Source organism: Aestuariibaculum scopimerae (assembly GCF_059428085.1).
Map to the genome: position 1 here is coordinate 1,874,171 of NZ_CM182089.1, position 115,343 is coordinate 1,989,513.

The 115,343-nt window shown below is 37.3% G+C and carries 93 protein-coding genes and 2 tRNA genes (2 of these 95 running past the window's edge); 64 read left to right on the forward strand and 31 right to left on the reverse strand.

Annotated features, from left to right (window positions below; translation table 11 throughout):
* The 34 genes from AC5SR4_RS08140 to tsaB all read left to right on the forward strand — a co-directional run.
* Window positions 1–2,946, forward strand: partial view of a TAT-variant-translocated molybdopterin oxidoreductase gene (locus AC5SR4_RS08140; protein WP_495359038.1) — the 3' portion only. It extends 150 nt beyond the left edge of the window; 2,946 of the gene's 3,096 nt are visible here — the last part of the coding sequence; its start codon lies beyond the left edge, outside the window; the stop codon is at window positions 2,944–2,946.
* Between the two features lie 106 nt (window positions 2,947–3,052).
* Window positions 3,053–4,510: an NrfD/PsrC family molybdoenzyme membrane anchor subunit gene (gene nrfD / locus AC5SR4_RS08145; protein ID WP_495359039.1), complete on the forward strand. Its 1,458-nt coding sequence runs from the start codon at window positions 3,053–3,055 to the stop codon at window positions 4,508–4,510.
* A gap of 3 nt (window positions 4,511–4,513) precedes the next feature.
* On the forward strand, window positions 4,514–5,044 hold the full coding sequence (locus tag AC5SR4_RS08150) for a DUF3341 domain-containing protein (RefSeq protein ID WP_495359040.1): 531 nt from the start codon (window positions 4,514–4,516) through the stop codon (window positions 5,042–5,044).
* A gap of 6 nt (window positions 5,045–5,050) precedes the next feature.
* A complete protein-coding gene (locus AC5SR4_RS08155) occupies window positions 5,051–5,602 on the forward strand; it encodes a c-type cytochrome (protein WP_495359041.1) in 552 nt (183 codons plus the stop codon).
* Between the two features lie 20 nt (window positions 5,603–5,622).
* Window positions 5,623–6,957, forward strand: a complete 1,335-nt coding sequence (locus AC5SR4_RS08160; RefSeq protein WP_495359042.1) for a quinol:cytochrome C oxidoreductase — start codon at window positions 5,623–5,625, stop codon at window positions 6,955–6,957.
* 30 nt (window positions 6,958–6,987) lie between these two features.
* Window positions 6,988–8,055, forward strand: coding sequence for a cytochrome c oxidase subunit II (locus AC5SR4_RS08165; protein ID WP_495359043.1), 1,068 nt, complete (start codon window positions 6,988–6,990; stop codon window positions 8,053–8,055).
* Between the two features lie 28 nt (window positions 8,056–8,083).
* Window positions 8,084–9,874 (forward strand): cytochrome c oxidase subunit I, encoded by a 1,791-nt coding sequence (locus AC5SR4_RS08170; RefSeq protein ID WP_495359044.1) that lies wholly within the window; start codon window positions 8,084–8,086, stop codon window positions 9,872–9,874.
* A gap of 214 nt (window positions 9,875–10,088) precedes the next feature.
* Window positions 10,089–14,252, forward strand: a complete 4,164-nt coding sequence (locus AC5SR4_RS08175; RefSeq protein WP_495359045.1) for a gliding motility-associated C-terminal domain-containing protein — start codon at window positions 10,089–10,091, stop codon at window positions 14,250–14,252.
* Between the two features lie 26 nt (window positions 14,253–14,278).
* The gene (locus tag AC5SR4_RS08180) at window positions 14,279–15,235 is read left to right on the forward strand and encodes a PorP/SprF family type IX secretion system membrane protein (protein WP_495359046.1); all 957 of its coding nucleotides are present in this window, start codon (window positions 14,279–14,281) and stop codon (window positions 15,233–15,235) included.
* A gap of 18 nt (window positions 15,236–15,253) precedes the next feature.
* Complete coding sequence (locus tag AC5SR4_RS08185; RefSeq protein ID WP_495359047.1) at window positions 15,254–17,143, forward strand: OmpA family protein; 1,890 nt, start codon at window positions 15,254–15,256, stop codon at window positions 17,141–17,143.
* Window positions 17,144–17,222: 79 nt separating this feature from the next.
* Window positions 17,223–18,245: a Holliday junction branch migration DNA helicase RuvB gene (gene ruvB, locus AC5SR4_RS08190; RefSeq protein ID WP_495359048.1), complete on the forward strand. Its 1,023-nt coding sequence runs from the start codon at window positions 17,223–17,225 to the stop codon at window positions 18,243–18,245.
* Between the two features lie 183 nt (window positions 18,246–18,428).
* Window positions 18,429–19,349 carry a tRNA epoxyqueuosine(34) reductase QueG gene (gene queG / locus AC5SR4_RS08195; RefSeq protein WP_495359049.1) on the forward strand — a complete coding sequence of 307 codons (921 nt, stop codon included), beginning with the start codon at window positions 18,429–18,431 and terminating at the stop codon, window positions 19,347–19,349.
* Window positions 19,350–19,849: 500 nt separating this feature from the next.
* Window positions 19,850–22,150, forward strand: coding sequence for an NADP-dependent malic enzyme (locus AC5SR4_RS08200; protein ID WP_495359050.1), 2,301 nt, complete (start codon window positions 19,850–19,852; stop codon window positions 22,148–22,150).
* 50 nt (window positions 22,151–22,200) lie between these two features.
* The gene (gene ruvA, locus AC5SR4_RS08205; RefSeq protein WP_495359051.1) at window positions 22,201–22,782 is read left to right on the forward strand and encodes a Holliday junction branch migration protein RuvA; all 582 of its coding nucleotides are present in this window, start codon (window positions 22,201–22,203) and stop codon (window positions 22,780–22,782) included.
* A 7-nt stretch (window positions 22,783–22,789) separates the two neighbouring features.
* On the forward strand, window positions 22,790–30,079 hold the full coding sequence (sov, locus tag AC5SR4_RS08210) for a T9SS outer membrane translocon Sov/SprA (protein ID WP_495359052.1): 7,290 nt from the start codon (window positions 22,790–22,792) through the stop codon (window positions 30,077–30,079).
* 71 nt (window positions 30,080–30,150) lie between these two features.
* Entirely contained in the window at window positions 30,151–30,531 is a 381-nt protein-coding gene (gcvH, locus tag AC5SR4_RS08215) for a glycine cleavage system protein GcvH (protein WP_495359053.1), read from the forward strand.
* Entirely contained in the window at window positions 30,524–30,916 is a 393-nt protein-coding gene (locus AC5SR4_RS08220) for a VanZ family protein (protein ID WP_495359054.1), read from the forward strand. The genes gcvH and AC5SR4_RS08220 overlap by 8 nt, the downstream gene beginning before the upstream one ends.
* A 43-nt stretch (window positions 30,917–30,959) precedes the next feature.
* On the forward strand, window positions 30,960–31,679 hold the full coding sequence (locus tag AC5SR4_RS08225; RefSeq protein WP_495359055.1) for an energy transducer TonB: 720 nt from the start codon (window positions 30,960–30,962) through the stop codon (window positions 31,677–31,679).
* A 129-nt stretch (window positions 31,680–31,808) separates the two neighbouring features.
* Entirely contained in the window at window positions 31,809–32,597 is a 789-nt protein-coding gene (locus AC5SR4_RS08230) for an energy transducer TonB (RefSeq protein ID WP_495359056.1), read from the forward strand.
* Window positions 32,598–32,722: 125 nt separating this feature from the next.
* Window positions 32,723–34,822, forward strand: a complete 2,100-nt coding sequence (locus AC5SR4_RS08235; protein ID WP_495359057.1) for a gliding motility protein RemB — start codon at window positions 32,723–32,725, stop codon at window positions 34,820–34,822.
* 105 nt (window positions 34,823–34,927) lie between these two features.
* Complete coding sequence (cyoE, locus tag AC5SR4_RS08240) at window positions 34,928–35,821, forward strand: heme o synthase (RefSeq protein ID WP_495359058.1); 894 nt, start codon at window positions 34,928–34,930, stop codon at window positions 35,819–35,821.
* A 2-nt stretch (window positions 35,822–35,823) separates the two neighbouring features.
* Complete coding sequence (locus tag AC5SR4_RS08245; protein ID WP_495359059.1) at window positions 35,824–36,405, forward strand: cytochrome c oxidase subunit 3; 582 nt, start codon at window positions 35,824–35,826, stop codon at window positions 36,403–36,405.
* A gap of 127 nt (window positions 36,406–36,532) precedes the next feature.
* Window positions 36,533–37,513 (forward strand): cytochrome c oxidase subunit 3, encoded by a 981-nt coding sequence (locus AC5SR4_RS08250; RefSeq protein ID WP_495359060.1) that lies wholly within the window; start codon window positions 36,533–36,535, stop codon window positions 37,511–37,513.
* 21 nt (window positions 37,514–37,534) lie between these two features.
* The gene (locus AC5SR4_RS08255) at window positions 37,535–37,915 is read left to right on the forward strand and encodes a cytochrome C oxidase subunit IV family protein (protein ID WP_495359061.1); all 381 of its coding nucleotides are present in this window, start codon (window positions 37,535–37,537) and stop codon (window positions 37,913–37,915) included.
* A gap of 90 nt (window positions 37,916–38,005) precedes the next feature.
* Complete coding sequence (locus AC5SR4_RS08260; RefSeq protein ID WP_495359062.1) at window positions 38,006–38,728, forward strand: hypothetical protein; 723 nt, start codon at window positions 38,006–38,008, stop codon at window positions 38,726–38,728.
* A complete protein-coding gene (locus tag AC5SR4_RS08265; protein ID WP_495359063.1) occupies window positions 38,715–39,458 on the forward strand; it encodes an SCO family protein in 744 nt (247 codons plus the stop codon). Before AC5SR4_RS08260 ends, AC5SR4_RS08265 begins: the two co-directional genes overlap by 14 nt.
* Entirely contained in the window at window positions 39,451–39,984 is a 534-nt protein-coding gene (locus AC5SR4_RS08270) for a DUF420 domain-containing protein (RefSeq protein WP_495359064.1), read from the forward strand. The genes AC5SR4_RS08265 and AC5SR4_RS08270 overlap by 8 nt, the downstream gene beginning before the upstream one ends.
* On the forward strand, window positions 39,977–40,204 hold the full coding sequence (locus AC5SR4_RS08275; protein WP_495359065.1) for a hypothetical protein: 228 nt from the start codon (window positions 39,977–39,979) through the stop codon (window positions 40,202–40,204). The genes AC5SR4_RS08270 and AC5SR4_RS08275 overlap by 8 nt, the downstream gene beginning before the upstream one ends.
* Window positions 40,205–40,304: 100 nt before the next feature.
* A complete protein-coding gene (locus tag AC5SR4_RS08280; RefSeq protein ID WP_495359066.1) occupies window positions 40,305–41,006 on the forward strand; it encodes an ABC transporter ATP-binding protein in 702 nt (233 codons plus the stop codon).
* Window positions 40,999–42,228, forward strand: a complete 1,230-nt coding sequence (locus AC5SR4_RS08285) for an ABC transporter permease (protein ID WP_495359067.1) — start codon at window positions 40,999–41,001, stop codon at window positions 42,226–42,228. Before AC5SR4_RS08280 ends, AC5SR4_RS08285 begins: the two co-directional genes overlap by 8 nt.
* 2 nt (window positions 42,229–42,230) lie before the next feature.
* Window positions 42,231–43,475 carry an ABC transporter permease gene (locus tag AC5SR4_RS08290; protein ID WP_495359068.1) on the forward strand — a complete coding sequence of 415 codons (1,245 nt, stop codon included), beginning with the start codon at window positions 42,231–42,233 and terminating at the stop codon, window positions 43,473–43,475.
* Window positions 43,476–43,490: 15 nt separating this feature from the next.
* Complete coding sequence (locus tag AC5SR4_RS08295) at window positions 43,491–44,612, forward strand: efflux RND transporter periplasmic adaptor subunit (RefSeq protein WP_495359069.1); 1,122 nt, start codon at window positions 43,491–43,493, stop codon at window positions 44,610–44,612.
* The gene (locus AC5SR4_RS08300; RefSeq protein WP_495359070.1) at window positions 44,587–45,945 is read left to right on the forward strand and encodes a TolC family protein; all 1,359 of its coding nucleotides are present in this window, start codon (window positions 44,587–44,589) and stop codon (window positions 45,943–45,945) included. Before AC5SR4_RS08295 ends, AC5SR4_RS08300 begins: the two co-directional genes overlap by 26 nt.
* 1 nt (window position 45,946) lies before the next feature.
* Entirely contained in the window at window positions 45,947–46,624 is a 678-nt protein-coding gene (gene tsaB / locus AC5SR4_RS08305; protein WP_495359071.1) for a tRNA (adenosine(37)-N6)-threonylcarbamoyltransferase complex dimerization subunit type 1 TsaB, read from the forward strand.
* Between the two features lie 3 nt (window positions 46,625–46,627).
* Here tsaB and AC5SR4_RS08310 read toward each other — a convergent pair whose 3' ends face one another.
* The 3 genes from AC5SR4_RS08310 to AC5SR4_RS08320 all read right to left on the reverse strand — a co-directional run bounded on the left by AC5SR4_RS08310 (window position 46,628) and on the right by AC5SR4_RS08320 (window position 48,900).
* On the reverse strand, window positions 46,628–47,443 hold the full coding sequence (locus AC5SR4_RS08310; RefSeq protein ID WP_495359072.1) for a mechanosensitive ion channel family protein: 816 nt from the start codon (window positions 47,441–47,443) through the stop codon (window positions 46,628–46,630).
* Window positions 47,444–47,520: 77 nt separating this feature from the next.
* Window positions 47,521–47,883, reverse strand: coding sequence for a DUF1304 domain-containing protein (locus AC5SR4_RS08315; protein WP_495359073.1), 363 nt, complete (start codon window positions 47,881–47,883; stop codon window positions 47,521–47,523).
* Between the two features lie 114 nt (window positions 47,884–47,997).
* On the reverse strand, window positions 47,998–48,900 hold the full coding sequence (locus AC5SR4_RS08320) for a NifU family protein (RefSeq protein ID WP_495359074.1): 903 nt from the start codon (window positions 48,898–48,900) through the stop codon (window positions 47,998–48,000).
* 172 nt (window positions 48,901–49,072) lie between these two features.
* On the opposite strand from AC5SR4_RS08320, the gene AC5SR4_RS08325 reads away from it, so the two are divergent.
* Both AC5SR4_RS08325 and AC5SR4_RS08330 read left to right on the forward strand, forming a co-directional pair.
* A complete protein-coding gene (locus AC5SR4_RS08325) occupies window positions 49,073–50,077 on the forward strand; it encodes a PorP/SprF family type IX secretion system membrane protein (protein ID WP_495359075.1) in 1,005 nt (334 codons plus the stop codon).
* Between the two features lie 11 nt (window positions 50,078–50,088).
* Window positions 50,089–50,601 (forward strand): gamma carbonic anhydrase family protein, encoded by a 513-nt coding sequence (locus AC5SR4_RS08330; RefSeq protein WP_495359076.1) that lies wholly within the window; start codon window positions 50,089–50,091, stop codon window positions 50,599–50,601.
* A gap of 28 nt (window positions 50,602–50,629) precedes the next feature.
* Here AC5SR4_RS08330 and AC5SR4_RS08335 read toward each other — a convergent pair whose 3' ends face one another.
* Window positions 50,630–51,214 carry an RNA polymerase sigma factor gene (locus AC5SR4_RS08335; protein ID WP_495359077.1) on the reverse strand — a complete coding sequence of 195 codons (585 nt, stop codon included), beginning with the start codon at window positions 51,212–51,214 and terminating at the stop codon, window positions 50,630–50,632.
* A gap of 104 nt (window positions 51,215–51,318) precedes the next feature.
* Between AC5SR4_RS08335 and AC5SR4_RS08340 the strand changes: the two genes are divergently transcribed.
* The 6 genes from AC5SR4_RS08340 to AC5SR4_RS08365 all read left to right on the forward strand — a co-directional run bounded on the left by AC5SR4_RS08340 (window position 51,319) and on the right by AC5SR4_RS08365 (window position 62,406).
* On the forward strand, window positions 51,319–52,557 hold the full coding sequence (locus tag AC5SR4_RS08340; RefSeq protein ID WP_495359078.1) for a FecR family protein: 1,239 nt from the start codon (window positions 51,319–51,321) through the stop codon (window positions 52,555–52,557).
* 741 nt (window positions 52,558–53,298) lie between these two features.
* The gene (locus AC5SR4_RS08345; protein WP_495359079.1) at window positions 53,299–56,634 is read left to right on the forward strand and encodes a SusC/RagA family TonB-linked outer membrane protein; all 3,336 of its coding nucleotides are present in this window, start codon (window positions 53,299–53,301) and stop codon (window positions 56,632–56,634) included.
* A gap of 11 nt (window positions 56,635–56,645) precedes the next feature.
* Window positions 56,646–58,022: a RagB/SusD family nutrient uptake outer membrane protein gene (locus AC5SR4_RS08350; RefSeq protein ID WP_495359080.1), complete on the forward strand. Its 1,377-nt coding sequence runs from the start codon at window positions 56,646–56,648 to the stop codon at window positions 58,020–58,022.
* Window positions 58,023–58,143: 121 nt separating this feature from the next.
* Window positions 58,144–59,514 carry a TlpA family protein disulfide reductase gene (locus AC5SR4_RS08355; RefSeq protein ID WP_495359081.1) on the forward strand — a complete coding sequence of 457 codons (1,371 nt, stop codon included), beginning with the start codon at window positions 58,144–58,146 and terminating at the stop codon, window positions 59,512–59,514.
* Between the two features lie 483 nt (window positions 59,515–59,997).
* Window positions 59,998–60,825 carry an RteC domain-containing protein gene (locus AC5SR4_RS08360; protein WP_495359082.1) on the forward strand — a complete coding sequence of 276 codons (828 nt, stop codon included), beginning with the start codon at window positions 59,998–60,000 and terminating at the stop codon, window positions 60,823–60,825.
* 879 nt (window positions 60,826–61,704) lie between these two features.
* Window positions 61,705–62,406 carry a DNA-binding domain-containing protein gene (locus AC5SR4_RS08365; protein ID WP_495359083.1) on the forward strand — a complete coding sequence of 234 codons (702 nt, stop codon included), beginning with the start codon at window positions 61,705–61,707 and terminating at the stop codon, window positions 62,404–62,406.
* Between the two features lie 232 nt (window positions 62,407–62,638).
* On the opposite strand, the gene murI is transcribed toward AC5SR4_RS08365, so the two are convergent.
* On the reverse strand, window positions 62,639–63,418 hold the full coding sequence (gene murI, locus AC5SR4_RS08370) for a glutamate racemase (RefSeq protein ID WP_495359084.1): 780 nt from the start codon (window positions 63,416–63,418) through the stop codon (window positions 62,639–62,641).
* A gap of 199 nt (window positions 63,419–63,617) precedes the next feature.
* On the opposite strand from murI, the gene AC5SR4_RS08375 reads away from it, so the two are divergent.
* Both AC5SR4_RS08375 and AC5SR4_RS08380 read left to right on the forward strand, forming a co-directional pair.
* A complete protein-coding gene (locus tag AC5SR4_RS08375) occupies window positions 63,618–63,833 on the forward strand; it encodes a hypothetical protein (RefSeq protein ID WP_495359085.1) in 216 nt (71 codons plus the stop codon).
* A gap of 97 nt (window positions 63,834–63,930) precedes the next feature.
* Complete coding sequence (locus AC5SR4_RS08380; RefSeq protein ID WP_495359170.1) at window positions 63,931–64,239, forward strand: putative toxin-antitoxin system toxin component, PIN family; 309 nt, start codon at window positions 63,931–63,933, stop codon at window positions 64,237–64,239.
* A 183-nt stretch (window positions 64,240–64,422) separates the two neighbouring features.
* On the opposite strand, the gene AC5SR4_RS08385 is transcribed toward AC5SR4_RS08380, so the two are convergent.
* The 4 genes from AC5SR4_RS08385 to AC5SR4_RS08400 all read right to left on the reverse strand — a co-directional run bounded on the left by AC5SR4_RS08385 (window position 64,423) and on the right by AC5SR4_RS08400 (window position 66,457).
* Window positions 64,423–64,611 (reverse strand): hypothetical protein, encoded by a 189-nt coding sequence (locus AC5SR4_RS08385; RefSeq protein WP_495359086.1) that lies wholly within the window; start codon window positions 64,609–64,611, stop codon window positions 64,423–64,425.
* Between the two features lie 388 nt (window positions 64,612–64,999).
* Entirely contained in the window at window positions 65,000–65,161 is a 162-nt protein-coding gene (locus tag AC5SR4_RS08390) for a hypothetical protein (protein ID WP_495359087.1), read from the reverse strand.
* A gap of 113 nt (window positions 65,162–65,274) precedes the next feature.
* The gene (locus AC5SR4_RS08395) at window positions 65,275–65,436 is read right to left on the reverse strand and encodes a hypothetical protein (protein ID WP_495359088.1); all 162 of its coding nucleotides are present in this window, start codon (window positions 65,434–65,436) and stop codon (window positions 65,275–65,277) included.
* Between the two features lie 844 nt (window positions 65,437–66,280).
* On the reverse strand, window positions 66,281–66,457 hold the full coding sequence (locus AC5SR4_RS08400; RefSeq protein ID WP_495359089.1) for a hypothetical protein: 177 nt from the start codon (window positions 66,455–66,457) through the stop codon (window positions 66,281–66,283).
* A gap of 779 nt (window positions 66,458–67,236) precedes the next feature.
* Here AC5SR4_RS08400 and tnpA point away from each other — a divergent pair.
* The gene (tnpA, locus tag AC5SR4_RS08405) at window positions 67,237–67,713 is read left to right on the forward strand and encodes an IS200/IS605 family transposase (RefSeq protein ID WP_495359090.1); all 477 of its coding nucleotides are present in this window, start codon (window positions 67,237–67,239) and stop codon (window positions 67,711–67,713) included.
* 302 nt (window positions 67,714–68,015) lie between these two features.
* Here the strand turns inward: tnpA and AC5SR4_RS08410 are convergent, their stop codons facing one another.
* From AC5SR4_RS08410 to AC5SR4_RS08440, 7 genes are all read right to left on the reverse strand, one after another.
* Entirely contained in the window at window positions 68,016–68,522 is a 507-nt protein-coding gene (locus tag AC5SR4_RS08410) for an OmpH/Skp family outer membrane protein (RefSeq protein ID WP_495359091.1), read from the reverse strand.
* 41 nt (window positions 68,523–68,563) lie between these two features.
* Window positions 68,564–69,529, reverse strand: a complete 966-nt coding sequence (locus AC5SR4_RS08415) for an OmpH/Skp family outer membrane protein (RefSeq protein WP_495359092.1) — start codon at window positions 69,527–69,529, stop codon at window positions 68,564–68,566.
* 124 nt (window positions 69,530–69,653) lie between these two features.
* A complete protein-coding gene (gene bamA / locus AC5SR4_RS08420) occupies window positions 69,654–72,278 on the reverse strand; it encodes an outer membrane protein assembly factor BamA (protein ID WP_495359093.1) in 2,625 nt (874 codons plus the stop codon).
* Complete coding sequence (gene uppS, locus AC5SR4_RS08425) at window positions 72,211–72,951, reverse strand: undecaprenyl pyrophosphate synthase (RefSeq protein ID WP_495359094.1); 741 nt, start codon at window positions 72,949–72,951, stop codon at window positions 72,211–72,213. The genes bamA and uppS overlap by 68 nt, the downstream gene beginning before the upstream one ends.
* Before the next feature lies 1 nt (window position 72,952).
* Window positions 72,953–73,639, reverse strand: coding sequence for a type IX secretion system protein PorG (porG, locus tag AC5SR4_RS08430; protein WP_495359095.1), 687 nt, complete (start codon window positions 73,637–73,639; stop codon window positions 72,953–72,955).
* A gap of 99 nt (window positions 73,640–73,738) precedes the next feature.
* Window positions 73,739–74,623 carry an NAD kinase gene (locus AC5SR4_RS08435; RefSeq protein WP_495359096.1) on the reverse strand — a complete coding sequence of 295 codons (885 nt, stop codon included), beginning with the start codon at window positions 74,621–74,623 and terminating at the stop codon, window positions 73,739–73,741.
* Between the two features lie 2 nt (window positions 74,624–74,625).
* Window positions 74,626–75,285, reverse strand: a complete 660-nt coding sequence (locus AC5SR4_RS08440; protein WP_495359097.1) for a CBS domain-containing protein — start codon at window positions 75,283–75,285, stop codon at window positions 74,626–74,628.
* Window positions 75,286–75,376: 91 nt separating this feature from the next.
* Between AC5SR4_RS08440 and AC5SR4_RS08445 the strand changes: the two genes are divergently transcribed.
* The 6 genes from AC5SR4_RS08445 (at window position 75,377) to clpX (ending at window position 81,014) form a co-directional block, all read left to right on the forward strand.
* Window positions 75,377–76,099 (forward strand): pyridoxine 5'-phosphate synthase, encoded by a 723-nt coding sequence (locus tag AC5SR4_RS08445; protein ID WP_495359098.1) that lies wholly within the window; start codon window positions 75,377–75,379, stop codon window positions 76,097–76,099.
* A gap of 109 nt (window positions 76,100–76,208) precedes the next feature.
* Complete coding sequence (locus tag AC5SR4_RS08450) at window positions 76,209–76,973, forward strand: alpha/beta fold hydrolase (protein WP_495359099.1); 765 nt, start codon at window positions 76,209–76,211, stop codon at window positions 76,971–76,973.
* Window positions 76,974–77,049: 76 nt separating this feature from the next.
* Window positions 77,050–77,397: a phage holin family protein gene (locus AC5SR4_RS08455; protein ID WP_495359100.1), complete on the forward strand. Its 348-nt coding sequence runs from the start codon at window positions 77,050–77,052 to the stop codon at window positions 77,395–77,397.
* Window positions 77,398–77,533: 136 nt separating this feature from the next.
* Window positions 77,534–78,862, forward strand: a complete 1,329-nt coding sequence (gene tig, locus AC5SR4_RS08460; RefSeq protein WP_495359101.1) for a trigger factor — start codon at window positions 77,534–77,536, stop codon at window positions 78,860–78,862.
* A 169-nt stretch (window positions 78,863–79,031) separates the two neighbouring features.
* Complete coding sequence (gene clpP / locus AC5SR4_RS08465; protein WP_495359102.1) at window positions 79,032–79,706, forward strand: ATP-dependent Clp endopeptidase proteolytic subunit ClpP; 675 nt, start codon at window positions 79,032–79,034, stop codon at window positions 79,704–79,706.
* A 75-nt stretch (window positions 79,707–79,781) separates the two neighbouring features.
* Complete coding sequence (gene clpX / locus AC5SR4_RS08470; RefSeq protein WP_495359103.1) at window positions 79,782–81,014, forward strand: ATP-dependent Clp protease ATP-binding subunit ClpX; 1,233 nt, start codon at window positions 79,782–79,784, stop codon at window positions 81,012–81,014.
* A gap of 350 nt (window positions 81,015–81,364) precedes the next feature.
* On the opposite strand, the gene AC5SR4_RS08475 is transcribed toward clpX, so the two are convergent.
* Entirely contained in the window at window positions 81,365–82,879 is a 1,515-nt protein-coding gene (locus tag AC5SR4_RS08475; RefSeq protein ID WP_495359104.1) for a GH3 auxin-responsive promoter family protein, read from the reverse strand.
* Window positions 82,880–82,921: 42 nt separating this feature from the next.
* On the opposite strand from AC5SR4_RS08475, the gene AC5SR4_RS08480 reads away from it, so the two are divergent.
* The gene (locus AC5SR4_RS08480) at window positions 82,922–83,716 is read left to right on the forward strand and encodes a DUF2797 domain-containing protein (protein ID WP_495359105.1); all 795 of its coding nucleotides are present in this window, start codon (window positions 82,922–82,924) and stop codon (window positions 83,714–83,716) included.
* Between the two features lie 57 nt (window positions 83,717–83,773).
* On the opposite strand, the gene rpsU is transcribed toward AC5SR4_RS08480, so the two are convergent.
* The 4 genes from rpsU to AC5SR4_RS08500 all read right to left on the reverse strand — a co-directional run bounded on the left by rpsU (window position 83,774) and on the right by AC5SR4_RS08500 (window position 88,563).
* The gene (rpsU, locus tag AC5SR4_RS08485; protein ID WP_495359106.1) at window positions 83,774–83,968 is read right to left on the reverse strand and encodes a 30S ribosomal protein S21; all 195 of its coding nucleotides are present in this window, start codon (window positions 83,966–83,968) and stop codon (window positions 83,774–83,776) included.
* A 35-nt stretch (window positions 83,969–84,003) separates the two neighbouring features.
* Complete coding sequence (locus tag AC5SR4_RS08490; protein ID WP_495359107.1) at window positions 84,004–84,867, reverse strand: sigma-70 family RNA polymerase sigma factor; 864 nt, start codon at window positions 84,865–84,867, stop codon at window positions 84,004–84,006.
* A gap of 113 nt (window positions 84,868–84,980) precedes the next feature.
* The gene (locus AC5SR4_RS08495; protein ID WP_495359108.1) at window positions 84,981–87,668 is read right to left on the reverse strand and encodes an AsmA family protein; all 2,688 of its coding nucleotides are present in this window, start codon (window positions 87,666–87,668) and stop codon (window positions 84,981–84,983) included.
* A gap of 190 nt (window positions 87,669–87,858) precedes the next feature.
* Window positions 87,859–88,563, reverse strand: a complete 705-nt coding sequence (locus AC5SR4_RS08500; protein WP_495359109.1) for a queuosine precursor transporter — start codon at window positions 88,561–88,563, stop codon at window positions 87,859–87,861.
* A 74-nt stretch (window positions 88,564–88,637) separates the two neighbouring features.
* Between AC5SR4_RS08500 and folK the strand changes: the two genes are divergently transcribed.
* Window positions 88,638–89,768 carry a 2-amino-4-hydroxy-6-hydroxymethyldihydropteridine diphosphokinase gene (gene folK, locus AC5SR4_RS08505; RefSeq protein WP_495359110.1) on the forward strand — a complete coding sequence of 377 codons (1,131 nt, stop codon included), beginning with the start codon at window positions 88,638–88,640 and terminating at the stop codon, window positions 89,766–89,768.
* 14 nt (window positions 89,769–89,782) lie between these two features.
* Here the strand turns inward: folK and AC5SR4_RS08510 are convergent, their stop codons facing one another.
* From AC5SR4_RS08510 to AC5SR4_RS08520, 3 genes are all read right to left on the reverse strand, one after another.
* Window positions 89,783–90,976 carry a Gfo/Idh/MocA family protein gene (locus tag AC5SR4_RS08510; RefSeq protein ID WP_495359111.1) on the reverse strand — a complete coding sequence of 398 codons (1,194 nt, stop codon included), beginning with the start codon at window positions 90,974–90,976 and terminating at the stop codon, window positions 89,783–89,785.
* Between the two features lie 39 nt (window positions 90,977–91,015).
* A complete protein-coding gene (locus AC5SR4_RS08515; protein WP_495359112.1) occupies window positions 91,016–92,569 on the reverse strand; it encodes a glycoside hydrolase family 28 protein in 1,554 nt (517 codons plus the stop codon).
* Between the two features lie 82 nt (window positions 92,570–92,651).
* Window positions 92,652–93,182, reverse strand: coding sequence for an RNA methyltransferase (locus tag AC5SR4_RS08520; protein WP_495359113.1), 531 nt, complete (start codon window positions 93,180–93,182; stop codon window positions 92,652–92,654).
* A 176-nt stretch (window positions 93,183–93,358) separates the two neighbouring features.
* Here AC5SR4_RS08520 and mutS point away from each other — a divergent pair, with 176 nt between their 5' ends.
* The 3 genes from mutS (at window position 93,359) to AC5SR4_RS08535 (ending at window position 96,254) form a co-directional block, all read left to right on the forward strand.
* A complete protein-coding gene (mutS, locus tag AC5SR4_RS08525; protein ID WP_495359114.1) occupies window positions 93,359–95,971 on the forward strand; it encodes a DNA mismatch repair protein MutS in 2,613 nt (870 codons plus the stop codon).
* A gap of 98 nt (window positions 95,972–96,069) precedes the next feature.
* Window positions 96,070–96,141 (forward strand) — tRNA-Gly (locus tag AC5SR4_RS08530).
* A gap of 28 nt (window positions 96,142–96,169) precedes the next feature.
* Window positions 96,170–96,254, forward strand: a tRNA-Leu gene (locus AC5SR4_RS08535).
* 47 nt (window positions 96,255–96,301) lie between these two features.
* Here the strand turns inward: AC5SR4_RS08535 and AC5SR4_RS08540 are convergent.
* The 6 genes from AC5SR4_RS08540 to AC5SR4_RS08565 form a co-directional block, all read right to left on the reverse strand.
* Entirely contained in the window at window positions 96,302–97,252 is a 951-nt protein-coding gene (locus AC5SR4_RS08540) for a sugar phosphate isomerase/epimerase family protein (RefSeq protein WP_495359115.1), read from the reverse strand.
* 121 nt (window positions 97,253–97,373) lie between these two features.
* Entirely contained in the window at window positions 97,374–99,800 is a 2,427-nt protein-coding gene (locus AC5SR4_RS08545) for an outer membrane beta-barrel protein (RefSeq protein ID WP_495359116.1), read from the reverse strand.
* A 116-nt stretch (window positions 99,801–99,916) separates the two neighbouring features.
* A complete protein-coding gene (locus AC5SR4_RS08550) occupies window positions 99,917–101,359 on the reverse strand; it encodes an amidohydrolase family protein (protein WP_495359117.1) in 1,443 nt (480 codons plus the stop codon).
* Window positions 101,360–101,370: 11 nt separating this feature from the next.
* Window positions 101,371–102,873: a serine hydrolase gene (locus AC5SR4_RS08555; protein ID WP_495359118.1), complete on the reverse strand. Its 1,503-nt coding sequence runs from the start codon at window positions 102,871–102,873 to the stop codon at window positions 101,371–101,373.
* A 33-nt stretch (window positions 102,874–102,906) separates the two neighbouring features.
* Window positions 102,907–104,457, reverse strand: a complete 1,551-nt coding sequence (locus tag AC5SR4_RS08560; protein WP_495359119.1) for a S8 family peptidase — start codon at window positions 104,455–104,457, stop codon at window positions 102,907–102,909.
* Between the two features lie 99 nt (window positions 104,458–104,556).
* A complete protein-coding gene (locus AC5SR4_RS08565; RefSeq protein ID WP_495359120.1) occupies window positions 104,557–105,402 on the reverse strand; it encodes a DUF6597 domain-containing transcriptional factor in 846 nt (281 codons plus the stop codon).
* A 106-nt stretch (window positions 105,403–105,508) separates the two neighbouring features.
* Between AC5SR4_RS08565 and AC5SR4_RS08570 the strand changes: the two genes are divergently transcribed.
* Window positions 105,509–106,297, forward strand: a complete 789-nt coding sequence (locus AC5SR4_RS08570; RefSeq protein WP_495359121.1) for a hypothetical protein — start codon at window positions 105,509–105,511, stop codon at window positions 106,295–106,297.
* 15 nt (window positions 106,298–106,312) lie between these two features.
* Here AC5SR4_RS08570 and AC5SR4_RS08575 read toward each other — a convergent pair whose 3' ends face one another.
* Window positions 106,313–106,555 (reverse strand): RNA polymerase sigma factor, encoded by a 243-nt coding sequence (locus tag AC5SR4_RS08575; protein ID WP_495359122.1) that lies wholly within the window; start codon window positions 106,553–106,555, stop codon window positions 106,313–106,315.
* Between the two features lie 417 nt (window positions 106,556–106,972).
* Between AC5SR4_RS08575 and AC5SR4_RS08580 the strand changes: the two genes are divergently transcribed.
* From AC5SR4_RS08580 to xylA, 7 genes are all read left to right on the forward strand, one after another.
* Complete coding sequence (locus AC5SR4_RS08580) at window positions 106,973–107,428, forward strand: protein-disulfide reductase DsbD domain-containing protein (protein ID WP_495359123.1); 456 nt, start codon at window positions 106,973–106,975, stop codon at window positions 107,426–107,428.
* A gap of 424 nt (window positions 107,429–107,852) precedes the next feature.
* A complete protein-coding gene (locus AC5SR4_RS08585; protein ID WP_495359124.1) occupies window positions 107,853–108,812 on the forward strand; it encodes an NAD-dependent epimerase/dehydratase family protein in 960 nt (319 codons plus the stop codon).
* Between the two features lie 127 nt (window positions 108,813–108,939).
* Window positions 108,940–111,798: a M16 family metallopeptidase gene (locus AC5SR4_RS08590; protein ID WP_495359125.1), complete on the forward strand. Its 2,859-nt coding sequence runs from the start codon at window positions 108,940–108,942 to the stop codon at window positions 111,796–111,798.
* A gap of 33 nt (window positions 111,799–111,831) precedes the next feature.
* A complete protein-coding gene (locus AC5SR4_RS08595; protein WP_495355834.1) occupies window positions 111,832–112,287 on the forward strand; it encodes a hypothetical protein in 456 nt (151 codons plus the stop codon).
* Between the two features lie 213 nt (window positions 112,288–112,500).
* On the forward strand, window positions 112,501–113,487 hold the full coding sequence (locus AC5SR4_RS08600) for a GntR family transcriptional regulator (RefSeq protein WP_495355835.1): 987 nt from the start codon (window positions 112,501–112,503) through the stop codon (window positions 113,485–113,487).
* A gap of 3 nt (window positions 113,488–113,490) precedes the next feature.
* The gene (locus tag AC5SR4_RS08605) at window positions 113,491–114,978 is read left to right on the forward strand and encodes a xylulokinase (RefSeq protein ID WP_495355836.1); all 1,488 of its coding nucleotides are present in this window, start codon (window positions 113,491–113,493) and stop codon (window positions 114,976–114,978) included.
* A gap of 79 nt (window positions 114,979–115,057) precedes the next feature.
* A protein-coding gene (gene xylA / locus AC5SR4_RS08610; RefSeq protein ID WP_495355837.1) for a xylose isomerase crosses the window boundary here: on the forward strand, window positions 115,058–115,343 show its beginning. The gene runs 1,040 nt beyond the window's last position; the window shows 286 of its 1,326 coding nt (coding positions 1–286); it begins with the start codon at window positions 115,058–115,060; its stop codon lies beyond the right edge, outside the window.

A 115,343-nucleotide genomic window follows, 5' to 3' on the forward strand; every position in this document is an offset into this window, starting at 1 on the left:
ACGCGTCGCGATTTCTTAAAGTATGTAGGGTTTACTACAGCCGCCGCATCGTTGGCAGCTTGTGAGGGGCCAGTAAAAAAATCGATTCCTTATGTGGTACAGCCCCAAGAAATTGTTCCTGGTGTTTCCAACTACTATGCAACTACCATTGCAGACGGCTTTGATTTTGCAAGTATTTTAGTGAAAACCCGTGAAGGCCGTCCCATTAAAATTGAAAACAATACTTTGGCAACCACTTATGGAAGTGCCAATGCCAGAGTGAATGCTTCGGTTTTAGGATTGTACGATAGCTTAAGGGTACAGGGCCCTAAAAAAGGTGGTGAAGCCATTTCATGGAGTACGTTTGATGCAGAAACCAGTAAAAAATTAGCAGAACTTGCAGCAGCCAATAAATCCATTGTGTTATTAACACAAACTTTTGCAAGTCCATCAACCAGTAAATTGATTGCTGAGTTCAAAGAAAAATACGGTAATGTAAGTCATGTTGTTTATGATGCTGTTTCAGAATCAGCAGCATTGGATGCTTACCAGGCTAAATATGGCGAACGTGGTTTGGCTGATTACGATTTCTCTAAAGCTATGACAATTGTATCGGTTGGAGCTGACTTTTTAGGTGATTGGCAAGGTGGCGGATTTGATGCTGGGTATTCTAAAAATAGAATTCCAGACCATGGTAAAATGTCACGACATATCCAATTTGAATCGAATATGTCTTTAACAGGTGCCAATGCCGATAAACGTGTGCCATTAACACCTAGCGAACAAAAATTAGCTTTAGCCAAACTATATAGTTATGTGGTAGGAGGATCTGTATCAGGAAGTCTACCAGAAGCTGTAGAAACAGCCGTTAAAAAAGCAGCTGCCGAGTTAAAGAAAGCTGGTAGTAAAGGTGTTGTAGTTACAGGTATTCAAGATGTAAACGCACAAACTGTTGCTTTAGAAATAAATACATTTTTGGCGAGTAAAGCATTCGACCCAAAGACACCTATAAAAACAAGACAAGGTAATGATAAAGCTGTTGCAGCTTTAGTAGCCGATATGAAGGCTGGTAAGGTTGGTGCCATTATTATGAGTGGTGTAAACCCACTTTATACCTTGCCGAATGCTTCAGACTTTGCCGAAGGATTAAAGAAAACAGAATTATCTGTAGCGTTCTCAATGAAAGCTGATGAAACATCTTCAGAAACAGATTATATAGCAGCCACACCACATTATTTGGAATCATGGGGCGATGTAGAGTTTAAAAAAGGTGCTTATGCTTTAACACAACCGACTATTCGTCCGTTGTTCAATACCAGGCAATTCCAAGAGGCTTTATTAAAATGGACGGGTAACGATGCAACTTACCACGACTATATTAAAGATACTTGGGGAGTGAGCATTTTGGGAGGTTCTTCTTTCAACCAAGCTCTGCACGATGGTGTTTATGAAGGTACTATTGCTACAGAAACTGAAGATACAGCAAATGATGTAGAAGAGACAGCAGCAATGCCTTCAGGAAATGCAGCCAATGCTTTAGCAGCGTCAGCTAAGTCTAACGGATTGGAATTAACCTTATATACCAAAGTAGGTATGGGAGACGGGCAACAAGCCAATAACCCGTGGTTACAAGAATTTCCAGACCCCATTACAAGAACGTCTTGGGATAACTATTTAACCATTTCTAAAGCGGATGCCGAAGAAAAAGGCTTAATGAATAAGCATGTTGCAAACGGTGCCTTAAATGGAAGTTATGCCAATGTAACGGTTAATGGAACTACTGTTACGGTTCCAGTAATGATTCAACCCGGACAAGCCAAAGGATCAGTTGGTATGGCATTTGGTTATGGAAAAACAAAAGGACTAAAAGAAGAAATGCAAACAGGTGTAAACGCCTATGCATTATATCAAGATTTTAACAACGTTCAAAGTGTATCTATTGAGCCAGCTGAAGGCGAGCATGAATTTGCTTGTGTGCAACTGCACAATACACTAATGGGACGTGGCGACATTATAAAAGAAACCACACTAGAAATTTTCAATACTAAAGATAAAAAGTATTGGAATGCTATTCCTGTGGTATCTTTAAATCATGAAGAAACACCCGTTACATCTCCTGATGTAGATTTATGGGACGAGTTTGATCGTTCTATAGGTCACCACTTCAACTTATCGATAGACCTAAACGCTTGTACAGGGTGTGGGGCATGTGTAATTGCCTGTCACTCTGAAAACAACGTGCCAGTAGTAGGTAAAACAGAAGTGCGTCGTAGCCGTGATATGCACTGGTTGCGTATAGATAGGTATTATTCATCTGAAGAGTCATTCCTTGGGGATGATGAGAAAAAAGAGAACATTTCTGGTTTAGGAAGTTCCTTAAGTGAATTTAGTGAAATGGAGCATGCTGCAGAGAATCCTCAAGTAGCGTTCCAACCTGTAATGTGTCAGCACTGTAACCATGCCCCTTGTGAAACTGTTTGTCCGGTTGCGGCAACATCACACGGGCGTCAAGGGCAAAACCACATGGCGTATAACCGTTGTGTAGGTACAAGATACTGTGCTAACAACTGTCCGTACAAAGTACGTCGTTTCAACTGGTTCCTTTACAATGGTAATGATGAGTTTGATTACCACATGAATGACGACCTAGGACGTATGGTATTGAATCCAGATGTTGTAGTACGTTCTCGAGGCGTTATGGAGAAATGTTCAATGTGTATTCAAAAAACACAAAAAACCATTCTAGACGCCAAGCGTGACGGACGTGAAATCAAGGATGGTGAATTCCAAACAGCATGTTCTGCAGCTTGTAGTAGTGGAGCTATGATATTTGGAGACATTAATGATAAAGAAAGTAAAGTTGCAAAACTTAAAGAAGATAACCGTATGTATCACTTATTAGAGCACGTGGGAACAAAACCTAACGTGATGTATCAAACAAAAGTGAGAAATACAACCGAAGCATAATAAGTAATAAAGTTAGAAAGTAAAAAGTTTAAAAGTTGAAAGTTAGAGTAAAGAACTCATAAACCTATAAGCTAATAAACTTCTATAAACAATTAAACAATTAAATATGGCGTCTCATTACGAAGCACCTATTAGAAGACCCTTAGTTACAGGCGAAAAATCATACCACGATGTTACTGTGGATGTAGCAAAGCCTGTTGAAGGAAAAGCAAATAAACAATGGTGGATAGTTTTTGGTATTTCACTTGCAGCGTTTCTTTGGGGAATTGGATGTATCATTTACACGATATCTACTGGTATTGGAACTTGGGGTTTAAATAAAACTGTAGGTTGGGCTTGGGATATTACTAACTTCGTTTGGTGGGTTGGTATTGGTCACGCAGGAACCTTGATTTCTGCTGTACTATTATTGTTCCGCCAAAAATGGAGAATGGCCATTAACCGTTCTGCTGAAGCGATGACCATCTTCTCAGTAGTACAAGCAGGTTTGTTTCCAATTATACATATGGGCCGTCCGTGGTTAGGCTATTGGGTATTACCCATACCAAACCAATTTGGCTCGTTATGGGTAAACTTTAACTCGCCTTTACTTTGGGACGTATTTGCAATTTCAACATATCTATCAGTATCGTTGGTATTCTGGTGGACAGGGCTATTACCAGATTTCGCGATGTTAAGAGACCGTGCTATTAAGCCGTTTCAAAAGAAAATATATTCATTGTTAAGCTTTGGATGGTCTGGACGTGCTAAGGACTGGCAACGTTTTGAAGAAGTGTCATTAGTATTGGCTGGTTTAGCAACACCCTTGGTGCTTTCGGTACATACCATTGTATCTTTTGACTTTGCAACGTCGGTCATTCCAGGTTGGCACACCACCATATTCCCACCCTATTTTGTTGCAGGTGCGGTATTCTCAGGATTTGCAATGGTGAACACGTTGCTTATTATTATGCGTAAAGTGTGTAGCCTAGAAGATTATATTACAGTACAACATATTGAATTGATGAACATTGTAATCATGATTACAGGTTCTATAGTAGGTGTGGCCTATATTACAGAATTATTTATTGCTTGGTATTCCGGTGTGGAGTACGAGCAGTATGCTTTCTTAAATAGAGCTACAGGACCTTACTGGTGGGCTTATTGGATGATGATGTCCTGTAACGTATTCTCTCCACAGTTTATGTGGTTTAAAAAATTAAGAACCAGTATTATGTTCTCATTCTTTATCTCCATAGTGGTAAACGTAGGAATGTGGTTTGAGCGTTTTGTTATCATCGTAACGTCGTTACATAGAGATTACTTACCTTCATCATGGACCATGTTCTCACCAACTTTTGTAGATATCGGGATTTTTATAGGAACCATAGGATTCTTCTTTGTATTGTTCTTATTGTACTCAAGAACATTCCCAGTAATTGCACAGGCTGAGGTGAAAACTATTTTGAAATCATCTGGAGAACGTTATAAGAAACTTAGAGAAGCAGGCAGTAGTTTGGTAGGAACAGGAGCCGATGAAAGAACCTCTGGAGATAAAGTTAAAAACAAAAAAAACCAAGCGTAGACAATGGAAGCATCTAAAGTAATTCACGCTATTTATACGGATGATGATGTATTGATGTCGGCTGTTAAAAAGGTTAAGGCCGAAAAGCATCACATTGAAGAAATATATACACCGTTTCCAGTTCATGGATTGGACAAAGCGATGGGCTTAGCACCAACACGTATAGCCATTACAGCATTCTTGTATGGCCTAGTTGGATTAACCGTGGCTATTGTGATGATGAATTTCATTATGATTAAAGATTGGCCACAAAACATAGGAGGTAAACCTAGCTTTAGCTATTTAGAGAATATGCCAGCCTTTGTGCCTATTATGTTTGAGCTAACGGTGTTCTTTGCTGCGCATTTAATGGTAATTACATTTTATTTACGTAGTAGAATGTGGCCGTTTAAAAACGCGGAAAATCCAGATCCAAGAACAACCGATGATCACTTTTTAATGGAGATTGCTGTTGCTGGAAATGAAAAAGAACTTGAAAGTTTGCTTAAAGAAACTGGAGCAGTTGAGATTAATTTAATTGATAAAGCGCATTAATAAGAGATGAAGAGCTTAATTAAAATAGTAGTATTAGCAGTCGTTTTAGTAGCTGTATCATGTAAAACCGATACCGCGCCAAACTACCAATTCATGCCTAATATGTATGAATCTGCAGGGTATGAAACTTACGGTGAAGCAGCATTTAAAGATGGACTAGAAGCGCAGTTGCCAGCAGAAGGGTCAATTGCAAGAGGGTTTGTGCCTTTTGATATTGAAAACTCTACCGAAGGTTACGAATTGGCTAAAGCGACATTAAAGAGTCCATTAGATTCTACTCTGGTAGACCTAGAAAGCGGCAAAGTATTATATGATATTTACTGTGGTATATGTCATGGAAACAAGGGCGACGGCCAAGGCAACTTAGTAAAGCGCGAAAAAATTCTTGGTATTCCAAGTTATGATGATGCGGGTAGAGCCATTACTGAAGGCAGTATTTACCATACCATTTATTATGGTAAAAATGCTATGGGTTCTTATGCAAATCAACTAAAAGAAGAAGAACGTTGGCAAGTAGTTTCATATGTATTGAAACTTAAAGCAGATTTAGAAAAGTAAGACGATAAGATTATATAGACATGTATACATTTTCAAATAAATTAAAGACTTTTTCTATCATTCTAATGGTTTTAGGATTGTTAGGTGTAGGATATGGTTTTATGACATCTCATAAATCTTTAGAAGAAGTAAAAACATTACTTACCGAAGAGGCATCGCACCACGGGGGTGGTCATGAAGCAGAAGCAGCACATGTTGTTGAAGCCGATGCCCATGATACACATGCTGAAGATGCCCATCATGATGATGCCCATGCAGAACACGTGCAACACCAAATTGCAAATAGACCTTGGTCTGCATTGTATGTGGCTGCCTTTTTCTTCATGATGATAGCCTTGGGGGTGTTAGCGTTTTATGCTATTCAAATAGCATCTCAAGCTGGGTGGTCGCCTGTACTGTTTAGAGTTATGGAAGCCATTACGTCTTTTGTTTTGCCAGGTGCTCTAATCGTTTTACTAATAGCTATAGCATCAGGTACCATAGGCCACTACAATCTATTTGTATGGATGGATCCCGATGTTGTTGCACACGATAAGTTAATAGAAGGCAAATCAGGTTGGTTAAACCTAACGGGGTTTACCATTCGAGGTTTAATATTTATAGGAGGGTGGAGCCTTTATCGTCATTTTGCACGTAAGTTCTCTATTGCGCAAGATACTGCCGAGGATAATAAAAACTTCAAAAAATCATTCCGTATTGCAGCAGGGTTCTTGGTATTCTTTATCTATACCGAGTCTATGATGTCTTGGGACTGGATTATGAGTGTAGACCCTCACTGGTTCTCTACGTTATTTGGATGGTATGTGTTTGCCAGTATGTTTGTAAGTGGTATAACCGTTATTGCTTTAATGAGCATTTATTTAAAGTCTCGAGGTTATTTGGAATTTGTTAATGAAAATCATTTGCACGATGTAGCGAAGTTTATGTTTGCCATGAGTATTTTCTGGACCTATTTATGGTTCTCACAATTTATGCTGATTTGGTACTCTAATATTCCAGAAGAGGTAACCTATTTTGTGTCACGTTTCAACGATTACAAATTACCGTTCTTAGGAATGGTGGTTATGAACTTTGTGTTCCCAATTTTAATGTTGATGAATGCAGATTATAAACGTATCCCTTGGTTTGTTGTTATGACAGGTTTAGTCATCTTAGCCGGGCATTATATAGATATTTTCAATATGATTATGCCAGCTACCGTTGGAGATAGATGGTTTATAGGGATTCCAGAAATTAGTTCGGTTTTACTGTTTGCAGGGTTATTCATATTTGTAGTGTTTACAGCTTTAACAAAAGCACCATTATTGGTAAAAGGATATCCTTTTAGAAAAGAAAGCGAAGAATTTCATTATTAATTAAGATTTAAATAAAGACGAACGATAACAATGACTGCTTTATTAACAATTATAGTTTTAGTATTTATTTTAGTTGCCATATGGCAAATGATAAAGATTTTTGATTTAGCACAGGCTAAAACAGAAAACACTCAAGTTGCCAACGATAAGGATAATACCATCAATGGATATTTAATGATGGGCTTTTTAGCGTTCATTTATATCATTACAATTGTAAGTTTTGTAAAATGGGGTGATTTACCATTACTATCCAATTCAGCTTCAGAACATGGCCCAACTATCGATAATTTGATGATTGTATTCTTAATCATTATTTTCTTTGTGCAAACTGTTACACAGTTTTTATTGCACTATTTTGCTTTCAAATATAAAGGAGAAAAGGGTAAGAAAGCTTTGTTCTTTGCAGATAATAATAAGTTAGAAGCGATTTGGACTATTATTCCCGTTATTGTATTGGCAGGATTGATCATCTATGGTCTTAATACATGGATTAATATCATGGGGGTTGATGAAAGTGAAGATCCATTAGTAGTAGAGTTATATGCACAGCAATTTAACTGGACTGCCAGATATGGTGGTGCCGATAACACTTTAGGGAAATCCAATGTGCGTTTAATCGATATAGATAGAGCCAATGTATTAGGTTTGGATGAATCTGATCCTAATGCACAGGATGATGTTATTACCAAAGAATTGCACTTACCCGTAGGGCGTCCCGTATTGTTTAAAATGCGTTCCCAAGATGTACTGCACTCAGCATATATGCCTCACTTTAGAGCACAAATGAACTGTGTGCCAGGGATGATTACTCAGTTTGGGTTTACACCAACAGTTACAACTGCTGAGATGAGACAGAGCCCAGAAATGATTGAAAAAGTGGCAAACATTAACCGTATAAGAGTAGAAAAAAGTGAAGCCTTAATAGCTAAAGGAGAACAGGCATTAGATCGCTATGAGTTCGATTATTTATTGCTGTGTAATAAAATATGTGGTAAGTCACATTACAATATGCAGATGAAAATTATTGTTGAAACCCAAGAGGAATATGACGCTTGGATAAAAGAGCAAAAAGAATTTAAGAACTCTCTAATTAACTAATTTAATAAAGTAAACACGATATAAGATTATGTCAGCACACGAAGATACGCACGCTCACGACGACCACGGACATCATCACAAAGAAACGTTTGTAACTAAATACATATTTAGTCAAGACCACAAGATGATTGCTAAGCAGTACCTTATTACAGGTACCATTATGGGAGTTATAGGGGTTATAATGTCTATGATGTTCCGTATGCAAATTGCATGGCCAGAAGAGCCTAACGTGTTATTTGAGGCACTATTGGGTAAATGGGCACCAGAAGGCGTTATGGATGCCGATATTTATTTAGCCTTGGTTACCATACACGGAACCATCATGGTATTCTTTGTATTAACCGCTGGTTTAAGTGGTACATTTAGTAACTTATTAATTCCGCTTCAAATTGGGGCTCGCGATATGGCTTCAGGGTTTTTAAACATGGTATCCTACTGGTTGTTCTTCCTGTCTAGTGTTGTTATGGTGTTGTCTCTATTTGTAGAAGCAGGGCCTGCAGCAGCAGGATGGACCATTTATCCGCCATTAAGTGCATTACCAATGGCACAAGGAGGCTCTGGTATGGGTATGACCCTGTGGTTGGTATCTATGGCTATCTTCATTGCATCGTCATTACTCGGGTCGTTAAACTATATTGTAACTGTTATAAACTTACGTACAAAAGGGATGTCTATGACCAGATTACCTTTAACCATTTGGGCATTCTTTATTACAGCAATCATTGGTGTGGTATCTTTCCCAGTATTGTTATCAGCGGCGTTGTTATTGATTATGGATAGGAGTTTTGGAACATCCTTTTTCTTATCTGATATATTCATTCAAGGTGAAGTATTGCACTATCAAGGTGGCTCGCCAGTATTGTTCGAGCACTTATTTTGGTTTTTGGGCCATCCCGAGGTATATATTGTAATATTGCCAGCTATGGGGCTTGTTTCCGAAATTATGGCCTCAAACTCTAGAAAACCAATTTTTGGTTACCGCGCTATGATAGCTTCGATTTTAGCCATTGCTTTTCTATCAACCATTGTATGGGGGCACCATATGTTCATTTCAGGAATGAACCCATTCTTAGGATCGGTATTTACATTTACAACATTATTGATTGCCATCCCATCAGCAGTAAAAGCATTTAACTGGATAACCACGCTATGGAAAGGAAACCTACAAATGAATCCAGCTATGTTGTTTTCCATTGGATTCGTTTCAACGTTTATAACAGGAGGTCTAACTGGGATTATACTGGGGGACAGTGCTTTAGATATCAATGTTCATGATACCTATTTTGTAGTAGCCCACTTCCATTTAGTAATGGGTATATCGGCATTATATGGCATGTTTGCAGGAATCTATCATTGGTATCCTAAAATGTTTGGTAGAATGTTAAACAAAAACTTGGGTTATATCCACTTCTGGGTTACAGCAGTGTGTGCTTATGGGGTGTTTTTCCCAATGCACTTTATAGGAATGGCAGGTTTACCACGGCGTTACTATACCAACAGTAATTTCCCATTATTTGATGACTTAGCCAATGTAAATGTTATTATAACAATATTTGCCTTAATAGGAGGCGTAGTTCAAATACTGTATTTATACAATTTCTTTGCTAGTATATTTTATGGAAAGCGAACTACTCAAAACCCATGGAAATCTACAACTTTAGAATGGACGGCTCCTGTAGAACATATGCACGGTAACTGGCCAGGTGAGATACCTCACGTTTATCGTTGGGCATACGATTATAGTAAACCAGGACACGACGAAGATTTCGTGCCTCAAAACATTCCGCTAAAGGAAGGTGAAGAAGAATTGCAGCATTAAGAAGTAAAAACAATTTTAAATACATACAAAAAGCTCTCATGTAACATGAGAGCTTTTTGTGTTTAAATGCATAAATTTTCGATGAAATACAAAATAATTTAAAAAAACTCGTTGAAATACAAAAAAATCAGTTAAATTGCATCGCTATTTGTTGTAGGAGTATTTTCAACATAGAGCAAAAAAGATGAAACATTATTCTTAATATAGTTAAGTTATGATAACAAAAACTACGCTAAAGATTCTATTTAAAATAGCATCTTATGTTTTGATATTGTTTTGGGTAGCTTTTTCAGATGCTCAATGTCCCACAATATCAAATTCAACCCCACCTCCCATATGTGATGCTTCAGGCTACACATTTAACAATCTAAGTGCCGACTATGCTACCGATACAGGTGGCGGTATTGTTTGGTATTCGACCAGTACTGGGGGAAGTACATACAACCCAAACGAATTGGTTATGGAGGGTACTTACTATGCAGATGACAATACAGGAGCTTGTGGAGCAAGAACCCCCATTACAGTCAGTTTTCAAATAAGCGATTCAGGAGAAAATTTAGATCGTATTTATTGTAGTAATGAAAACGCTACCATTCAAACATACATAGATGATGTATTGCAATCGAGTATTCCCGTAGGTGGTAGCGTAGAAATTTTTTACGATTATAATTTAACCAACCAAGCCAATACAACCGATGCCATTCCTAGTGGCGCATCAAATTACTTCATTGTATTTGTAGATAGTAGTAATTGTAGAAGCCAAATAGAAATTGGTCAAGTAGGGGTGTTCAATGCACCTTCAGATCCAGCACCTCCAGCCAACCAAGAGTTTTGCGAGGCCGATAACCCAACGGTGGGCGATTTAACCCCAGGAACCACAGAAACCAACTATAATTGGTATGATGATTTAGATGCCTTTGGGAATCCCATTCAGCCAGCATTGTCTTTATTACAGCCTTTAATAGATGGTGAAACCTATTATATTCAGTTGGACGATGTGTTTTGTGTAAGCAACCCCATGCCCGTTACTGTTAGCGTAAATGCTACACCAAATCCAGGATCTCCTGCATTTTTAGAATATTGTAACGATAACCTCCCTTCAGCAGATTTTAATCTGTACGATGCATTAGGAGGATCACCCGATACCACAGGAACATGGTCTGGACCATTAACCACAACCAATGGATACTTAGGTACCGTTAATATTTCAACATTAACCACACCGGGCACTTATGTATTTGCCTATGCAGTATCTGGTGGGGGTATTTGTCCAAATTCAGGAGCTTCAGTAACCATTACCGTTTACCAAAACAATACATCAGGAACACCTTCCGCAGCGAACCCTGCCATGTTTTGTGAAGCCAATTTACCATCAGGTTTCGATCTGTTTTCACTATTGGATAATGAAGACCCTGATGGACAATGGACACAAGGTACTACAAGTACTGATCCTATAGTGACTAGTCCGATAGATTTAACAGGTTTTACTCCAGGAACCTATAATTTTACCTATACACAAAATTTAGCACCTTCACCTTGTGCTGAAGAATCTACAACCGTTCAAGTAACTGTATTGCCAGATCCCAACGCAGGCACAGCCGTTAACCAAACCTTTTGTGAAAATGATTTGGCGAGTAATTCGCCTTTCGATTTATTCAATGCTCTAGATGGGTCACAGGACAACAACAGTGGCACTTGGACCAACAGTAGCAATGCTACCGTAACCAACCCCATAGACATTACAGGATTCACCGTAGCCGGAAGTCCGTATACATATAATTACACCATAGATAATGGTGCGTGTTCCGATACCGAATCCATTACCATTACCATCGCACCAGCTCCAGAATCTGGAACACCTGTTTCAACGTTTCCAGAGTTTTGTGAAGCTGCTGCACCCTCAAGCTATGATTTGTTTGATCTTTTAGACAACGAAGATCAAACAGGTACTTGGTACGTAGGGGTCGATAATACAGGTACAGCCATAACAAACCCAGTTGACCTTTCAGGTTATATTGCAGGAACCTATGATTTTACTTTTGATGTTGATGCCATTGGTAGTTGTGATGACATATTGGTAACCGTTAGTGTTACAATCAATCCATTACCTAATACGGGTACGCCCATACCTGCAACATTCTGCGAAAATGATTTAGTATCAAATTCGCCATTAGATTTATTTGCACAATTAACAGGAGAAGATGCAGGAGGAGTATGGACTGATGATAATACAACAGGTGCCTTAACTGGGAGCGATGTAGACTTAACCCTTTTAGCTATAGGCAGCTACAATTTTACATATACCATAACAGATGGCAATAGCTGTACCAACAGTTCAACAGTTGTGGTTACTGTACAAGATGCTCCAGAATCTGGAACACCCAATACACCTATGGAATTTTGTATATCCGATATCACTTCAGCTCAAACCGTAAACCTTTTCGATTTATTAGAGAGCGAAGACCAAACAGGGACATGGAACGATGATGATGGTACAGGAGCCCTAACTGGCAACACTGTTACTATAGATGGTCTGGCAGCAGGCACCTATAATTTTACCTTTGATGTAGATGCTATAGGCAGTTGTGATGATGCTAATGTAACAGTAAGTATTATTATAAACGATACCCCTGCACCAACAGCAACCTCACCGCAAGCGTTTTGCGATGCTGCTACAATAGCAGAGTTAGTTGCGACAGGAACCAATATACAATGGTATGATAATGCCACAGGAGGTACTGCTTTAGATGGCAGCACCGCTTTAGTAGATGGTGAAACCTACTACGCATCACAAACCGATGCAACTTCAAGTTGTGAATCATCAATAAGAACAGAAGTAATAGCCACCATTTATACAACACCCAATGCAGGGAATGCCGTAGGTATTATAGCCTGTAACGATGCCACCAATATAGACCTATTTACAGGCTTAGATGGTACACAAAACGCGGGTGGTGTTTGGCAAGATACCGATGGTACAGGAGCCGTATCTGGTAGTACCTTAGATGCCACGGGATTAACAGCTGGAACGTACCAATTTACATATTATGTAGCAGCCTCGGCACCATGTACAGATGACAGTACCATAATAACAGTTACTATAGAAGAGCCCTTAAATCCTGGAACCGATGGTACTTTAGATGCGTGTAGCAGTGAAGGAACTACCAATTTATTTACCCTTATTGGCCCTGCCGATGTAGGTGGTGTTTGGTCACCAGTCATGGCCAGTGGCACAGGGGTTTTTGATCCTTTGGTAGATGCCCCAGGTACCTACACATATACATTAACAAATGCCTGCGGCAGTTTTAGTAGTGATGTAGTTGTAACCGTAACACAAGCAGCCAATGCAGGTACTAATACATCAACATTAATATGTGTTAAAGACGGACCAACAGATTTATTTACATTTTTAGGAACTTCAGCACAAGCAGGAGGAACTTGGTCTCCAGCCTTAGTTAGTGGTACAGGCGTATTCGATCCAAGTGTAGATACTGCAGGCGTGTACACCTATACCGTAACCGCCACAGGGCCTTGTGCAACCAATGCCAGTGCAGATATTACAGTAACGGTTGATGATACCCCACCTGTAGTGGTAGTAGATGCTAGCCCTGCTTATTGTAGAGTTGATAACCCCACCGTGGCCGATTTAGACGATGCCATTCGTCCTACAGGAACCGTAACCTGGTATGCCGATGCCGCTTTAACAACCGTATTGAGCAGCACCGATGCCTTGGTAGATGGTGAAGATTACTATGTAACACAAACCAATAGTTCCGGTTGTGAGTCGTCCATTAGTGAACAGGTAGATGTAACCGTTAACGATGCAGCAACACCAACTTTAGCAGATGCAGGGATGACCTATTGTATTAATGACGGTCCAACTATTAACGACCTAACGTTTAACATAGCAGAATACAATCAAGCCGCCAATAATGTTGTTTGGTACGATTCGGCAACAGGAGGTACAGTAATAAGCAGTACAACCACACTGGCCAATGCAACCACCTATTATGCGGCACTTATAGATGCTGCATCAGGTTGTGAGAGCAGTGTGCGTTTAGCAGTACTGCCCGATGTATCAGACTGTGGCAAAATAGCCTTGCCAGATGGGTTTTCACCTAATGGTGATGGTGTAAACGATACCTACGATTACGATAATCTGGACGTACTGTACCCGAATTTTGAAATAGAGATCTATAACCGCTATGGTAACATTGTTTACAAGGGCAATGCCTCAACACCACGTTTTAATGGTAAGTCTAACCAATCGCGAACCATAGGGAGTGGCGATTTACCAGTAGGTGTTTATTATTATATTTTCAATTTTAATGATGGTACCACAAAACCAGAACAAGGACGCTTATACTTAAGCAGATAATTTATAGATAAAACAAATATATACAGATGAAAACTTTAAATATATATTATAAAATAGCTGTCTTAATAAGTATAATGCTACTGTCGTTTCAAAACTTTGCACAGCAAGACCCTCAATTTACACAGTATATGTATAATATGAGCGTTATCAACCCCGCATATGCCACAGGAGATTTGGCTATTTTAAACTTAGGGGGGCTTTATAGAACCCAATGGGTAGGTATGGAAGGCGCGCCCAAAACAGGCACCTTTTTTGCTCATACCCCTTTAAGCGAACGCATAGAAACAGGCATATCGTTTACCAACGATAACATTGGCGATGTTGTTCAGGAAAATAACATCTATGCCGATGTAGCCTATGTATTGCCAGTAGGAGCAACATCTAAATTGTCCTTTGGTATCAAAGCAGGCTTTACGTTTTTTGATGTTAATTTTGATGATTTCAACTTACAGTCAGGAGGCCCATCAACCGATTTAGCATTTAACGAAAACGTTCACAAAACCTTTCCCAACTTAGGGATTGGCGCCTTTTACTTTGGCGATAACTATTATATTGGGTTATCGGCACCCAACATGCTAACCACAAAGCACCTAGAAACCGAGAACGGTATTAGAGCCACAGGGGTAGAAAGCGTACACTACTTTTTAACCGGGGGTTATGTATTCAACCTTAATCCCAATCTAAAGTTAAAACCAGCTTTTATGGCAAAATCAGTTAGTGGTGCACCACTAGCTTTAGATATAACAGCCAATGTGCTAATACACGAAAAAGTAGAAGCAGGCTTGGGCTACCGTTTAGACGATGCCATAAGTGGTCTGTTAAGCTTTAGGGTAACGCCAGACTTAAAAATAGGCTATGCCTACGATTTTACAACAAATAATTTAGGAAGTTATAATTCAGGATCGCATGAAATATTCGTATTGTTCGATATCGACTTGTTAGGCCTGAAAGGGGGATACGATCGTTCACCTAGATTCTTTTAATAGTTAAAATTCAGCGTTATGAGTTCAAAGTTTAAAATATACAGAATAAAAGGTGCCTTAGCAAGCCTTTTACTAGTTAGTGGTATGGCACTGGCCCAAAAAAGCAATGCCAAGAAGGCCGATAAGCTTTTTGAAATGCGTGCTTATCCAGAAGCAGCCGAGATTTATGAAAACGGTGACCGTACACAAGAGGCCCTTCAAAATTTAGCAGACAGCTATTATTATAGTACCAACTTAGAATATGCTATAAAAACCTATAGAGAGTTGTTTACAACCTTTGGCGATGCTGTGAGTGCCGAATACCATTTTAGGTATGCGCAAGCACTAAAAGGTGTAGAAGAATATCGCGAAGCAGATTTTCAGTTAAGTAAATACGATAATCAAACCCAGAGTACTCCCGAGTTTAAAGAGCAGATTGAAAAAGCATCCCCCTATGTTTTTAAATTAACCGACTTGCAAAATGAAGGCGCAAGCAGCGACTTTGGCCTGGCTTTTTATGGCGACAACCAAGTGGCGTTCGCATCTACCAGAAATACCGATAACCCTTCCTATGCATGGAACCAGTTACCGTATTTAGATTTGTACACCGCCACCTTGTCCAATAAGGGGACCTTAGAAAATATCACACCATTTCCAGAAACTATCAATACCAATTCCCACGAAAGTAATGCCACATTTAGCAGCAACGGTACTACCATGTATTTCAATAGAACCAATAAGTCGCGTGTTAATGTAGACGGGAAGCGTGTAGCACACATTAAGATATATAAGGCCGAAAAGGTAGATGGCACATGGACAAACGTTACCGAAATGCCTTTTTCATCAAACAACTACAGTACCGAGCACCCCAGTTTAAGCAAAGATGGTAAAACACTTTATTTTGCCAGTGACATGCCGGGCACTATTGGGGGTTTTGATATCTACAAAGTAGCAGTAAATGAAGATGGCACCTACGGAACACCCGAAAATTTAGGTCCAGAAATCAATACCATACACCGTGAGCAGTTTCCCTATATAAGCAATACAAACACCTTGTATTTTGCATCAAATGGGCATCAAGGGTTTGGTGGCTTAGATATTTTTAAAAGCGATATGGCAAAAGGGCAATTTAGCAAACCCATTAATCTAGGAAGTTCCATAAACAGTAGCCTAGACGATTTTGCCTTTACCATAAAAGAACAAGATAATAAAGGATTTGTATCCTCAAATAGAAGCAGGCACGATAAGCTTTACAGTGTTACAAGAATGACCAAGCACACCGTACAAGGAACCGTAAAAAACAAAAATAGCAAAGCCTTATTGCCAGACGCATCCGTAGTATTATTAGATGCCTCGGGCAACATCTTAGAAGAAGTTGCTGTTGATCCCAACGCAACCTATACCTTTAAGCTAGAAGCCAATAAGGACTATAAAGTACGTGGTGTCCTAAAAGCATACATACCCGAAACCTTAACATTTAGTACCAACAATAACAACACCAACCATAATATCGATATAGAGCTCTTGGCCTATGCCGATGTAGAAGAACGCGTAAAAGAAAATGAACAAGGCGATTTACAAATACAGTTAGATAAGATTTATTTCGATTACGACCGTTCCAACATACGAAAAGATGCCGCAAGCACTTTAGACGAGTTAGTGGCCATCATGAAAAAGTTTCCATCCATGTCAGTAGAAGTTTCAGCACATACCGATGCCCGTGGAAAAGATGCCTACAACTTAAAATTATCAGAGCGTAGAGCCGCCTCTACCTTAGAATATCTAGTAAGTAAAGGCATAGAAAGAAGCCGTTTAGTTAGTAAGGGCTATGGCGAAACACAACCGCTTAACAACTGTGTAAAAGAAGGCATGTGCAGCGATGAAGCGTATGAAGTTAACAGGCGTTGTGAGTTTACCATTTTAAATTAACAAGAAACCATTAACCCAACCAAAATAAAGAAAAGGCCTTTCCATATTAGAAAGGCTTTTTCGTTATATTTGCGTAGTTATGAATGAAAACCTAGATCCAACAAACGAAAATTTTTCACCCGAAGAGCTAGACGTAGAAAGAAAGTTAAGGCCTTTGGCGTTTAATGACTTTACAGGTCAAGAACAAGTGTTGGAAAACCTTCAAATTTTTGTTCAAGCAGCAAACTTACGTGCCGAAGCGTTAGACCACACCCTTTTTCACGGTCCCCCAGGATTAGGAAAAACAACCCTAGCGCACATATTAGCAAGCGAATTAAATGTAGGTATCAAGGTCACATCAGGTCCCGTATTAGATAAGCCGGGCGATTTGGCCGGACTACTTACCAATCTTGAGGAGCGCGATGTGTTGTTTATAGACGAGATTCATAGGTTAAGCCCCATAGTAGAAGAGTACCTGTATTCCGCTATGGAAGATTATAAAATTGACATCATGATCGAGTCGGGCCCTAACGCCCGTACCGTACAAATCAATTTAAACCCCTTTACACTGGTTGGTGCCACCACACGCTCCGGATTGTTAACAGCACCCATGCGTGCCCGTTTTGGTATCCAAAGCCGTTTAGAGTATTACGATACCGAACTCCTTACAACCATTGTTCAGCGTAGTGCCTCCATTTTAGATGTTCCCATTACTATGGAAGCCGCCGTAGAAATAGCAGGCCGCAGTAGGGGTACTCCACGTATTGCCAATGCCCTGTTGCGTCGCGTACGCGATTTTGCCCAAATAAAAGGCGATGGCAATATCGAAATCAAAATAGCTAAGTTTGCCTTAAAAGCACTCCACGTAGATGCTCATGGCTTAGATGAAATGGACAACAAAATTCTAAGTACCATTATCGACAAATTTAAAGGCGGTCCCGTAGGCATTACCACCTTGGCCACAGCCGTAAGCGAAAGTGCCGAAACCATTGAAGAAGTTTACGAACCCTTCCTCATCCAGCAAGGCTTCATTATGCGCACCCCTCGCGGTCGCGAAGTCACCGAGTTAGCTTATAAGCATTTGGGGAAAATAAAAGGCTCCATACAAGGCGGGCTTTTTTAAAAAAACTATAACTATCTTAGCTTGGGTAAATTGAAGAAGAATTAAAAAAGGAAAATTTATTAAAGAGCCAAGAGTTAATGTTGACTGGAAATGGACAAAGGGTCAATGTATGGTAGATACCGAAAATAGTAAACCTATAAGCCAACCCCGAGGAATCCATCCAATCATTATATTTGTAACATAATGAACAACGCTCACAACCATACCCAATTAATAAAAACCGAAGCCAAACGCCTCGGTTTTTTATCGTGTGGCATTAGCAAGGCAGCCTTTTTAGAAGAAGAAGCGCCCCGGTTAGAAGCCTGGCTAAACAAAAACAGGCACGGCAAGATGCACTACATGGAAAACCATTTTGATAAGCGGCTAGACCCCACCAAACTTGTAGAAGGTTCCAAAAGCGTTATTTCATTACTGCTCAATTACTACCCACAAGAATTACAGAATACCAACAGTTACAAGCTTTCCAAATACGCCTATGGCACCGATTACCATGACGTAATAAAAGACAAGTTAAAAGCACTGTTACATTACATACAAGATACCATTGGCGATGTACATGGCCGTGCTTTTGTAGACTCCGCACCCGTATTAGATAAGGCTTGGGCAGCCAAAAGCGGCTTAGGCTGGATGGGCAAGCACAGCAATTTACTAAGTCAGCAAGTCGGATCCTTCTATTTTATTGCCGAATTGATAGTAGACCTAGACCTAGAATACGACACCCCCACCACCGACCACTGTGGCACCTGCACCGCCTGTATAGACGCTTGCCCCACACAGGCCATAACCGAGCCCTATGTAGTAGACGGCAGCAAGTGCATTTCTTACCTTACCATAGAACTAAAAGAGCAAATCCCCACCGAGTTTAAGGGCAAAATGGACGATTGGATGTTTGGTTGCGATGTATGCCAGGACGTATGCCCATGGAACCGCTTTTCAAAATCCCATCAAGAGCCCTTATTCAATCCCCATCCCGAACTTTTGTCCATGACCAAAAAAGATTGGGAAGAAATCACCGAAGACGTCTTCAAAAAAATCTTTAAAAATTCCGCCGTAAAGCGCACCAAATTCACGGGTCTAAAACGTAACATAGCGTTTTTGGGATAAAGTTTGAAGGAGTCATAATTCTGATATATTTAAAAAGCAAGCGAAATGGATCCCTTCTTAGTTTAACTACCGTGTGTATACATCTCTAAAACGCCACGAACCCGCCTGTCGGACGGACAGGTACACGAATGTGTTACCAATAAAGGCGCAATCACTGCGTAATAAAAACTAGACATCACACTAATTTTAAGCCTTTCAGGCTTTGGTATTTCCGCCAGAGGCGGAAAACAATTCGTGAAATAGCTAGTTGCTATTGCTTTACGCAACCTTGAGCACATATCCATTCGTGATGTATTCGTGTATTCGTGGCTTTTTAAAGAGCAAACCATTATCAATTTAAACCAAAACCAAGCAAATTTTTATCAATAATTCAAAACCGCATTTCAGTATAAAAAAGCCCTCAAAAAATTAAATGATTAAACACCACCATCAAAATAGGATTCTTATATTTGTTTAATAGATACGGTTTAACCGATTTCTAAATTAATAACCATTCCAAAATGAGCGAAGAAAGCAAACGCAGAGAGGCCTTAGTATACCACGCCAAACCAACCCCCGGAAAAATAAAAGTAGTTCCAACAAAAAAATACGCTACACAAAGAGATTTGTCACTGGCCTATTCACCCGGTGTGGCCGAACCGTGCCTAGAAATTGAAAAAGACAAAAACAATGCCTATAAATACACCGCCAAAGGCAATTTAGTAGCCGTAATATCTAACGGAACTGCGGTATTAGGGCTAGGTAACATTGGGCCAGAAGCCTCCAAGCCCGTTATGGAAGGGAAAGGCTTACTGTTTAAGATATTTGCAGATATAGACGTATTTGATATAGAAGTCGATACCGAGAACATAGACGAATTTGTAGAGACCGTAAAAAACATAGCCCCAACCTTTGGGGGGATTAATCTAGAAGATATAAAAGCGCCTGAAGCCTTTGAAATAGAGCGCCGCTTAAAAGAAGAACTGGACATTCCAGTAATGCACGACGATCAACATGGTACCGCCATTATATCAGCTGCGGCCTTGATCAATGCCCTTGAAATAGCCAAAAAGAAGATAGAAAAAGTAAAGATCGTTATTAGTGGGGCCGGAGCAGCAGCCATTTCCTGTTCGCGCTTGTACCAGGCTTTTGGTGCCAAGCGTGAAAATATGGTCATGTTGGATAGTAAAGGCGTAATTAGAAACGATAGGCCCAACCTGTCACCAGAAAAAGCAGAATTTGCCACCCATAGAAAAATAGACACCCTAGAAGAAGCCATGAAAGATGCCGATGTATTTATTGGCCTATCCATGGCAAACATTGTGTCTCCCGAAATGTTAGTATCTATGACAAAAACACCCATTGTGTTTGCCATGGCAAATCCAGATCCCGAAATAAAATACAATCTCGCTATAGCCACCCGAAAAGATATCATTATGGCTACAGGGCGTAGTGATCATCCTAACCAAGTAAACAACGTACTGGGCTTTCCCTTTATATTTAGGGGTGCATTAGATGTACGCGCCACAAAAATTAACGAAGCCATGAAAATGGCTGCCGTAAAAGCCTTGGCCCAATTGGCCAAAGAACCCGTACCCGAGCAAGTAAACATAGCATATGGTGAAACAAAGCTAACCTTTGGTAAAGAGTACATTATTCCCAAGCCTTTCGATCCGCGATTAATAGCCGAAGTGCCACCCGCCGTAGCCAAAGCAGCAATGGAAAGTGGTGTAGCCAACGAAGCTATTACCGATTGGGAAGCCTATCAAGATAAATTAAGAGAGCGTTTAGGCTCCGACAACAAACTAGTAAGGCTGTTGTTAAACCGTGCCAAGTTGGATCCCAAACGTGTGGTATTTGCCGAGGCCGATCAACTGGCCGTAGTAAAAGCGGCCCAGATAGTCTACGAAGAAGGCGTAGCCATTCCCATTCTATTAGGAAGAAAAGAAACCATTAAAAACCTAATGGACGAGATAGAATTTGAAGCCGATGATGTGCTGATAGTAGACCCTAAAACCGAAGAAGAAAACGATAGAAAAGACCGCTATGCCAAAGTGTATTGGGAACAGCGCAAACGTCGTGGCGTAACCTATTATGCAGCCCAACGCTTAATGCGCGAACGCAATTACTTTGCAGCCATGATGGTTAATGAAGGCGACGCCGATGCCTTGATTTCGGGGTACTCCCGTAGCTACCCATCCGTAGTAAAGCCCATGCTAGAACTTATTGGCATGGCTAAAGGTGCCCGCAGGGTGGCAACCACCAATGTCATGATGACTAAGCGTGGCCCTATGTTTTTAAGCGATACCTCTATAAACATCGATCCCGATTCCAGAGAGCTTACCAAAATAGCGCAAATGACCTCCCAGGTTGTTAAAATGTTTGGAATGAAGCCCGTTATGGCCATGATATCCTATTCCAACTTCGGCTCATCAATAAACCCAAAAGCCTCTAAGGTAAGAGATGCCGTAGCCCATTTACACCGTTATCATCCCGATATGGTGGTAGATGGCGAGCTGCAAACAGATTTTGCCTTAAATCCAGACATGCTAAAAGAAAAGTTTCCATTTTCAAAATTGGTAGGTCAAAAAGTAAACACATTGGTTTTTCCCAATTTAGATTCTGCAAACATCACCTATAAATTGCTAAAAGAGCTTAACGAAGCAGAATCCATAGGCCCCATCATGATGGGCATGCGTAAACCCGTGCACATCCTGCAGTTAGGAGCCAGTGTAGATGAAATTGTAAATATGACCGCCATTGCCGTGATTGATGCACAACATAAAGAACGCATTGAATTAGAAAAGGCCAAGGCCAAGTGATATAATTGAAAATAAATTTTTACATTTGAGAGGTTAACCAATTGCTATAAATGATAACACACATACAGGGAAGACTCGTTGAAAAAAATCCAACAGATGTCGTTATAGATTGTAACGGCGTGGGCTACCTACTAAACATTTCACTGCATACATACTCTCAAATTCCAAATAGTGAACAATTAAAGTTGTTTACACATTTGCAAGTCAAAGAAGATTCACATACCCTTTATGGCTTTTCATCGCTTTTGGAGCGCGAGGTGTTCCGGTTGCTAATTTCCGTAAGTGGTATTGGTGCCAGCATAGCACGCACCATGTTATCCTCATTAACCCCAAAACAAGTAATAGACGGTATAGCTTCAGGCGATGTTGCTTTAATACAATCCATTAAAGGTATTGGTGCCAAAACGGCCCAACGTGTTATTATAGACTTAAAGGACAAGGTATTAAAGGTATATGATATTGATGAAGTTTCCATTTCAAAAGGCAATACCAATAAAGATGAAGCGTTATCTGCTTTAGAAGTGCTTGGTTTTGCCAGAAAGCAGGCAGAACGTGTTGTCGACAAAATTATCAAGGCAGAAACAGATGCCACAGTAGAAACTATAATTAAACAGGCTTTAAAAAATTTATAAATAGATTTTGAATATAACCAACCTTATTTATTTTAAATCGATTAAAGAATATGGTACCCAAACCCGTCAAAGGGCCTTTTTAACTTTGGTGTTTATGGTATTTACTGTAATGGCTTGGGCACAAGAACCCACCGAGCAGGACACCCTGGTAACAGGCTTTAACTTAGGTACCATAAAAACCCCCAACCCCGATAGTATAGAATCCAAATACACCTACGACCCTGTAACAAACCGATACATCTATACCGAAACAGTAGGCAACTTTAATATTAATTACCCCGTAATTCTCACCCCAAAAGAATATTACGACTTAGTGGCCAAGGAAAGTTTAAAAGCCTATTACAAAGAAAAACTAGATGCCTTTGATGGTAAAAAAGATGGCGCCGACGATGCCCAAAAAAACCTATTGCCAGAGTTTTATGTAAAATCAGATTTTTTTGAAACCGTCTTTGGAGGTAACACCATAGAAGTAGTACCCCAGGGATCGGTAGAGATGGATTTGGGTGTGTTGTTCTCTAAGCAGGACAATCCCTCCTTTTCCCCCAGAAACCGAAGCAATTTTACCTTCGATTTCGACCAACGTATCAGTTTAAGCTTGCTAGGGAAAGTAGGGACACGTTTGCAAATAACAGCCAATTATGATACCCAGTCCACCTTCGATTTTCAAAACCTGATAAAACTGGAATACACCCCTACCGAAGATGATATCATTCAAAAAATAGAAGTAGGTAACGTAAGCATGCCCCTTAACAGCTCCTTAATTACAGGTGCCCAAAGTCTGTTTGGGGTAAAAGCGCAGTTACAATTTGGAAGAACAACCGTAACGGGTGTATTTTCAGAACAAAAATCAGAAGCTAATAGAGTTATAGCACAAGGGGGTGGTACCCTGGAAGAATTTGAATTGTTTATCAGGGATTACGATGAAAACAGACACTTCTTCTTGGCACAATACTTTAAGGATACCTATGATACCGCTTTAGAAAATTACCCCTTTATCAATAACAGGGGCTTACAAATTACCAGAATAGAAGTATGGGTAACCAATAGAAGCAATAGAACCGATAATGTAAGGAACATTGTGGCCCTACAGGATTTGGGAGAATCCAGTAACGATCCCAACAAAGTAGGTTCCGATGTTAATATCCTTATACCGGGGGCTATACCAAACAATCCCAACAACGCATTCGATCCAACCAATATAGGTGGTGCCAGTTCACAGTTAACGTCTGCCATAAGGGATATATCTACCGTACAATCAGGAATTAACGTCCCCAACGTTAACGAAGGCTTTGATTATGCCAAGTTAGAAAACGCCCGAAAGCTAATCAATGGTCAAGAATATACCTTAAATACCCAATTGGGTTACATATCCCTAAACCAACGTTTAAACAACGATGAGGTCTTAGCCGTAGCGTTTCAATATACCGTAGGCGGACAAGTGTACCAAGTAGGGGAATTTGCAAACGATGGAGTAAACGCTACCGATGTAACCACCAATGGTTCGGGGCAAGTAACCTCAGTAGTCAATAGCAACCTCATATTAAAACTGTTAAAGAGTAGTATTACCAACGTAACACAACCCGTTTGGAATTTAATGATGAAAAATATTTACGACACAGGCGCGTACAATTTAAGTCAGGATGATTTTAAACTGAACATTTTTTATAACGAAGCCTCGCCTTTAAACTTTATTACACCTGTAGGGGGGAGCTTTGATTTAGACATTAATGGTAATCCAGTAACAGGAAGCACACCAGACGATGCCTTAATAGAAAACGTACCATTGCTTAGGGTATTCAATTTAGACAAGCTGAATTTTAACAACGATCCCCAATTAAAAGGAGATGGTTTTTTTGATTTTGTTCCTGGTATTACCGTCATACCCCAAAACGGAAAAATAGTCTTTACCAGTGCCGAACCTTTTGGGGAGTACCTATTTAATGTATTAGGTGGCGGCGATTATAATAATGAAGCTTCTTATAACGACAACCAAAAGAAATACGTTTTTGATGTACTTTATAAAAGCACGAAAGCAGCAGCACTGGAAACCGCAGAGAAGAATAAGTTTAAATTAAAAGGGCGCTACAAATCAACAGGCTCTGATGGTATTCCCATCGGGTCCTTTAATGTGCCTCGAGGTTCGGTAAAAGTAACCGCTGGCGGGCGCGTGTTGGTAGAGGGTGTAGATTACACCGTAAACTACCAGTTAGGGCGGGTACAAATCTTAGACGAAGCACTAAAGGCTTCCAATACCCCTATAGAAGTGTCCACAGAAAACAACGCCGTATTTGGCCAGCAAACCAAACGGTTTACCGGAATTAACGTTGAGCATAAATTCAACGAAAATTTCCTATTGGGGGCAACCCTTTTAAACCTTAACGAGCGCCCCATTACCCAAAAGGCAAACTATGGTTCAGAGCCCATTAACAATACCATTTTTGGTTTTAATGGTAATTATGCCACTCCAGTACCTTTTTTAACTCGCTTAGTAAACAAACTGCCCAATATAGATACCGATGTAGAATCCAACCTATCATTACGTGGGGAGTTTGCCTATCTGGCACCAGGAGCGCCTAAAGGGACTAATTTAAATGGTGAAGCCACCTCGTATGTAGACGATTTTGAAGGCTCGCAAAATGATATTGATTTAAAATCACAACAATCTTGGTTTTTATCCAGTAGGCCTTTGGAGTTGAATGTGCCTACCAACCCAGATGAAGATGCCAACGGTATACAAAATGGCTACCAAAGAGCCATGTTGAACTGGTATAACATCGACCCTATTTTTTATAGCAGTCAGCGACCCAATGGTGTTTCCGATGATGATATTTCAGGCCTATACACCAGTAGGGTATTTATAAAAGAGCTTTTCCCCGACAGAGATTTGGTGCAAGGACAAAATTCGGTATTGAATACCCTAGATTTAGCCTATTATCCAACCGAACGGGGCCCTTATAATTTTGATCCAACAATTGCTAATGGGGTTATCAGCAATCCGCAAGATTCCTGGGCCGGTATTACCCGCCAGCTAACATCTACAGATTTTGAACAACAGAATGTAGAGTATATTGAGTTTTGGTTGCAAGATCCGTTTCAGGAAGACCCAAGCAATCCAGGAGGTAAGCTCGTATTTAACTTGGGTAACATTTCAGAAGATATTATTAAAGACGGTAAAAAACTCTATGAAAATGGCTTGCCCGAAGATGGTAATATAGACTTATTGCAACCCACAAGTTGGGGAACCGTAGTACCACTTAACCAATCGCTTGTATATGCCTTTGATACCACAGGACAGGAACGTACCAACCAAGATGTGGGGTATGATGGTTATGACGATGCTGAGGAAATTGCCAATTTTGGAACCAATTTTGGGGATGACCCATCAAACGATAACTATACCTACTTTTTAAATGCCGATGGTAATATTTTTGAGCGCTATAAAAAATATAATGGGGTACAGGGCAATACCCCAGACACCTTTACCAATACCGATAGAGGTGCCAATACCCAACCCGATGTTGAGGATATTAATCGTGACAATACCATGAACACGATAGACAGTTATTTTGAATACGAACTGGATATTACCCGACAAAACCTACCAGAATCAAAAGCAGATTTTGAGAACCTGCCCAGTACCAATCCACTAAAGGAATTTTTAAGGGATTATAAAGAGCGTCCACGCGCTTTGCCCAATGGCGATGTAAGGGATGTGCGCTGGTACCAGTTTAGAATCCCCATAAACGTACCATTGGATAAGTTTGATGACGATACTTACCCAGAGTATAAACGCTATGGAGGCATTACCGATTTCCGTTCCATCAGGTTTACAAGGGTGTACTTAAAAGAATTTACACAAACCACTGTATTTCGCTTTGGTACCTTGGATTTAGTACGAAGCGAATGGCGCCGTTACACCAAAGCTTTAGATGTGAACGATCCGACGCCAGATGATCCACAAACCGATTTTTCAGTAGGTGTTATTGGAACCCTAGAAAATGAAGGCAGTTACCAAAGACCACCTGGTATTGAGCCAGAACAGTTGTTTAACAACAATACCGTTGTAGAGCAAAACGAACAATCCCTAGTAGTAAAGGTTTGTAATTTAGAAACAGAAGACTCTAAAGCGGTTTATAAAAATATTAATATTGATATGCGTCAGTATAAACGCTTACGTATGTTTATACATGCCGAAGATGGAGAAAGCGGTACAGGAAATTTGGGGGATAACGATTTGGTAGGATTCATTAGAATGGGTAACGATCTTACCGAAAACTACTATCAAATAGAAATACCATTACAACTCTCAACCTCTACCTCTCGCGAAGGTCTGTGGCCAGAAGAAAATGAAATCAACCTCCCCATCGAGGTGTTAGGAAAAATAAAGGCACAGGGCATATCAGATATGACCTTAAGTAATGAAGACCCGACCTTTTATGATGTAGTAGGTAATGATATTACCCTAGCTAACGATCCGTATTCAGGTTATGTTGTGGGGCAACACCGTGTAGGGATTAAAGGAAATCCGAATTTTGGGGATGTTAGAACCCTAATGGTAGGCGTTAAAAACGCCTCAAATAACAATGATTTATGTGCCGAAGTTTGGTTTAATGAATTGCGCCTATCCGATCTGGATAACGAAGGCGGTTGGGCTGCCGTACTGAGTATGGATACCAATATTGCCGATTTTATGAACATTAGCGCTACAGGACGCCAAAGCACCTCTGGCTTTGGTAGTATAGAGCAAGGTCCCAGCCAACGTAGTTTAGAAGATGTAAAGCAATACGATGTGGTAACCAACATAAATGTAGGACAGTTATTGCCAAAAAAATGGGGCATACAAGTACCGTTTAACTATGCACAGAGTGAAGAACTCATTACACCAAAATACGATCAATACTATAAAGATCTTACCTTAGATTCCCGATTAGAGGCGGCCAATAGCAATGCAGAGCGCGAACAGATTAAACAACAATCTGAAGATTATACCAAGCGGCAAAGTATTAACTTTATAGGTGTTAGAAAAACAAGAGCTGTTGATGCCAAACCACACTTTTACGATGTAGAGAATTTAACATTGAACTACTCTTATAACAAAGTAGAGCATCGGGATTTTGAGATAGAAAATGCCGTTAATAAAACCGTACGGGTAGGAGCCAATTATGCCTATAATTTTGCCCCGGTTAGGATTGAACCCTTTAAAAAGAGCGACTCCCTATTTACAGGGAAGTATTGGCGTATTTTAAAAGAGTTTAACCTCAATTTATTGCCAACAAGTTTTACTGTGAACTCGGATATTAACCGACAGTTTAACCGACAAAAATTTAGGGAAGTTGATCTTGGCGGCGGTAATATAGGCATAGAGGAATTATTTAGAAGAAACTATACATTCGATTTTCAATATACCATTAACTATAACATAACCGATGCCTTGAGCCTAAACTTTACGGCGGCCAACAATAATATAGTACGCAATTATTTTAAGGACAATATTATTAATGGTGAGCAGGATGAAACCCTAGATGTTTGGGATGGCTTTTTCGATTTTGGTGACCCTAACAGGCAAACGCAAAATCTGGGCATTACTTATGAGTTGCCCTTTAATAAAATACCAACCTTTAGCTTTTTAAATGCCACATACCAATACAGTGGAAATTTTCAATGGCAAAAAGGTTCCGATCTCTATGGTGCATTGGAATTGGATGGACAAACCTACGATTTAGGTAACAACATACAAAATGCCAATACTCACAACATCAATACCTCGTTAGACATGACTAGGTTCTACAGATATATAGGGTTGGTTAAAAAACCCATATCCAGAGCTAGGGCCCGAAAAGCAGCAGCAGGGGCACCCCCAAGTGCAAACCCCAATAACAACAATCCGCCCAAAATAAAAAACCAAACAGCTACCAAGTTGTTAAATGCAGGGGTAGATATTTTAACGAGCATAAAAAGAATTCAGTTTAATTATTCAGAGAACAATGGAACTCTTTTACCAGGCTACTTACAAACACCTGGTTTTATAGGAACCTTAAAGCCATCAGTTGGGTTTACCTTTGGTAGCCAAAGCGATATTAGGCAGCTAGCGGCCAGACGAGGTTGGCTAACCGTTTTTCCTGAGTTCAATCAGCAATACGTAGCCACCCATACCAAGCAATTGGATGTATCAGCTGGTGTAGAACCCCTAACCGATTTAAGAATCGATTTGGTGGGTAATAGGACCTATTATGAAAACTATACCGAGAACTTTAGGGTGAACAATAACGCGGGAGAATATGAGTATGAATCGCTAACCCCCAATACTTTTGGGAATTTCAATATCTCTACCATACTAATAAAAACAGCCTTTAGTAATAGTGACGAAACAACATCGGATGCCTTTAACGATTTTAGGGCCAATAGGCTTACCATAGCTAGACGATTGGCCCAAGAAAAAGGAGCCGATGTTAATGATGTAGATGCCGATGGTTTCCCCAAAGGATTTGGTAAGAATAACCAAGCCGTATTGTTGCCAGCATTTTTGGCCGCTTACACAGGTCAAGATGCCAGTAAAGTTAAAACCACAGCCTTTAGGGATGTGCCCATACCTAACTGGGATTTAAAATATACAGGATTTATGAAGTTTGCATGGTTTAAAAAGAATTTTAAACGATTTTCATTAACTCATGGCTACCGTTCTACATATACCATTAACCAATTCCAAACAAATTTAGATTATGTAGAGCCAGATTTTAACAATACATATGATAACCAACCAAATAATGTAAAAGATCAATCAGGGAACTATAAAAATGAGGTATTGTATAGCAATATAAACCTTACTGAAATGTTTAGCCCCTTAGTACGTATAGATTTTGAAATGCAAAATTCCATTAAGGTATTGGCAGAAATAAAAAAAGACCGACTGCTATCCCTTAGTTTTGACAATAATCTCTTAACCGAAGTACAGGGCAATGAGTATGTAATAGGTTTGGGGTATCGCATTAAAGATTTACGCATACGCTCTAACTTGGCAGGCCCCAGCAAGCGTATTGTTAGCGATTTGAACATGAAAGCCGATATCTCTGTAAGAGAGAACAAAACCATTATCAGGTATTTAGATTTAGAGAACAACCAGGTTACTTCCGGACAAACCATTTGGGGACTTAAGTATTCGGCCGATTATGCCTTTAGTAAAAACCTAACGGGCATCTTTTATTTTGATTATACGTTTTCAGAATATGCCATTTCCACGGCGTTCCCGCAAACCACTATTCGCTCTGGAATAACCATACGTTACAATTTTGGTAATTAATTAACAAATAATGTATTTGAATTTAAAGTTTGAATAAATACATTTGCCATAAACTAACTTAAAGTAAAAAAATGAACATTCCATCAGAATTAAAATACACTAAAGACCACGAGTGGGTTAGCATAGATGGTGATATTGCCACTATTGGAATTACCGATTTTGCACAAAGTGAATTAGGTGATATTGTATACGTTGAAGTAGAAACTGTAGACGAAACCTTAGAAGCCGAAGATATTTTTGGTACGGTTGAAGCCGTGAAAACAGTTTCCGATTTATTTTTACCTTTATCAGGTGAGATTATAGAATTCAATGAAGTTTTAGAAGACGAGCCAGAAAAAGTAAACAGTGATCCTTACGGTGATGGCTGGATGGTTAAAGTAAAATGTTCAGATCTTTCACAGGTTGAAACCCTTTTATCGGCAGACGATTATAAAAGTCTTGTAGGTGCTTAAAAAGCGAAGCCTTTTATTTAGTACGCTTTATACCATAGCCTTAACGGTAGTATGTTTAATAAGCCTAAAAGACCTTCCAGATGTGGCATGGTCTTTTGGCGATAAAGTATTTCATTTTTTAGCTTACAGCCTTTTGGCAATTTTATGGTATAACACCTTTCTAAACACTTATAAATTTAAAAAGACCAAAGCCCTGTGGTGTTCCATAGGGTTTTCTATGGTCTTTGGTATAATTATTGAGGTATTACAAGGAACCCTAACAGCATCAAGAGCATTCGATTTCTATGATGTTTTAGCAAATGCAGTAGGTGTATTATTAGCAGTAATATGTATACTAATAAAACATTTAGTAGATATTAAAAATAATAAACACTTGCTTTTTTGATAAATAAATACTTATTTTAGCAATCTTGAAAAACGATTAAATTATGGAACCTAAAAAAAATCCTAAAGCTAATGTTGGACGTAACAGTTCACTTTATTTTGCAATAGGCTTAGCATTGATGTTATTTTTAACAAACTATGCAATCAATTACAAAACCTATGACAAGTCCGATATAGATATAGGACAGTTGAACCTTGACGAAGAATTAGAAGAAGAAATTCCAATTACAGAACAATTACAAACCCCACCACCGCCACCACCGCCACCAGCAGCTCCCGAAGTTATTGAGATTGTTGAGGACGAAGAGGAAGTGGAAGAAACCGTTATAGAGTCTACAGAGGTAAACCAAGAAACAGAGATTGTTGAAGTAGAACAAGTTGAGGTAGAAGAAGTAGAAGAAGATATTGAGGTGCCATTCGCTGTAATTGAAAATGTACCTGTTTTTCCAGGATGTGAAAAAGGAGACAACAATGCAAAGAAAGCTTGTATGTCCAAAAAAATATCTGAATTTGTTAATAGAAAGTTCAATACCGATTTAGCAAGTGATTTAGGATTATCTGGTAGACAGCGTATCAATGTAATCTTTAAGATAGACAAAACAGGTAACATTGTAGGGATTCGTGCAAGAGCACCACACCCAGGTTTAGAAAGAGAAGCTACCCGCGTTATTGGTTTACTTCCAAAAATGCAACCTGGTAAACAGCGTGGAAAGCCCGTAACTGTACCTTACTCATTACCAATCATTTTTCAAGTACAAGATTAATAAACTACAGGTCCTTTTAACATAGGAACTTATAATTATAAAATCCCGTTACACATGTGTAACGGGATTTCTTTTTTGGTATGCTTATTGTGATTTTATCATAATATTAACAATTTAACTTTAATTATTATGAGTGTTCCAAAGAAAACTCACGAACTCATTCGGCAAAATGAGCAAATCGTGAAGAAATCACAAAAGCATGATGCAAATTTACAAAAAAACTCAACCCTTTACTTCCAGGTTGGTTTAATAGTCTGTTTACTTGCTGCCTATGGGCTGTTGGAGATGAAATTTGAGACTAAAATCCCTGAGATTACAGATGTGCTCCCTCCAATTGAAGATTCCTTTAACGATGTCCCACGATTTAAACCAGAAACTAAAAAGGAGGAAAAACAGATTGAGAAAACAGTAACCAAACCAACTGAAGCTTTTGTAGAAGTGCCCAACGAAACCCCAGACATTTTTATTAAAGAAGCATATAAAGAAGCAACTGCAGAAGAAATGCCAGTTTTGAGTCCAGGAGATGTTATTCTAGAAGAGGAACCAGAGGAATCCGGTGATGTTATTTTTGATAAAATAGAGCAAGTCCCCATTTACCCAGGGTGTGAAAAAAAGAAAACCAATTTAGAAAGACGAAATTGCATGTCCGATAAAATCAATAAACTAATACAGAGAAAGTTTGATGTGTATTTAGGAAGTGGAATTGGATTATCAGGAAAACAAGTAATTTATACCCAGTTTAAAATAGACAAGACAGGACATGTTACCGATGTGAAAGTACGAGCTCCACATCCACAATTAGAAGTAGAAGCCAAACGCGTCATCAATTTTATACCTGAGATGATCCCCGGAAAGCAACGTGATAAGCATGTAGGGGTTATTTATTCTTTACCCATTGTTATTAAAACCTATAATTAATTTGTCATTATAAATTTTAAAACCCTATAGCCGTTATCTTTGTTAATTGATAACGGCTTTTTTAATGGATGCATTATCAAAAATATAGTATCTTTCAGCTCAAAATCAATTCTAAGTATATTTTCATGAAGCGATTCGTTGTATTACTTCTTTTTATTGTACAATATAACATCCATTCCCAAAGTAATTCATTTTATGAAAAGCCGCCTGTTTTTTCAAATTGTGATACCATAACTATTGATTCCTTACAGGCTTGTTTTAACCGTCATGTATTTGCACACATTCATGATAATTTTAAAGTACCCCAACAAGTTATAGATGATAAATATAAAGGACAAATGGTTGTTCTTTTTGAAGTAGATACAACAGGGCAATTTAAAGTGGTTTATGTAGATGCCATGTACGAGGCATTGAAAACCGAAGTCAAGCGCGTATTTACTACATTCCCAAAAGTAACGCCCGCAACTTACAACGGACGAAAAACATACAAGCAGTATTCTTTACCCATTAAAATACCATTGGAAGATCCTACAAAGGCAAACCAAAGCATACCAAGACCCAACCAAATTACTGCACTGGAACAGCAAGCAAAAACAGAATACGATAGTATAAATGCTAGTATACAGGATTATCAGGATAGCGCTTATACAAGTCAGTTAAACATTCCGTTTACGCACAGCGATTACTCTAAATTCGATAGGCAAATGAATGTGGTTGGTACCAATAGCCATACCGCATCCAAACCGTATATATATAATGAGGTTTCTAAGTATTACGACTTTAAGGCGGCAAAAGAAAAACTGTTAAAAGAAACCCATACTTGGGCAGGACAAAAACTATGGAATGATCATTTAGTGGCCATTCAAGGTAAAGGTTATTGGTTTACTATTGACCCTGTTTTCGACTTAGAGGTTGGTAAAGATACGGATGCCGATTTTAGCACAACCTACAACAACACCCGTGGGTTTTTAGTGCAAGGAGGCCTAGGTAATAAGTTGAATTTCTATACGGCAGTTTTTGAGAGCCAGGGACGTTTTGCACAATACATTAACCAATACGCCGAAAGCTTAAAAGCTTTTGGGCCCGACCCTGCTATCATTCCCGGTAGGGGTATAGCAAAACGCTTTAAAACAGATTCTTATGATTATCCAGTGGCGGAAGCTTATTTGTCTTATACTCCCGTATCGTTTCTCAATATACAGTTTGGGCATGCCAAGAACTTTATAGGCGATGGTTACCGCTCCTTATTGTTAAGTGATGTGGCGAGTCCGCATCCTTTCTTAAAGCTAAACACTAAGTTTTGGAAAATAAAATATACCAACACCTGGATGTGGCTGCGTGATGTACGACCAGAAGTTACAGAAGACGGAGCCTTTTTAACCAAATACATGGCCAACCATTATTTAAGTTGGAATGTGTCTAAGCGTTTTAATTTGGGCTTGTTCGAGTCGGTTATTTGGACCAACGCCAATGATAGGGGTTTTGATGTAAATTACTTAAACCCTATTATATTTTATCGAGCCATAGAGTTTGAAACAGGACAGGATGCTGGTAATGCTATTTTAGGGGCTACGGCTAAATACAAATGGAATGACCATGTATACACATATGGACAATTTATTTTAGATGAGTTTGCTTTAAGTGACGTAAAAGCGGGCAATAAAAGTTGGAGAAATAAATTTGGCTATCAACTGGGAGTTAAATATTTCAATGCCTTTAAGGTAGATAACCTTATGTTGCAGTTTGAATACAATAGAGTACGACCCTATACCTATTCTCATAATACCATAGCTACCAATTATGGGCATAACAACCAGTCTATGGCACATTTATGGGGGGCTAATTTTAGTGAGGCCATTGTTATAGGGCGTTATCACTTAAACAGATGGTTTGCCAATGCCAAGTTTGTTTTTGGTGTGCGTGGCTTCGATTTTAATGATGGCACCGATGCTTTTAGTTATGGAGCAGACATTTATAGAAATTATAACGATCGTCCGTTCGATGAAGGTGTTAAGATAGGGCAGGGCATTAAAACAAAGACATTTAATGGAAACCTACAGTTTGGGTATTTAGTAAATCCGGCATCCAACTTAAAGCTGTTTGCCGATATTACCTTTAGGGATTTTAATCCCAATACCGAAACAGTAACCACATTTAAAAACAGTACCGTTTGGTTTAACTTTGGGATACGTACCGACCTGTTTAATTGGTATTTCGATTTTTAATAGGATATTCCACGGTGTTTTATTTGTATAAAAAAGCATTGCTCAAAATGGTTTTATAAAGTATCTTTGCACTCGCAATACAAAAGCTAGTAAGTACATAATATATTGGGCAACTCAAAAACTTCATTAACAGCACCTTCTGTTATTTCAGATTTTAAAGAAATCACAAAAATGCGCCTAGCCTTGAGCGTGGTATTTTCATCATTGGCGGGTTATCTTCTGGGAGTTGATGTAGTTGATTTTAAAACGCTTGTTTTGTTGGCTCTAGGTGGGTACTTTATGGTTGGAGCTTCCAACGCATTTAATCAGATTATAGAAAAGGATTTAGACGCGTTAATGAACCGTACCAAGAACCGCCCCATTCCGGCAGGACGTATGTCTGTTACAACCGCATTCATCATTGCATCTGTTTTTACTTTGTTGGGGGTCATTATTTTGTATACCATAAACAAACAGACAGCCATGTTTGGAGCTATATCCATTTTTCTGTATACATGTGTTTACACACCGCTAAAGACCAAAACACCATTGGCCGTTTTTGTGGGTGCTATTCCTGGGGCTATTCCCTTTATGTTGGGATGGGTGGCTGCTACAGACGATTTTGGTATTGAGCCGGGTACCTTGTTTGCATTGCAGTTTTTTTGGCAGTTTCCCCATTTTTGGGCCATTGGCTGGTTTCTGTTTGAAGATTATAAAAAAGGCGGATTTTATATGTTGCCAACAGGGAAACAAGATCGAGGTACAGCTGTGCAGACCATTATGTATACCATTTGGACCATATTGGTTTCCATCATTCCCGTTTTTGGGTTTACAGGAGCTCTAAAACTGTCTGTCCTTGCTGCCATTATTGTATTTATATTAGGTTTGGGCATGTTGCACTATGCTGTGCAACTGTTTAAAAAAATGACTGAAAAAGCAGCTAAACAGCTTATGTTAATAAGTGTAACATATATTACATTGGTGCAAATCGTTTATGTGATAGATAAATTTATAAGATAACCATGGATTTAACTCAAGGAACTCCAGAAGAAAAACACAACCGAGCAAAGAAAATGATGCTCTGGTTTGGTATTATTTCACTCATCATGTCGTTTGCAGGCTGGACCAGCGCTTTCGTGGTTAGTAGTTCTAGGCCAGATTGGTTAAAGGACTTCCAATTGCCAGAGGCCTTTTTAATCAGTACAGTGGTCATCATAATAAGTAGTGCCACGCTTTTGTTGGCAAAAAATGCTTTAAAGACAGGTAAAAGGCAAGGCGCATCACTATGGTTATTTGTAACCTTGGCCCTGGGGGTGGTATTTATTTTCAATCAATTTTCTGGGTTTCAGCAAATCATAGATTTAGGGTATAATTTTACGGGTCCTACCAGTAATGTAACGATGTCTTATATTTATTTAATAGCCATGGTGCACATTTTACACGTTGTAGTGGGGCTTATTTGTTTGTTGGTGGTAATCTATAAGCATTTCAAACAAAAATACAATGCCACCAATATGCTGGGATTTGAGTTGGCAGCAACCTTTTGGCACTTTGTAGATATACTGTGGGTATATCTCTTTTTGTTTTTATATTTTATCAGGTGATTTTTAAGGTCTTATGTACCATCCCCATAAGACTTTTATTTAGAGTGTATATAATTTAGTAAGGGATGTTTCATTACATGAATAAAATGATTATTTTTGTGCAACTTTTTATAAACAACCAACATATATGAGTACTACAGTTGTAACTACTGGAACAGAAGGTAAAGCTTGGGGAGGGGGTAGCCAACCGCTTAAGGCAAGTTATGGTAAAATGATGATGTGGTTTTTCATCGTTTCAGATGCGTTAACGTTTTCTGGGTTTTTAGCAGCCTACGGATTTTCAAGATTTAAATTTATTGATGCATGGCCCATAGCCGATGAGGTATTTACACACGTACCCTTTTTACATGGGCAAGAGTTACCCATGATCTATGTGGCGTTTATGACGTTTATCCTTATCATGTCATCTGTAACCATGGTGTTGGCAGTAGATGCTGGGCATCATTTAAACAAGTCAAAAGTAACCCTATACATGTTCTTAACCATCATAGGAGGGTTAATATTCGTTGGTTCCCAAGCATGGGAATGGGCAACATTTATAAAAGGCGATTACGGCGCTGTACAAACTAAAGGGGGTAACATACTACAGTTTGTTGATACCGAAGGGCATCGTGTTGCATTGCGTGATTTTGCCGTTGCCGAACCGCATGAACGTGTGCGCCAAGAGCGTAAAAGTGGTATTTGGTTTATGAGTGAAGGTACACTACCAACTTATACAGTTCAAGAAGTTGTAAACGGTTTAGAAGCCAATGAAGATATTTTAGTAAGAACACAGTTGCTTACAGAGCACGGTCATAAAACAGTGTTGTCAAGAGAAGAATCCTTAAAGCAATTAAAGGAAAATGGTAAATTGGTTGTAGAAGGCGCCAACTTGCACGTAAACGAATATGGTTCGCCATTGTTTGCAGACTTCTTTTTCTTCATCACCGGATTCCACGGGTTCCACGTATTTTCAGGAGTTATTATCAATATCATTATTTTCTTTAATGTGGTATTGGGCACCTATGAGAGACGTAAAAGTTACGAAATGGTAGAGAAAGTTGGATTATATTGGCACTTTGTAGATTTAGTTTGGGTATTTGTATTCACATTCTTCTACTTGGTATAATTGAAAAAATAGCGTTTTAAAATGGCACACGAACATAAATTAGAAATATTTAGAGGATTACTTAAATTTAAGTCCAACACACAAAAAATCTGGGGCGTTTTAGTCTTCTTGACTATAGTAACTGCTGTTGAAGTTGTATTAGGTATTTATAAACCAGAAACTTTAATGGGTAAAGTATTGGGTATGAAAGCGCTTAATTGGATTTTCATTGCATTAACCCTTGTAAAAGCCTATTATATTACTTGGGACTTCATGCACATGCGCGACGAAACCAGAGCTTTAAGACGTATGGTTGTATGGACAGCCATCTTTTTAATTATATATTTAATATTTATCTTATTGCAAGAGGGCGGTTATGTGTTCAATGTATATGATGAAGGTTATATTAAAAGAGATTTTTAAGAATTATAATTTAGTTAAATAGACATATTAAGGCGGTTTTTAAATCGCCTTTTTTTATTTTTGCACTTACAATAGAAAGCAACGGATTTAATGAATTATAAAAAGCTTAGTCGGTATTTGGTGTTGGGAATTTTGTTCTTTCTGCCAGTAACATTTCTATTGTTTTTATATCCTGCAACACACCACTATACACCACTGGATATTGTAGATGAATCGGTCTTGGAATTGGAGGGTTTTAACTCCAATTCAGAAAAACCAGTGCTTTTAAAAGACCACATTACTGTTCTGGGGTTTTTAGGGCATAACCCAATGGAGAACCTTATTGCGGCATCAAATCTTAAAGAGCTGGTTTACGATAAGTTTAAGGGTTTTAAAACCTTTCAAATTGTAATTTTAGTGCCCGATGGCACACAAGAGGCCGTAGAAACACTTAAAAAAGAAATAAGCTCATACGAAGATATTAGATTTTGGCATTTCGTTTATGGAACGCCAGGTCAAATTCAAAACGTTTACAGCAGTTTGCAATGTAATGCAGCTATTAACCAAGATTTATCAACAAATAGTATTTTTATAATTGATAAGGATTTGTACCAAAGAGGGCGTTTAGACGATAGGACCGATAAAGAAATAGAAAAGAACAAACCCAGCTATAGGCTTTATGCTTATAACTGTATAGAAGTGGCCGAAATAAAAAACAAAATGAGTGACGACTTACGTATTTTGTTTACAGAGTACCGCCAAAAACGAAAAGGAGAGTTTGATTCGTCCACCAGAAGAGCAAACAATTTAAATAGCAGTCATGAAGAAAACTAATTATTCATATATAGGTATTGCCTTTGTTATTTTAGTATTTGGCATTATTTTCATTCCTGAAATTATAGATAGGATTTCCAATAACGATGTGGTTAGGGAAGAAAGTAGAAGTGATTATGCGAACACTAAAACCCCATCTGGAAAAGCATTGGCATTTATAGAAATTAATAACGAACCCAAAAAAGTACCGGCATTTTCTTTTACCAATCAAAACGGTAAAACAATAACCAATAAAGATTATGAAGGTAAAGTATATGTTATCGAGTTCTTTTTTACAAGCTGTCCTACCATTTGTCCTAGAATGAACGCTAATCTTATTCAAATTCAAAATGCCTTTAAAGGAGAGTCCAATTTTGGTATAGCTTCCTTTACTATAAACCCAGAATACGATACCCCAGAAATCCTTAAAGCCTATGCAGACCAATATGGTGTAACCAATCCAAATTGGCATTTTATGACAGGCGACAAGGAAACCATTTATAAGTTGTCCAATGAAGGATTTAATTTGTACACAGCACAAGAAGCATCAGCGGCAGGGGGATTTGAACATTCAGGAAACTTTGCATTAATAGATAAAAATGGTTTTATTCGTTCTAGAAAAGATACTTATGGAAACCCAATTATTTATTACAAAGGGATTGTTTCAGAATTTGAAAAAGTAGACGACGATGGGACCCCTGAAGAAATAAGCGCGCTAAAAGAAGATATTAAAATATTACTAAATGAATAATACAAAAGAGGTTTTAGATGATAAAAAGTACAACAAGCTCATCGTTGTATTATCTGTTGCAATACCCGTAGTGGTTGCCATATTGTTTGGGGTAAAAGTAGATGTTACCCTGCCTGTATTTTTACCACCTATTTATGCGACTATCAATGCCATAACAGCTTTGGTGTTGGTATTAGCATTTATAGCTATCCAAAATAAAAAAATAAAATTGCATGAACGGCTCATGACTTTTGCTATTGTTTTATCCGTTATGTTTTTATTAATGTATGTAGCTTACCACATGACGAGCGATTCTACTAAGTTTGGAGAAGAGGGCCTTGTTAAGTATGTTTATTATTTTGTTTTGGTAACGCACATCCTTATGTCTATTATTATTATTCCGTTTGTGCTTATTACTTATGTACGGGCCATAACCAATAACATAGTTAAGCATAAAAAAATTGCCAAAATCACATTTCCCCTATGGTTGTATGTTACCATTTCGGGTGTTGTGGTTTATATCATGATAGCTCCTTATTATGCTTAAAAAGAAGCCTAACATATATGGTTTGGTTTTTATGGGGCTCTTCTTTTTAGAAACCAACGCACAATGTGCTATGTGTCGCGCTGTGTTGGAGAGTGAAGAAGGCCAAAATGCAGCCCAGGGCATAAATGATGGTATTGTATATTTAATGGCCATACCTTATATATTAATTGCAGGTATAGCCTATTTTATTTATAGGAAGTTTTATAAAGCAGGCATCTAGTTAAAATAATAATAAAATTTTTTTTTAACACTGTTTGTAACTTTTCTTTGTCTTTAAAGTCTAATGTGAAAAGCTTTACAGAATCCATAACCTATCAATAATGCTGGAAATTCATCAATTACATAAATCATATCCTATAGGGGATTCTAGTTTACACGTATTAAAAGGAATCAATCTTAAAGTTCAAGATGGCGAAATGGTTGCCATTATGGGATCCTCAGGTTCAGGAAAATCTACACTACTTAATATTATAGGCATGCTGGATGAGGCCGATTCGGGCGAGTATATATTGGATGGTCTGCAAATTAAAAATCTTACCGAAAAGAAAGCTGCCGTTTACAGAAACAAGTTTTTAGGATTTATCTTCCAATCGTTTAATTTGATTAATTACAAGACAGCTCTCGAAAATGTGGCACTTCCATTGTATTATCAAGGAATGAAACGTAAAGCACGTCAAGAATTAGCGATGTTCCATTTACAAAAAGTAGGATTAGCTGATTGGTCACACCATTTACCCAAAGAACTCTCAGGTGGGCAAAAACAGCGTGTAGCCATTGCCAGGGCGTTAGCTGCGAATCCAAAACTGCTTTTAGCAGACGAGCCTACTGGAGCACTCGATACAACAACATCATATGAAATCATGGCATTTATTCAACAGTTAAATGATGAAGGTAAAACGATATTAATGGTAACCCATGAAGAAGATATTGCCAATATGTGCAAGCGTATAGTTAGGTTGCGCGATGGTGTTATTATGGAAGATAAAAACATAAAACAAGTAAGAGCCCAACAGCATGTTTGATTTAGACCTTTGGCGTGAAATATTTCAAAGTATCAATAAAAATAGAACCAGAAGTTTACTATCTGGTTTTACAGTAGCATTTGCTATTTTATTGTTTGCGATTCTTTTTGGTATTGCTAATGGACTAAAAAACACTTTCAAAGAAGCATTTGGGACCGATGCTAATAATTCCATTGTTATTTTTCCAGGAAGAACAAGCATGGCCCATAAAGGACTCCAGATAGGACGGAAAATCCAGTTTAAAAATGAAGACAGAGAATTTATATTGGACGAATTTGGAGAAGACGTTCAATATATTACATCTAAGGTCAATAAAAATGTAAATGCTTCTTTTAAAGGCGAGAAGAATACGTATGAACTTAGGGGGGTTTATCCAGAATATATGTTTATAGAAAATAACATAATAAAAAATGGACGCTATTTAAACCAAAATGATTTAGATAATAGGGCAAAAGTGGTTGTAATTGGTAAAGTTGTTGAAGATGATTTGTTTTTTAAAGAGAATGCCATTGGAAAATACATTAACCTTAACGGTATACAATACAAGATTGTAGGGGTTTTTACAGATGATGAAGGTGATAATGAAGAAAGTGTTATTTACATGCCCATAACTACAACACAATTTATTTATGGTAATAACGATTTTATAGATTTACTACATCTAACCTACAATCCAGAGATGAATTCAAATGAAGCACTATCCTTTGGGAATTCTATTTTAGACAAGTTAAAAGAGCGGTTTTCAGTAGCAAATGCAGATCAAAGGGCCATAAGAATGTTCAACATGGCGCAAGGCACAAAACAAGTTGATATTATGACTACTAGTTTAACCGCCATCATTTTAATAATAGGTTTTGGAACCCTCATTGCTGGTATAGTGGGTATAAGTAACATCATGATTTTTATTGTAAAGGAGCGAACTAAAGAAATAGGTATAAGAAAAGCGCTTGGCGCATCACCAAGATCTATTGTGTCTATCATTTTAATTGAGTCCATCATTATTACCGCTATAGCAGGGTATGTAGGGTTATTAATGGGTGTAGCTGTTTTGGAATGGGTAGGGCCAAGTTTAGAGACATACTTTATAAAAGATCCTGGAGTGAGTAACAGTTTAGTGGTAGGAGCAACCATTACATTAATTATAGCAGGTACTATAGCAGGGTATTTACCTGCAAAAAAAGCCTCCCAAATTAAACCCATCGTAGCTTTAAGAGACGATTAATTATGTTTAGATTTTTATTTGATAGAGATACATGGCAGGAAGTTTTAGATAGCTTAAGTAAAAATAAACTTAGGTCTATTCTAACTATGGTTGGTGTTTGGTGGGGTATCCTGTTACTTATTGGACTATTGGGATCTGCACGCGGATTGGAAAATGCCTTTAATAGATTATTTGGAGATTATGCTACAAATAGTGTTTTTATTTGGGGGCAAAGTACTAGTATGCCATTTAAGGGGTTTCAAGAAGGCAAGCGCGTACAGTTATCATTGTCCGATGCCAAAAAGGTTGAAGAAAATGTTGAAGGTATTGAGTTTGTATTGCCCAGAAGCCAGCAAACCGTAGCTATAACCAAAAACTTTTTAACAGGAAGCTTTCAAATGGCGGGCGATTACCCATTGTTAGACCAGTTACAGAAAAAGAAGTTAATATATGGGCGGTTTATCAATCAAAATGATATAGATGAAAGAAAAAAGGTAGTCGTTATTTCAGAAGATGCATATAAGCAATTATTTAAAAAAGATGCTGAAGCCATAGGACAATATATAGAAGTTAATGATATTAATTTTAAAGTTGTAGGGGTTTTTGAGGTTGGTAATATTAATATGGGACCAACAACGGATGCTCATATTCCCTTTACTACATTTCAGCAAATTTACAATAGAGGTGATAAAATAGGCTGGATGATGATTACGGGGAAACCAGAATTCAATATAAAACAGATAGAACAGGATACTAAGCTGTTGCTTAAAAATCTAAATGATGTTCACCCAGAAGATAAACGAGCCTTTGGTAGTTTTAACTTAGGGAAAGAGTTTTCTAAAATGACAGGTTTTTTAGTGGGTATGCAGTTTTTAACTTGGTTTGTAGGTATTGCAACCCTGATAGCAGGCGTGTTTGCTATAGGCAACATATTATTGATTACGGTTAAAGAGCGTACTAAGGAAATTGGATTGCGACGTGCATTAGGTGCCACACCGTTTGAAATAAAAAGACAGATAGTAGTAGAAGCTGTGTTTTTAACCTTATTGGCTGGAATTATAGGAATTATATCCGGGGGATGGATCCTAATTGCCTTAGACCACTTTTTTGGGCAAGGAGACCAAGCAGCTATTGTAAACGCATCTGTGTCTATTACAGTGGTGTTTATTGCCTTGGTTATATTGGTGGTTTTAGGAACACTAATAGGACTTATTCCAGCATTTAAGGCAACCAGCGTTAAACCCATAGAAGCATTAAGAGAAGAATAAACAATCAAAAAAAAAATGAATAAAACAGTAAAAATTATCTTGTTATTAATAGGAATAATACTATTGATGTTTGTGTTAAAATATTTTAAAGATGCCAATTCAAAGGCTATAGAAGAATTCAAGTTGGAAGAGCCTTTTTATACATCTATAAACACTAAAGCCGTTGCAACAGGGAAATTAAATCCCGAAGAGGAAATAGAATTAAAACCCCAAATTTCGGGGATTGTAGACCAAATTTTTGTAGAAGAAGGCGATTTGGTTAAAAAAGGCGACCTTATTGCAAAAATAAGAGTGGTTCCTAACGAGCAAAGTTTGGCAAGCGCTAGTAGCCGTATTAAAACAGCGCAGTTGTCATATAACAATGCGCAGACCTTGTTTAATAGAAACAAGGCTTTGTTTGAAAAAGGGGTTATTTCGAAACAGGATTTTGAAAACAGCGAGTTATCTTTCAACCAGGCTAAAGAGTCATTGTTGCAAGCACAAAACGATTATCAAATTATAAAACAAGGTTCTATTTCTGGTGGCAGTGCTGCCAACACCCACATTATAGCACAAATTTCTGGAACCATTTTAGAAATTCCTGTTAGAGAGGGCGATCAAGTTATAGAAAGCAATAATTTTAACGAGGGAACTACTATTGCAACTATTGCCGATATGAGTGTAATGATTTTTGAAGGTAAAGTAGACGAATCCGAAGTAGGAAAAATAAATGAGGGTAAAGAAATTAAGGTTATTTTAGGTGCTATCAACGATAAAGAGTTTCCTGCGGTACTAACTTTTGTAGCTCCTAAAGGCATTGAAGAAAATGGTGCCGTGCAGTTTACCATTAAAGCCGATGTAAAAGTTGAATCTACTAAAAACATTAGGGCAGGTTATAGTGCCAATGCCGAAATAGATATTGAAAGTAAAGACAGTGTATTGGCCATTAGGGAAGCTTTATTACAATACAATAGAATTTCCGAGAAACCTTTTGTAGAAATATTAGATGGCGAGAATAAATATAGAAAGGAAAATGTAGTGTTAGGGTTATCTGATGGGATTAATGTTGAAATAATAGAAGGTGTAAAATTAGGTGATAAAATTAAAGTTTGGAATAAAGCCTCAAAAGATAATGAAGATGAGAATAACCGTGATTAATTTAAAAGAACAACAGCTTAAATATGGTTTAACAGTATTCGTGTTCTTTATGTTAGCAACAGTTTTTGCACAACAAGAACCATGGACGCTGCAAGCCTGTGTAACACATGCCCTAGAAAATAATATTACCGTAAAAAAAGGCGAAAATACCTTGTTGCTCAACGAGCAGGACATCATTGCCTCAAAAGGCAACTTTTTACCGTCGTTAAGGGCAAATGTTTCACAATCATTAAGCTTAGGACAGTCTGAAGTATTTGCTGGTAATTTTGTAGATAGAACATTCCATTCAACAAATGCTAGTATTAATGTGTCCCAAACAATATTTGATGGTTTTAAAAACACCTATTTGTACAAGCAATCTCAACTTAATTTGGAGACTAGTGCTTTAGAATTGCAACGTATTAAAGATGATATCTCCCTAAATGTAGTGAATGCCTATTTAAATGTACTATTTAATAAAGAGAACTTAGAAACGGCTAAAGCACAGTATGAGTTTAGCCAAAAGCAATTGGATCAGGTAAAGACTTTGGTAGATGCCGGTGTACAACCTAGAGCCAATATTTATGATACAGAGGCTACCTTGAGCAGCGATGCCCAAAGCGTGACTTTGGCCGAAAATAATGTTAACCTGGCATTGCTCAATCTATCACAATTATTACAAGTACCTTACCAAGGCTTTGATGTTGAGACCATAGAAATGGATAGCCCTTCAGAAGCCTTGCTGTACACTAACGTAACACCAGTTCTGGATTTTGCCTTAAATAATAGAAACGAGATTAAAGTAGCAGAAAAAAATATTGAAAATGCCGAGATAAGTACCGAAATAGCTAAAGGCGGTTATCTACCAACCGTATCTTTAGGCTATGGGTTTAATTCTGGAGCTAATTTTTCAAACCTAACCAACTCCAGTTCCTTTTTTCAGCAAATTAACGAAAACAAGGGGCATAGTTTTAGTCTGAATGTTAGTATCCCCATTTTTTCCAGGTTTCAAAATAAAACAGCGGTTGCTAAATCTTTAATCCAAGAGGAAAACAGGAAATTGGATTTACAACAAGCAAAGTTAGATTTAGAATCCAATATTCAGCGAGCATTTACCGATGCCCAGGCCGCATTTAAAGCTTTTGAAGCCGCCAAAAAGTCTTTAACAGCCCAAGAACTGTCATTTAATAATTCCAAGGAGCGCTTTAATATAGGAAGTATGACTGCTTTTGAATTGGAACAAGCGCGCATACGTTATGTAAATGCCCAGTCATCTTTAATAAATGCTAAATATGATTTTGTTTTTAAGACAAAAGTTTTAGATTTTTACATGGGAAAATCATTAACAGATTAAATTGGCTTTAATACTTAATATAGAAACGGCTACCACAAACTGCTCTGTGGCACTTTCAAAGGATGGGGAAACCATCTTTTTAAAAGAAGATAACAACAAAAACTATTCGCATGCCGAAAGTTTACATGTATTTATAGATTCCGTTTTAAAAGAAGCAGGAGTAGCACCAAAAGATTTAGATGCTATTGCCATAAGTAAGGGCCCCGGTTCTTATACAGGTTTACGTATTGGAGTTTCAGCAGCCAAAGGTCTTTGCTTTGCCCTAGATAAACCATTAATAGCTGTTTCTACGCTAAAAGCATTAGCTTGTCAAGTTAAGGGAATCGAAGGGGTTATTGTGCCTATGTTGGATGCCAGACGTATGGAAGTCTATTCAGCCGTTTTTGATTCTAATTATAAAGAAGTTAGAGCTATAGAAGCCCAAGTTTTAGATGCCCAGGCCTTTAAAACATTTTTAAACAAGGGCAAGGTTTATTTTGTTGGGAATGGTGTAGACAAAACAAAGGCCTTAATTAACCACCCCAATGCTGTATTTATAGAAAATAAGTTTCCCTCAGCTAATGAGATGGGAGCTTTGGCATATGAAAAATATAAAATAAGCGACACCGAAGATGTCGCCTATTTTGAACCCTATTATTTAAAGGATTTTATAGCGCTAAAATCTAAAAAGCCTTTTTAAAACTTATGCTTGTTTGTGGATTTCCACTTGGTGTGGGTATGGAATTTCAATGCCTGCAGCATCAAGCGCTTCTTTAGCGCTTTCCGTAATACCAAAGTAAACCTCCCAGTAATCTTCTGCATTACACCAGGGGCGCACAGCGAAATTAACCGAACTGTCGGCCAGTTCTAAAACATTAACCGTAGGTTCAGGGGTTTGTAATACTTTAGGGTTAGAAGTTAAAACATGCATTAAAATTTCCTTAGTGGTTTTAATATCTGCATCATAACTTACTCCAAATACCAAGTCTACTCGGCGTGTGCCTTCCGTAGTATAATTTACAATATTACCATTGGAAAGGGCACCATTGGGAATGATAATTTCTTTATTGGATAGGCCTGTTAGCTTGGTTGTAAAAATAGAAATCTCTTTTACACCCCCTATTTCACCTTGGGCTTCAATGAGATCTCCAATTTTAAAAGGTTTAAATATCATGATAAGTACGCCGCCAGCAAAATTGGCAAGAGAACCTTGTAAAGCCAAACCAACAGCTAAACCAGCAGCAGCTAGTATAGCAGCAAAAGAAGCGGTGGGTACGCCCAGTGTTCCAAGAATAGTAATAACCAATAGTATTTTAAGGCCCCATACAGTTAAATTCAATAAAAACTTTTCCAGACTTTCTTCATAATTGCTTTTAGCCATTATTTTACGGAGCATCTTCACAATGCGCTTAATAATAAAGGAACCAATAATCCATACGGCAATGGCTCCTATAATTTTTAATCCATATTCAGTAGCTAATTCAAGCCATTTTTCTGCATCGATATTCTGTAAATCCATAGTGTTATTTGTTTTGAATTAAGTATAAAAGTATTAACTATATTAAACTTATTCATGTAAAGACCATGAAAAAAACGTTAAATATTGTTAAAGTAACAACTTATTAAACCCATAATGGCAGGTAGTGCCTGTACATAAAAAAGTAAGGGTTTCTTTGTTGAATATGCGCCATAAATACCTGCAATGGTAACACACACAAGAAAAAAAATAGCGATGCTTTGGTCTTTTTGAATAATTGAAAAGAATAAACCAGCAGCCAAAAATCCATTGTACAACCCCTGGTTTGCAGCAAGAACCTTGGTGTCCTCGGCAAAAGTTTTTGATTTTAGACCAAATGTTTTTATGCCTTTGGGTTTAGTCCAAAAAAACATTTCAAGCAATAAAAAGTAAATATGCTCAAAGGCCACCAGGGCGATAAAAAAGATGGTAATGGGAGTCATAACTATTAATTTAAGGGTTAACCAATTCAAAGATAGTTAATCCCCTTAACTAAATAATATGGATGCTTGTTCAGCAATCTTTATTCTGATATCTAACAGCAAAGCGGTTTAAATTTACCCATTAATAGCTTCAACCGTCTCTACCTTACCGTTAAGCATTTCTTTAAGCATATTTTCAATACCACTTTTTAAAGTATAAGTAGACGATGGGCAACCACTACAGGCGCCTTGCAACATAACACTTACGTTTTTGCTTTCGGCATCATAGGAAATAAACTGGATATTGCCACCATCGCTGGCAACAGCTGGTTTTACGTATTCTTCAAGGATGTTTATAATTTCCTTAGAGGTATCGTCTAAAGATTCAAAATGGGCATCAACCTGTTCCGTCGATTTTTTTAAACTTTCAGCAGCATCAGGAAGTACAATCTCTTTGCCGTTTTCAATATAATTTTTAATAAACTCACGCAATTGTATGGTAATATCTTGCCATTCAGCTACATCATATTTTGTAATGGAGACATAATTCTCTTCAAAAAACACACTCTTAACAAATGGAAAATGAAACAGTTCTGTAGCCAAAGGCGATAGTTTGGCTTCATCTATAGATGTGAACTCAAATAAGGTAGTCACCAACTTTTTATTGGCCACAAACTTCATTACCGATGGGTTTGGGGTACTTTCGGCATATACCGTAACGGGTACTTTTTTAGGTTGTGCGGTTTCCTCTATAATAATGCCCCCATCGTTTAAGTAAGCCTCAATCTGTTCGGCCACTTCATCTTGTACATCGCCCCATTCCACAATATTGTAGCGTTCTACAGCTATAAAGTTACTGGATATATACACCTTTTTTACAAAAGGCAAATAGAATAATTGTTGGGCCAAAGGCGATGCTTTGGCTTCATCTATATTGTTAAATTCATAACTTTCATGCTTGGTAATAAACGCATTAAGTTCAAATTTTATAATTGCTGTATTAGTTGTTTCTTGCACAGAAACCTTGAAAGTATTCATTTTAGCTAATTTTTTACAAAAATACTAAAAGAAAACTTTAGATATCCATATATTTGAGTTTTGTTGCCTCTTTTTAAGAGTTTGAAGATAAAGGGCTTTTCCTTTATCTTTTTTATGTAATTTTTTAATAATCAATACGTTTGTGTAAGACAAACTTACCTGAGTAAACTTTATGAAGTTAAAAACTATTTTTATAATTGCAATTAACGTGTTGTTTATTAAAATGGCATTTTCGCAAGAGGGGCTACCCATTTATACAGATTATTTAACGGACAATTATTATTTAATTCACCCTTCTATGGCTGGTGCTGCCAACTGTGCTAAAATAAGATTAACGGCACGTCAACAATGGTTTGGGCATGATGATGCTCCCAAACTTATGACCTTAAGTGTGAATAGCCGTATTGGGGAATCGGCATCAGGTATAGGTGGTATTTTGTATAATGATAAAAATGGTTACCATTCTCAAAATGGCGCTTACCTAACCTATGCCCACCATTTAATGTTTTCTAGAACAGAGGTTGACTTGAATATGCTTTCGTTTGGACTTAGTGCTGGGTTTATTCAATATAAATTGGATGAAACAACGTTTTTGTTTGATGGCCCAGACCCCATTATAGATGGGGTTGTGCAAAACGAAACCAACTTTAATATAGACTTTGGGTTCTCGTACCACTATTTAGATTTTTATGCCCACGGTACCATAAAAAACCTATTAAAGAATTCCGGGGTTAATAACGATATTGAAATTACCAGTAATTTAAGGCGCTACCTATTGTCTTTAGGGTATGTGTATAGTAAATACGGTAGTACCTGGAGCTACGAACCTTCCATTATGTTCCAGTATAAAGATGGCACGAAAGAGTCGTCTATAGACTTTAATGCCAAGGTATATAAGACGATGGATTTTGGAAGATTGTGGGCAGGCTTATCCTATAGAGCTAGTTTAGATGGTGCACAATACCAAACAAGTTCAGGAACCATTAGCAGTCAACGTTTGCAACAAATCACACCTATATTAGGCGTTAATTATAATAAATTTATGTTTGCTTATAATTATACCTATCAAAGCAATTCGGTAGTGTTCACCAATGGAGGCTTCCACCAATTTACTTTAGGATTCAATTTTGGTTGCCGCCGAGAGCCATACGATTGTAATTGTCCCGCCGTTAATTAAGACTTTACATCATGCCAGTAATAAAACCAGTAAACGGCATTATGCCGCAAATATCAGAAGATTGTTATATAGCCGAAAACGCCACTATTGTAGGCGATGTGGTTATGGGCACCCAATGCAGCGTTTGGTTTAATGCGGTAATACGTGGGGATGTTAACTACATAAAAATGGGTAATAAAGTGAATGTACAAGATGGCGCTGTTATTCATGCTACATATAAAACCGCACCCACCAATATAGGCAATAATGTATCTATTGGGCACAATGCCATTGTGCATGGTTGTACCATTCACGACAATGTGTTGGTAGGTATGGGTAGTATTATTATGGACGACTGTGTTGTTGAAAGCAATAGTATTATAGCTGCTGGCGCCGTAGTAACGCAAAATACGCACGTAGAAGCAGGCAGTATTTACGCTGGTGTACCCGCTAAAAAAATAAAAGATATAAGCCAAGAACTCATCTCTGGGCAAATAGATAGAATTGCCAATAATTATATTAAGTATTCCAGTTGGTTTAAATAATTCTGAATTCAGAATTCTGAATTCTGAATTAAAAAAGTGTATCAATCCACAAGGCAATACAAGTGGCATCCACCCCTTTTTTCAAAATACTCAGGGCTTTAGAAATATGTGTTTCCACGGTTTTTTCAGAAATGCCCATCACCTCGGCAATTTCCCTGTACTTTAAATTCTCAAACCGGCTTAGTTTAAAAGCGCGCCTGCATTTAGGCGGTAGGGCCTCAATAGCCTGGTACATCATTTGTATTTTTTCTTCCAAAACAGCTTCATCCTCCTGTTCGGTATTTACATCCAGGAGCATAGACCATTTTAAGGCCTCCAGCATATCCACCTTTTGCTTGTTGCGTCGTAAATAATTTAAAAAATAAAAATAGGCCGACTTGTACAGGTAGTTTTTTAAAGACGTATTAATATGTATATCCTCCCGTTTTTGCCAAATATTAATAAACACCTCCTGGGTAATATCTTCAGCCAAAAACATGTCCTGGCACATTTTAGCCACATATATGCAAACACTGTTGTAGTACGTGTTAAACATATAATTATAACTCGATTCTTCCCCTTTTTTTAAGCCTTCTAGCAGGTTGGCTTCAATACTATAATCTGGCTGGTCCAATATGAATTGTTTTTTTTACGGTAGAAAAATATTTGCTAAATTATAAAAAAAAAACTCAGGGTATTTTAAAAAGTCTGTGTCTATATAACAAAGACCTCAATAAAATGAATATTGATAAAGACATCATATTAATTCAAAAGTATCTGAGTAATCAGGCCAATGCGTTTGAGATCAACCGCTTAAAAAAGTGGGTTAAGCAAAGCCCAGAGCATAAGGCTATTTTTTTTGAGCAGGTAAAACTTTGGGACTATACCAGCCCCTATAATACCAAAACCTTTAATGTAGAAAAAGCCTATCAAACCTTTTTGGCCCAAAGAGACACCTTTGTTAGCCAAGTACCAAAACCCCAATCGCGTTTTAAACCCATAGCAAAATATGCCGCAGCCGCAGCCATTTTGCTAATAGCAGCAATCACCATCTTAATAAAGACGAATGTCACCCTGAGCGCAGTCGAAGGGCCAATCATAGTAAATAACCAAATAGAACCCGGCACCAACCAAGCTACTTTGGCCCTAGAAGACGGTTCTGTCGTAGTCTTAGAAAAAGGAACGAGCTACCAAACAACATACGCCAGCAGTAATGGCGAGCAACTCGTTTACAACCCGGCAAAAAGTAGCCAAGAGCCAAAGGCTAAAGGCCAACAGCCAACCATCAACATCTTGACTGTCCCCAGAGGCGGGCAATATCAATTAGAATTAGCCGATGGCACCAAAGTATGGCTTAACTCCGACACCCAATTAAAATATCCGGTAAGCTTTGTAGAAGGACGCAGTCGTGAAGTAGAATTAGTTTATGGGGAGGTTTATTTTGATGTTACGAGCGCTGCGAAGTTTTCAAGGTCGCAGCCCGACAAAAGTCCTTTCATAGTGCATCATAGCGCCCAGGAAGTAGAAGTCTTAGGAACCGAGTTTAATATTAAGGCTTATAAAGACGAAAATAATATAGCTACCACCCTAGTAGAAGGCAAAGTATCTGTCACCCCAAGTACAGTTGAGAAGTCTCAATACTCAATACCCAATACTCAAATCTTAAAACCCAACACCCAATCCACCCTAAACAAAACCACCAACCAAATCACCACAACCACTGTCGACACCTACCCATACACCTCCTGGCGCGAAGGCCTATTCATTTTCGACGACATGACCCTCGAAGACATCATGAAAGTCCTATCCCGTTGGTACGATATGGACGTACAGTTTGAAAACGAAACATTAAAACAAGTCGAGTTTATAGGGTCCCTAGGTAAAAACCAGGACATTGAAAAGATATTAACCGCCATCATGAATGGTAGCGTAATGCAGACGTATGAAATTCGGGGACGGACGATTGTGTTGAAGTAGCTGTGGAGCAAACCCTCCGTCCTGCGCTAGGGCGCAGGCCACCTCCCTTTAACTAAAGGGAGGAGCTGAGTGCAGACTTTTTAAAGAAAAACATTCGGCTAGCACGAGTAAAGAAAAAGAAAAAAGAAACGTTCATTGAAAATAAAGAAAAGAAAAGACGCTGAACTAAATTCAGCGTGACAGTCCGTTAGGTATAGGTCTATGCCCTCTGGTTTGTCATGCTGAATTTAGTTCAGCAACTAATAATATACCAACTAAAACACAAACATTATGAAAAAACAACATCCAACTTAGCAATTATGAATTATGAATTAAGAATTCAGGATTCAGAATTTAGAATAGTTAAGAGTTTGCCATCCTCCGACGGTATTTCAAAGCAAGCGTGATGGGGCTCCCCTCTTCTTTTTCGAAGAGGGGGGGCGAGCGTAAAGAAACAATCCAGTGGATTGTTTTAGCGAAGGGGCCAGCCAGCGGGAGGGCTCGCAAAGCAGCAATCAGGGGGAGTTTAAAGACAAACAAGCTAGCAAGCAAGTAAGCAAACTTAGCGCCTTCGCGCCCCTGTCTGCAGACAGGCAGGCTCTAAACTTCTAAACTAGAGATTCCCGCCTCCGCGGGAATAAGTGAGATTCCCGCCTCCGCGGGAATGGAAAAAGGGATCAACATGACACCGTGGAAAGTAACCATGCAAATCCCTAGAGATTTTTATCAATTAATAAACATTAACCAATAAAAAACAAATTTATGGAATTAAAATCAACCCATGTTGATTTCCCAAAAATTCTCCCGATATTTAAAGAGAGAAGCTTTGGAAAACAACTAGTATTAATGCTTATGCGAACATTAATCTTTTTGGTATGTGCCACCGTGTTTAGCCTCACACCTAAACACATGCTCTCACAAGAAAAAGTCGTAATAGACACAGACCAAACCGTGTCCGTAAACGAAGTCTTTAAAATCATTCGCGCACAAACCCACTACAAATTTATTTACCAGGCCAACCTATTTAAAGACCTCCCACAAGTACAACTTAAAAAAGGCCGTATTTATGTAGATGCCCTATTAAGCAAAACCATTCCCGGCCAATTTAATATCGTACTGGCAGAAGACAACACCATCATTATAAAAGATAAAAAAACCGAGCAGCAACTACAGGTATCAGGTAAAGTCACTGATGAAGCGGGCATGGGTATTCCCGGTGCCACCGTACTTATTAAAGGGACTACCAAGGGTACGGCTACCGATTTGGATGGTAATTACAGCATTGTGGTTGCTAACCCGGAAAATGTATTGGTGTTTTCGGCTATTGGGTTTGCCAAACAAGAAATAACCGTTGGTAACAAAAGCAACATTAATGTAACACTTAAAGAAGATATAAGTGAGCTGGATGCGGTTACTATTAATGCAGGGTATTATAAGACTTCTAAGCGACTTAATACAGGAAATATCTCAAAAATTACTTCAGAAGACATACAAAAACAACCTGTAAGCAATCCATTGCAAACCTTGCAGGGTAGAATGTCTGGGGTTTATATACAACAGCAATCAGGTTTGCCAGGGAGTTCATTATCCATAAAAATAAGAGGTAGAAATAGTATTAGGTCTACTGCTGGAGCTAATGAACCATTATATGTCATAGATGGTGTCCCTTTTAATGCAAGTTCTATGTCTGACCAAATAGGATTTAATGTGTTATTTTCTGGAGAAAGCCCTCTAAATAGTATTGACATAAATTCCATAGAAAGTATAGAGGTATTAAAGGACGCTACATCTACAGCTATATATGGCTCAAGAGGTGCTAATGGAGTTGTTTTGATTACTACAAAAAAAGCAAAATCAGGAGTTCCAAAAATTCAGTTAAACTTAAGTAGCGGTATGGGTAAGGTAACACGGATGCTTGATATGATGAACACAGAAGAGTATATTACTATGCGAAAAGAGGCCCATGAAAATTTTGGGTTTCCTTACGATAATCCAGCATTTGCAAGTCTTTGGCCAGATTTATTAGTATGGGATACAACAGGTGCGCGAGACGTAGATTGGCAAGATGAGTTAATAGGAGGTACAGCTTACACTACAAATGCTAATATCTCTGTAGCAGGGGGGAATGAAAATACAAGTTTTTCAATTGGAGGAAACTATTATCGAGAAACAACCGTTTTTCCAGGAAGTAATGCTCTTCAAAAAGGCTCTGTAAATTTAAGCCTAAGCCACCAAAACCCTAATAAAAAATTTAAAGTTGTATTTTCAGCAAATTACTCAGTCACAAATAATGATTTGCCGGGTAAAGATCTAACACAAGAAGCTTTAACCTTACCTCCTAATGCACCTGAAATATATGATGAAAATGGAGAATTAAACTGGGAGAATAACACATGGACTAATCCACTCTCTTTTTTAGAAAATTCTTTTAATAGCAAGCAATACAACCTTGTAAGTAATGCTGAGGTTAGTTATAATATAACCTCAAATTTTCAATTAAAAAGTAATTTCGGGTACAATAACATTATAAATGATCTTTTTTTAACTAATACAATAAGATCCCAAAATCCAATCAATAACCCCCTGGGTACACTTTTAAAGGGACATGGTAGTAGAAGAACATGGATTATTGAGCCACAATTAAACTATAAAGCAACAATTAGCAAAGGCCGTTTAGACTTTTTGATAGGAACCACATTTCAAGAAAATATAAGTGAAAGTGAAAAACTATTAGGGTCAGGCTATACAAATGATGCTTTAATTGAGAATATTAAATCAGCACCAACAATTTCCCTACTAAGTGGTGATTATGTACAGTATAGATACAATGCTTTATTTGGAAGAATTGGTTTCAATTGGGATGAAAAGTATTTAATTAATTTGACTGGTCGACGTGATGGTTCTAGTCGATTTGGAGCGGACAGACAATTTGGAAATTTTGGAGCAATTGGAATTGGATGGATTTTTACGAATGAAAATTTTGTAAAAAGGAATGTATCATTTTTAAACTTCGGAAAAGTAAGGTTTAGTTATGGAACTACGGGTAGTGATGCTATTTCTGATTATCAATTTATGGACACTTATTCATCAACACAATATCCTTATCAAGGAAGTAGTTTAGAGCCAACACAACTTGTTAACCCAGATTACTCATGGGAAAGTACAAAGAAAATGGAAATGGGATTAGATTTAGGTTTTTTTAATGATGGAGTTTTATTAAATGTGAGTAGATATCAGAACCGTTCTTCAAATCAATTAGTGGGTCTGCCTCTACCAGATATAACAGGTTTTAGTGAAGTTCAATATAACTGGCCTGCTAAGGTAGAAAATACAGGATGGGAAGTTGAACTAAATACTATAAATATTAAATCAAAAAAAATTTCGTGGAGATCTTCTTTTAATATAACATTTCCGAAAAATAAACTATTAAGTTTTCCAGATATAGAAAATACAATTTACAATAATCGTTATTCAGTTGGCAAGTCCTTAAATATAGCAAAACTAGTACATTTCACAGGTCTTAATGAAGAGACGGGACTTTATGAGTATTTCGATGTAAATGGTGATGGTAATTTGTCAATTCCTGAAGACCTTCAAACAGAAAAAGAAATTGGGCAAAAATATTATGGAGGGTTTCAAAATAGTATAAGTTATGGATTATTTCAGTTAGATTTCTTTTTTCAATATGTAAAACAAACTGGGTATAATTTTCAGGCAGCAATACCTTCAGTTCCTGGTTCATGGCAACAAAATCTACCCACTTTTTTATTAAATCGATGGCAAAATCCTGGAGATATTTCAACAATTCAAAAATTCACTTTGGTTAGTGATGAATTTCTTTATGCTAAAAACTCAGGAGATATTTTCATTGAAGATGCTTCATTTGTTCGTTTGAAAAATGTTTCTGTTTCTTGGACATTTCCTAGAAATTTAATAGAAAAGATGAGAATGTCTAATGCGAGAATTTATATTCAAGGGCAAAATTTATTAACATTTACTAATTACAATGGACAGGATCCTGAATGGGGAGCAGGAAATGGCAGACCTGTATTACCACCATTAAGAATGTTGATGTTTGGAACTCAATTAACCTTTTAAATCTCAAGAAAATGAAAAACATAATCAATAGTTTGCGAGGAAAACGCATTTTATTTTTATCAATAATAATCGTCAATTTTATTGCATGTGAAAATTTTGTTGAAGTAGATCCTCCAAAAACGAGGATTACGGGCGACGCATTATTTACTTCGGATGCATCAGCAAATTCAGCAGTAAGAGGAATCTATAATGAAATGGTAGATGGAGGCTTTACTAGTGGAAATCAAGAAAGTATAACGTTCTTTACCGGATTATCTTCAGATGAACTGCAGCCAATAAGTGGAAATTCACTCATCTTCTATAATAATGCCTTAGCAGCAAATAATCAGTCAATACGTAATTTTTGGCAGGATGCTTATAAAATAATTTATAATGCTAATTCTGTATTAGAACGTTTGGTTAATGCATCAAACATAACTCAAAGCACTAATAAACAACTTAGGGGAGAAGCACTTTTTTTACGTTCCTACTGTTATTTTTATCTGATAAATTTATTTGGAGATGTACCTTTAATTCTAATTACAGATTATCGAGAAAACTCAGAAGCGTCAAGATCACAAATAAGTAAAATATATGATCAAATTGTAAGTGACCTTCAAGAGGCACAAACATTGATGGTAGAAGATTATTCATACTCTAACGAACAGCGTGTAAGAGCTAATAAGTGGGCTGCTACTGCATTATTGTCAAGGGTCTATCTATATCAAGAAAGATGGGCTGAAGCCGAATTAGAAGCGACAAGCATAATAAACAATAAAGGACTTTTTGACACAGTTCCTTTGAACAATGTTTTTTTAAAGAATAGTAAGGAAACCATTTTACAATTGTTGCCCATAATTCCAAATAAAAACACAAACGAAGGTGTAATTTTTGTTACAGCATCTCCTCAGTTTGGCTATTTGTCTAACAGTTTAGTCTCTTCTTTTGAACCAAATGATTTAAGAAGAATCAATTGGGTTAATACTAGTTTAAGCTCATATGCTTTACCATATAAATATAAAAAAGGAAACAATACAACTCCTCTAACAGAATACGAAATGCTATTTCGTGTTGCTGAACAATATTTAATTCGGGCAGAAGCTAGAGCAAAACAGAACAATATTAGTGGAGGGCTTAGTGATGTTAATATCATTAGAAAAAGAGCCGTGCTACCACCTGTTACAGCTTCTTCGCAAATTGACTTAATGGAAATAATAGAGCAAGAAAGAAAAGTGGAATTGTTTGTTGAAAGGGGGCATAGGTGGTTAGATTTAAAAAGATGGGAGAAAGTATCAGAAGTTTTAAGTCCTATAAAATCTGATTGGGAAATGGGAAAAGATGAACTTTATCCGATTCCGGAACATGAAATTTTAAATGGAATTAATCTCACACAAAACCCCGGATACTAATCTATATTTTAATATAAAGGCTGTCAAATAAATAAAAATTACAAGCTTAATTTTTTAATCATAGAATATAAATTTTGTTAGAATAATGTTGCTTGACAGCCTTAATAAATTAAATTTTAAAATGAAAAAGAAACAAATAATCATCATTCTTGCTTTAACATATGCAGTATGTTTTTGCAGTTTGAATGCTCAACAGGTCAAAAAAGAAGGATTAAAAGTAGGAGATAAAATACCAAACAGTTTTACATTTAAGAATTTAATAAACTACCCTTCAGATACTGCTTCAATCAAAGATTTTCGAGGTAAATTATTGTTAATCGATTTTTGGAGCAGTAGCTGTAAAAGCTGTATAGAATCTTGGTCCAAATTGTTGAAAATACAAAAAGAATTTGAAGGTAAAATCCAAATTATATTAGTTAATCCTTGGGAAGAAAAAGAAGTAGTACTTAAACTATTTGAGAGGCGTAAAAAGGTTCTAGGGATAGATATGAAATTGCCAACCTCTATTTCAGATGCCTCAATTTTAAATTTATTCCCTGTTTCTGGGGTGCCTCATATTATATGGGTTAACCAATCAGGTTTAGTGCAATCAATAACATCATCTAGTCCAATTAATAAAGAAAATATTCAACTTGTGCTTGAGGGAAAAGAAACAATAATACCTCAAAAAAAGAACAATAATGACTTTGTCATTCCAGATTGGACTAAACCGTTATTCATCAATGGCAATGGGGGAACCCCTAAAGAAATTTTTTGTCAATCATTGTTTGGAAAATCTGATGACATACCTTCTTCTATGATGGTTAGTGAAAAAGAAGGATTAATTATGGCAAATTGTTCTATATTAATGATGTATGCACTTGCATATACACCTGAATCAAGAATGGGAAAAAATGGTAGATTATTTCCAATGAGGCCAAATAGGGTTATTTTAAAAGTTAAAAAACCTGAAAAGTATATGGCTAATATCGATGGGACTTTCTTTCCAAGCAAACAATTTTTATATCAATTATTGTCTCCAAAAGATTCTATAGAAGGCTTACTTCAAAAAATGCAAAGTGACTTATATAGGTATATTGGGTTATCTGCCTCTATAGAGAAAAGGAAGATAAAATGTTTGGTTTTTAAGGCAGATGATATATCATTAATAAAACCAAGTCAAGAAGAATTAGAATATTTTAAGACTAATTCACCAAGTTACGAAGGTGGTCAAAAAGTATCAGATGTTATTTTCAGAATTACTCAAAAACCTTTAGATGATGTAATTCGCTTCATGGAAGATGCGACTGCCTATTCAAATTCAGAATATCCAATTTTAAATGAAACAGGTTACAATGGAGATGTAAGTTTAAAAGTTGAAACGGATGTTTATAATCACAATAAATTGGATGAAGCATTATATAAAAAATACAAAATGCATTTTAAGTTAGAAGAAAGAGTAATTGATGTTCTTGTATTAAGCGAACCAGATAGTTATATTTTTCCATACTAGTATATATAAACTCCAAGCCAAGTTTACAACAAAGCAGCAAGAAAAGTGAAATAAAATAATAACAACCCACTGCCAAATAGCCTGCAAACCAATAAAAACAATATTTAACAAAATAGTTGTTCAATTGGAGGAAAATAAGCACTTAAAGCGGGCTGGACAGCAGTACGAACTAAAGAACAAACAAAATGCACCGAAGCTTCACATCCCCAATTAATAGCAAAACCGTAGCCAACAAACATATCTGCGAAGGCAGGTGTCTCAACACATACCCAAAAACCACTTTCCCGGCTACAAGCACACGCCCACCTTAACAAATATATGGGTGGTGTGTAAAATTCTCTTAAAAAAACATCTACATACACCATTGCTTTAGTAAAGGCATAAAATAAAAAGCTTTAACACTAACATTATAATAACCCTAAAGAATTAATAGCAAACAAGATGAAAAAAAACAAGTTTAAAACATAAAAAATTAAAGTACCGATGAATCAAACCTTTGAACAATTCGAAGCAGAGATAAAAACAATACAGACCAACACCCCAGACCTACTGGAACAATGCGAACAGGGCGCCCAGTGCAGCCAAAAGTACCTGTGCCAGATACAGGCCATGGCGCTAGGGGCCGACTTTACCGCCAAGAACGACATACGGGCCTTCCGCAAGGAGCAATTGCCCCAGGTGCTGGGCCACTGGATCTTTTACCGCGAGCACTACACCGTACAGATAAACCTGCCCCTGGGCACGGTAAAAAAGCAGATCAAGTACCTGGACAGGGAAATCCAGAAAAGGCAGGACTATATAAACATCCACCAGGACCTGTACCGCGCCTACAAGCGCAGCGACACCACCCTGGAGACCATCTATTTAAATACCGAGAACAACATGCCCTGCCTAAACGCGGGGCCCTATTGCCTGTTCAGCATCCCCGGCCTTACCACGGGCATCGACAACATCCTGGCCACCCTGATAGCTTACGAGCGATTGATAGAGACCCTAAGGGAGCAGATAGCGCTGTTGGACCTGGACACCACAGCACCCGAAGCAGGGCCACAGAAAACCGCCCTGTTGCAATGGAAGGGTACCAAAACAGAATTGATAGAGTTTATCTACATCCTCCATGCCTGTGGTTTTATCGTCAATAAAAACCAAAGTTTGGCAGAGACCATTAGGGTATTTGAAACCCTGTTTGGTACTCACCTAAAGGACTATCGGCGTACCGTGGCTAAAATCCGCAACCGCAAGATAAACAAGGCCATTTTTTTAAAGAAACTCATAACCTTGTTTATTAAATACGTGGCACTGAACTACTGAGTCCGTAAAAACCTCTAAAAAAGCCATTTTTTTATATCTGAAAACCAATTGGATACACCTAATCTTAGGCACGGGACTAAGATTAGGTATGTTTATTCCTATAATTTTTGACATATTTGCAACTGAAAAATGACAAATAAAAACAAATATTGATAATTATAAATACAACTGTATATGAAAAGTTTTTAAATTATACAGGAAATGGATTTACGATTGACGATACGATTGATTTTTGCTGATGGTTGGGTTTAACCCTCCGTCCCACGCTTAGGGCGTGGGCCACCTCCCTTTGAAAAAAGGGAGGAGCCATTAGACTGAACATTAAAGAACTAACAAAAAATGAAAAATGTTGATAAAATAAGCAAAATCCGGCTCCCCTCTTCTTTTTCCGAAGAGGGGACGATTGCTGCAAAGCAGCAATCAGGGGAGTTATACAGCAACAGTAAGCAAATCCGAGTAAGCAACAACTAACCAACTATACAACAAACAACTAAACATTTAGAGCAACAGTAAGTACACAAGAGTAAGCAACAACTAACCAACTATACAACAAACAACTAAACATTTAGAGCAACAGTAAGTACACAAGAGTAAGCAACAACTAACCAACTATACAACAAACAACTAAACATTTAGAGCAACAGTAAGTACACAAGAGTAAGCAACAACTAACCAACTATACAACAAACAACTAAACATTTAGAGCAACAGTAAGTACACAAGAGTAAGCAACAACTAACCAACTATACAACAAACAACTAAACATATAGAACAACAGTAAACACACAAGAGTAAGAAACCAACTAACCAACAACCGACTAAACTTTTAAAGCAAGCGAATTTCTATAAATAAGTTAAATCATTTAAAAACAAAAGAGTATGCTAGAATATGCATTATATGACAATAAACTAACACCGGATGACCCTGACGATCAGGTTGGGAAACCGGTAAATGTAAAAGTTAATGGCCGCGCTGATCTTGTGGGCATGATGACGGGGGAGGGCTCCATCCTTAAAAAAACAGAGATAGACGCTGTGTGGAACGATAGCTGGAAGCGCATTGCACAAATGATAGCCCGTGGTGAAACCTACAGCGATGAATACATTAGCCTGTACTTTAACATGACAGGGGTATTTATTAGCGAAGACGATACCTTCGATCCTAATAGGCACACCCTGAGCATTACTGCCAGGCTAAAGGGCGATGTAGCACATGCGGTGGCCGAGGTGGCCATGAAGAAGGTAGATACCACCGTAGTGGCACCAGAAATAGATGAGGTGTATAACTGGGGCACCGAAAGCTCCAACGATGCCCTCACCGCAGGGGATGTATTGGAGGTTTATGGCAATAACCTAAAAATAGCCAATAACCTGCCAGACGATGAAGGTGTGGTGTTTATTAATCAGGCCGATGGTACCGAGTATCGACAAAATCAGTTTCGTACCAACGAACCAAAAACACTAACGCTGCGCATACCCGCGCTGCCTGTGGGCAATTACCGTATAGAAGTCCGTAACACACGCTACGACAGTAAAACATTGCGTACTGGGCTCTTTGCGCCCGTACTGGTAGTGGCATAAATTAATCGTATAGAAATTCACTTGTATAGCCCGTGGCCCCAAAGCTTCGGGTTTCTTTTTGCACATAGGTTGCGTATCCTCCATACGCCCCTTGCGTAGCAACCATACGCCGCCCTCGTATAGACCATACGCCACCTGCGTATCCCCTTTACGCGCAAAATCCTACAATTCGCCAAAAGCTAAAAGCCAAAAGCTAACAGCTAAAAGCCAAAAGCCAACAGCCAACAGCTAATTAAAACTCCAAAAAAGATACATGCTGCTCATACCCTAAAAGCGAAGCCATAACCTCGGGGTTACCATTGGTATAAAATTCGGTTTTGGCCGGTAGTGTTTGGGGGGTTAGCAGTTGATGTTTTTCTAAGATGGCTTTGGTTTGTCGTGCTACGGCTTGTCCCGAATCGATAATTTTTACATGCTTGGGCAGCATATCCAATAGCAAGGGGATGAGGTACGGATAATGGGTACAGCCTAAAACCAAATAGTCTATATTGGCATCTAGCATGGGCTTTAGGTATTGGGCCAAGAGTGTTTTCATGGTATCTGAAAACAATTGTCCTTGTTCTATAAGTTCTACAAGACCCTCGCCCACACGTTCAATAACGGTTATATTGCTGGCAAATAAGCTTGAAGTTTTAGAAAACAATTCACTGCTTAAGGTGCCCTGAGTGGCCAATATGCCTATAGTATGTGTTTTGGTTTGTAAGGCTGCGGGTTTAATGGCGGGCTCTATGCCTATAAAAGGTAGATTGTAACGGGCCCTTAAAATACTAATGGCGTTGGTGGTAGCTGTATTGCACGCTACTACAATAAGTTTGCAACCTTTACCAATTAAATATTCGGTGTTCTTTATGCTTAGATCAATAATGGCTTGTTTCCCTTTAATGCCATAGGGGGCATTGGCACTATCGGCTAAATAAATGGTGTGCTCATTTGGTAAGAGCGCATGGATTTCTTTCCAAATGGACGTACCGCCAACACCAGAATCAAAAATGCCTATAGGTTGCTTGTTCATAGAATTATATTCCCATAAAAGTAAATAAATACATTGAAAAAATGGATTTGATTTGGTGTTTTTGTGTTTATAGCCCATATTAAAGAATGGGTAAGTGTTATGTGGAATTATAGAATATGAAATAGGCATTGTACAGATACATTACAAAAAATTTATACGAAGATTTGAGAATTCATTATATTTGGTAAAAATTATACCTATGGAAACGATTAGAATAGACATATTAAACCCTAAGGCTAAAGCATTACTTAAGGATTTGGCAGACTTAGATTTGATACGTATAAAAAAGGATAAAGTAAAATCTGAATTTAAAGACTTGTTAGGTAAATTTAGAAAGAATGCTGATACCACCCCATCTTTAGATGAGATAACAGATGAAGTTGAGTCTGTTAGAAAATCTAGATATGAGAAGTAAAAAAGTAATTTTAGATACAAATCTTTGGATCAGTTTTCTTATTTCTAAGCGGCTTGATTTTATTGATGATCTATTGTTTGAGGGCAAAATATAATTAATTTTTTCTGAAGAGTCCCTTGAAGAATTTCTAACCGTAGCAAAAAGGCCTAAGTTTTCTAAATATTTCACACATGATATGATAGAAGACCTTTTGAGTTTATTTGATAAATATGGTAAACTTGTAAAAGTATCTTCTGATGTAAATGTATGTCGTGATCTTAAAGATAATTTTTTACTTAACCTTGCCATCGATAGCAAATCGGATTATTTAGTAACAGGTGACGAAGATTTATTGGTTATTAAAAAGGTCAAAAAAACAAAAATTATCAATTGGACTAGTTTTATGAAAGTGTTCAAAAAATATTAGAACAGATATTCAAAGGGAAAGTGGCGTAGTTAAAAAGGCAACGTGCGTTTGATCTGTTTTTTTACAATGCCGAATGCCCTCCGGGCAAAATGTAACATGGCGTATGGTTTTCTACAATGCCAAATGTCCTACGGACAAATGCGGTATGTGCAATACGTTTTTTTAAATTCAAATGCTTTGTTGTTAAAGACCATACCATACCGCGTAGCGGTTAGGGCATTGTAGCAATGCATATAGCACGTATCCCAATTCTCCGTAGGGATTGGCCCAACGCAATATTATTGTCCGTAATTGTTTCCGTAGCCCGTGGTAATAGGTGGCAATGTGTTTGGGTGTTACAATGCCGAATGCCCTACGGGCAAAATGTAACATGGCGTATGGTTTTCTACAATGCCAAATGTCCTACGGACAAATGCGGTATGTGCAATACGTTTTTTTAAATTCAAATGCTTTGTTGTTAAAGACCATACCATACCGCGTAGCGGTTAGGGCATTGTAGCAATGCATATAGCACGTATCCCAATTCTCCGTAGGAGATCGACCCAACGCAATATTATTGTCCGTAATTGTTTCCGTAGCCCGTGGTAATAGGTGGCAATGTGTTTGGGTGTTACAATGCCGTATACCCTACGGGCAAAATGTAACATGGCGGATGGTTTTCTACAATGCCAAATGTCCTACGGACAAATGCGATATGCGCAATACGTTTTTTTAAATTGAAATGCTTTGTTGTTAAAGATCGCGCCATACCGCGTAGCGGTTAGGGCATTGTAGCAATGCGTATAGCACGTATACCCGATTCTCCGTAGGGATTGGCCCAACGCAATATTATTGTCCGTAATTGTTTCCGTAGCCCGTGGTAATAGGTGGCAATGTGTTTGGGTGTTACAATGCCGTATACCCTACGGGCAAAATGTAACATGGCGGATGGTTTTCTACAATGCCAAATGTCCTACGGACAAATGCGATATGCGCAATACGTTTTTTTAAATTGAAATGCTTTGTTGTTAAAGATCGCGCCATACCGCGTAGCGGTTAGGGCATTGTAGCAATGCGTATAGCACGTATACCCGATTCTCCGTAGGGATTGGCCCAACGCAATATTATTGTCCGTAATTGTTTCCGTAGCCCGTGGTAATATGGGGCAATGTGTTTGGGTGTTACAATGCCGAATGCCCTACGGGCAAAATGTAACATGGCGGATGGTTTTCTACAACGCCAAATGTCCTACGGACAAATGCGATATGCGCAATGCGTTTTTTTAAATTGAAATGCTTTGTTGTTAAAGATCGCGTTATACCGCGTAGCGGTTAGGGCATTGTAGCAATGCATATAGCACGTATCCCAATTCTCCGTAGGAGATCGACCCAACGCAATGGGGCAATGTGTTTGGGTATTACAATGCCGAATGCCCTACGGGCAAAATGTAACATGGCGGATGGTTTTCTACAACGCCAAATGTCCTACGGACAAATGCGATATGCGCAATGCGTTTTTTTAAATTGAAATGCTTTGTTGTTAAAGATCGCGTTATACCGCGTAGCGGTTAGGGCATTGTAGCAATGCATATAGCACGTATCCCAATTCTCCGTAGGAGATCGACCCAACGCAATGGGGCAATGTGTTTGGGTATTACAATGCCGAATGCCCTACGGGCAAAATGTAACATGGCGGATGGTTTTCTACAACGCCAAATGTCCTACGGACAAATGCGGTATGCGCAATACGTTTTTTTAAATTAAATGTTTTGTTGTTAAAGATCGCGCTATACCGTGTAGCGGTTAGGGCATTGTAGCAATGTATATAGCACGTGTCCCCAATTCTCCGTAGGAGATCGACCCAACGCAATATTATTGTCCGTAATTGTTTCCGTAGCCCGTGGTAATATGGGGCAATGTGGTTGGGTGTTACAATGCCGAATGCCCTACGGGCAAAATGTAACATGGCGGATGGTTTTTCTACAACGCCAAATGTCCTACGGACAAATGCGGTATGTGCAATACGTTTTTTTAAATTAAATGCTTTGTTGTTAAAGATCGCGCTATACCGCGTAGCGGTTGGGGCATTGTAGCAATGCGTATAGCACGTATCCCGATTCTCCGTAGGGATTGGCCCAACGCAATATTATTGTCCGTAATTGTTTCCGTAGCCCGTGGTAATATGGGGCAATGTGTTTGGGTGTTACAATGCCGAATGCCTTACGGGCAAAATGTAACATGGCGGATGGTTTTCTACAACGCCAAATGTCCTACGGACAAATGCGATATGCGCAATGCGTTTTTTTAAATTGAAATGCTTTGTTGTTAAAGATCGCGTTATACCGCGTAGCGGTTAGGGCATTGTAGCAATGCATATAGCACGTATCCCAATTCTCCGTAGGAGATCGACCCAACGCAATGGGGCAATGTGTTTGGGTGTTACAATGCCGAATGCCCTACGGGCAAAATGTAACATGGCGGATGGTTTTCTACAACGCCAAATGTCCTACGGACAAATGCGGTATGCGCAATACGTTTTTTTAAATTAAATGTTTTGTTGTTAAAGATCGCGCTATACCGTGTAGCGGTTAGGGCATTGTAGCAATGTATATAGCACGTGTCCCCAATTCTCCGTAGGAGATCGACCCAACGCAATATTATTGTCCGTAATTGTTTCCGTAGCCCGTGGTAATATGGGGCAATGTGGTTGGGTGTTACAATGCCGAATGCCCTACGGGCAAAATGTAACATGGCGGATGGTTTTTCTACAACGCCAAATGTCCTACGGACAAATGCGGTATGTGCAATACGTTTTTTTAAATTAAATGCTTTGTTGTTAAAGATCGCGCTATACCGCGTAGCGGTTGGGGCATTGTAGCAATGCGTATAGCACGTATCCCGATTCTCCGTAGGAGATTAACAAATATTACGATGGTTGTTTTGAAAGCTTTTTCTATATTCGTTCGGATTTTGCATACAATATAAAATAAAACAATTCTAAAATAAAAACACCCAATCTATGAAACCTGGAACGTTTACCCAAACCTATGTTCAAATTGTTTTTGCCGTAAAATATAGAGATGCTTTATTACACAAGAGCTTTCGCGATAGGGTATTTGAATACATGGGAGGTATTCTTACCGATATGAAACACAAAAGCCTAATTATAAATGGTATGCCAGACCATGTTCACATGCTTATTGGGCTTAATCCGAACAAATCTATTTCAGAGACGGTTTATAATGTTAAAAGAGGCTCTTCATTATTAATCAATAAGGAAAAGCTTTGCAGAGTAAAATTTGCTTGGCAAGAGGGGTATGGTGCTTTTACCTATGGTCGTTCTCAGTTGGATGATGTGTACCATTATGTTAAGAATCAAGAAAAGCATCATAAGAGATTGTCTTTTAAGGAAGAGTATATAGAGTTTCTTAAAAAATTTGAGGTGGATTATGATGAGCGATTTTTGTTTGAATTTTTTGATGAAGAAGTTCTTTAACCGCTACGCGGTATATGCGGGGGATGTTATGATTTGTTTTTCTACAATGCTGGATGCCCTACGGGCAAATGTGATATGAGCAATGTGTTTTTAAATCAAAATGGTTTGTTTTTACAATGCCATATGCCTTACGGCAAAACATAACATTTCGAATGGTTTTCTACAACGCTGTACGTTCTCTGGACAAAATACAACATTGTTGTCTGCATGTATTTTGTTTTTTTAATATGCTAAACGTGATAGGGTTTAAATAAAAAAGCTGTCTTTATTAGACAGCTTTTAAATCATTTATGTGTAAAATATTAGATACCTAATTCTTTTTTAACATCATCCAATAGGTTTTTACCATCGGCAAGAATGGTAGCACCTTGAGCAGAGTCTAAAACATAATCATAACCTTGGGCTCTAGCTACTTTTAAGATAGCAGCTTTTGCTTTTTCGGTAATAGGTTGTAATAAATCCATTTCTTTTTTCTGAAGATCCTTTTGGGCATCTGCTTGAAATTGTTGGATACGTTGTTGCTTTTCTTGAATTTCTTGACCTCTCTTGGCGTTTTCTTCCTCTGTTTTATTAGGGGCTTCAGCTTCGTATTGTTTTAACAGGGTTTGAAATTCTGTTACCGAACTTTGTATATCTGTTTGATACGTTTTGCTTAAAGTCTCTAATTGGCTCTGTGCGGCTTTCATCTCTGGCATGGCCGTAATTAATTCCTGGGTATTTATATGAGCAATTTTACTTTGTGCTTGCGTAAAGCTTACGGTTACAATACATAGTACGGTTGCTAATAATAAGGTTCTTAATTGTTTCATTTTTAATAGTATTAATGTGTGTGTTATAAATTTGTTTTGTTTTAATTGCTGTTGTTTATACTGTCTCTTTCTCGTTTTAGTGCTTCGCGTTCTTTTAATTTTCGTTGTCTGTTTTCTTCTATTAATTGTGCCCGGGTTTTTGTTTCTCCGGCGTTATCTTCTTCTGTTGTTTCATTTTCTACGGCTTCATTACCTGTCGCTTCATTAGTGCTTTCGCTGGTTGCGTTTCTAGCATCTAATTTTGCTTGTTTGGCTTTTTCACGATCTTCCAATATTTTTTGGCGACGTGCTTCTATTTCTTTTTTCTTGGCTTCGCGTGCTGCCAAAATTTCTTGTCGGCGTTTTTCAATAGCACTCTCACGTTCGGCTTTCTTGGCTTCTTGGGCTTTTTCGCGTTCTTCCAGTTCGTAATTGATTTCTGGAACCAGTTCTTCGGCTTCAGCAGCTTTTCGTTCGGCTTTTGATTGGACTTGGGTACGCTTGGCAGCTCGTGAAATAGTTCGTATAATTTGTTCGCTTAAATCGAATTGCTTGGCAGAATAGAGCATAACGGCATCCGACGATTTGTCGAAAATAAAATCATACTTCCTACTAGCAGCCATATCTTGCACAGCAGCAAAAATTTGATCTTGTATGGGCTGCATGAGCTGTTTTTTTTGAAGGAACAGATCGCCATTAGGCCCAAAGCGTTTTTGCTGATAGTCTAGAATTTCCTTTTCTTCAAAAGCAATATCTTCTTCACGCTCGTCAATCAATTCTTTTGTTAAAAGCGCTTTTTCATTGCTAAGGTCTTTTCGTTTTTGGGCTACGGCACTAAGCTTGGCATCAATTTCTGCTTTCCACTTGTTGGCCTTTTCATTTAATTGTTCTGAGGCTTCCTGATATTCAGGAACGTTTTCCAAAATATACTCCGTGTCTATATAAGCAATTCTTACACCACGTTGTGCGTGTGCACAAAAGCCTAGCATAAAAACTATGGTCAATAAAAAAAGAACGTTGTTTTTCATTTGTTGATTTGTTTTATTTCTGTCACTTTACGAACTGTCTCTCCAAAATTAACGAATTTTAATTTTAAAAATTTCAATTCTTTTTCAAATCACCAAAGAGATATTAGAAAATATCGTGCCAAAATTAAAATTGTTGCCCAATTATAAAATGGGTTTCCCAACCATTTTTCTCAACTTCTCCTGGTAAAGGATCGAATCCGTGACCAAAATCGATCCCTAACAACCCAAACGCTGGCATGAAAATACGAATTCCTAAACCTGCTGAACGTTTAAGTGTAAACGGATTGTAATCTCTAAAACTATCATAGGATGCACCACCTTCTAAAAAGGTTAGGGCATATATTTTTGCAGATGCTTTTAGGGTAATGGGGTAACGAAGCTCTAAAGAGAACTTGTTGTAAATGGTTCCCCCATCGTTAGTTGACAGCGATTGGTTTGGATACCCACGTAAGGCTATGGCCTCTCTACCATCTAAACTATAAGTTCCTAGACCATCGCCACCTAAAAAGTACCTTTCAAAAGGAATGATACCTCGGGCATTGTTATAGGCTCCTAAAAAGCCAAACTCAACACTAGGTTTTAATACCAGGTCTTTGGCTAATTGTGTATACCAGTCGCCCTTAAAGCTAACTTTATAAAACTCTAACCATTTGTAACGTTCTTGGTCTATTTCGGCCATACGGGCATAATCGCTGGCAACTGTACCATCCAAAAGGTCGTACTCTTCTTTTAAGGCATCATAGTCCACACCATCGAATAATGAATATGGAACGGATAATTTGGCCGTAACTACAAAGTTTGAACCTGCCGTTGGGAAAATAGGATCTACACTGGTGTTGTTTCTACTTAAACCAACCGTGTAGGATAGGTTGTTTGCATAGCCATCACCAAAAGTGAATAGCCCCGTGTTGTAATTATTTAAATCGTAACGTTGGTAGCTAATGGCTTGCGATAGTGTAAAAAAGTCATCTGGTACCGATAAACGTTTTGCTAGCCCAAATGTAATACCTGTAATATTAAAGCTTTTAGATTTGTCGGCCCTACCGGTTTGGTAGTTATACAAAAATTGTTTTGTGTGCGATATGGATGTTGAAAACTGCACAGGGCGTTTACCTCCTAGCCAAGGTTCTGAGAACGAAAAGCTATAGGTTTGGTAAAAACGACTGGCCTGTAAACGCAATGCCAATTTTTGACCATCTCCCATAGGAATGGGTTTATAAGCTTCTTTTTTAAAGATGTCTTTAATGGAAAAGTTGTTGAATGATAGCCCTAGTGTACCTATAAAGCCACCGCCACCGTAACCACCTTGCAGTTCGATTTGGCTAGACCCAGTTTCCTTTACCGAGTATTCCATATCTATGGTGCCTTCATTAGGATTGGGGTTTTTAAAGTTAGGTGCAATTTCTTGGGCATCAAAAAAGCCTAATTGCCCCAACTCCCTCACGGTACGTACCACATTGGCCTTGCTGTACAATTGCCCTGGGCGTGTACGTATTTCGCGATATATAACATGGTCATTCGTTTTATCGTTACCAACCACGGTAACACTATTAAAATAGGCTGGCTTACCTTCGGTAATCCGAATCTCCAAATCAATCACATTGTTATCGGCACTTACTTCCACAGGGTCGATGTTCGAGAATAAATACCCATTGTTTTGGTAAAGGTTAGTAATATCGTTGCCATCGGGTTTAGATTGGTCTGCAATGCGCTTTTGCAACAGCACACCATTATAGGTGTCGCCTTTATTAATACGAAGCATTCTGTTTAAAAATTCATTGCTGTAAACGGTATTACCAATAAAGGTAATATCGCCAAAGGTGTATTTTTCGCCTTCGTTTACTTGTATTTGCAGCGATACGGTTTTTTTATCGTCATTCACTATTAAAGTATCTGATAGGATACGTGCATCGCGATACCCATTTTCTTTATATTTTTCTACAACGCTTGATAAATCGGCTTGATAAGCAGAATCAATAAATTTAGATCGTTTTAGGAGCCTTAGGCGGTTAATCTTTTTGGTGCTTTTCATGCTTTTACGAAGCGCTTTATCGCTAAGTACTTCGTTGCCTGTAAACACAATGTCCTTTATTTTTACTTTTTCGCCTTTATCTATATTGATAACCATATTAACGCGGGCGGTTTGTATGGAATCCTTAAGCTCAATAGTATTAATGTTTACTTTGGTATTGTAGTAACCTTCTTTTTTGTATTTTTTTGTTAGATAGTTTTTGGTGGTGGTAATTAGGTTTTCGGTTACTTTAACACCTTTTTTAAGTTTGTTTTCTTCTATAATACTTTCGTACTTGGATTTTTTAACCCCATTGATTTTTAGCTCGTTTAGTTGTGGTAAATCAGAGAGCCTGATTTCCAGATAAGCCACATTGTCTTCTATTTTGGTAATGTAAATCTCAATATCACTGAACAGTTTTGAGTTCCAGAGTTTTTTAATAGCGGCACTAACATCTTCACCTGGAATGGTCATTTCTTTGCCCTTACTAAGGCCAGAGTAGGTAACAATGGTTTGTTCGCTAAATGTGGTGTTGCCCGATACGCTAACGCCACCTAATATATATTTTTTACCATTATCGTATGGTATGTTTTGTGCTTTTAAACTAATACTGCCTATAAAAAGTAATAGGGCAATGCTGTGCTTTAAATATGTTGTCAATGATATACTATTAGCTAAGTTGTTCACTTGTTTTCCCAAATCGTCGTTCTCTTTTTTGATATTCAATAATAGCTTCATACAAATGCTCCTTCATAAAATCTGGCCACAAAACATTTGTAAAATATAATTCAGCATATGCTATTTGCCAAAGCAAAAAATTGCTTATGCGTTGTTCCCCACTGGTTCTAATAAGCAAATCTACATCTGGCAAATTATGCGTGTAAAGATGCTCATTAATAATTGATTCATCAATTTTTTCAGGCGAAATTATATTATTTTTAACTTTAATACTAATCTCTTTAACAGTATTTAGTAATTCTTCTCGTGAACCGTAGCTTAAAGCTAGCGTTAAAGTCATTCTATTATTGTGTTTTGTGCGCGCTATAACATCCAAGAGTTCGTGGTGAACTTTTTTTGGCAAAGTGTCTAATTTGCCTATGGCTGAGAGCTTTATATTGTTTTCTTGAAGTGTTTTTATTTCTTTTTTTAAAGAAGATACCAATAATTTCATGAGGGTTTGAACCTCTAATTTGGGACGGTTCCAGTTTTCGGTAGAAAAGGCATATAGGGTTAGGTTTTTAACCCCAAGCTCGGCACATCCCTCTACAGTACGTTTTACAGATTTAGCACCATTTTCATGACCTATAACACGCATCATGCCTTTTTGTTTGGCCCAACGGCCATTGCCGTCCATTATAATGGCAATGTGTTGCGGGAGTTTTTTGGTTAGAATGCGTGCTTTTAAATCCATTTTAATTTACACAATAGCAAGGGTTTTGCCCAAAGGTATAGGTTAAGGTAATGCCTGTAAACATATACCAATCGTTATTATTTATATTGCCAAACCGATAGGGTTGCAAGTTTTTGTCATTGGGAAGGCTACCGTCCAAAGCATCGGAAAAGGTATAGCGAGCACCCAATTCTATGGCAAATACAAAGCGGTCCATAAAGTTGGCTTTAAAACCAATGGCCATGGGAATGCCCAGGGTCCAGCTAGAACCGTCATCAGACGTTTGTACGCCATTAAAGAAATAGAGGTTATCGTAATGTGTGGCTGTAATACCAGAATATAAATATGGTGTTGCTATTCGGGTGCCCGAATGTAAATCAAAATCTATGAAGGTGAATTCCATACCTGCCGATAGCTCTATGATGCTGTTATTGACCTCGTAACCTCTTTGAACACGTCTGGGATCGTCTGAATTGATATCTTTCGCTTCCAGTTCGGTAAAAATCACCGAAGCCCTGTAAGAATGCCTTTTGCTTCGGTTCCACTTGTAAATACCGCCTATGGCCAGCTGGTTAGGTGAAATATAGTCTGTAGCCCCAACATCGCCTATAAAATTACTGCCCCCTAGATAGAGCCCCAATTCATTAATTTGGGAATGGCTTTTTTGGATGCCTAAAACGCTTAATACCAATATGATTAAATACCTCATAAATGTTCAAAAGTTTGCAAATATAATAAATAAGATGAGCCTAATGCAATTTGAGTTAAATTGTATTAGTCTAAAACAGTATTTCTTTGCAATTATTGTTTAATTCCGTTTATCTTCACCCCAAAGGAGTTTTTTTCGGAGGGTATCTAAAAAGCTTTCATTTAAAAGATCGATCATTTTAATTTTAAAATCGGCTTTTTTAATTTTTATTAAGGTGCCATTATCTAAGGTCGCAATTCTAGAGTCTAAAGACACCAAATGGTTTTCTTCTCTACCATCCACTCGAAGTTGTATTTCAGTAGAGTCGGGGATAATTAAGGGGCGGGCACTTAAGTTATGCGGGGCAATGGGCGTTAACACAAAACTATTGGTGCCAGGTGTTATAACGGGGCCGCCACAGCTTAGCGAATAACCTGTAGACCCTGTTGGTGTTGATATAATTAACCCATCACTCCAGTATGATGTAAGGTACTCCCCATTTAAATGGGTGTCTACCGTAATCATAGATGTGGTATTTTTTCTGCTTACGGCAATCTCGTTCAATGCAAAATTGAGCGCCGTAATGGTGTCGTTTTTCGGGGTTGTTTCTATGGATAGCAAACTGCGTTCAGAGATTTTGTATTTACCATCCAAAATATTTTGAATGGCGTTTTCTATCTGCTCAACTTGTATAGTTGCTAAAAATCCTAAGCGTCCTGTATTAATACCTATAATAGGTATGCCTATGTCTTTTACAAAAACAATAGCCCTTAAAATGGTGCCGTCGCCACCAACACTTACCAAAAAGTCAAAAGATTTGTCTAAGGTATCAAACGTTTTAAAAGACGTATAGTCGTCAATATTGGGCGACTGACTTTTTATAAGATTAAAAAACTCAGTTTCAATATAGGCATCAATATCTTTCTTTAATAAATAATTAAATAAGCGCTCTACAGAAGTTGTTGTAGTTTCGTTGTAAAATCGACCAAAGACAGCAACTTTCATACTTAAATGTTTAGATATTTTTTTAGATATTCCGAGCGTTCTTTCAAGCTTTCTAAATAGCCGTCCTCTTCGTGTCCCGATGCAATATTGTAACTATACCTGCGAAAGGTTTGAATGATTTCGCCAAGCCCCGTATTGCCAATTTTTAAGGTTACTTGTACCAAGTCGGTGTTCATTTTGGAAATAAAAGCCCCCAGAATTTTGCCACTGTTGGATTCTACAATCTGACTGATTTCACTAAATGAATAATCGTTAATACCCTTTTCTACCACTAATATGCCACCAGATTCCGAGAAAAAGGGCGAGTCACTAAACAAGCTAATTACATCTTTCAATTCATAATATCCCAAATACTCATTTTTGTTGTTAAGTACGGGCATTATGTTGGTGGAATTTACAGCAAAAGCCTCTAGAACATCCAGCCAAAGGGTTGTGTCCCTTACATAAAAAGGCTCTAAGGTGTATATGTAATCCTTGATTGTTTTATTGCTTTCCAAGCAATGGGCATCGGTTTCAGAAAAACACCCTAAATAGGCTTTGTTGTGGTCTTCTACAGGAACATGGGAATAGGTTAATTGATTGAACAACGACTGGAGGTCGCTTATTTTAGTGCCACTGTTTTGTGGCTTAATATCATTTATAATACATTCAGACAATTTCATTTCCCTATGCTTTTACGCTATGCAAATTAATCAAAAAAAAAGTACATAAGCCTGTTCTACTTTGTATTTTTGTCATTTAAAACTGCAATACATGACAAAGTTAAGTGTAAATATAAATAAGATAGCAACTTTAAGAAACTCTAGAGGGGGCGATGTGCCCAACGTAGTACAGTTTGCAAAAGATGTGCAGCGTTTTGGTGCCCAAGGGGTTACCATACACCCCAGACCAGATGAGCGCCACATTCGCTATCAAGATGCACGTGATTTAAAACCTGAAGTTTACACAGAATACAATATTGAAGGAAACCCCATAGCTTCTTTTTTAGAATTGGTTTTAAGTGTAAAACCTACTCAGGTAACCTTAGTGCCCGATGCTGTTGATGCTATTACCAGTAATGCTGGCTGGGATACCATTAAGCATAAAGGTTTTTTGGTAGATGTTATTAAGGAGTTCAAGCAAAATGGAATACGGACTTCTATTTTTGTTGATCCTGTGCTAAAGCAAATAGAAGGTGCCAAAGCAACGGGAACCGACCGTATAGAATTGTACACTGAAAACTTTGCCCACCAATATAGTTTGGGTAACGAGGCCGCCATTAGCCCTTATGTTGAAAGTGCCGTATTGGCCAATGATTTAGGTTTGGGGGTAAATGCAGGCCATGATTTGTCTTTGGACAATATAAAGTTTTTTAAAGACAACATTCCTAACTTATTGGAGGTGTCCATTGGGCATGCGCTTATTGCAGAGAGTTTATATTTGGGGGTGGAGAATGTCATTCAAATGTATTTGCATAAGTTAACAGCTAATAACTAAAAGTGAAAAGCTAAAAGTGAAAAACGAAAAATGAAAAGTGAAAAATTTCAAGTACAGTATTCACAATCGTAAATCGTACATCCAAAATCGTACATCGTAAATCCAAAACATGTTATTACATTCAAATATTATAGGTTCTGGGCGTCCATTTATTATTTTACATGGCTTTTTGGGCATGGGTGATAACTGGAAAACCCTGGGCATGCAGTTTAGTGAACAAAATTATGAAGTGCACTTAGTAGACCAACGTAACCATGGACATAGTTTTCATGATAACGTATTTAATTATGAGGTTTTAGTAGAAGACCTAAAACATTATTGCGACACGCACAACCTGAGTGACATTGTATTACTGGGGCATTCCATGGGAGGAAAAACAGCCATGTTATTTGCAACCCAATATCCAGAATTGGTATCTAAATTATTGGTTGCCGATATTGCACCACGGTTTTATCCGGTTCATCACGATGCCATTTTAAACGGATTGAGTGCACTGGATTTTAATACTATTAAAAGTAGGGGGCAAGCCGATAAAGCTTTAAGTCATTATATTTCAGACTTAGGAATACGCCAGTTTTTATTAAAGAACTTGTACTGGGTTGAAAAAGGCCAATTGGCTTTACGTTTAAACCTTCAGGTTTTAAAGAATGAAGTGGGCGAGGTGGGCGAAGCACTGCCATCGCATGCTAGCTTTAATAAGGACACCTTGTTTTTAAGGGGCGACCGCTCTGAATACATAAGTATGGACGACGAACAGATGATTGTAAATCATTTTCCAAAAGCCAAAATAGTAACTATAGCAAATGCTGGGCATTGGTTGCATGCCGAAAACCCCAAGGACTTTTTTGATGCTGTTATGCACTTTATTGGTTAGGTTTTAATAAATTCACTAACTTTAGTTTTTAAAGTCGTTACTTTATTGGTGGCTTAAAATTTAAAACTAAAATCGTATGAATTTAATTATCAAACTTTTATTGAATGCTATTGCTGTTTTTGTATTAGCACAATTGCTGTCGGGTGTTTATGTAGATGGATATCTTACCGCCATTATAGTAGCCGTGGTACTCTCCATTTTAAACTTGTTAGTAAAGCCTATTTTGGTGATATTTACCTTGCCAATAACCATTTTAACATTAGGCCTGTTTTTATTGATTATCAATGCCTTGATTATTTTATTGGCCGATAATCTAATCGCTGGATTTTCAGTAAGTAGCATTTGGATGGCCATACTATTTAGTATCCTGCTTTCCATATTGCAATCTATATTGCATTCGCTTTTAAAAGAAGATAAAAAATAGCTTAAAATCAAGCAATTAAAACTTTGTTGGGTTGTGAAAAATGTTATATTTTTGCAACCCAATTTTAATTACATTTTTTTCGTATTTAAAAATATAAATTGTTAAATGCCTAATTACAGGCTTTATATCATTTAAAATGAATATTACAAGAGAAAACGTTGATGCATTAAATGCTGTAGTAAAAGTAGATATCGCTAAAGAAGATTACAGCGATAAAGTTGAAAAAATATTAGCGGATTACCGTAAAACAGCAAACATTCCTGGTTTTAGAAAAGGACATGTGCCTATGGGGATGGTAAAAAAGCAATATGGTAAAGCGGTATTGGTTGATGAGGTAAACAAATTGTTGCAAGATGCATTGAACAAATACTTAACAGAAGAGAAATTAGACGTATTGGGACAGCCATTACCAAAGCCTCAAGATCAAATCGATTGGGATGCCGATGCCTTTTCTTTTGAATTTGAATTAGGGCTAGCGCCAGAATTTGAAGTTAACCTAAAAAACAAAAAGGCCATTACGCAATATAATATTATTGCAGATGACAAAATGATTGACGAGCAAGTTCAAAACATTCAAAAACAATATGGGAAATTAATTTCGCAATCAGAAGTTGATAAAGACAGTGAAATCACTGGGGTTTTTAAAAATGAAGAACGTGAAATAGAAAACAAAGTAACCCTTACCCTAGATAAATTTAAAGGAAAAACAACCGAGAAAAAGTTTATTGGTGCTAAAGTAGGTGATGTTATCACATTAAAAACCAAAGGGCTTTATGATGACGAGCATGAATTAATGCACGCTTTAAAACTTGGGCACGATGAGGTACACGGATTAGATATAGAGGTAACATTTACCATTTCTGAAATTAATGCACGTGAGCTGGCCGACCTGGACCAAGAGTTGTTTGATAAATTGTTTGGCAAAGGAGTGGTAACTACCGTAACCGAATTAAAAGCCAAAATTAAAGAAGATGCCGAAAAGCAATTTGCACAACAGGCCGATCAAAAACTTTTAAATGACGTTACCGAGTATTTGGTTGAAAACACAAAATTTGATTTGCCTTCTGAGTTTTTACAAAAATGGATGCAAACAGCCGGTGAGCAACCTATGGACAGTGACCAAGCTAAAGAAGAGTATGAGAAGTCTGAAAAAAGTATGCGTTACCAGTTAATTGAGGGAAAACTAATTACCGATCATGATATACAGGTAACAATGGATGATATTAAAAACCATGCCAGACAAATGATTAAAGCACAAATGGCACAGTTTGGTCAAACCAACCCATCAGACAAAGAATTGGATGATATTGCAGCACGTATTTTGTCTAACCAAGATGAAGCAAGACGTATATCAGAACAATTGATAAGTCAGAAATTATTAGCACTTTACAAAGAAAAAGCAAATATTAAGGTAAAAGAGTTAAGCTATGAAGATTTTGTAAAAGAAGTTTATGGCGATAAATAATCATTTATCTTATAATTCCTTATATTTAGGCGCTAGAATTAATTGATTTTAGCGCCTAATTTGTTAATGACCTTGTGTTGTTTCTAGCTGTTCAAATTTTTTAAAGAGAACAACTTATTAACACGCAGTTAATTACAAAAACTTAACTCAAAATAAAGCATAAGTAACTATGAATTACGCAAAAGAATTTGAAAAATTCGCGATAAAAGACCAAGGTATCAGCAGTACCTACTACAATAAAATAATTAGTAGTATGTACCCAACCAACTTAACCCCCAATATTATTGAAGAGCGCCAAATGAATGCGGTAGCTATGGATGTGTTCTCTCGGTTAATGATGGATCGTATTATATTTATGGGTACGGCCATTAATGATCAAGTGGCCAATATTATACAGGCTCAATTGTTGTTTTTAGAGAGTACGGATGCCTCTAAAGACATTCAAATTTATATTAACTCTCCAGGTGGGAGTGTGTATGCAGGATTGGGTATTTATGATACGATGCAGTTTATAAAGCCCGATGTAGCAACCATTTGTACAGGTATGGCAGCTTCTATGGGAGCCGTGTTGTTGTGTGCGGGTACTAAAGGTAAACGTAGTGGGTTAACGCATTCTCGGGTGATGATTCATCAGCCACTGGGAGGTGCACAAGGCCAGGCTAGTGACATTGAAATTACCGCTAGGGAGATACTAACCTTAAAGGAAGAGTTATATAATATTATAAGTAAACACTCTGGTCAAGATTACGATAAAGTATATGAAGATAGTGATAGAGATTATTGGATGAAAGCCGACAAAGCCAAGGAATATGGTATGATTGACGAGATTTTATCACGTAATTAAATAAAAATTTGTAATTTTAACAAATTGTTATTGAGGGATTTGTATCAAATTGCTTCCAAAAAATAGAATAGATTAATGGCAAAAGAAGAATTAGAATGTTCGTTTTGTGGTCGTAAAAAACCAGAAACGAACTTATTGATTGCAGGATTGGATGCTCATATATGTGATAGATGTATAGAGCAGGCACATGGTATTGTGTTGGAAGAATCTAAACAAAATGACAGTAGTGACTTATCGGCTGAGCTTAAGCTACGTAAGCCACAACAGATAAAGGCCTTTCTAGATGAATATATCATAGGCCAGAATACTACAAAAAAAGTGATGTCTGTTGCTGTCTATAACCACTATAAACGTTTACTTCAAACTAAAACCAAAGACGATATTGATATTCAAAAAAGTAATATCATTATGGTTGGACAAACAGGTACAGGTAAAACCCTAATGGCAAAAACCATAGCTAGAATGCTTAATGTGCCATTGGCCATTGTAGATGCCACAGTACTAACCGAAGCGGGTTATGTTGGGGAAGATGTTGAAAGCATTTTAACGCGTTTGTTGCAAGCGGCCGATTATAATCTGGAAAAGGCAGAAAAAGGGATCGTATTTATTGATGAAATAGATAAAATAGCTCGTAAAAGCGACAACCCCTCCATTACGCGTGATGTGTCTGGTGAAGGGGTACAACAGGCGCTTTTAAAACTATTGGAAGGCACCGTTGTTAATGTACCACCCAAAGGCGGGCGTAAGCATCCAGACCAAAAGTTCATAGAAGTTAATACCGAAAATATTTTATTTATAGCAGGCGGTGCCTTTGATGGCATTGAGCGCGTTATTTCTAAACGACTTAACATGCAGGCGGTAGGTTACAGTGCCTCTATGTCTGATAACATAGTAGATCAAGACAACCTTTTACAATATATTATACCAAAAGATTTAAAGGACTTTGGTTTAATACCAGAAATTATTGGGCGTTTACCTGTGTTGACTTATATGGATCCATTGGATGCCGATACCTTAAGAGCCATCCTTACCGAGCCTAAAAATGCCATTATTAAACAATATGAGAAACTATTTTTAATGGATGACATTGAATTTACCATTACCGATGGTGCTTTAGGCTATATTGTAGAAAAGGCCATTGAATATAAACTAGGCGCAAGAGGATTACGTTCTTTATGCGAGGAAATTTTAACCGATGCCATGTTTGAGTTACCTAGTAGTGATGATAAAAAATTGAATGTTACAAAAGCCTATGCTGAGAATAAGTTAACTAAAATAACATTAAAGAAACTCAAAGCTGTTTCGTGATAGAGAATATAGAATAGAGAGAAGAGAGAAGAGAGAAGAGAATAGAGACAGCAATCCTGCCTTACTAAGTGGCTAATACAAGTCAGGTCTTTTTATCTAAGAGTGAAACAGTCTAATATCTAAAAAATTATATATAAAAAAACCACGCTTAATAGCGTGGTTTTTGTTTTATGGATATTAATTAATATAATGGATATGCTTATGTAAAATTTTAAATCATTCTTAAAACTTGTTTAAAAGTATACTTAATTAAACACTTGGCAAAGCCTTTACAAAGGGTTTTAGATTATAAGACGAAATACTCGTTTAAAAACTTTGACCCCAACACTTGGTCGGTAAAATAGCCATTTTTAAACATTCATTTGTAGTAACTCATTCATGTAATCCCGTGTATTGGATAGCCTGGGAATTTTGTGCTGTCCCCCTAATTTATTGTTTTGTTTTAACCAGTCGTAAAACAAATTGGTTCGGGCTAAATTAATTTTGGGCTTATTAAGTGTTATATTGTTATAGCGCTTAGCCTCATAATCTGAATTGAGGGCTTTTAGGGCATTGTCAAACAACTCAATAAAGTAATCGAGGTCTTTGGGTAGTGTTTTAAACTCAATAAGCCACTCGTGTGCCCCCTTTTCCTTGCCCTCCATAAAAATAGGAGCAGCTGTATAATCTACAATTTCTGCTTTGGTACGTTTGCAGACTTTCTTAAGGGCATCTTCGGCATTTTCAATAATAAGTTCTTCGCCAAATACATTAATATGATGTTTGGTACGTCCAGATATTTTTATTCTATATGGGTTTAAAGAAGTAAACCTAACGGTATCGCCAATTTTATAGCGCCAAAGTCCAGCATTGGTGGTAATGATAACGGCATAATTTTCATGTAGTTTCACTGCGTCTAAAGGAATGGCTTTCTCTTCAGGAGTGGCATAAATGTCCATTGGTATAAATTCATAGAAAATACCATAATCGAGCATTAACAGTAATTCGTTTGAGTTGTTTTGGTCTTGAATGGCAAAGAAGCCTTCTGAAGCATTGTAAATTTCATAATACTTAAAGCCATTTTTAGGAAGTATCTTTCTGTATTGATTTTTGTATGGTGTAAAACTTACCCCACCATGAAAATACACTTCCAGATTAGGCCAAATGTCATGCAAGCTTTTTTTATTAGTAGTATCTAGTACATTGTTGAGCAACACCAACATCCAAGAGGGTACGCCTGCTAAACTGGTAACGTTTTCATTTATGGTTTCGTCTACAATGGCTTGCATTTTATGTTCCCAATCACTCATAAGTGATACCTTATTGCTTGGGGTGCTGCTAAATTCTGCCCAAAAAGGCATGTTATCAATAAGAATAGCAGAGAGATCTCCAAACACTGTTCCGTTTTCCCTGAACAATTCCTTACTGCCCCCTAAACGTAAACTTTTGCCCGTGAATAATTGGGAGTCCTCATTATTATTTAGGTACATACAAAGCAAATCTTTACTGGCCGCATAATGGCAATCTTCTAGCGATTCTTGGCTTACGGGAATAAATTTACTTCTGGACCGTGTAGTGCCACTGGATTTTGCGTACCACTTAATAGGGTTAGGCCAAAATAGATTGGTTTCGCCCTTCATGGACCGTTCAATGATATCTTGCCAACCATCATAATTTTTTATGGGAACACGCTCGGCAAAAGTTCTGTAGTTTTTTATAGATGCAAAATCGTATTCTTTGCCAATTTCGGTGTCTTTAGCAATGTCTACAAGACTTAATAGTAACTCATTTTGTACCTCATTGGGATATTTTAAGAACAATTCTATTTGATGGAATCGTTTTTTTAGAAACCAAGAAGCAATCGAATTTACTATAGGTATTGGCATATTTATGTTATATTTATTTTTTTAAAAATAATACTTTTTTTCATGACCTACCAAGGCGTTTTAACAAAAATGGAAACTGAGTTTTCGCAACCTATTCAATATTATTTGGTATTTGAAACGGATTTTTTGAATATGAACCAATTGCTGAACAAAACCATCACTATGCAATTTGTTAAAAACCAATGTTTAAACTGCGGATTGGATAAACCTATCTACAGACAAGGTTTCTGTAAAAGCTGTTTTTTTGAGATTCCTCAGGCAGCTGATTGGATTATGCGCCCCGAGTTAAGCACTGCGCATTTAGATAAGGAGGACCGTGATTTGGAATACGAAAAGAAAGTGCAATTACAACCACATATTGTCTATTTGGCCAATTCTAGTAATGTTAAGGTGGGGGTAACTAGAAAAACCCAGGTACCAACTCGGTGGATAGACCAAGGTGCTCATGAAGCTATTGAAATTGTTGAGGTGCCCAACCGCTATTTGGCGGGTATTACCGAGGTGGCTTTAAAAGACTATGTAAGTGATAAAACCAATTGGCGCAATATGCTTAAAAATGATATTAAGGATGAAGATTTGGTAGCATGGCGTGAGCGCTTAAAACAATATATTCCTGACGAGGCTAAAGATTATTTTATTGAAAGTAATACCGAAACGAACTTGGATTTTCCTGTGGTTAAATACCCCAAAACCCCTAAAAGTTTGAATATTATTAAAGCCCAACAATATACAGGAACATTGGTTGGCATTAAGGGACAGTATTTAATTTTTGAAGATAATACCGTGTTTAATGTACGTGCCAACGAAGGCTTGGTAGTGGCTATTACCATAAATTAAATAACCCCAAATACAGGTGTTTGCATTTGGGGTTATGGATATTATTGGGATTAAGCATTAAATGTCTTCTTGATCTTTAATGTTTTGAATATATGCAGCTTTTTGTATTTCGCGACGTCTTTTAACAGATGGTTTTGTAAAAAACTGGCCATCTCTTAAGTTTTGCATCACTTTAATATTTCTGTGTTTTCTTTTATAACGTTTTAAGGCACGTTCTATATTTTCGCCTTCTTTTACAATAATTTTTAACATGTATAATTTTAATTAATAGATTTAGTGTTTTAGGATTATCCTAAATACGTTTTTAATACTTTACTTTTTGATTTATGCCTAAGTCGGCGAATGCCCTTTTCTTTTATCTGCCTAACACGTTCGCGTGTTAAACCAAAAGCCTCACCGATTTCTTGTAAGCTCATAGGTTGTTTTTTGTTTATACCGTAATAGTGACGGATTACCTCGGCTTCTTTGGGAGACAAGGTATTTAGAGCTCGATTGATTTCAACATTTAAGGAATCGTTTATCAGGTTGTTGTCTGGTTGAGGTAATTCATTGGATGATACAACATCATATAAATTAGACCCTTCACCTTCTTTAAACGGAGCGTCCATAGACACATGCTTGCCTGAAATTTTCATGGATTGCTTTACGTTATTTACAGATAGGTCGAGGTTGTTTGCTATTTCTTCGGCACTGGGAGCGCGTTCGTGCGATTGCTCTAAAAAGGAATAGGCTTTGTTTATCTTATTTATAGAACCTATTTTGTTTAAAGGAAGCCGTACAATTCTTGACTGTTCTGCTAGGGCTTGCAGAATGGCTTGTCTAATCCACCAAACAGCATAGGATATAAACTTAAAACCTCTAGTTTCATCAAAGCGCTTAGCGGCTTTAACCAATCCGGCATTGCCTTCATTTATTAAGTCGGGTAATGTAAGTCCCTGGTTTTGGTATTGTTTTGAAACCGAAACTACAAAACGTAAGTTGGCTGTTGTGAGTTTATCTAAAGCTTTTTGGTCACCAGAACGAATGCGCTGTGCCAACTCCACCTCCTCTTCAGCAGTAATAAGTTGTATTTTGCTAATATCTTGAAGGTATTTGTCCAGAGACTTAGACTCTCGGTTAGTAACTTGTTTTGTAATCTTTAATTGACGCATATAGTATTATAGTGTTTAAAGTTATTTTTTTATAACTTAACTTTTTTATTGAAAAAACCTAATAAATGGGTAGTTTTCTTTCAAAAACTGGAAATAAAGAAAAACTACTTGGATTAGTTAACCGTATCCGTTGCTTTTTTATTGCCGCTTAAAAGGCCTCCAAGTACATTTTTAATGGTTGTTTTAGTATTGGTTTTGGCAGAGTCAGTTTGGGTTGTTTTGGTAGTGTCCGTAACTGTTTTACTAGAAACAATGCCGCCCAAAACATCTTTAACCGTATTGTTTTGTTTGGTTTTAAGAGAGTCTGTTTTGCTTTTATTGCCGGTAATTAATTCACCCAATAAATCTGTAGCTTTATTTTTACCTTGGTTTAACAGTTTTTGTTTTTCAATTTCAACAAGTTGTTTGGTTAGGTTGGAAACACCACTTGATAAATCGGTTTTTATACTTGGGTTGGTATAATTGCCGGTAATATTAGCTGTAACTGGAATAGAAATATTTTTGGCTTGTTCGCTATCTATTTTTCCAATTAATGAATTAACCTCGGTACCTAAATATTTTGCTGGAACATTAAAAACAGCACTGTAGGCAAGTGTGTTATCAAAACCATGCGAACCAGCAATATCAATAGTAATATCGTTATATGTAACTTGAAATGGTTTAACGCTTACTTTGCCATTGGCAAATTCAAGTTTGGTTTTTAAATCTTTTAGGTTAAGCTTGCTAAAGTCTACAAAGTTTAACGAGCCTTCTAACTTGCTAAGGAGATCGCTTTGGTTTGTGCTAATACTCGTGCTTAATAATTCAGCCAAGGCATTACCAGATACAGAGCTTAAGTTAGGTGTAAAGTCGTTATTTAAATTACCAGCCAAGCTTAAAGTAGAGTTTAATTTACCCTGTAATAGTTTTGCTATAGGTGCTATGTGTTGTAATAAATCTAGACCTTTAAAGGACTTAGCAAGATCGAAACCATTGGCGCCCAAATTGAGGTTAAAAGTAGAAACATCATTTTTAGTTGAAATGTTACCAGCTACAGCCAAGGCGCCATCAAAAATACGGGATGTTAAATTGCTCAAGCTTGCTTGTTGGTCTTTAATAGTTAGTGTGCCTTTAACGTCCTGTAAATTTAAATTATCGTAAACTACAGTATTGGCATTGGCATTAATGGTGCATTCTAAGAAAGCTGGGATTTTAAGGGCTTCGGTCTGGTCTGTTTTATCATCACTGGTAGTGGTTTCACTTTCAGACATAAAATCACTCACTTTAAATAGATTGGAATTAACATTAAAATGACCCTGAAGGGTATTTTGGTTCAATACAAATCCAATCAGATTTTTAAGGCTTCCAGTAGCACTAATATCACTGTCGCCAGTTTTAGCCTTAAAGTTATTAAGCGAAACAGTTTCTGGGGTAAATGTTAAAGCTGCCTCAGAAATATGAATGGGTTTTACCATGGCATCAGACGAAAACATAAAGTTGCTGATACTGGCCGTGCCACTATTTTTTATACGTTGGTAGGCATTGGTTTCTATAGCATCCATATCAAAAGCTGTTGAAACATTTGCCTTTAAGATACCGGTTAAGGGAGTTTCTAAATCAATGGGATAGGCCTTGGTAAGGTTTGCTAAGTTTAAAACACCATCTATATGGGCATTCACCAACATATTTTTAGTTAGGTTTTTTAAAGTGGCCGATGATTTAAAAACATCATTGTCAATTTTAAAGTTCAGGGTGTTGATATCAACATAAGTATCATCAGCATACCCCGTTGTGTTTTTAATAGAAGTATTTATAACAATGTTTTCAATACGTTTAGGTAGGTTAGGATATTTAAAGGAGGCGTTATTTGATGTTATTTGAATGTTTAGAGTAGGAATGGTTTCATCAGTTACCTTACCTTTAATAGTGCCTTTTATTTTAAATTCGCCAGTGGTTTCTACGTCTTCTATATTTTTAGAATACGTTTCTGGTATTACTGCTAGGAAGTTTTTAAAATCAGATTCTGGGTTTTCAAAGGTAATATCTACATCCTGTCCATCCTCCAGCACTTGCACATAGCCTTTAAATTCCAAAGGTAACTTATTGATAAAGCCCGTGTTGTCCTTAAACGTGTATTTGTTGTTGTTTAAATCCAAGCCAATTAAGGCATCTAATTTTACAGGGTTGTTGTTTAAATAATTAGTGCTGTCTAGCGTAAAGCTTACATTGGCTTCGCTTTTGGTGTCCAACTCCGAGCTTTCGGCCGAAAAGACACCACGTCCTTCATGGTTAAGACTCGTAATGTGTATTAAGGTTTTAGAAAGGGCATCTATATAAGTAATGGCACTGTTACTAATGCTATAGTTTTCAATGTCGAATGCCAAACTGCTAGAGTCGTTGTCATCTACTTCATTAGTATCCTTGGTAATGTTGTAATTGCTATTGCCTTGTGCATCAGTTTTTAAGGTTAAGTTGGCTTGGTCAATACCAATGGCATTTATAACAAGGGGTTCTTTACTGGTATCTTTAAACAACTCTTTGATAGACATTGTAAAGGACATACTTTTGGCACTTACCAAAGTATCGTTCTTAAAAGGCTCGAAATTGGTGATAACAAAATCATTTACACGAACATGAGCTTTAGGAAAACGTCTTAAGAAACTTAAATTTACATCACTAAATTCTACTTTAGCGTTTAGGTTTTCATTAATGGTACGTTTAACCAAATCTTTAATTTGAGATTGAAACGCAAAGGGAATAGCAACTAATAGAGCTATGATGATAAGTATTGAGATTCCGAAAATTTTTAAAGCCTTTTTCAATTTTTATAATTATTTAGATTAATGGGACTGGTTTAATTTACAAAAAGATATACGTGCAAACAGTACAAAAAGATGAAACACCCATAAGAACTGCATTTGCACAAAAGAGCATGTTGTTTAGGTCTTTAGTGTAAAAATAAATATAAACATATAAAAATGCCTAATTTTTGAAGTTAAGCTTTGTATAAAATTACAATAGGGCAATTTCCTCATTTGCATTTAAGTTAAATCGTTTTCTAAATAAATAAACCCCTAAATACATTAAAGGCGTATCACAAACAGCGACGAAAACCTTAAATAGAAAACCACTTATTAAGAGCCCTTCAAAAAGGTGCCAGGGCAACACTTTAAACAAACATAATAATAGAACAACCGAAAGGGTATCAACAAATTGCGAGAGCCAGGTAGAAAAATTATTTCTTAGCCATAAATGTTTGCCTTTGGTTAAGCGTTTCCAAAAATGGTATATCTGAATATCAACAAATTGTGCAAACAAATAAGCTGTCATGCTCGCACCTACAGCTAAAATAGTTCTTCCAAACACGTTTGAAAACACCGTATTGTCAATAGGTGAATCTGCCACAGCAGGAACTAGGTCTGCCACAAAAACAATAAGTACAGAAAACAGGGAAGCAAAAATACCAGTTACCACAACTTGATTGGCACGTTTTTTACCATAAATTTCACTAATTAAATCCGTAATTAAAAAAGTAATAGGATATGGTAAAATGCCAACAGAAACCACAAATAACTTACTCCCAAAAATTTCAACATCAAACGGATACCAATAAAAGAACTTCTGAAAAATTAAGTTAGAAACAACAAGTGAGGTTATAAATAAAGCACCTAAAAGCATGTAAATGCGCTGGGCGGCCAGTTTGTCTTTTAAAGTCATATTATATATTGTGAATAAATAGGCTACGTAAATATAAAAGAATAAATTTTGTTTTAGTTAATTTGCTAGTACTTATGATAGAGCCAACAACATTTTATATAGCTTTAGGCAGTAATAAAGGAAGCAAGCTTAACAACTTGCAATCGGCTATTAACCTTATTCATGATCGGGTTGGACAAATTATCAGGATTTCAAAAGTTTATAAATCGCCCGCTTTTGGCTTTGAAGGAGACGATTTTCTAAATTGTTGTTTGGTTTTGGAAAGCTATTTAGCGCCAGAAAATGTATTACAGGCCTTGTTAAAAATAGAAACTGATTTGGGCCGATTTAGAACGCAGACCAATACCTATGAAGCGCGCACCATCGATTTGGATATTATTTTTGTGGAAGACCAGGTTATAGATACTCCAACCTTAAAAGTGCCACATCCAGAAATGCATAAGCGTAAGTTTGTGCTGGAGCCCCTTAATGATATAGCGCCATTGCTGGTGCACCAAAAGCAGCATAAAACGGTAGCGGAATTGTTGAAGGCGTGCTTAGATGCTAGTGTGTTGGAACCTATTAATATATGGCTAAAAAACCCCAGTAAGGGTTTCGATTTCTCAAAATACAATTACATTGCCATTGAAGGCAATATAGGTGCAGGTAAAACAAGTTTAGCCACCAAGATTGCGCACCATTTTAATGCGAAACTCATCTTAGAGCGCTTTGCAGATAACCCATTTTTACCAAAGTTTTACGAAGATGCTTCGCGGTATGCTTTTCCGCTTGAAATGTCGTTTCTTGCCGATAGGTACCAGCAAATTAGTGATGACCTTTCGCAATTAGATTTGTTCAAAGACTTTATTGTAAGCGATTATGATGTGTTTAAGTCTCTTATATTCTCTAAAGTAACCTTGCAGGAAGACGAGTTTAAATTGTATAGAAAGTTGTTCTATTTAATGTATAATGAATTACGAAAACCCGATTTGTATGTATACTTATACCAAAACACAGTACGTTTACAAGACAATATAAAGAAACGCGGACGTGATTATGAACAAAATATAGCTGATGCCTATTTAGAAAAAATTAATACGGGTTACTTAGATTTTTTAAAAACCCAAACGGACTTTAATGTTAAAATTATAGATATTTCCAACAAGGATTTTGTTGAAAACAGAGCTGACTATGTTTGGATTTTAAATGAAATTTGTAATTACTAAACCATTCTTAATTACTACAGATTAATAACTCTGCCCTCTTCAGCTGATACATAGGCTGAATAAATAACATCAATGCAATCTACAGCCAAGTCAATTCCAGCTAAAGGTTCGCGGTCTTCTCTAATGGCTTGTACAAAATCCTCAATTTCTTGGGCAAAGCCGCGGAACCAATCCTCATCACAACTTGGGCGATTCCAACCTGCTTTGGTTTCTAATTTTTCTGTAAAATATTCATCCTTAAAGGTGGTTGGGTCTACAGCATAGGTTTCTACAGCATCATTGGCCGTTACATTGGCTTTAATAACACCATCGGTCATAAAGGCTGTAACACGAGTGTTCAATCCACCAAGCCCAACATCACTAACCATAACTGTGGCACGCGAACCATCATCAAAACGGATGGTTAAATTGGCCCAATCTTCAACATCCACAGGTTCAGAGCTAATCCATTTATGGGCATTTTCTTTTTTGGCACGCTCTGAAGCACTAGTATGTATTAGATCGGCTGTATCTGCCATCACCGAAACAGGCCGAATAGGTTTGCCCAGTCGGTATATACCTTCCCATTTTTTTAGGTGCAAACAAGCGCCAACAGAGTGAACACCCATACGTAATAACGCACCACCACCAGTTGACTTCCATTCTTTGGAATATACTGAATTAGACCCAGAATGGTTCTCTTCAGCCCGTAATTCTAAAACTGCGCCTTTTGATGCGGCTATAAGATTACGAACTTTTATAATGGGAGGCGAATACACCCAGTTTTCAGCATAACAAAACTTTACTCCGTTGCGCTGAACGGCCTCACGTACCGCTTCGGCATTTTTTTTTGCACCCTTGCGCATATGTGCCTTGGGTACATGAATACCTATAGGTTCAGGGTCTCCAGGTTCTCCAAAATATCCTGTAAGCGGTTTTTCCATAATAATATGTTTACCGGCATTGGCTGCTCGAATAGCAATTTCATGGTGTAATGCTGGTGGTGTGCAAACATCAATAACATCAATGTCCTCACGGGCCAAAAGTTCATCTAAATTATTTGTAACAAAAGCTACACCAGTATCATTGGCAAAAGCTTGGGCACTTTCTAAAGTTCTGGAACAAACACCTCTAATTTCAATAAGTCCAGGAGGTAGTTTTGTAAAGTTCGCATAATGCATACGCGCACCATATCGTGCTCCAACAATTCCAATACCAAGTGTTTTCATCTGTTTGTTTTTTTAGTTTAATAAATTAAATTCGGTTACTTATTGTTTTTCTGGTTTAAAATGAATGCCTTCGGTCTTAATGACTTCCGTGGGCATGTGTAGTGTGTGGGGTTCCATGTTCAATACCAAATTATCAAAATTTATGTTTTCACTACCAAGAACATCAATAATACTATCTGGCGTTTGTATGCGTGTGTTTTTTATAAGCACATTTTTAGCATCATTAATAATGATAAGATTGTCGCATTTGGCATCTATATTATCTATGGTTACATTGGTAAGAGGTGATTCTGGAATCCCGTACACTTTTAAAAAATGCGAGCTATGATCTATAATAATATTAGAAATATGGATATTACGGTAAAATGGAGTTAGCTTATTAACAGTTCTTTTTGGTAAGCGGTCTGCTAATGCACCAACGTAGGCCCGTGTACCTAGCATATCCCATTTTATGGCAGTAGCTTTTAAGTCCATACGAATCCTATTGTAATATAGGTTTTCACCTCCTCCTCCTCTAGGGCGTCTTGTTTTAAAACGAATACCAACAGTTGTGCCTTCAAAAACACAATCGTGTAAATATAGGTTTCTAACAACACCTGCGGTTTCACTGCCACAGGTAATGCCACCATGCCCCTGCTTAGCCATACAATAGCGTACTACTATATTCTCAGTGGCCTTATTAACTTTCATGCCATCTTCACCACGACCTGCTTTCATGGTAAAGCAATCGTCTCCAGTACTTAGAGTAGCATATTCAATTAAGACATTTTTTGAAGATTCAATATCAATCCCGTCACCTCTAGGTATACCTATGGAGTTTACATTAACACCTCGTATAATAACACGGTCGCAGTAAGTAGGCACAATGTTCCAAAAAGCAGAATTTTCTAGAGATACGCCTTCAATAAAAACATTTTTACAGTTAATAGGTGAAATAAATTTAGGGGGAAATATCCAATCGTCTTTAGAGCCGTTATGAATACGTTCTTCAGCAGGTTTGCTTAAATCAACAAGGTCCTCTATGGCCTTTTTATAGAGTCTTTCTCTAATTTCGCCGCCATAGGGGCCAATAAGTGTTCCTTTTCCTGTTAGAGCAATATTTTCTTGGTTATTGGCATAGATGCAGGCACCTAACGACATTACTTCCATACTTTCAACTCTAGTGAATACGGCAGGTTGATAATCTTTTACATCGGTACTGAAGGTTACAATGGCTTCAGCTTCAATATGCAGATTAACGTTACTTTTTAATGAAATACGTCCCGTTTTCCATGCACCTTTAGGGATAATAACACGCCCACCTCCTAAGGTGCTTAACGAGTCTATGGCTTTTTGAACAATAACAGTAATCAAATTTTCCGCTTTAGCACCTTGGTCTATAATATTAATAGTCCTATCTGGGAAAGTAGGTCTTTTAAATACAGGCATTTTAAAAGGGGCCTCTATAGGTGCAATGGTATCTGGTAACACCAAATGGCCTACATGTTCTTTAGTAGGAATAGAGGTTAATTGACTGTAATCAGGTCCAAGTGCCTTTTCTTTTTTACAATTAATGAATAGTGAAACGATTAGTAAGGCAATAAAAATTCTCATAGTCGGATTTAATTTAGCATTAAAAATACAAAAAGAATTAAGTAAATGTTGTAATAGCACTTTATAATGAGAAGTAGTCGTTCTAAGCTTCTAGTTTAGAAAACAAATCCCAGATAACCACGCCGCAACTTACAGAAATATTTAGGGAATGTTTGGTGCCAAATTGCGGTATTTCTATAACGGTATCACTTTTAGAAACAACATTTTGAGCTACCCCTTTCACTTCATTGCCAAAAATTAAGGCATAAGTAGTGTCTTTTTCGGGTTTAAAATTGTTAAGCATGGTAGCCCTTTCAGCTTGTTCAATGGCGCAGATTTTTATATTTTCAGCTTTCAGCTTTTCAACCAAAGCCATGGTGTCCTTAACATACTCCCACGCAACCGTATCTGTGCTTCCCAAGGCCGTTTTATGAATGTCTTTGTGTGGTGGTGTTGCCGTGATGCCGCACAGATAAATTTTTTTTATTAAAAAGGCATCACAGGTTCTAAACACAGAGCCTATATTGTTAAGACTCCTAATATTGTCTAAAACCACAATAAGGGGTAATTTTTTTGCTTGCTTAAAAGCATCAACGCTCAATCGGTCTAACTCGCTGTTTTTTAGTTTTCGCATGCTATTTATGCATATCTATGTTGTTAATAATTGTAAATAACTTATAATGTTTCAATTTCAAAAAAAATTAAAATAACATTACATTAGCAGTCCTTACAAAAGGTTACAAATTAACAAAAAACTAAATGACTTACCATGTTTAGTTAATTCTTTTAAAGGCGGCGAAATACGTAAAAATGGCAAAAAAAGGAAAAAAAGAAACACCTCTAATGAAGCAGTACAATGCTATAAAGGCTAAGTATCCTGATGCATTGTTGTTGTTTCGTGTGGGTGATTTTTATGAAACCTTTGGTGAAGATGCGGTAAGAGCAGCAGGCATTTTGGGTATTATTTTAACAAAGCGAGGTGCTGGTAGTGAAAGTGAAACAGAATTGGCAGGGTTTCCGCATCATTCCTTAAATACCTATTTGCCCAAGTTGGTAAAAGCAGGTGAACGTGTGGCTATTTGTGACCAATTAGAAGACCCTAAGCAAACAAAGACTATTGTAAAGCGAGGTGTAACCGAATTGGTAACACCTGGGGTGGCATTAAATGATGAGGTTTTAATTTCTAAATCCAACAATTTTTTATGTTCGGTATATTTTGATAAAAAGTATATTGGCATCTCATTTTTAGACATTTCTACAGGCGAGTTTTTAACGTCTCAGGGTAATGTAGAGTATATTGATAAGTTATTACAAAATTTTAGCCCAAGCGAAGTGTTGGTGTCTAAGCAAAAACGTAGCATGTTTAATGAAACATTTGGGAACGATTTCCATACGTTTTACTTGGAAGACTGGGTATACCAAACCGATTATGCTTATGAAACCTTGATAAAGCATTTTAACACCAAAACACTTAAAGGCTTTGGTATTGAAGATTTACATGAGGGCATTATTGCATCGGGTTCTGTTTTGCACTATTTATCTGAAACACAACATAATAAATTAGAGCATATTGCATCCATTTCTAGAATTGCTGAAGATGATTATGTGTGGATGGATAAATTTACCATTCGTAATTTAGAATTGTATCATTCTACCAATGTAAATGCTGTAACGCTTTTAAGCGTAATTGATAAAACCATTTCCCCCATGGGAGGGCGTATGCTTAAACGCTGGTTGGCTTTACCACTAAAACGTATAGATAAAATAAAGCAGCGTCATGAAGTGGTCGATTTTTTTATTAAAGAAGATACAGTTCTGCAAAAAATACAGAATCAAATAAAGCATATTGGCGATTTAGAACGGTTAATATCTAAAGTTGCTACAGGCAAGGTAAACCCGCGGGAAGTGATTCAATTAAAGAACTCTTTAGAAGCTATTGTACCTATAAAGGCATTAGCGACAAACTGCAATAATACATCTCTTAAAATGATAGGGGATGCGCTGCAGAGTTGTGATGTGCTTCGTGATAAGGTTAAAGAGATGCTTAATGAAAATGCTCCAGTAAATGTATTGAAGGGCCATACCATTGCTGCAGGGTATTCTAAGGAACTTGATGAGCTACGAGGGTTGTCGCAATCTGGTAAAGACTATCTTGATAATATGCTGCAGCGTGAAAGTGAGCGTACTGGAATTACCTCGCTTAAAATAGATTCTAATAATGTTTTTGGGTATTATATAGAAGTACGCAATACACATAAAGATAAGGTGCCCGATAGCTGGGTTAGAAAACAAACACTTGTTAGTGCAGAGCGTTATATAACTGAAGAACTTAAAGAATATGAGGCGAAAATTTTAGGTGCAGAAGATCGTATTTTGGTTATAGAGCAACAGTTATTTGCCGAGTTGATTGGTTGGTTAAGTCAATATATAAAGCCTGTTCAACAAAATGCCCATTTCATTGGGCAATTAGATTGCCTGTGTGGATTTGCGCAATTAGCAAAAGATAATAATTATGTATATCCAAGCCTAGAAGAATCCTTTGATTTGGATATAGAAGAGGGGCGCCACCCCGTTATAGAAAAGCAATTACCAGTTGGCGAAGCCTATATATCCAACAATGTGTTTTTAGATAGAAATACACAGCAAATCATTATGATAACCGGGCCTAACATGTCTGGTAAATCGGCCATTTTGCGCCAAACGGCATTAATTGTACTATTGGCGCAAATGGGTAGTTTTGTACCTGCTAAGGCTGCAAAAATTGGTGTGGTAGATAAAATTTTTACTAGGGTAGGTGCCAGTGACAACATATCAATGGGCGAATCTACATTTATGGTTGAAATGAATGAAACAGCTTCCATTTTAAATAATATTTCCGAAAGAAGTTTGGTTTTGCTAGATGAAATTGGGCGTGGTACCAGTACGTATGATGGCATATCCATAGCATGGGCTATTAGCGAGTATTTACATGAACACCCTGCAAAGCCAAAAACCCTATTTGCAACCCATTACCACGAGCTTAATGAAATGACAGAAACCTTTAATCGTATCAAAAACTTTAATGTATCTGTTAAAGAGCTTAAAGACAATGTTCTTTTTTTAAGAAAGCTGGTTGAAGGCGGTAGCGAGCATAGTTTTGGAATTCATGTAGCCAAAATGGCCGGTATGCCACAGCAAGTGCTACGCCGTGCCAATCAAGTATTGAAAAAATTGGAGAAATCACATTCCAGTGAAGAGCTTACAGATACAGTTAAATCATTGAACAATGAAATGCAATTGAGCTTTTTTAATTTAGACGATCCTTTGTTGGAAAATATTAGAGAGGAGATATTGCATATTGAAATTGATACCCTTACGCCTGTAGAAGCATTAATGAAACTTAATGAAATTAAACGTATGTTGGTTAAGAAGCAACAGGCATAAAATTAATTTTATTTATTTTACCAAAAGGCTTTGCATTTCCTAGAAATATTTTAAATTTGCATCCGCAATAGCGATATTGCCCGTTCATTATTAAAATTGCGAAAGTAGCTCAGGGGTAGAGCATCACCTTGCCAAGGTGAGGGTCGCGGGTTCAAATCCCGTCTTTCGCTCTGGAACTTTCTAAAACATACCAAGTTTGCTGAAGTGGTGGAATTGGTAGACACGTTGGACTTAAAATCCAATGGCCATTATGGCCGTGCGGGTTCAAGTCCCGCCTTCAGTACAAAACCTTCTTTATCTAGATAAAGAAGGTTTTTTTATAAGGATAATTTAAGCCTGTTGCCAAAGCTTCTGTACCTTGTTTAAATCACTTCGCATGGCATCAAATACCACTTTTTTGTCTACAGTAATATCCCGATTGCCTAGTTCAGCCCCTCCCAAATCATACTCCAAATGCAAAGACACTGGAGGATTTAAATGGTATTGTTTTAATTTTTTAAAATATCCAACAAAGTCCACCATACCCTCACCAATAGGAACATTAATGGCCTCCCACTTTCCGTTAACTTTCCCCCATTTATAATCTTTTAAAACAATCACCTTAATGTTATTGTGCAAAAGCTGCAATCCATTTTCCCAAGAGTAACCACCTTCTACCATGGCATGCCTAATGTCGTATTGTGTGCCAAAATGCTTTGGGTTGGTAGTTTCCAAAAGTGTTTTTATTTCCCAATAAGAAGCCCCTACTAAAACACCTGCATGGTTTTGGTAACAACCAATAAGGTTTAATTTTTCACTTAAATCCCCTAATTTTTTTATGTCTTTTTGATACTCCGTCAAGGCTTGTTGCATAGGTACGCCTTCTTTGTATTGGTACCAATTGGTTCTGTAATATGAAATACCAGCTTTTGATGCACTTTCCAATATATCCACATCAAGCGGGTTATCTACACTTTCAATACTAGTGGTAATCATTTTACAATTTACACCAGCACTTCTAATGGCATTAACTGCTTTTGGTAAATCTGTTTTTACAGATTCGGGAAGCACATGCCCACCAGGGCGTACCGTTAAGTCTACACCAGAAAACCCTAATTCGGCTGCCATTTCCCCTGTGGTTTTATAATCTAAAAACTGAAGGTGTTTTGAAAAAATATTAACATCCAATTTACTGTTATTGGGATTAGTTGTTTTAAAACTGGTGTAGGGGAATGCCGATATTAGGGGTAAAAAGCCAGTGGCACAGGCTGTTTTAATAATAAAATCTCTTCGTGTAGTCATGCCTTTGTTTTCAATAGTTAATAGTCTAGTTTTCAATAAATCAAGATAAAATATTTGAGCTTAGCTATAAAAATACAAAAGACATTTAGACTGTAAAGTGCTTTAACTGAAAAATAACATACTATATTCTGCTCTTTTCTTCTTCATCACCAGTTTTACGATTTTTGGCACTTGGTACAGTATGCTTTCCAAACTTGTAAATAAAATAAAGACTTATCATATTACTGCCATATCTTACCAAAGAAGTTCTGTTTAAGTTTGAAATCGCTGTGGTTCCACCACCACGCCTTCCCCAAAAAATATCTGAAGCACTTAAGCTAATAATAGTTTTATGGTCTTTAGAAGTACGGTTAATTCCCAGATTTATGGCATAGTTCGATCTGGTTTCTTCTATATCATTTATATAAGGTGAATTGTAATTGGCACTTAAACTACCATTAATTTGAGACGAGATTTTAAAAGAGTTGTTATTATTAAATATAAAACCAACCCCTTGAATATGGAATGGTTCATTTAGGTAAGTTCCCTTATAGCGGTTATTGAATACTGATACCGATACATTACTGTTCCACCAAGTAAAAGGTTTAAAGGATGTTGACGAAGAAAGGTTTATTTGCGAAAATGTATTTAAATTTGCTTTGGTTTCAGTACTAACCTGAGAGTCGTCATCCTGAAAAACCAAACTACCAATAACATCGTTTGTATTAGTATAAGATAATTTTGTGGTTAACTTATGTTTATATTGGTGCGATAACTCAAAATTATAACTAAATTGAGGGTTTAACATGGGGTTTCCCTGCCAAGAACTGTACTGGTCCAAAAACAAGCGATAAGGGTTTAAATCACCATAAGAAGGGCGGTCTATACGTCTTCCAAAAGCAAAGGATACAGTATGGTTTTCAGATACATCAATCTTGTAGAATAGAGTTGGAAAAAATTCAAGATAATTTCTATTAAAGGAATCATTGGTTAATTTTTGTTTACCATACCCTTCGGTATTTTCAACTCTTAACCCTATTTTAATGGTTGCGGTTTTAAACGTCTTTAAGAAGTCTATATACCCAGCAAAAATATGTTCTCTATAAATAAAGTGGTTAGTTAAGTCGGTATTTAAGCTTTCACTATTATCTATAATATCATAGTATTTAGGGTAATTGTCATTAATAACCTCACTCCATTTTAAACCCGTTTCTAAAGTGATTTGTGATGCCTTAAAGGCTTTAGTTATGTCAGTTTTAAAAGACCAAATGTCAATGTCTGACGGAATCTCACTTCTTAGCAAATTCCTGTTGCCAGTATCATTATTGTTTTCATCGTAAAATAGGGTTGTAAAATTTTGATCTTGACCTCTATTGTAAAATGAATAGTTGCCATCAAACGAATAAGAAAATGTTTTGTCTTTATTCGATTTAAATAAATTTAGGTTAAAAGCATAATTTTTATTGTGCTCATTGACTTCAGAAATCGTGTTTGCAGTAGAAACTAGATTGTTGTTCAAATCACTAAAGGCGGTAGTGATATTTTGGGGACTAATAACTTTGGTGTTCGATCCCTTAAATAGAAAGTTTATGTTAAAGTTAGTTTCCGTTTCATAATCAATTCCAAGATTAAAGTTTTGTGGATCTACATTAAAAATTCGATTACTATGTTGAACAGATTTTAAAGCAGGCGAAGCATTTAAATAAGTTTGTTTGTAAATTATTTTTGTAAAGGCCTTTATGTCATTAATACTATAACCCCCATAAAGATTCCAGTGCTTTTTTCTAAAATTTAAGTTTAAACTTCCGCCTTTTTGAAAATATTTACCTTGCTGTACTTGTGTTCTTAAGCTACCGTTAAACCCTTCTTTGTCATTTTTTCCCAAAATAATATTAATAACTCCAGCATTACCTGCAGCATCATATTTTGATGATGGATTGGTTATTATTTCAACAGCCTTAATTTGATCAGAAGGAGTGTTTTTAAGTAAAGTAGCTAAATTATCAGAAGATAAATGTGTAGCGCGGTCATTAATTAAAACGGTACTTCCTTCCTTACCTTGAATATTAATGGTGCCACTTAAAATATCTACTGTAACACCGGGCAACTTTTCAATAACTTCAAAGGCATTAGGCCCCAATGAAGTATTGTCCTTGTTAAGGTTTACAACCATTTTGTCGGGTTGCATTTCAATAAAATCTTTTTCGGCTGTTATGGTAACCTCACCTAAGGTGTTTTCACTTTCTTTAAGTATAATGGTGTTTAAGTTTAGGGGTAATTGCGACTGCTTTATAGGATCACTTTTCCAAGATTGATAAGCTATATGCGATATAATAACCTGTATAGAGTCTGTAACAATGTCACTTAATTTAAAAGCCCCAAGTTCATTGGTTAACTCAAGCTTTATAATAGTTTTAGAGCTAAGGTTATAGGCCACAACATTTGCAAACTCAACCGGGGTGTTATTGGCATTTAAAATAACCCCTTTTATGCTTAAGTCCTGTTGGCTAATCATTAAAAAAGGAAGCATAAAAAAGTAGAACGTTTTTTTAAAGAGTGTATAATCCATTGTTTTTTAATTTAGATTCTTAGAAAGAACTAAATCAAAAGTACAGATAGCCAAAAGGCAGTAATTGTATTAATTAGACAACCTGTTTTTTTTTGACTAGTAAGGACTTCACCTTTTTAAAGAACAAGGTTTTTTATATCTGTTTTAATAGTTTCAATTTGTGTAGAATCAATTAAGATGCCATTTCGTATTACAAAATCAATTTCCCTTATGCTATTAATATTTTTAAGGGGGTTATTCTTTAAAACAACCAAGTCAGCTATTTTTCCTTGCTCAACAGTGCCATAATCGGTATCAATTTCAAAAAACCTTGCTGGATTAACCGTGGCCGTTTTTATGGCTTCAGCAGGGGTTAGTCCAGCTTTAACAAAAAGTTCCAGTTCATTATGTACACCAACACCAGGAAAACACAATGGGTTGGCTCCCATATCGGTACCAGCCAAAAGCAACACACCTTTTTCATGCATTCTGCCAACCATTTTTAGGTAGAGGTAACAAAGTTTCTTTTTTGTTTCAATAAAAGTCGAATTATCTCTGTAAGTTAAATGATCATTAATATCTGGCGTCCAATATTTTTGAAGGTATTTAGGCAAATAGGACAACAAAAGGCTGTCTTTGGGTAATTCATCTTCATACCAGGCATTTTTAAACCACATACTTAAAGTTGGGCAATGCCATATCTTTTTTTCAACAAACAAATCGTATAGACTGTCGGCTTTAGTTTCATTAAAAGTAGAAAGGCGAAAAGCATTTATAGCGTTAGAGCGGTCAATACCATTTTCCATGGCCTTAATCTTGTCTATAAAGTCCTTAGGAGGCTTGCCAGAACATTCTTTTAAAATTTCCAGAAGGTGCTCTTGGCTTTTCATGCCTGTTTTTGCTGCTTCCGATGGGGGTACCGTAAAAGGCACATGCCCTACAAATGGAAAATGAATACCATTGGCATAACTGCTCAAAGCTAGATAGGTTTCTCGTGGAAGTAAAGAATATACCTTTAAAAAATCAACACCCTCCTCAATAAGAGAGTCAACCACCCTTGGAACATCCTCTGGACTATTAATGCCAATAGAGCCATCCCACATAGGGTTTGGACCATCCAGCAAAGGTCCGCCAGCAAATATTTTAGGCCCCAATAGCGAACCATTATTAATATTATTGCGCCAGGTTTTAACTAGCGTTAAATCGCCGCCCATGTCCCTAATACCTGTAACACCATGAATAACAAAAAGAGGTAAGAGCAAATCTTTTTTATCGTTAGTAGGATGCATTCGCCACACTTCTGGATCGTCGGGGTGTGCATGCATATCCCATAAGCCAGGAATAATATACTTACCATCACCATTAATAATGGTGTTTACTTTATACCGATAGAGCGAGGCGTCGTGGTCTATGTGAAGAATTCTACCGTTTTTAATAACAATATTTTGTAACGCTTTAACAGTATCTTTTTCCACATCAATAATCGCAATGTTCTTTATAAGAATATCACCTTGAATGTCTTCTTTTTTACAGGAAACAACAAATAGAAATAAAATAAAGTATGTAAAGTACAATTTCATGGAGGCTTATTTTAACTAGAATGATCAGTAATCATATACCAATGGCCATTAATTTTTTTAGCAGTAACAGAAAACCAACCTTTCACTATATTTTCACGGTTTTCAAATTTCAAATTAAAGCGACCAGTTACAAAATATAAGTTATAGGCAAGACGCCGCATGGCAATATTATCAAAAAAAAGTTGCCCCATCTTATCTTCAGGAAAGTATGTTTTATAGTTATCAATAATAAGGTTGTAACCATAAGTAACACCTCCTCTAGAGACAGTTAGTATAGGTTCCGTTTTAGCATAAGCTTCCATATAGCACACAATATCGGCAGCATTCCAGCAGACTTCTTGAGCCTTAAAGTTTTGATTAATATGGTACTCATCAATACGGTCTAAATAAGTATTTACTACTTGCTCCAGTTCATATAGGTATTGTTGCAAGTAAGGGTACGCACCATCATCATTAACCTGTATAGCAAGGGCATATTGTCTATTAGTAGAATATTCCACATGCGACACATAGCCCGGAAAAAAGCCAGAATGTCCATACCTGGTATCGTTCATTTTGTTCCAAACAAAAGTCCCTAATCCATATCCGCTATCATAAGGCATACCGGTTGCCATATTAATAGCCGTATGCAATGCCGCCTTGGTTTCATTGTTAAGGTAATCACTTTCATGAATAAACTTTACCAGTCTGGCCAAATCCTTTGGGTTGGTAGCATAACCACCACCAGTCCATTCAAAAGCAGGATTAACCACAAGATTACCATCATTGTCCAACACTTTCTTAGGTAAATTAAAAGGATTTTGTGACCCAATATAACCAGCAGCCAAGCCAGGTATAGAAATCTTGGTAGAAGGCGTTGTTAAATCCAACATAAGCGGTTTAATTAAATCGGTATCAACAATTTCGTAAAAAGGTTTATGGGTTATTTTTTCAACAATTAAGCCAAGTAAAATATAATTAGTATCCGAATAAGCCCAACCAGCCCCAACAGGATGAACAGCAGGCTTATTGGCAATAGATTGAATGCAGGTTTCGGGGGCTCTTTCAAGCAAAGGGTTTCCAATAAAATCTTCAAGAAATTCAGGCTGAAACAAATGCCGGGGTAAGCCACTGGTATGGTTCATCAAGTTTATAATCTTAATAGCATCGTGGTTTGGAAAAGTATTGTACCAAGAGGTGCTGCCTAAATACTTAGAGGCAGGATCTTGCAAATTTAGCTTGCCCTCTTGAATAAGTTTTAAGATAACAGTACTAAAAAACAATTTACCAACACTGCCAGAAAGCATTTTAGAATCAGGTTGCATGGCTACTTGGTTTTCCACATCCTTATAACCGGCCGCCAAGCTTATTTGGTGGTCTGTATCAAAAACAATAGAAAAGGTAGCTCCAGGAATTTTATGCGAGGCAACCAGCATGTCCAAAGTTTTTTGAAGGTCGTTTTCCAGTTCATTGTAAACCATCTGGGAGTGTAACGTATAGCTTACACAAACCAACATAGTAAAAAGATACTTCATTGCTTAAAAAGTTTAAGGTTTATGGCCAAGATTTTATTTATTCAAAGCCATCTCAACAGCAGCTTTAGCATTTAAAATACCTCCAGTAACACTTAAACTTTTAAAAGGCACTTGCTTTTCGTCCGAAGGTCTAGAAACCATCAAATCAATAGGCGTGGCAGATTTTAAAATAATATCACGCACTTGAGTAGCCTTTAGCTTAGGAAAATAAGTCCTAAGCAATGCAGCAACACCTGCCACCATAGGGCTAGCCATACTAGTGCCATTATATTTAGCATAGTTGCTTTCGGGAGTAGTAGATAAAACTTGAAAGCCAGGGGCAAAAATATCCACTAAATCACCATCAAAATTCGAAAAATAAGCCACAAATTTTTCATCATAGTTATAAGTAGAAGCACCAACCTCAATCCAGTTTTTAGGAGATTTACATCCAAGAAAATTTCGCTTAGCAAACATTTGGTTAGGAAAGTTATTATTGCCCGTAAGTTCCATGGCACTGTTACCAGCAGCATGAATTAGTAAAACATCGTGCTTTTCAGCATACCGTACCGCATCATCAACCACCTGTTTATTCCAAGAAAAAGCCTTGCCAAAACTCATGTTAATAACACGGGCACCATTATCAACAGCATATCTAATAGCGTTGGCCACATCCTTATCGTGCTCATCACCATTTGGAACAACCCTTACAGACATAATACTTACATGATCAGCAATCCCTTCAACCCCCAAATCATTATAGCGTTCAGCAGCAATAATACCCGCTACATGAGTGCCGTGGCTTGGGTTAGGCCCTTTGCAGTCATTGTTACCGTAAAACCGTTCCGTAACATCAGTATAGTTGTCGCCAATAAGTTCCCTAGAGTTAAAATCAGGATTGTAATAGAAATCCAAATTCGTTTCTTGTCCCTCAATATTATCTTTAAGAGCAGCTTTAATAGCTTCAAAATCAGCTTCAGGATGGCTCTTTAAATAGCTTAAAACAGCTTGTTTAGTTTTTTCCTGTCCAGCTCTCACTTTAAAATCACTAAACCCTTCAGCAGTTAAAGGGCGTTCCTTGTAAAGCAACTCAAATTCATAAAGATTATCCAAGTACCGTAAAGATTCCAAACGATTTTTAAGAGCACTTTCCCTATGGTCTTGAAAAGCCTTAACAGCATTTTTATAATCAGAATAACTTCCATTATAAGGATAATGCTCAGCAAAAATTCGGGTTTCTACCAAAGTTTCCCGTTCAATATTTTCACCTTTAGCATTGCCTAAAAAGTTCCACCCGTGTATATCGTCAATATAACCATTGCCATCATCATCAATGCCATTATTAGCAATTTCACCAGGGTTGGTCCACATAATATCATCCAAATCCTCATGCATATGGTCAACCCCCGTGTCAATAACCGCCACAATAATAGATTGCGGAATTCTATTCTTTAACAGCGTATAAGCCTCATTGGTAGAAATGCCTTTGTGCAAAGCATCATTAGTAGAAAAGTGGTGCCACTTGTCTAAATTGTCATCTTGTGCAACAGCAAGTGCAGTTACCAATAAAACACTTGCAAAAAGAAATCGATAAATTAAAGTCATGTTTACAGTTTTTATAAAATTAAGTAATAATTTAATAAAACAGCGAAGATAAATAAGGGGCCTGCTTGTTAATTGTAAAAAATAGACATTACAATAAAATTACCAACGCGACGAAATAAGCTCTAAATGCACCGCTTCAGAATGCGAATGTTGCTTATTAAAAAAGTCGCTAGGCGTTAAAGATGTAAAAGCCTTAAACTCCCTTATAAAATGGGATTGGTCAAAAAACCCCAATTTATAGCCAAGTTGCGTTAAACTAGTTGCTTCAATTTTAGACTGGAAGTGAAAAGTCGCATTAAAACGCACAATACGTATAAACGTCTTAGGCGTAATGCCTAAAAAATGATTAAACAGGCGTTCCACCTTTTTATAATTAACATAAAAGTAGCCAGTAATATCAGCATGCCGTACCTCGCCCTTATGTGCTTTAATATAGTCCACAATAGCACAAAAAAGCACATAGTCTAAATTACTATTAAACACATCCAGTTTTTTAAAAACAAACCGTTCAATAATGTTAATTTTATCCTGCACGCATTTAGCCCCCAAAACATGCTTTTCCAAATCCATAAGCGGTACGTTGTTTAACAGTTCAATTTCCACAAAAAGATTTTTAAATTCACTAAGGCTATTATTTAAAAACAATGCTAGGCCAGCGGGGTTAATCTTAATACCAAAGGATTTTTCCTTTCCATTACTATAATAATAATTAACAGGCTTGGTTTTTTGCCCAAAAACAGAAGTCTTTTTAAGCGTAATAGGCGGGCTAGTAGTTTTAAGGTTACGCTGTATGCTTTTTTGCGAGTCAATAAAAAGCAAACCAAAAGTACCATCAGGAATCACAAGGTCCGTAATACTTTCATGCACTTCATTAGAGTCTATAACAAAATAGCTATCAATGTATTTAGTTAGTGCCAAACTAGGATAATATGCTTTAAAATACATAAAAACAGGTCTTTTTTTAAAGTGTCTAAAAATTACAATTTGTTACAGTTGTAGCTTAGTAAATTGCAAACATTAACACAATTTAACACCATTAAAGCATTTTTTAATGAATAAATACAGATTACAAATAGTATTGTTTGCAACCATTTTATTGGTAGTTATAACATTTATACTCACCCTTTTACATAAAAGCAAAAGTGAGCCCATAATAACAACTGCCCAACAGCTTGTAGCACATATAAAACAAACAAAATCAAAAAACCATTTAAAACAGTTCACCTTTATACAAGAAACCATTACATATAATAAAGAAGGCGTTGCGCAAGATACATCCACTTGGTACGAGGCCGTTCGGTTTCCAAAAGATTTTAGAATCGATTTTGGCAATCCAGAAAACGGACATGCCAATATAAACCGTAACGACAGCATATATGTGTTCAGAAACCACAAACTAGTTCACAGTGGCCCCGAAATACAAGAGTTTTTAGTAATGGAAGGAGGGCTTTACTATTACACCGTACAAGAAACCTTGGCACGGTTAGATAGTTTAGGGATAAACACCAATATATTAACAAAATCGCAATACAAAGATCAAGAAGTCTATATCATAGGAGCCGCCAAAAACAACCCAAACAAACCACAAATATGGCTAAATGCCCAAAACTTTCAAACCGTTCGCAGTTTCAATAAAGGCAAACAAGGCGAGTTGTATGAAGTGCGTTACGACCATTTTAAAAACATAGATGGTCACCTTATAGAAACTTGGGTAGCATTCTACCTAAATGGCAACCTTATCCAAACAGAGCGCTACAATAACATCAATACAAAACCAAACATTAACAATAACACCTTCAACCCAGCATATTTCGGAAAAACCTATTGGTTTAAAAATTAAGTAACGTGCAGTGTATTAAAAACGTCTTTTGCCAAACAGTACCAATAACAAAAAGTTAAAAGTACCCAGGGTTTTGCGCAGTTTCTTTAAAGCCGTAACCAGCACATTGCGTACTGTTTGCGGACTCAAGTTAAGCATTTGGGCAATATCCTTACTACTTAAAAAATTAAAATACTTTAAGTACACAATTCTACGTTGTTGGTCACTTAACCCATTAACCGCTTCCAGCAGTTTTCTCTCTAGTGTTATAATCTTCAATTGATTTCGGTTGGATTAATTATGAATAAATATCTTTATTCAGGCAAAAAAATAAATGTATTTAAATTGAAACCCCAAAACTCAAATACCACTTACTTAACCCAATTTCAAGCCCAAAAAGTAAGTCATTTCTTAAAACAATGTTAAATATTTAAAAAAAGTTAGAATCCAAGTAAGGGTTTTTGCTTTCTCAAACGTATTAGTATATGAAGGGTCCAAACAACCCCAAAAAAAGAAAATTGTCAGGATATAGACACAAAACCTGATAAAACAATAAAAAAAGCAAAAAATAATGTTAAAATCTTAAATGCGAATAGTACAAAACCAGGTTTCAAGAGTATTATATAAAAGGACACTTAAGTTTTGTAAACAGTATTTAAACCCAAGAAAATAATTAAGAACTAAAAAAAGATATTTATGAAAAAGTTACCCCTTATCGTGCTAGCAATAGTTGCATTAGCAACAACATTAAACGCACAAATATTAGAGCCCGTTACCTGGCAGTTCACCCAAAAGAAAATAAACACCAACACATACGAATTACATGCAACAGCAAAACTAGAACCCGGGTGGCATGTATACTCACAATATACCGAAAAAGGTGGGCCATTAGCAACCGAGTTCGATTTCGAGTTGCCCAAAACAGTAAAACTAAAAGGCAAACCCAAAGAAATGGGAGAGCTACACAAAAAATATGAAGAAGTATTTATGGTAAACACCATGTTTTTTGATAAAAAAGTAGATTTCGTCCAAACCATAGAAGTAAAAGGCAATGGCCCACATACCGTAAAAGGCTATGTAAACTTTATGGCATGTAACGACGAAACCTGTTTACCACCAACAGAAGAACCATTTGAAATAGTATTAAACTAATAACAATAACAAAAAAAACATAAGGGGTTGAGAGTTGTTTTTCATTAAGAATTAATTAGAGAGTTAAGTTATTAGACGATTAACCCCTTGTTTAAATAACCCTAAAGTCAATAGTGCCTGTACAAAGTAACAGTACATAGTAAGAGTTTTTCATAGTTATTTTGAGTTAGTCACTCATAGTGCATTTTTTGATTGTAAGCATGGCATCCATAAGTATAGGATGGGTGTCGTGCTTTTTAGGGAATAAAGAGCATAAAAAAGTAGAAAATTAGTTAAAGTGTGATTTTTACATGAAAGTAATCCCTAAGTTTTTTAACATAGTTTAGTTTGTTTAAGTGGGGGTGCTTTACAACAAATAAAGTGCCCCACTATTGGTATAATAAAAAAACAAAAGCTTAGGGTTTGCTTTTATAACAAAGCCTACATGAAAGAAAAAATATTGATAACCGGCGCTTCAGGGCAATTAGGAAGCACCCTTAGAAAAGCATTAATAACAAGGTATGGCACCGAGGCCATCGTAGCATCCGATATAAAAAGCGATAGCAAAGACCCTTTCGAGGGTGTATTCGTTACCCTAAACGTTATGGATGCCCAGGCCATAGCCCAAACCGTTAAAACCTATAAAATCACACAGATTTACCATTTAGCAGCCATGCTATCAGCCGTAGCCGAGAAAAACCCCCTAAAAGCATGGGATTTAAACATGCAAGGGCTAATAAACATACTAGAAACAGCCAAAACCCACAAAATAAGCAAAGTGTTCTGGCCATCATCCATCGCCGTATTTGGCGATAACATCACCAAAGAACAAACACCACAATTCAGTTTAAGACAACCCGCAACCAGCTACGGCATATCCAAAGTAGCAGGCGAGTCGTGGTGCGAGTACTATAACAAAAACTATGGCGTAGACGTACGCAGCCTAAGATATCCAGGAGTAATAGGGTACGAAAGCCTGCCCGGAGGAGGCACCACCGATTACGCAGTAGATATCTACTTCAAGGCCGCCAGGCAAGAGCCGTTTCAATGCTTTCTAAAGCCAGATACCGCCTTACCAATGATTTATATGGCAGATGCCATAAAAGCAACCATAGCACTCATGGAAGCACCAAAAGAAGCCATAAGAGTCAGGACCTCGTACAACCTGTCAGGCATGAGTTTCACACCACAACAAGTATATAAAGAAATATTGAAAACACATCCAGAATTTAAAATAGCATACAAGCCAGACTTTAGGCAAAACATTGCAGAATCCTGGCCCAATAGTATAGACGATAGTTTAGCCAGAGCCGATTGGGGCTGGCAACCCGATTACAATTTAGAAAGCATGACCAAGCACATGCTAAGCTGTTTAGCACAGTACAATAATTACGCATTAAATTAAAAAATAATAACAGTATAAAGAGGTAGGCATCTAGTTTTGATTAGTTAAAAAAGTTAAGTAAAGCAAATAGTTCAAAAAAAAGTCCTGCCTCTTTTATTTAGAGTATAAAAAATAAACCAAAAATCCTATGAGAGAGTTAAAATTACCAAGTACGCCAACAAAACTAATCGTCGTACTTTTTACAGTGCTAAGCAGTCTAAATCTAATAGCACAATCTTACAACAACCAAGATCCCTTACCAAAAAGCGAACGCATAAAAAAAGGTATATTGCCCAATGGCATGACCTATTACCTATGCAGTACCGATGTAATAAAAGACGTAGCCAGCTATTACATCATCCAAAACGTAGGATCCATACTCGAAAAAGACAACCAACAAGGTCTAGCACACTTCCTAGAGCACATGGCCTTTAACGGTACCGAGCATTTTCCAGAAAAAGGCATACTCAACACCCTACAAGAACAAGGCATTGTTTTTGGAAAAGACATCAATGCCTACACCAGTTTTGACGAAACCGTATACAACATAAACAACGTACCCACCAACGCAGAAATGATAGACGTAGGGCTTACCATACTAAAAGATTGGTCCAATTACCTATTACTAACCGAAAAAGAAATCGATGCTGAGCGTGGGGTGATAAAAGAAGAATGGCGCACGCGCCAAAGCGGAAACCTACGAGTTTTCAAACAACACCTAGCAACCCAGTACAACCAAACCAAATATGCCAACCGCATGCCCATAGGCATAATGGAAGTAGTAGATAATTTTGAATACCAGGCACTAAGAGACTTTTACCACGATTGGTACCGTACCGATCTACAGGCCATAGCCGTAGTGGGTAATTTCGATATCGATTTTATGGAAGCCAAAATAAAAGGTCTGTTTACAGGCATACCAGCAGTAAAAAATCCCAAACCGCGCCACGTAGAAAGTATACCTGATAACATTGAAATGGGCTATAGCTTGGCAATGGACGAAGAAGTAACCACCGCCAACATTCAATTTGGAATTCGCCATCCAAAAAACCTAACAAAAGAAACAGAAACTGTAGAAGACCTAAGAACAGCACTATTAAACGGTATGGTTACCAACATGCTATCCGTTAGGTTACAAGAGTTAAGCCAAAAACCCGATGCACCATTCTTGGCCGTACGTGCCGGCTATGGCGATCTTTCCAGAACATCAAAAGCATTTACATATACTGTATATCCCAAAGCAGGGATGCAGCAAGAAGCATTCAAAACGGCCATGACCGAATTAAACCGTGCCGTAAAATATGGCTTCACACAAGAAGAAATAGACAGGACCATAACTAAATACAAAACGTCCTATGAAAATGCCATTAGCAAACAGGACGATATGTCGCACAAGAGCATCGCACAAAAAGCGCAGAACAATTACCTGAACCAAGATGCCATGACCGATGTAGACCAAGAATACCCAATAGTACAACAAATATTCGAAAGCCTACAAAAAGAAGACTTGCACAAAGCCATAAGAGACCTCTACACCAAAAAAAACCGTTACCTATTAGTTACCGGGGTAAAAGGTGAAGAAAACCTAAGCCAAGAAACTGCCTTAAACCTAATAGAAACCATAGAAAAAGACAGTACACTACAACCCTATACCGATGCCATGGCCGGAAAAACACTAATGTCTGGAGTAGAAGTAAAAAAAGGTGCAGTCATATCCGAATACATATTACAAAAACTAAACGCATCCACGTTCGAGCTAAGCAATGGCATAACCGTACACTACAAGTATTCCGATAAAAACAAAAACGACGTACAATTATATGCCGTAAGCGATGGTGGTCTATCACTCATTGCCGATAAAGACCTACCATCAGCAAGCATGCTTTCCAATACCGTAGACTTTTCAGGTTTAGGAGATTACTCAGCCACCGATCTAGCCAAAGTATTAGCAGGCAAAACAGCAAAAACAACCATAGGACTTAGCGATATAAGAGAGACCATAAAAGGGGTGTCAACAACCAAAGACGTAGAGACCCTCTTGCAAATGGTACATTTACGCTTTACCAAGCCACGCTTTGATCAAGACGGCTTTAAAGTGCTAATGGGCAATATAGACAACTACCTAGTAAGAAAAAGCAAAGACATAAACCAAAGAATAGGCGATAGCACCACAGTGGCCCTATACGGAACCAACAACCCTAAGCGCCGTTTATTCGATGAAGATTATGTAAAAGACATCAACTTCGAAACCATAAAAAGAATCTACAAAGAGCGTTTTAGCAATGCCGCCGATTTTGAGTTCTTTATAGTAGGCGATATACCCAAAAAAGAGCTTAAGGAACTATTGGCAACCTATCTGGCCAGCATTCCAACCACAAATAAAAAAGAAGCATGGAAAGATAACTCCGTAGCATGGCAAAAGCCACACATCGATAGAGACTTTGAGTTACAGATGGAAGACCCAAAAAGCAACGTACGCATAGGGTATAAAAAAGAAATGCCATATAGCCTTAAAAACAATTATATAATAAATGCCATTGGCGATATACTACAGTTGCGCTATACCGAAACCCTAAGAGAACAAGAAGGCGGTACCTATGGGGCCAGTGCCAATGCTAACCTCGATAAATATCCCGTATCAACAGCAAGCATTAGCGTAGTGTTCGATTGCAACCCCGAAAAAGTAGACGATCTTACAGCCATAGTGCACAAAGAAATAAACAAACTGGTAGAAGGTGACATAAATCAAGAAGATTTAGACAAAACATTGGCCAATTACCTAAAAGACCGTAAAGAAGAACAGGACTTCAACATATCAGATATGCGACTGCTAACACAATATTTCCGTGAAGGTTATCTTAGAACCGATCCTGATAATTTTGAAAACATCATTAACGCCATTACAGTAAAAGACATACAAGAAATGGCATCAAAAATATTAAAAGGGGCCAAAACCTATGAAGTAGTATTTAAACCGCTTGTAGTAGAAGAGGGTAGTATGAATTAAAACCATCAAAAACCCTTAAATAGCGCCATACCCATGAAAAAATTGATGGTAACCTTATTAGGATATTTATTTAGTACCGCGCCAAGCATAAAGCAGGCCAATCCAATAAAGTGGCGCTTTACAGCCCAAAAAAGAGAAGCAGGCGTTTACGCCATACACATTATGGCCTTTATTGAGTTGCCCTGGTGTTTATTTACAAACCTTACAGGTACCAGAGATGGCAAACTGTACCATATAGAGTTTGAACATAACCCCTTAGTGGCACACATAGGAACCAATGACATCATTGGTACCCCGGTAGATGGTTACGACAAAGTGCTTAAAGAAGAAGCCACCCATTACAAGGTAGCCGTTAATTTTGTACAAAGAGTAAAAGTTTTGGCAGAAAACCCCGTAACAGTAAAAGGCAACATACACTACATAGTAGGCGATGGCATACGTAAATTAGAAAGCAATAAAAAAGCATTTAAGGTTGAGTTGAACACATGAGTATCACCATGTAAGCCTTAGATTTATTTAGGTTAAAGTAAGAAGGCCTTCATCCATTACAGGATGGGGGCTTTTTTTATAGAACTCATCTTGACTTTTTAACCAATTGGAAAAAGTCAAGATGAGTTCATATAATACCATAAATAAAAACCAAAGTTGTAGAATAAAAAAAAAGTACTATTTTAGCAAACCAGAACAGAACAGAACGGTTGTATGCATTTTGACCTGAATTTCAATAGTGAAATCCCTAAGTATCAGCAAATAGTCAATACTATAAACGATGCCTTGGCCAACAACACATTATCCAGTGGCGATGCTTTACCATCAGTAAACAATATTTGTAACCAGTACAAGCTGTCCAGAGATACAGTATTTAAGGCCTATACCATTTTAAAAGAACATGGCGTAATCGAGTCCGTTCCCAATAAGGGCTACTACGTAGCCAACAATACCCGAAAAGTCTTGTTGGTTCTAGACACCTTCAAAGCTTATAAAGAAGTCCTGTACCATGCCTTTGTAAACAATTTGCCCAAAAACGTCATCGTAGATGTGCAATTTCACCATTACAAATTCCATAATTTCAAAACCATAATAAACAATAGTAAAGGCAAGTACTATAAATATGTCGTTATGAGCTTTAACCATAAAGAAGTGCCAGGCCTATTATCAGATTTCGATACCGAAAAACTATTACTAATAGATTGGCAGGTACATGCAAAGCCTAATAATAACTATGTATGCCAAGATTTTGGAAAAGCCTTTTACCAAGCACTCAAAGAAGCCATACCCGCGTTCAAGAAATACAAAAAACTGGTATTTGTATATCCAACCTTTACCAGTCACCCAGCCGAATCATTAACCCATTTCAAGAAGTTTTGTGAAAACCATCAGTTTAAGTACAAGATCATAACCGAACCCGAAGCTTTCAAAATACATAAAAACGAAGCATACATTAGTGTAAGCGATAGAATATTAGGGCATTTTTTAGAGCAATGTAGAACCGAAAGTTATGAGCCTGGTACCGATGTAGGCTTTCTATCTTACAACGATACACCTATGAAGAAGTTCATTTACAAAGGCATTTCAGTAATATCAACAGATTTTAAAGATATGGGGGCACAAGCGGCAGCATTCATTAACCAAGAAACTCCCATGCAACGTTACATATCCACTAAATTAATATTAAGAGAATCATTATAAACCATGTACTATTTAGGATTAGATATAGGAAGTTCATCCATTAAGGCAGCCCTGGTTAATGTAGCCACAGGAAAAAATATCGGGCTTGTTCAAGAACCTGAACAGGAAATGAGTATGTATGCCGAAAAAAATGGTTGGGCAGAGCAAGACCCTAATCATTGGTGGAAACATGTATGCCATGCCATTGCCCGATTAAAAGAACAGTACCAAATAGAAGCAACCCAAATAAAAGGTATTGGTATCTCTTACCAAATGCACGGTTTAGTACTAGTAGATAAAGAAGGCAACCCTTTAAGAAAAAGCATTATTTGGTGCGATAGTAGAGCTGTAGAAATAGGGAATATGGCATTTAAGGCAATAGGAGAAACCATTTGTGCAGCACATTTATTAAACGCACCAGCTAACTTCACAGCCTCAAAATTAAAGTGGGTTAAAACAAATGAACCTGAAATCTATAAAAACATACATAAGTTTATGCTACCGGGCGATTATATAGCCTATAAGTTTTCAAACACCATTAACACCACCATATCCGGGCTATCAGAAGGCATCTTTTGGGACTTTAAAAAAGAAAGCATAGCCGATTTTCTTTTGCAACATTATGGTATCGATAAAGCCTTGGTGCCAGACATAGTAGATACCTTTGGGGTACAATCTGTAGTAAACCAAAAGGGAGCCACCGAAAGCGGCTTAGCCATTGGGACACCCATTTATTATAGGGCAGGCGATCAGCCTAATAATGCCCTGGCGTTGAACGTATTTAATCCAGGAGAAGTAGCAGCAACAGGTGGAACATCCGGTGTAGTATATGCCATTACCGATAGCTTATCAGTAAAAGAAAGTGCAAGAGTAAACAATTTTGCCCACGTTAATTATCAAACAGGAGCAGCTACCAGAATAGGTAAAATGCTATGCGTAAACGGTGCGGGCATTCAATACAGATGGCTGTTAAACAACTTAGCAGTACAATCTTATGAAGAGATGAACACCCTTGCAGCCGATATTCCCGTAGGATCCAATGGAGTTTGTCTAATCCCTTTTGGTAATGGTGCCGAGCGTATCCTTAACAATAAAGAAATAGGCACCCGTATAGTCAATATAAACCTAAACAATCACCACAAAGGACATTTGTGCCGTGCCGCTCTAGAAGGCATTGCCTTTTCATTTGTGTACGGTATGGAGCTGTTAAAATCTGATGGTATAAAGCCCAAGGTAATTAGAGCCGGTAACGATAACCTGTTCCGTTCCGAAATATTTGCTAATACCGTAGCAACACTAATCGATGAACCTATTGAAATTTATAACACCACAGGTGCCATTGGTGCAGCACGGGCGGCCCAATTGCATCAAGGCGATTTTGAAAACTTTGGAAAAAACATCATGGATAATGATTACATCATGACGTTTAAACCTTTAAAAGATAAAGTGCCATATCAGGTGGCATATCAAACATGGAAAACAGAATTGGAATTAATATTAGGGAAAGAATAGTGAAAAGAGAGAATAGAGAGGTTTGCGAGAACCCTACGCAAGAGTAAGATAAACATATAAACACATAAACTAAAAAAACATGGCACTTATAGGAGACAAAGAATACTACAAAGGTATTAGCGAGATTAAGTACGAAGGCAAGGAATCAGACAACCCCTTAGCATTTAAATATTACAACCCAGATCAAGTAGTAGCCGGAAAAACTATGCGCGAGCATTTTAAATTTTCAGTGGCCTATTGGCATACGTTCTGTGGGCAAGGGGGTGATCCCTTTGGGCCTGGTACACAAAACTTTGCTTGGGACCAAGCAACAGACCCCATTCAAGCAGCAAAAGATAAGGCTGATGCAGCTTTTGAATTTATTA

Excerpts from the sequence above, each read along its gene's own strand:
- nrfD (WP_495359039.1), top strand. The coding sequence starts at position 3,053 with ATGGCGTCTCATTACGAAGCACCTATTAGAAGACCCTTAGTTACAGGC.
- AC5SR4_RS08150 (WP_495359040.1), top strand. The coding sequence starts at position 4,514 with ATGGAAGCATCTAAAGTAATTCACGCTATTTATACGGATGATGATGTA.
- AC5SR4_RS08155 (WP_495359041.1), top strand. The coding sequence starts at position 5,051 with ATGAAGAGCTTAATTAAAATAGTAGTATTAGCAGTCGTTTTAGTAGCT.
- AC5SR4_RS08160 (WP_495359042.1), top strand. The coding sequence starts at position 5,623 with ATGTATACATTTTCAAATAAATTAAAGACTTTTTCTATCATTCTAATG.
- AC5SR4_RS08165 (WP_495359043.1), top strand. The coding sequence starts at position 6,988 with ATGACTGCTTTATTAACAATTATAGTTTTAGTATTTATTTTAGTTGCC.
- AC5SR4_RS08170 (WP_495359044.1), top strand. The coding sequence starts at position 8,084 with ATGTCAGCACACGAAGATACGCACGCTCACGACGACCACGGACATCAT.
- AC5SR4_RS08175 (WP_495359045.1), top strand. The coding sequence starts at position 10,089 with ATGATAACAAAAACTACGCTAAAGATTCTATTTAAAATAGCATCTTAT.
- AC5SR4_RS08180 (WP_495359046.1), top strand. The coding sequence starts at position 14,279 with ATGAAAACTTTAAATATATATTATAAAATAGCTGTCTTAATAAGTATA.
- AC5SR4_RS08185 (WP_495359047.1), top strand. The coding sequence starts at position 15,254 with ATGAGTTCAAAGTTTAAAATATACAGAATAAAAGGTGCCTTAGCAAGC.
- ruvB (WP_495359048.1), top strand. The coding sequence starts at position 17,223 with ATGAATGAAAACCTAGATCCAACAAACGAAAATTTTTCACCCGAAGAG.
- queG (WP_495359049.1), top strand. The coding sequence starts at position 18,429 with ATGAACAACGCTCACAACCATACCCAATTAATAAAAACCGAAGCCAAA.
- AC5SR4_RS08200 (WP_495359050.1), top strand. The coding sequence starts at position 19,850 with ATGAGCGAAGAAAGCAAACGCAGAGAGGCCTTAGTATACCACGCCAAA.
- ruvA (WP_495359051.1), top strand. The coding sequence starts at position 22,201 with ATGATAACACACATACAGGGAAGACTCGTTGAAAAAAATCCAACAGAT.
- gcvH (WP_495359053.1), top strand. The coding sequence starts at position 30,151 with ATGAACATTCCATCAGAATTAAAATACACTAAAGACCACGAGTGGGTT.
- AC5SR4_RS08225 (WP_495359055.1), top strand. The coding sequence starts at position 30,960 with ATGGAACCTAAAAAAAATCCTAAAGCTAATGTTGGACGTAACAGTTCA.
- AC5SR4_RS08230 (WP_495359056.1), top strand. The coding sequence starts at position 31,809 with ATGAGTGTTCCAAAGAAAACTCACGAACTCATTCGGCAAAATGAGCAA.
- AC5SR4_RS08235 (WP_495359057.1), top strand. The coding sequence starts at position 32,723 with ATGAAGCGATTCGTTGTATTACTTCTTTTTATTGTACAATATAACATC.
- AC5SR4_RS08245 (WP_495359059.1), top strand. The coding sequence starts at position 35,824 with ATGGATTTAACTCAAGGAACTCCAGAAGAAAAACACAACCGAGCAAAG.
- AC5SR4_RS08250 (WP_495359060.1), top strand. The coding sequence starts at position 36,533 with ATGAGTACTACAGTTGTAACTACTGGAACAGAAGGTAAAGCTTGGGGA.
- AC5SR4_RS08255 (WP_495359061.1), top strand. The coding sequence starts at position 37,535 with ATGGCACACGAACATAAATTAGAAATATTTAGAGGATTACTTAAATTT.
- AC5SR4_RS08260 (WP_495359062.1), top strand. The coding sequence starts at position 38,006 with ATGAATTATAAAAAGCTTAGTCGGTATTTGGTGTTGGGAATTTTGTTC.
- AC5SR4_RS08265 (WP_495359063.1), top strand. The coding sequence starts at position 38,715 with ATGAAGAAAACTAATTATTCATATATAGGTATTGCCTTTGTTATTTTA.
- AC5SR4_RS08270 (WP_495359064.1), top strand. The coding sequence starts at position 39,451 with ATGAATAATACAAAAGAGGTTTTAGATGATAAAAAGTACAACAAGCTC.
- AC5SR4_RS08275 (WP_495359065.1), top strand. The coding sequence starts at position 39,977 with ATGCTTAAAAAGAAGCCTAACATATATGGTTTGGTTTTTATGGGGCTC.
- AC5SR4_RS08280 (WP_495359066.1), top strand. The coding sequence starts at position 40,305 with ATGCTGGAAATTCATCAATTACATAAATCATATCCTATAGGGGATTCT.
- AC5SR4_RS08285 (WP_495359067.1), top strand. The coding sequence starts at position 40,999 with ATGTTTGATTTAGACCTTTGGCGTGAAATATTTCAAAGTATCAATAAA.
- AC5SR4_RS08290 (WP_495359068.1), top strand. The coding sequence starts at position 42,231 with ATGTTTAGATTTTTATTTGATAGAGATACATGGCAGGAAGTTTTAGAT.
- AC5SR4_RS08295 (WP_495359069.1), top strand. The coding sequence starts at position 43,491 with ATGAATAAAACAGTAAAAATTATCTTGTTATTAATAGGAATAATACTA.
- AC5SR4_RS08300 (WP_495359070.1), top strand. The coding sequence starts at position 44,587 with ATGAAGATGAGAATAACCGTGATTAATTTAAAAGAACAACAGCTTAAA.
- AC5SR4_RS08310 (WP_495359072.1), bottom strand. The coding sequence starts at position 47,443 with ATGGATTTACAGAATATCGATGCAGAAAAATGGCTTGAATTAGCTACT.
- AC5SR4_RS08315 (WP_495359073.1), bottom strand. The coding sequence starts at position 47,883 with ATGACTCCCATTACCATCTTTTTTATCGCCCTGGTGGCCTTTGAGCAT.
- AC5SR4_RS08320 (WP_495359074.1), bottom strand. The coding sequence starts at position 48,900 with ATGAATACTTTCAAGGTTTCTGTGCAAGAAACAACTAATACAGCAATT.
- AC5SR4_RS08325 (WP_495359075.1), top strand. The coding sequence starts at position 49,073 with ATGAAGTTAAAAACTATTTTTATAATTGCAATTAACGTGTTGTTTATT.
- AC5SR4_RS08330 (WP_495359076.1), top strand. The coding sequence starts at position 50,089 with ATGCCAGTAATAAAACCAGTAAACGGCATTATGCCGCAAATATCAGAA.
- AC5SR4_RS08340 (WP_495359078.1), top strand. The coding sequence starts at position 51,319 with ATGAATATTGATAAAGACATCATATTAATTCAAAAGTATCTGAGTAAT.
- AC5SR4_RS08345 (WP_495359079.1), top strand. The coding sequence starts at position 53,299 with ATGGAATTAAAATCAACCCATGTTGATTTCCCAAAAATTCTCCCGATA.
- AC5SR4_RS08350 (WP_495359080.1), top strand. The coding sequence starts at position 56,646 with ATGAAAAACATAATCAATAGTTTGCGAGGAAAACGCATTTTATTTTTA.
- AC5SR4_RS08355 (WP_495359081.1), top strand. The coding sequence starts at position 58,144 with ATGAAAAAGAAACAAATAATCATCATTCTTGCTTTAACATATGCAGTA.
- AC5SR4_RS08360 (WP_495359082.1), top strand. The coding sequence starts at position 59,998 with ATGAATCAAACCTTTGAACAATTCGAAGCAGAGATAAAAACAATACAG.
- AC5SR4_RS08365 (WP_495359083.1), top strand. The coding sequence starts at position 61,705 with ATGCTAGAATATGCATTATATGACAATAAACTAACACCGGATGACCCT.
- murI (WP_495359084.1), bottom strand. The coding sequence starts at position 63,418 with ATGAACAAGCAACCTATAGGCATTTTTGATTCTGGTGTTGGCGGTACG.
- AC5SR4_RS08375 (WP_495359085.1), top strand. The coding sequence starts at position 63,618 with ATGGAAACGATTAGAATAGACATATTAAACCCTAAGGCTAAAGCATTA.
- AC5SR4_RS08385 (WP_495359086.1), bottom strand. The coding sequence starts at position 64,611 with ATGTTACATTTTGCCCGTAGGGCATTCGGCATTGTAACACCCAAACAC.
- AC5SR4_RS08390 (WP_495359087.1), bottom strand. The coding sequence starts at position 65,161 with ATGTTACATTTTGCCCGTAGGGTATACGGCATTGTAACACCCAAACAC.
- AC5SR4_RS08395 (WP_495359088.1), bottom strand. The coding sequence starts at position 65,436 with ATGTTACATTTTGCCCGTAGGGCATTCGGCATTGTAACACCCAAACAC.
- AC5SR4_RS08400 (WP_495359089.1), bottom strand. The coding sequence starts at position 66,457 with ATGTTACATTTTGCCCGTAAGGCATTCGGCATTGTAACACCCAAACAC.
- tnpA (WP_495359090.1), top strand. The coding sequence starts at position 67,237 with ATGAAACCTGGAACGTTTACCCAAACCTATGTTCAAATTGTTTTTGCC.
- AC5SR4_RS08410 (WP_495359091.1), bottom strand. The coding sequence starts at position 68,522 with ATGAAACAATTAAGAACCTTATTATTAGCAACCGTACTATGTATTGTA.
- AC5SR4_RS08415 (WP_495359092.1), bottom strand. The coding sequence starts at position 69,529 with ATGAAAAACAACGTTCTTTTTTTATTGACCATAGTTTTTATGCTAGGC.
- bamA (WP_495359093.1), bottom strand. The coding sequence starts at position 72,278 with ATGAAGCTATTATTGAATATCAAAAAAGAGAACGACGATTTGGGAAAA.
- uppS (WP_495359094.1), bottom strand. The coding sequence starts at position 72,951 with ATGGATTTAAAAGCACGCATTCTAACCAAAAAACTCCCGCAACACATT.
- porG (WP_495359095.1), bottom strand. The coding sequence starts at position 73,639 with ATGAGGTATTTAATCATATTGGTATTAAGCGTTTTAGGCATCCAAAAA.
- AC5SR4_RS08435 (WP_495359096.1), bottom strand. The coding sequence starts at position 74,623 with ATGAAAGTTGCTGTCTTTGGTCGATTTTACAACGAAACTACAACAACT.
- AC5SR4_RS08440 (WP_495359097.1), bottom strand. The coding sequence starts at position 75,285 with ATGAAATTGTCTGAATGTATTATAAATGATATTAAGCCACAAAACAGT.
- AC5SR4_RS08445 (WP_495359098.1), top strand. The coding sequence starts at position 75,377 with ATGACAAAGTTAAGTGTAAATATAAATAAGATAGCAACTTTAAGAAAC.
- AC5SR4_RS08450 (WP_495359099.1), top strand. The coding sequence starts at position 76,209 with ATGTTATTACATTCAAATATTATAGGTTCTGGGCGTCCATTTATTATT.
- AC5SR4_RS08455 (WP_495359100.1), top strand. The coding sequence starts at position 77,050 with ATGAATTTAATTATCAAACTTTTATTGAATGCTATTGCTGTTTTTGTA.
- tig (WP_495359101.1), top strand. The coding sequence starts at position 77,534 with ATGAATATTACAAGAGAAAACGTTGATGCATTAAATGCTGTAGTAAAA.
- clpP (WP_495359102.1), top strand. The coding sequence starts at position 79,032 with ATGAATTACGCAAAAGAATTTGAAAAATTCGCGATAAAAGACCAAGGT.
- clpX (WP_495359103.1), top strand. The coding sequence starts at position 79,782 with ATGGCAAAAGAAGAATTAGAATGTTCGTTTTGTGGTCGTAAAAAACCA.
- AC5SR4_RS08475 (WP_495359104.1), bottom strand. The coding sequence starts at position 82,879 with ATGCCAATACCTATAGTAAATTCGATTGCTTCTTGGTTTCTAAAAAAA.
- AC5SR4_RS08480 (WP_495359105.1), top strand. The coding sequence starts at position 82,922 with ATGACCTACCAAGGCGTTTTAACAAAAATGGAAACTGAGTTTTCGCAA.
- rpsU (WP_495359106.1), bottom strand. The coding sequence starts at position 83,968 with ATGTTAAAAATTATTGTAAAAGAAGGCGAAAATATAGAACGTGCCTTA.
- AC5SR4_RS08490 (WP_495359107.1), bottom strand. The coding sequence starts at position 84,867 with ATGCGTCAATTAAAGATTACAAAACAAGTTACTAACCGAGAGTCTAAG.
- AC5SR4_RS08500 (WP_495359109.1), bottom strand. The coding sequence starts at position 88,563 with ATGACTTTAAAAGACAAACTGGCCGCCCAGCGCATTTACATGCTTTTA.
- folK (WP_495359110.1), top strand. The coding sequence starts at position 88,638 with ATGATAGAGCCAACAACATTTTATATAGCTTTAGGCAGTAATAAAGGA.
- AC5SR4_RS08510 (WP_495359111.1), bottom strand. The coding sequence starts at position 90,976 with ATGAAAACACTTGGTATTGGAATTGTTGGAGCACGATATGGTGCGCGT.
- AC5SR4_RS08515 (WP_495359112.1), bottom strand. The coding sequence starts at position 92,569 with ATGAGAATTTTTATTGCCTTACTAATCGTTTCACTATTCATTAATTGT.
- AC5SR4_RS08520 (WP_495359113.1), bottom strand. The coding sequence starts at position 93,182 with ATGCGAAAACTAAAAAACAGCGAGTTAGACCGATTGAGCGTTGATGCT.
- mutS (WP_495359114.1), top strand. The coding sequence starts at position 93,359 with ATGGCAAAAAAAGGAAAAAAAGAAACACCTCTAATGAAGCAGTACAAT.
- AC5SR4_RS08540 (WP_495359115.1), bottom strand. The coding sequence starts at position 97,252 with ATGACTACACGAAGAGATTTTATTATTAAAACAGCCTGTGCCACTGGC.
- AC5SR4_RS08545 (WP_495359116.1), bottom strand. The coding sequence starts at position 99,800 with ATGGATTATACACTCTTTAAAAAAACGTTCTACTTTTTTATGCTTCCT.
- AC5SR4_RS08550 (WP_495359117.1), bottom strand. The coding sequence starts at position 101,359 with ATGAAATTGTACTTTACATACTTTATTTTATTTCTATTTGTTGTTTCC.
- AC5SR4_RS08555 (WP_495359118.1), bottom strand. The coding sequence starts at position 102,873 with ATGAAGTATCTTTTTACTATGTTGGTTTGTGTAAGCTATACGTTACAC.
- AC5SR4_RS08560 (WP_495359119.1), bottom strand. The coding sequence starts at position 104,457 with ATGACTTTAATTTATCGATTTCTTTTTGCAAGTGTTTTATTGGTAACT.
- AC5SR4_RS08565 (WP_495359120.1), bottom strand. The coding sequence starts at position 105,402 with ATGTATTTTAAAGCATATTATCCTAGTTTGGCACTAACTAAATACATT.
- AC5SR4_RS08570 (WP_495359121.1), top strand. The coding sequence starts at position 105,509 with ATGAATAAATACAGATTACAAATAGTATTGTTTGCAACCATTTTATTG.
- AC5SR4_RS08580 (WP_495359123.1), top strand. The coding sequence starts at position 106,973 with ATGAAAAAGTTACCCCTTATCGTGCTAGCAATAGTTGCATTAGCAACA.
- AC5SR4_RS08585 (WP_495359124.1), top strand. The coding sequence starts at position 107,853 with ATGAAAGAAAAAATATTGATAACCGGCGCTTCAGGGCAATTAGGAAGC.
- AC5SR4_RS08590 (WP_495359125.1), top strand. The coding sequence starts at position 108,940 with ATGAGAGAGTTAAAATTACCAAGTACGCCAACAAAACTAATCGTCGTA.
- AC5SR4_RS08595 (WP_495355834.1), top strand. The coding sequence starts at position 111,832 with ATGAAAAAATTGATGGTAACCTTATTAGGATATTTATTTAGTACCGCG.
- AC5SR4_RS08600 (WP_495355835.1), top strand. The coding sequence starts at position 112,501 with ATGCATTTTGACCTGAATTTCAATAGTGAAATCCCTAAGTATCAGCAA.
- AC5SR4_RS08605 (WP_495355836.1), top strand. The coding sequence starts at position 113,491 with ATGTACTATTTAGGATTAGATATAGGAAGTTCATCCATTAAGGCAGCC.